This is a genomic window from Martinezella tropici (genome assembly GCF_008370325.1).
Lineage (GTDB): Bacteria > Pseudomonadota > Alphaproteobacteria > Rhizobiales > Rhizobiaceae > Rhizobium > Rhizobium tropici_B.
The window spans coordinates 1-97,289 of record NZ_VNIP01000012.1 but is presented as its reverse complement, the minus strand read 5'-3'; the positions used below and the strand labels follow the sequence as shown (position 1 = coordinate 97,289).

At 58.4% G+C, this 97,289-nt stretch carries 85 protein-coding genes and 3 pseudogenes; 45 read left to right on the top strand and 43 right to left on the bottom strand.

Features of this window, described 5'->3' with window-relative positions; all coding sequences use genetic code 11:
• Positions 1–95 precede the first annotated feature (95 nt).
• Positions 96–1,096 (top strand): annotated as a pseudogene (locus tag FP026_RS24895) (IS30 family transposase).
• Positions 1,097–1,337: 241 nt separating this feature from the next.
• Here FP026_RS24895 and FP026_RS24890 read toward each other — a convergent pair.
• Positions 1,338–2,480, bottom strand: coding sequence for a hypothetical protein (locus tag FP026_RS24890; RefSeq protein WP_149637261.1), 1,143 nt, complete (start codon positions 2,478–2,480; stop codon positions 1,338–1,340).
• A gap of 33 nt (positions 2,481–2,513) precedes the next feature.
• Complete coding sequence (locus tag FP026_RS30650; RefSeq protein WP_246665437.1) at positions 2,514–2,708, bottom strand: diguanylate cyclase domain-containing protein; 195 nt, start codon at positions 2,706–2,708, stop codon at positions 2,514–2,516.
• A 36-nt stretch (positions 2,709–2,744) separates the two neighbouring features.
• Here FP026_RS30650 and FP026_RS24880 point away from each other — a divergent pair, with 36 nt between their 5' ends.
• The 3 genes and pseudogenes from FP026_RS24880 to FP026_RS30645 form a co-directional block, all read left to right on the top strand.
• Positions 2,745–3,071, top strand: a complete 327-nt coding sequence (locus FP026_RS24880; protein WP_348642329.1) for a limonene-1,2-epoxide hydrolase family protein — start codon at positions 2,745–2,747, stop codon at positions 3,069–3,071.
• Between the two features lie 141 nt (positions 3,072–3,212).
• Positions 3,213–4,097: a hypothetical protein gene (locus FP026_RS24875; RefSeq protein WP_149637259.1), complete on the top strand. Its 885-nt coding sequence runs from the start codon at positions 3,213–3,215 to the stop codon at positions 4,095–4,097.
• A gap of 984 nt (positions 4,098–5,081) precedes the next feature.
• Positions 5,082–5,153, top strand: a pseudogene (locus FP026_RS30645) (integrase catalytic region); the annotation flags it as partial.
• A 28-nt stretch (positions 5,154–5,181) separates the two neighbouring features.
• Here the strand turns inward: FP026_RS30645 and FP026_RS24860 are convergent.
• The 4 genes from FP026_RS24860 to FP026_RS24840 form a co-directional block, all read right to left on the bottom strand.
• On the bottom strand, positions 5,182–5,412 hold the full coding sequence (locus tag FP026_RS24860; protein WP_246665434.1) for a hypothetical protein: 231 nt from the start codon (positions 5,410–5,412) through the stop codon (positions 5,182–5,184).
• Between the two features lie 335 nt (positions 5,413–5,747).
• Positions 5,748–6,422, bottom strand: coding sequence for an RES family NAD+ phosphorylase (locus tag FP026_RS24855; RefSeq protein ID WP_149637257.1), 675 nt, complete (start codon positions 6,420–6,422; stop codon positions 5,748–5,750).
• Positions 6,422–7,192: a hypothetical protein gene (locus FP026_RS24850; protein ID WP_149637256.1), complete on the bottom strand. Its 771-nt coding sequence runs from the start codon at positions 7,190–7,192 to the stop codon at positions 6,422–6,424. Before FP026_RS24850 ends, FP026_RS24855 begins: the two co-directional genes overlap by 1 nt.
• A 292-nt stretch (positions 7,193–7,484) precedes the next feature.
• Positions 7,485–7,805 (bottom strand): hypothetical protein, encoded by a 321-nt coding sequence (locus FP026_RS24840; RefSeq protein WP_188112676.1) that lies wholly within the window; start codon positions 7,803–7,805, stop codon positions 7,485–7,487.
• Positions 7,806–8,089: 284 nt separating this feature from the next.
• On the opposite strand from FP026_RS24840, the gene FP026_RS30980 reads away from it, so the two are divergent.
• Positions 8,090–8,302: a FitA-like ribbon-helix-helix domain-containing protein gene (locus FP026_RS30980; protein ID WP_432444150.1), complete on the top strand. Its 213-nt coding sequence runs from the start codon at positions 8,090–8,092 to the stop codon at positions 8,300–8,302.
• Between the two features lie 33 nt (positions 8,303–8,335).
• On the top strand, positions 8,336–9,001 hold the full coding sequence (locus FP026_RS30640; RefSeq protein ID WP_246665433.1) for a type II toxin-antitoxin system VapC family toxin: 666 nt from the start codon (positions 8,336–8,338) through the stop codon (positions 8,999–9,001).
• Here the strand turns inward: FP026_RS30640 and FP026_RS24825 are convergent.
• The 3 genes from FP026_RS24825 to FP026_RS24815 form a co-directional block, all read right to left on the bottom strand.
• On the bottom strand, positions 8,944–9,777 hold the full coding sequence (locus FP026_RS24825; RefSeq protein WP_149637255.1) for a carbohydrate ABC transporter permease: 834 nt from the start codon (positions 9,775–9,777) through the stop codon (positions 8,944–8,946). The two genes, FP026_RS30640 and FP026_RS24825, sit on opposite strands and share 58 nt — an antisense overlap.
• Positions 9,774–10,670, bottom strand: coding sequence for a carbohydrate ABC transporter permease (locus FP026_RS24820; protein WP_149637254.1), 897 nt, complete (start codon positions 10,668–10,670; stop codon positions 9,774–9,776). Before FP026_RS24820 ends, FP026_RS24825 begins: the two co-directional genes overlap by 4 nt.
• 129 nt (positions 10,671–10,799) lie before the next feature.
• The gene (locus tag FP026_RS24815; protein WP_149637268.1) at positions 10,800–12,134 is read right to left on the bottom strand and encodes an extracellular solute-binding protein; all 1,335 of its coding nucleotides are present in this window, start codon (positions 12,132–12,134) and stop codon (positions 10,800–10,802) included.
• A gap of 236 nt (positions 12,135–12,370) precedes the next feature.
• Here FP026_RS24815 and FP026_RS24810 point away from each other — a divergent pair, with 236 nt between their 5' ends.
• Positions 12,371–12,994: a GNAT family N-acetyltransferase gene (locus FP026_RS24810; protein ID WP_149637253.1), complete on the top strand. Its 624-nt coding sequence runs from the start codon at positions 12,371–12,373 to the stop codon at positions 12,992–12,994.
• 26 nt (positions 12,995–13,020) lie between these two features.
• On the opposite strand, the gene FP026_RS24805 is transcribed toward FP026_RS24810, so the two are convergent.
• Positions 13,021–14,775, bottom strand: coding sequence for a glycogen debranching protein (locus FP026_RS24805; RefSeq protein ID WP_432444149.1), 1,755 nt, complete (start codon positions 14,773–14,775; stop codon positions 13,021–13,023).
• A gap of 371 nt (positions 14,776–15,146) precedes the next feature.
• Here FP026_RS24805 and FP026_RS24800 point away from each other — a divergent pair, with 371 nt between their 5' ends.
• On the top strand, positions 15,147–16,322 hold the full coding sequence (locus FP026_RS24800) for an ROK family transcriptional regulator (protein WP_149637251.1): 1,176 nt from the start codon (positions 15,147–15,149) through the stop codon (positions 16,320–16,322).
• A gap of 560 nt (positions 16,323–16,882) precedes the next feature.
• Here the strand turns inward: FP026_RS24800 and FP026_RS24795 are convergent.
• Both FP026_RS24795 and FP026_RS24790 read right to left on the bottom strand, forming a co-directional pair.
• Positions 16,883–17,866 carry a GGDEF domain-containing protein gene (locus FP026_RS24795; RefSeq protein ID WP_246665432.1) on the bottom strand — a complete coding sequence of 328 codons (984 nt, stop codon included), beginning with the start codon at positions 17,864–17,866 and terminating at the stop codon, positions 16,883–16,885.
• Between the two features lie 214 nt (positions 17,867–18,080).
• Positions 18,081–18,995, bottom strand: coding sequence for a DMT family transporter (locus tag FP026_RS24790; RefSeq protein WP_149637250.1), 915 nt, complete (start codon positions 18,993–18,995; stop codon positions 18,081–18,083).
• Between the two features lie 488 nt (positions 18,996–19,483).
• Between FP026_RS24790 and FP026_RS24785 the strand changes: the two genes are divergently transcribed.
• The gene (locus FP026_RS24785; RefSeq protein ID WP_432444148.1) at positions 19,484–21,442 is read left to right on the top strand and encodes a putative bifunctional diguanylate cyclase/phosphodiesterase; all 1,959 of its coding nucleotides are present in this window, start codon (positions 19,484–19,486) and stop codon (positions 21,440–21,442) included.
• Positions 21,443–21,481: 39 nt separating this feature from the next.
• Here the strand turns inward: FP026_RS24785 and FP026_RS24780 are convergent, their stop codons facing one another.
• From FP026_RS24780 to FP026_RS24765, 4 genes are all read right to left on the bottom strand, one after another.
• Complete coding sequence (locus FP026_RS24780; RefSeq protein ID WP_246665431.1) at positions 21,482–22,576, bottom strand: lactonase family protein; 1,095 nt, start codon at positions 22,574–22,576, stop codon at positions 21,482–21,484.
• A 104-nt stretch (positions 22,577–22,680) separates the two neighbouring features.
• Positions 22,681–23,583 (bottom strand): 5-dehydro-4-deoxyglucarate dehydratase, encoded by a 903-nt coding sequence (gene kdgD, locus FP026_RS24775; protein ID WP_149637248.1) that lies wholly within the window; start codon positions 23,581–23,583, stop codon positions 22,681–22,683.
• Positions 23,584–23,621: 38 nt separating this feature from the next.
• Positions 23,622–24,596: a mannonate dehydratase gene (locus FP026_RS24770; RefSeq protein ID WP_149637247.1), complete on the bottom strand. Its 975-nt coding sequence runs from the start codon at positions 24,594–24,596 to the stop codon at positions 23,622–23,624.
• 76 nt (positions 24,597–24,672) lie between these two features.
• Positions 24,673–25,380, bottom strand: coding sequence for a FadR/GntR family transcriptional regulator (locus FP026_RS24765; RefSeq protein ID WP_149637246.1), 708 nt, complete (start codon positions 25,378–25,380; stop codon positions 24,673–24,675).
• Between the two features lie 242 nt (positions 25,381–25,622).
• Here FP026_RS24765 and FP026_RS30635 point away from each other — a divergent pair.
• Positions 25,623–25,766 (top strand): annotated as a pseudogene (locus FP026_RS30635) (ABC transporter ATP-binding protein); the annotation flags it as partial.
• Between the two features lie 13 nt (positions 25,767–25,779).
• Here FP026_RS30635 and FP026_RS24755 read toward each other — a convergent pair.
• On the bottom strand, positions 25,780–26,364 hold the full coding sequence (locus FP026_RS24755; RefSeq protein ID WP_149637245.1) for an NADPH-dependent FMN reductase: 585 nt from the start codon (positions 26,362–26,364) through the stop codon (positions 25,780–25,782).
• A 413-nt stretch (positions 26,365–26,777) separates the two neighbouring features.
• On the opposite strand from FP026_RS24755, the gene FP026_RS24750 reads away from it, so the two are divergent.
• The 8 genes from FP026_RS24750 (at position 26,778) to dhaL (FP026_RS24715) (ending at position 35,849) form a co-directional block, all read left to right on the top strand.
• A complete protein-coding gene (locus FP026_RS24750; RefSeq protein WP_149637244.1) occupies positions 26,778–28,256 on the top strand; it encodes a sugar ABC transporter ATP-binding protein in 1,479 nt (492 codons plus the stop codon).
• Positions 28,257–28,311: 55 nt separating this feature from the next.
• Entirely contained in the window at positions 28,312–29,316 is a 1,005-nt protein-coding gene (locus tag FP026_RS24745) for an ABC transporter permease (RefSeq protein WP_149637243.1), read from the top strand.
• Between the two features lie 85 nt (positions 29,317–29,401).
• Positions 29,402–30,391: a substrate-binding domain-containing protein gene (locus FP026_RS24740; RefSeq protein WP_149637242.1), complete on the top strand. Its 990-nt coding sequence runs from the start codon at positions 29,402–29,404 to the stop codon at positions 30,389–30,391.
• A gap of 61 nt (positions 30,392–30,452) precedes the next feature.
• Complete coding sequence (locus FP026_RS24735) at positions 30,453–31,226, top strand: SDR family oxidoreductase (protein WP_149637241.1); 774 nt, start codon at positions 30,453–30,455, stop codon at positions 31,224–31,226.
• A gap of 33 nt (positions 31,227–31,259) precedes the next feature.
• The gene (locus FP026_RS24730; RefSeq protein WP_149637240.1) at positions 31,260–32,252 is read left to right on the top strand and encodes a dihydroxyacetone kinase subunit DhaK; all 993 of its coding nucleotides are present in this window, start codon (positions 31,260–31,262) and stop codon (positions 32,250–32,252) included.
• A 14-nt stretch (positions 32,253–32,266) separates the two neighbouring features.
• Positions 32,267–32,908 (top strand): dihydroxyacetone kinase subunit DhaL, encoded by a 642-nt coding sequence (gene dhaL / locus FP026_RS24725; RefSeq protein ID WP_149637239.1) that lies wholly within the window; start codon positions 32,267–32,269, stop codon positions 32,906–32,908.
• A 132-nt stretch (positions 32,909–33,040) separates the two neighbouring features.
• Positions 33,041–35,137, top strand: a complete 2,097-nt coding sequence (locus tag FP026_RS24720) for a bifunctional sugar-binding transcriptional regulator/dihydroxyacetone kinase subunit DhaK (protein ID WP_149637238.1) — start codon at positions 33,041–33,043, stop codon at positions 35,135–35,137.
• Positions 35,138–35,192: 55 nt separating this feature from the next.
• Complete coding sequence (dhaL, locus tag FP026_RS24715) at positions 35,193–35,849, top strand: dihydroxyacetone kinase subunit DhaL (protein WP_149637237.1); 657 nt, start codon at positions 35,193–35,195, stop codon at positions 35,847–35,849.
• A 268-nt stretch (positions 35,850–36,117) separates the two neighbouring features.
• Here dhaL (FP026_RS24715) and FP026_RS24710 read toward each other — a convergent pair whose 3' ends face one another.
• The 12 genes from FP026_RS24710 to tssH all read right to left on the bottom strand — a co-directional run bounded on the left by FP026_RS24710 (position 36,118) and on the right by tssH (position 49,683).
• Positions 36,118–37,140, bottom strand: coding sequence for a type VI immunity family protein (locus tag FP026_RS24710; protein ID WP_149637236.1), 1,023 nt, complete (start codon positions 37,138–37,140; stop codon positions 36,118–36,120).
• 37 nt (positions 37,141–37,177) lie between these two features.
• On the bottom strand, positions 37,178–38,164 hold the full coding sequence (locus FP026_RS24705) for a DUF4150 domain-containing protein (RefSeq protein ID WP_149637235.1): 987 nt from the start codon (positions 38,162–38,164) through the stop codon (positions 37,178–37,180).
• A gap of 1,057 nt (positions 38,165–39,221) precedes the next feature.
• On the bottom strand, positions 39,222–40,172 hold the full coding sequence (locus tag FP026_RS24700) for a DUF2169 family type VI secretion system accessory protein (protein WP_188112675.1): 951 nt from the start codon (positions 40,170–40,172) through the stop codon (positions 39,222–39,224).
• Positions 40,173–40,247: 75 nt separating this feature from the next.
• Positions 40,248–40,499: a hypothetical protein gene (locus FP026_RS24695; RefSeq protein ID WP_149637233.1), complete on the bottom strand. Its 252-nt coding sequence runs from the start codon at positions 40,497–40,499 to the stop codon at positions 40,248–40,250.
• Between the two features lie 500 nt (positions 40,500–40,999).
• Positions 41,000–41,467: a hypothetical protein gene (locus tag FP026_RS24690; RefSeq protein ID WP_149637232.1), complete on the bottom strand. Its 468-nt coding sequence runs from the start codon at positions 41,465–41,467 to the stop codon at positions 41,000–41,002.
• Between the two features lie 4 nt (positions 41,468–41,471).
• Positions 41,472–41,864 carry a hypothetical protein gene (locus FP026_RS24685; RefSeq protein ID WP_149637231.1) on the bottom strand — a complete coding sequence of 131 codons (393 nt, stop codon included), beginning with the start codon at positions 41,862–41,864 and terminating at the stop codon, positions 41,472–41,474.
• A gap of 3 nt (positions 41,865–41,867) precedes the next feature.
• Complete coding sequence (locus FP026_RS24680) at positions 41,868–43,157, bottom strand: DNA/RNA non-specific endonuclease (RefSeq protein ID WP_149637230.1); 1,290 nt, start codon at positions 43,155–43,157, stop codon at positions 41,868–41,870.
• 1 nt (position 43,158) lies between these two features.
• Complete coding sequence (locus FP026_RS24675) at positions 43,159–43,548, bottom strand: hypothetical protein (RefSeq protein ID WP_149637229.1); 390 nt, start codon at positions 43,546–43,548, stop codon at positions 43,159–43,161.
• A gap of 7 nt (positions 43,549–43,555) precedes the next feature.
• Entirely contained in the window at positions 43,556–45,712 is a 2,157-nt protein-coding gene (tssI, locus tag FP026_RS24670) for a type VI secretion system tip protein TssI/VgrG (protein ID WP_149637228.1), read from the bottom strand.
• Positions 45,713–45,718: 6 nt separating this feature from the next.
• Positions 45,719–46,267 carry a hypothetical protein gene (locus FP026_RS24665; RefSeq protein WP_149637227.1) on the bottom strand — a complete coding sequence of 183 codons (549 nt, stop codon included), beginning with the start codon at positions 46,265–46,267 and terminating at the stop codon, positions 45,719–45,721.
• Positions 46,268–46,383: 116 nt separating this feature from the next.
• The gene (locus FP026_RS24660) at positions 46,384–46,860 is read right to left on the bottom strand and encodes an Hcp family type VI secretion system effector (protein WP_069613675.1); all 477 of its coding nucleotides are present in this window, start codon (positions 46,858–46,860) and stop codon (positions 46,384–46,386) included.
• A 66-nt stretch (positions 46,861–46,926) separates the two neighbouring features.
• Complete coding sequence (gene tssH / locus FP026_RS24655; protein WP_149637226.1) at positions 46,927–49,683, bottom strand: type VI secretion system ATPase TssH; 2,757 nt, start codon at positions 49,681–49,683, stop codon at positions 46,927–46,929.
• Positions 49,684–49,969: 286 nt separating this feature from the next.
• On the opposite strand from tssH, the gene tssA reads away from it, so the two are divergent.
• The 14 genes from tssA to FP026_RS24585 all read left to right on the top strand — a co-directional run bounded on the left by tssA (position 49,970) and on the right by FP026_RS24585 (position 68,592).
• Positions 49,970–50,959, top strand: a complete 990-nt coding sequence (tssA, locus tag FP026_RS24650) for a type VI secretion system protein TssA (protein WP_246665436.1) — start codon at positions 49,970–49,972, stop codon at positions 50,957–50,959.
• A gap of 106 nt (positions 50,960–51,065) precedes the next feature.
• Positions 51,066–51,578 carry a type VI secretion system contractile sheath small subunit gene (gene tssB / locus FP026_RS24645; RefSeq protein WP_149637224.1) on the top strand — a complete coding sequence of 171 codons (513 nt, stop codon included), beginning with the start codon at positions 51,066–51,068 and terminating at the stop codon, positions 51,576–51,578.
• A gap of 111 nt (positions 51,579–51,689) precedes the next feature.
• Positions 51,690–53,168, top strand: a complete 1,479-nt coding sequence (tssC, locus tag FP026_RS24640) for a type VI secretion system contractile sheath large subunit (RefSeq protein ID WP_149637223.1) — start codon at positions 51,690–51,692, stop codon at positions 53,166–53,168.
• A 47-nt stretch (positions 53,169–53,215) separates the two neighbouring features.
• Complete coding sequence (gene tssC, locus FP026_RS24635; protein WP_246665430.1) at positions 53,216–54,619, top strand: type VI secretion system contractile sheath large subunit; 1,404 nt, start codon at positions 53,216–53,218, stop codon at positions 54,617–54,619.
• Entirely contained in the window at positions 54,616–55,440 is an 825-nt protein-coding gene (locus tag FP026_RS24630; RefSeq protein WP_149637222.1) for a type VI secretion system accessory protein TagJ, read from the top strand. The genes tssC (FP026_RS24635) and FP026_RS24630 overlap by 4 nt, the downstream gene beginning before the upstream one ends.
• Positions 55,433–55,942, top strand: coding sequence for a type VI secretion system baseplate subunit TssE (tssE, locus tag FP026_RS24625; RefSeq protein WP_149637264.1), 510 nt, complete (start codon positions 55,433–55,435; stop codon positions 55,940–55,942). The genes FP026_RS24630 and tssE overlap by 8 nt, the downstream gene beginning before the upstream one ends.
• Positions 55,935–57,716: a type VI secretion system baseplate subunit TssF gene (tssF, locus tag FP026_RS24620; protein ID WP_149637221.1), complete on the top strand. Its 1,782-nt coding sequence runs from the start codon at positions 55,935–55,937 to the stop codon at positions 57,714–57,716. Before tssE ends, tssF begins: the two co-directional genes overlap by 8 nt.
• A gap of 21 nt (positions 57,717–57,737) precedes the next feature.
• On the top strand, positions 57,738–58,763 hold the full coding sequence (tssG, locus tag FP026_RS24615) for a type VI secretion system baseplate subunit TssG (RefSeq protein WP_149637220.1): 1,026 nt from the start codon (positions 57,738–57,740) through the stop codon (positions 58,761–58,763).
• The gene (locus FP026_RS24610) at positions 58,753–59,946 is read left to right on the top strand and encodes an FHA domain-containing protein (protein ID WP_149637219.1); all 1,194 of its coding nucleotides are present in this window, start codon (positions 58,753–58,755) and stop codon (positions 59,944–59,946) included. Before tssG ends, FP026_RS24610 begins: the two co-directional genes overlap by 11 nt.
• Entirely contained in the window at positions 59,943–61,283 is a 1,341-nt protein-coding gene (gene tssK / locus FP026_RS24605) for a type VI secretion system baseplate subunit TssK (protein ID WP_149637218.1), read from the top strand. The genes FP026_RS24610 and tssK overlap by 4 nt, the downstream gene beginning before the upstream one ends.
• A complete protein-coding gene (tssL, locus tag FP026_RS24600) occupies positions 61,280–62,800 on the top strand; it encodes a type VI secretion system protein TssL, long form (RefSeq protein WP_149637217.1) in 1,521 nt (506 codons plus the stop codon). The genes tssK and tssL overlap by 4 nt, the downstream gene beginning before the upstream one ends.
• Positions 62,797–66,279, top strand: a complete 3,483-nt coding sequence (tssM, locus tag FP026_RS24595; RefSeq protein ID WP_149637216.1) for a type VI secretion system membrane subunit TssM — start codon at positions 62,797–62,799, stop codon at positions 66,277–66,279. The genes tssL and tssM overlap by 4 nt, the downstream gene beginning before the upstream one ends.
• Before the next feature lie 10 nt (positions 66,280–66,289).
• The gene (gene tagF / locus FP026_RS24590) at positions 66,290–67,672 is read left to right on the top strand and encodes a type VI secretion system-associated protein TagF (protein WP_149637215.1); all 1,383 of its coding nucleotides are present in this window, start codon (positions 66,290–66,292) and stop codon (positions 67,670–67,672) included.
• A 23-nt stretch (positions 67,673–67,695) separates the two neighbouring features.
• Positions 67,696–68,592 carry a protein kinase domain-containing protein gene (locus FP026_RS24585; RefSeq protein ID WP_188112674.1) on the top strand — a complete coding sequence of 299 codons (897 nt, stop codon included), beginning with the start codon at positions 67,696–67,698 and terminating at the stop codon, positions 68,590–68,592.
• 11 nt (positions 68,593–68,603) lie between these two features.
• Here FP026_RS24585 and FP026_RS24580 read toward each other — a convergent pair whose 3' ends face one another.
• The gene (locus FP026_RS24580; RefSeq protein ID WP_149637213.1) at positions 68,604–69,746 is read right to left on the bottom strand and encodes a polysaccharide biosynthesis/export family protein; all 1,143 of its coding nucleotides are present in this window, start codon (positions 69,744–69,746) and stop codon (positions 68,604–68,606) included.
• 586 nt (positions 69,747–70,332) lie between these two features.
• On the bottom strand, positions 70,333–71,265 hold the full coding sequence (locus FP026_RS24575; protein WP_348642328.1) for an AraC family transcriptional regulator: 933 nt from the start codon (positions 71,263–71,265) through the stop codon (positions 70,333–70,335).
• 443 nt (positions 71,266–71,708) lie between these two features.
• Between FP026_RS24575 and FP026_RS24570 the strand changes: the two genes are divergently transcribed.
• The 3 genes from FP026_RS24570 to FP026_RS24560 are packed head-to-tail and all read left to right on the top strand — an operon-like array spanning position 71,709 to position 75,427.
• Complete coding sequence (locus FP026_RS24570) at positions 71,709–73,205, top strand: sugar ABC transporter ATP-binding protein (RefSeq protein ID WP_149637211.1); 1,497 nt, start codon at positions 71,709–71,711, stop codon at positions 73,203–73,205.
• 16 nt (positions 73,206–73,221) lie between these two features.
• On the top strand, positions 73,222–74,292 hold the full coding sequence (locus tag FP026_RS24565) for an ABC transporter permease (protein ID WP_149637210.1): 1,071 nt from the start codon (positions 73,222–73,224) through the stop codon (positions 74,290–74,292).
• A gap of 40 nt (positions 74,293–74,332) precedes the next feature.
• Positions 74,333–75,427: an ABC transporter substrate-binding protein gene (locus FP026_RS24560; RefSeq protein ID WP_149637209.1), complete on the top strand. Its 1,095-nt coding sequence runs from the start codon at positions 74,333–74,335 to the stop codon at positions 75,425–75,427.
• Positions 75,428–75,492: 65 nt separating this feature from the next.
• Here the strand turns inward: FP026_RS24560 and FP026_RS24555 are convergent, their stop codons facing one another.
• From FP026_RS24555 to FP026_RS24535, 4 genes are all read right to left on the bottom strand, one after another.
• On the bottom strand, positions 75,493–76,503 hold the full coding sequence (locus tag FP026_RS24555; protein WP_149637208.1) for a LacI family DNA-binding transcriptional regulator: 1,011 nt from the start codon (positions 76,501–76,503) through the stop codon (positions 75,493–75,495).
• Positions 76,504–76,635: 132 nt separating this feature from the next.
• Entirely contained in the window at positions 76,636–76,968 is a 333-nt protein-coding gene (locus tag FP026_RS24550) for a hypothetical protein (RefSeq protein WP_149637207.1), read from the bottom strand.
• A complete protein-coding gene (locus tag FP026_RS24545) occupies positions 76,965–77,852 on the bottom strand; it encodes an NAD(P)-dependent oxidoreductase (protein ID WP_149637206.1) in 888 nt (295 codons plus the stop codon). Before FP026_RS24545 ends, FP026_RS24550 begins: the two co-directional genes overlap by 4 nt.
• A gap of 128 nt (positions 77,853–77,980) precedes the next feature.
• Positions 77,981–78,739: an SDR family oxidoreductase gene (locus tag FP026_RS24535; protein WP_149637205.1), complete on the bottom strand. Its 759-nt coding sequence runs from the start codon at positions 78,737–78,739 to the stop codon at positions 77,981–77,983.
• A gap of 85 nt (positions 78,740–78,824) precedes the next feature.
• Here FP026_RS24535 and FP026_RS24530 point away from each other — a divergent pair, with 85 nt between their 5' ends.
• Together FP026_RS24530 and FP026_RS24525 are read left to right on the top strand one after the other, a co-directional pair.
• Entirely contained in the window at positions 78,825–79,772 is a 948-nt protein-coding gene (locus FP026_RS24530; RefSeq protein ID WP_149637204.1) for a 2-hydroxyacid dehydrogenase, read from the top strand.
• A gap of 10 nt (positions 79,773–79,782) precedes the next feature.
• On the top strand, positions 79,783–80,814 hold the full coding sequence (locus tag FP026_RS24525; RefSeq protein ID WP_149637203.1) for an L-idonate 5-dehydrogenase: 1,032 nt from the start codon (positions 79,783–79,785) through the stop codon (positions 80,812–80,814).
• A gap of 60 nt (positions 80,815–80,874) precedes the next feature.
• On the opposite strand, the gene FP026_RS24520 is transcribed toward FP026_RS24525, so the two are convergent.
• Positions 80,875–81,294, bottom strand: a complete 420-nt coding sequence (locus FP026_RS24520; RefSeq protein WP_149637202.1) for a heme-binding protein — start codon at positions 81,292–81,294, stop codon at positions 80,875–80,877.
• A 90-nt stretch (positions 81,295–81,384) separates the two neighbouring features.
• Here FP026_RS24520 and FP026_RS24515 point away from each other — a divergent pair, with 90 nt between their 5' ends.
• Positions 81,385–82,275 carry an SMP-30/gluconolactonase/LRE family protein gene (locus FP026_RS24515; RefSeq protein WP_149637201.1) on the top strand — a complete coding sequence of 297 codons (891 nt, stop codon included), beginning with the start codon at positions 81,385–81,387 and terminating at the stop codon, positions 82,273–82,275.
• 108 nt (positions 82,276–82,383) lie between these two features.
• On the opposite strand, the gene FP026_RS24510 is transcribed toward FP026_RS24515, so the two are convergent.
• Positions 82,384–82,587, bottom strand: coding sequence for a hypothetical protein (locus FP026_RS24510; RefSeq protein ID WP_149637200.1), 204 nt, complete (start codon positions 82,585–82,587; stop codon positions 82,384–82,386).
• A gap of 328 nt (positions 82,588–82,915) precedes the next feature.
• Here FP026_RS24510 and FP026_RS24505 point away from each other — a divergent pair, with 328 nt between their 5' ends.
• Positions 82,916–83,272: an ArsR/SmtB family transcription factor gene (locus FP026_RS24505; RefSeq protein ID WP_149637263.1), complete on the top strand. Its 357-nt coding sequence runs from the start codon at positions 82,916–82,918 to the stop codon at positions 83,270–83,272.
• A gap of 65 nt (positions 83,273–83,337) precedes the next feature.
• Here FP026_RS24505 and queE read toward each other — a convergent pair whose 3' ends face one another.
• The 4 genes from queE to FP026_RS24485 form a co-directional block, all read right to left on the bottom strand.
• Positions 83,338–84,066, bottom strand: coding sequence for a 7-carboxy-7-deazaguanine synthase QueE (gene queE / locus FP026_RS24500; RefSeq protein ID WP_149637199.1), 729 nt, complete (start codon positions 84,064–84,066; stop codon positions 83,338–83,340).
• Positions 84,063–84,419, bottom strand: coding sequence for a 6-carboxytetrahydropterin synthase QueD (gene queD / locus FP026_RS24495; protein WP_149637198.1), 357 nt, complete (start codon positions 84,417–84,419; stop codon positions 84,063–84,065). The genes queE and queD overlap by 4 nt, the downstream gene beginning before the upstream one ends.
• Positions 84,419–85,129: a 7-cyano-7-deazaguanine synthase QueC gene (gene queC, locus FP026_RS24490; RefSeq protein ID WP_149637197.1), complete on the bottom strand. Its 711-nt coding sequence runs from the start codon at positions 85,127–85,129 to the stop codon at positions 84,419–84,421. The genes queD and queC overlap by 1 nt, the downstream gene beginning before the upstream one ends.
• Before the next feature lie 167 nt (positions 85,130–85,296).
• Positions 85,297–86,403: an aldo/keto reductase gene (locus tag FP026_RS24485; protein WP_149637196.1), complete on the bottom strand. Its 1,107-nt coding sequence runs from the start codon at positions 86,401–86,403 to the stop codon at positions 85,297–85,299.
• A gap of 142 nt (positions 86,404–86,545) precedes the next feature.
• Between FP026_RS24485 and FP026_RS24480 the strand changes: the two genes are divergently transcribed.
• Together FP026_RS24480 and FP026_RS24475 are read left to right on the top strand one after the other, a co-directional pair.
• Positions 86,546–87,457: a LysR family transcriptional regulator gene (locus FP026_RS24480; RefSeq protein WP_149637195.1), complete on the top strand. Its 912-nt coding sequence runs from the start codon at positions 86,546–86,548 to the stop codon at positions 87,455–87,457.
• 245 nt (positions 87,458–87,702) lie between these two features.
• Positions 87,703–88,110, top strand: coding sequence for a helix-turn-helix domain-containing protein (locus FP026_RS24475; protein WP_149637194.1), 408 nt, complete (start codon positions 87,703–87,705; stop codon positions 88,108–88,110).
• 36 nt (positions 88,111–88,146) lie between these two features.
• Here the strand turns inward: FP026_RS24475 and FP026_RS24470 are convergent, their stop codons facing one another.
• Positions 88,147–89,439 carry a pilus assembly protein TadG-related protein gene (locus FP026_RS24470; protein ID WP_149637262.1) on the bottom strand — a complete coding sequence of 431 codons (1,293 nt, stop codon included), beginning with the start codon at positions 89,437–89,439 and terminating at the stop codon, positions 88,147–88,149.
• A 496-nt stretch (positions 89,440–89,935) separates the two neighbouring features.
• On the opposite strand from FP026_RS24470, the gene FP026_RS24465 reads away from it, so the two are divergent.
• Positions 89,936–92,011, top strand: coding sequence for a putative bifunctional diguanylate cyclase/phosphodiesterase (locus FP026_RS24465; protein ID WP_149637193.1), 2,076 nt, complete (start codon positions 89,936–89,938; stop codon positions 92,009–92,011).
• Between the two features lie 99 nt (positions 92,012–92,110).
• Here the strand turns inward: FP026_RS24465 and FP026_RS24460 are convergent, their stop codons facing one another.
• The gene (locus FP026_RS24460) at positions 92,111–94,582 is read right to left on the bottom strand and encodes a beta-glucosidase (protein ID WP_149637192.1); all 2,472 of its coding nucleotides are present in this window, start codon (positions 94,580–94,582) and stop codon (positions 92,111–92,113) included.
• A gap of 475 nt (positions 94,583–95,057) precedes the next feature.
• Here FP026_RS24460 and FP026_RS24455 point away from each other — a divergent pair, with 475 nt between their 5' ends.
• From FP026_RS24455 to FP026_RS24445, 3 genes are all read left to right on the top strand, one after another.
• Positions 95,058–95,849: an ABC transporter permease gene (locus FP026_RS24455; protein ID WP_149637191.1), complete on the top strand. Its 792-nt coding sequence runs from the start codon at positions 95,058–95,060 to the stop codon at positions 95,847–95,849.
• Between the two features lie 34 nt (positions 95,850–95,883).
• Complete coding sequence (locus FP026_RS24450; RefSeq protein WP_149637190.1) at positions 95,884–96,627, top strand: ABC transporter ATP-binding protein; 744 nt, start codon at positions 95,884–95,886, stop codon at positions 96,625–96,627.
• Between the two features lie 224 nt (positions 96,628–96,851).
• On the top strand, positions 96,852–97,259 hold the full coding sequence (locus FP026_RS24445; protein WP_149637189.1) for a transglutaminase-like cysteine peptidase: 408 nt from the start codon (positions 96,852–96,854) through the stop codon (positions 97,257–97,259).
• Positions 97,260–97,289: the final 30 nt, after the last annotated feature.

The following is a 97,289-nucleotide window of genomic DNA, read 5'->3' as shown; positions in this document are numbered from 1 at the left end:
CCAACTCATCCGCCACATTGTTTGTAGCCGGGTACATTCTATTTCCAAGTGCGACATGCCAATGATTTCAATGGCTTCACTTTGGAGATTTTGGCATGTCCCGATGCTATACGCAGATCACCCTCGCCGATCGTCGACGTCTTTATCATCTCAGAGAGCGAAAGATGCCGATTGGTGAGATCGCCCGCCAACTCGGACGTCATCGCTCGACGATCTATCGTGAGCTCAAGCGCAACACTTTCCACGATCGCGAGTTTCCCGAGTACACCGGCTACTTCGATACGATCGCCGATGATATCGCTAAGGAGCGGCGCCGGAGACTGCGCAAGCTCAGGCGGCATCCAAGTTTGCGCGAGCTGGTCATTGACCGGCTGAAGGCCTACTGGTCACCAGAGCAGATTGCCGGTCGCCTTGCCGAGGATGGCGTCAACCCCGTTCGCATTTGCCCGGAGACCATTTATCGCTTTGTCTACTGCAAGGAGGACTATGGTCTGGGCCTCTATCGGTACCTGCCGGAGGCACGCCGCAAGCGCCGACCTCGAGGCTCTCGCCGACCGCGGGCAACGTCTCCCCGGCCGATTGCAGGATATCCCAAAGACCTGATTTTATTGGCAATCGGACCGAGTTCGGACATTGGGAAGGCGATCTGCTGATCTTCAAGCGGGAGCTTGGGCCGACCAACGTCACCTCACTGGTCGAACGCAAAAGCCGCTATACGGTCATGCTCAAGAACAACAGTCGCCACTCGCGACCGATCATGGATAAGATCGTTCATGCCTTCTCACCATTGCCAGCGTTGGCGCGGCGTAGTTTTACCTTCGATCGCGGCACGGAGTTCAGCGGCTTCAGGGCTTTGGAGGAAGGGATCGGCGCCAGGAGCTGGTTCTGGGACCCCAGCGCGCCGTGGCAGAAAGGTGCTGTCGAGAACGCCAACAAACGCATCCGACGCTTCATGCCTGGTGACACGGATCTTGCCAATGTCACCCAGCAACAGCTGACCGAGTTGGCGCATCATTTGAACTCACAGCCGCGCAAATGCCTCGGATACCGGACCCCCGCCGAAGCCTTTGCTGCCTATTTGCGCGAAAGCGGCTGATCCCCTACCCTGCAATCCGGCATGATGCACTTGGGTTAGGTTCTCCACCGCGTAGAACTCGGGCTCGATGACACCGGATCATCTCTCCGGCAGGCAGCCACTCACTGACCTCGCCACTGAGATCGGCACGACCGGCAAGTGGCATGGTGCGCCCAATAGAAGACAAGAAATCGATTTGATTCTAATGCTTCTGCTTCGATCATTTCCATTCGCGCTTCCAGATCATGTCGCAGCCGAGCAGCTACATCAATGGAACCTCTCGAATGTAAGTCGGGGTCTTGTTCACAAGGTTCGTGTAGCCAGCCGCGCTGTGGGCGCTGGTCGAGGCAGGAGTTGGATGAAGGAACTTCGTGTGGTTGCCTGCTGAAAAGAACGCTTTAGAGGCGGCAGACGACAGTGGGACGCTGTGAGCGCTTGCAGCATCGCCATGATGCGGCACTACGATGGCCGTGTATGACATACCAGCAAGGCTGCTGACGTGGGAATTGGCGTCCTTGACGATCTCGTCGTACACACAGTCGCCAGGGAGCAATCCCAACTCGGTACCATCCTCGAACAGCAGGATCAGACCGTCGTTGTTCGATGTGGGACTAGCCGGAGCCGTTCTCATGATTTGCAACTGCTGTCCTGAATATAAGGGGACGCTGACATGAGGTGCGCTCCAGCGACGTGTTCGAGATTTCACGGTTACATCGAAGAATACCAGGGGCTTCATCCCGTTCGGCACAAAGAACTCTGAAACCCTTGTCTCAATCCTTCCGTCCCAGACCAGCATTCTCCAGTGGTCGCTGTCGGCATGCGACAGGAAGAACTTGCTGGTTCTGGTGTTGAGCAGCGACAGGAGGTCACTGACAAAGCTAGGCAAAAGATAGGCTGGTCGCTTTATCGGGGTCCCGGCACCGGCATCCACCAAATACCCGAAGGAGGAATTGTATACGAGAGAGGCCATGCCTTGGCCGACCTCAAACCCGGACAAAGAATACGGTGCCGCCGCACCCCCTTCGAACTCAACATCCGAGCTTTCTGGGAATTCAGGAAGCTGCGGGCCGCTGACTACCTCGATGTTCAGGATGTTAAAGCGCTCCGGTGGCCCGGCCTGAAAGGCTCTGTAGACCCACGTCTGCCCATTATTATCACCTGTGAGTGTCAGCTTTATCCAGTTCCACTGCAGCTTTTTGCGGCAGAAGCACTCTTCATCATCGCACAGCCCAAGCATCGAAAGGTCGATATCGGCTTCAATGACGTAGGCTTCAACGCCCTTGTCAAAAGCGCTCTCGTTGAAGTCATGCTGGCGGATACCGGTCAAAAGTACGCACTTCGATCCCGCCCCATAGTCTGGGATTGCGGTACCGAGTTCAAGCTTGCAGAATAGCACGAAATCCACGGATACCCCCTCCGAGCATCATGAATTCATAGTTTATTGAGTTTCACGATTTAGTCTATTGCCGCGTGACATGTATTGCGTCCGCGCTTCACCAGAGCACCGCGCTGCGACCTGGTTACGCCCGCCATGCTTTGCCCGATACAATGCGTTGTCTGCCCGGGCCATTACCGCTTCGATATCCTCCGCCCCAATACCGACAACGACGCCGATGCTCGCCGTGACCGCCATGGATTTCTCGCCCCAACAAGCAAAGCAACGATCGATATGGCCAGCCAATCCGATAGTCGCTGGAGCAGCGACTGCGGCGACGAACCCCGGCGTCGTGACCATGAGCCCCGCATGCCCTTCGGTAACGTCCGCAAATTCCATATGGACTTCGGTTTGGGGACCGCATTCACCGTCGACTGGGAGGTGGTCAACATCGCCGTATCGGGAAATGTGGTCCTCAATGAGCGGATCGACGTCTTCAATCACACCAGCGGCGGCAAGATTACGTTGCCCGTGATGGGTACGATCACGGTTGTCGGCGACAAGATTTCGGTCTGGCGCGACTATTTTGACCCGCCGATTTCAACAAGCAGCTGGCACTAATCAAGTTGTAACTCGGCGTAAAATATTCGCAGGTAGACCGGTCGAGGCTTTCCTCGGCCGGTTTTTGATTCAAGCGTTCCGACAAAGCCTACTCATTGCCAGATCACTTCGCTTTCGCGCATATCGTTAAGGTTCTATCTGATGCTTGATTCCGAGTTATTATTTTCTGATTGGCTAACTAGACAGCAGGTTCATTGGGTTGCGATCGACCAATCGCCAAACGCTGCTGCGGACGGTGCTGTACGAGTTCTCAATCAACCAGTGTTGCACAGACCTGACATCCTGGCGCTGACAGGTGGGTTCGGTACGATCGCGGTCGATGTCAAATCCTATGACATCCGCTCAGACAAGGTGGTTCTTGCTGAGGCGGAATTTACTGGCGGAGGCTATGATCCGTTCGCGGCTCAACCCTACGCTGATTACAGTGACGAGGTATCCACCGATATCAATTACGTCAGATTGTTTTGGTCGGACATCGTAGGTCTGGTAAATTTTCAAAAAGCCTCTGCTATCCCTACGTGGATCTGCATTATTCCTGCACATGACAAAGAGGGCGAAACCGCCTTTTTCTATCGCGTAGACGATGTTCTTCAGGCTTTCGCACGCGTCTTCACACCACTGCATGATGATGTCGAGCCAGAAAACTTTAGAATCTTTAAGGGCTGGGGGCCGGTCGAACTCAAAGTCGATCCCACAATCAGCGAGCAAGAATTTGTCTTCGACTTTGTCATCGAGTCTGTTGAACTGGCGGAAGTGCTGCCTTGGAAGGATTGGCGGCTGTATGTGCCACCGAAAATTCTGAACCTTAAGGAGGGGACAACCCTTGCAGACCTATCAGGCATCATACCCGCCCTACCTCGCAAGCACGAAGACCCCACCGTGAGAGCACTCAGCTTCGCCAACGCGATCGGCAACACTTTGAAGATCACAATCCCCCGGCCCGCAACAAGACGAGAAGTCATGAACTTCATCGACGCAAACAAAGCCGAATTTTACCGATCCAGACCAAACAATACGCGTCGTTAAGATTGGACTCTCACTTCATGCAGATCAGGGGTGATTAGCTGTTAAGTCGCAGTGCCTCAGCGAGTTGAATAAATTCAGTGAGGCTCCGCGCACCCAGCTTTTTCATCCCATTTCTATCGGCACGCGACTGGAGGCTGCGACCAAGGACATTGTCGTCGTTGCGTCAGGGTGGGCCACAGTACAGCCCCATCTGACCAGCCCTCCCGATTTCGATGACCGCATTGTCGTCGAGGTGTGTAGTGACGGCCACGCCCGGCCTCCACGTCGAACGCAATTGCAGCACTCGCCCCGGAGCCCGCGTAGTGAAGGCGCTGAACCATTTCCGTGCTGATCAGCGCAGAGCCACGAACAGACGGAGGCAAGAGGGTCGCTTTTCTTTGCGGCGACTGTTGCCACGCCAGGGCTGAAGTGTGCCGGTTGATCAGAAGGCTCGGATTCTTCGTCGTCGACCTGGGATCGCTTGCGGACGGCGAAGCCGTCATGCGGGCGCCTGGAGGGATCCTCTCCCAGGTGGAGTTGGTACAATTCAGCTGATGAACGCACTAATTGCTAAGTGCTCGCACATGTTTCATTGGGTAACAGAAGCCAGAGCGATAGGAGGGGTTGCCCTTCCCTGGCGAGACGGGCATTTTGCCGCTTCTCGGTCGTTCGCCTTTTGGATTGGGGTCAGACGTGAAGCACAAATCAATTGATCTCGCGTCTGAGGTGAAACGGGCGACTTTGCCCGACGGTCTCCATGGGTTTCTGTTCCCTTTGTACGAGGCGGTTTCCAACTCTTTTCACTCCATCGAAGAAAGGTGGGGAGATGAGCTCATCAACCGGGCGAGAGATACAGATCGCGCCGGACACAATGGTTCGTGGCTACGTTTTGGCCGACTGGAACGACAACCTTCAAAGCTACCTTGAGATGGAAGATTTTATGATCACCAACTACGGTGGTCAGATGGCGTACCGGTACTACAAGACCCTCAACCTTACTCTCATATCGACCTGGATGAACGACGCAAGATCGCCCGCTGGCGGATGGCCGGCCTGAGTGTCGGAATCATCGCCAAGATCGGCCCGTGGCCGCTAGACGGCGTCATTACGTGGTGAATTTCACCGCTACACCGCGCTGACGAAAGTAGGCCTGCATGAGTTTCCTCCCAGAACGATTGTTCTGCACCAGCCTAGCAGGGTCGAATACGGCTTCCTTCAACCCTGCCTGCGCAAGGGCTGCCTTAAGGGTCGCGATGTGCAAGTCGATGTCGGCATTGTCGGTCTGAAGAGATTCATAAATGCGGTTGACTGCGTCTGCTACGGTCGGTTCGGTCACTTTCATACTCCTGTTATGGCTTCGCTTGCGCCTACCATATTTCTCGGCGTGACCTTATTGTGGTGAAGTGTGTCGACGTCAATGAGTAACGATGGAGTGAAACGCCGCATTCGCTGTCCGAGCTGGGCAACAGAAGCCGATATCCTTGAGCGCTTGCGGGTTGTTTCAACGTTCCGATCAAATATCGGAGTGACGAAACGCCTGCCATCCTGCGCCTTTTCTTAAATTGAATTCCGCTCTCCCACTCGCCAGTACATCCCGAGATTTCCACACGTCTCATCGTCGACCTGAGGGGCTGTTGCACACTTCTCGTGTTCGGTCGTTAATAATCCGCCCTAAACGTCCTCATACTCAATCGACAGGCTATTCGCCAAGGAACGAATATCCGCGTGGCAGGCAGCCTCTGCCACGGGTCGGCTTGATACTCGGTCAAGAATGCCGGCCGGCACGCGATCGCCGAACAGCACGATCGCAAAGTCGGGGCCAAATTGGGCCGAGCTGTAGTAGATGCCCTGCGCTTTTGAGCAGGTCGCATGGATGCGCTCCGCCCAGGCTCGCGTCGCTGGATATGTGCTTCGCGGCCCGGCCAAGAGGGTGTTCTGGTTGATGCCGATCTTCCGCTGCCCGGCATTGGTGAGGTCCATGAGATTGAGGGCCGCCGTGGTTTTGACGATGCTGTGACCGTAAGCCTTGAAATCAGCTGGAAAGACGATCTGGAAGGTTGGCAACCCTGTCTTCGGATCGATGGGCAACGTATCAGGGCAACGCAGGATGATCTCGCAAGAGGCGCACTCGAATGTCTGCGCCGCGTAGATTGTCGGAATGATAGTTCCACTCACATCGTGAATCGGCGAAAAACGGGCATTGCCTGCAGCCGTGGGATTGAACTGCTCAGCCTTGTACACCGAGGGATGAATGCGGTGCAGTTCGGTGCCCTTGGCGAGCAGGACATAGGCTTCCTTCCCGACCCGCATCATGGACGGATCGGGAATCGTCAGATCGAAGCGCATCAACCATGCTCCACGGGCACGATCTCGCGTTTGAATGCCGCAATCACTTCTGGGTCTTCCGCACCAAGCTTTTCGGCGGGCGCGGTCCCGAAATCGAGATGCGGCCTCGTCAGCCAATGCAGCAGGCGAAAATCGCTCCATGTCTCGGGTTTCAGCGCAATCAATTTTGCCATAGCCGGAAAGAGGCGGCGTCCCTCGACGTCGAACTGGAACAACGGGTAAAAGACACGGCCGTCGATCGTGAAGCGCAGGATTTCTCGCTTTTCCTCCTTGCGCTTCATCGTTGCGGAAGGATTCGTTCCCGACAGGCCAAGCAACTCGCAAGCCTGCGCCTGATCAACCATCGAGGTACTGGCGAGAATCTTTTCCTGCAGCCGAGCGCGGTTGAGCGCAGTTTGCAAATCGGAGTCGTTGCCTTTCGCCAGACTTTCGCGAAGCATGACCCGATAGGCGTCGACCACCTTGTCGATTTCTCGGGAGAAACGGTTGCTGAACACATCGACAAAGGCTGCTTTCATGGCTTCCCGAAGGGCGCCAGACACCTTGTCGCGGATCTGCCTGGTCGGAGCGTCGGATTCGACAATCGCACCCCATTTGTCTACATCGGCTGGATCGGCATCTACCGAAACGTTAACATGAACCGAACCTGCCGTCAGGGTGGATACAACAATGTCGCGAGACGCATAGAGCATGTGCGTGTCATGCGGGTCGGCTCGCGGCCCATGAGGTTTTCGGCGATTGTCCGAGTGGCGCAAAGGTGTCGCAACCATCACAGCGTCCTATTTCTGATACCTGTTTTCCTTGATATAGCAAATATATCGCGACATTGCGAGTCTCATGCCCGAGCATTCTGCGAGAATGTAAGGAGCCGCTTGTGCCAGTGGCCATTCATTTATTGACCAATGCGGAACATTCGGAACGCCATCGGGCTTGCCGAGGCAGAGCGGACGGCGTTTGCGGCCAAAGGCGTCAACGAGCGCGGTTCCGAGTTCCGGCGCGTCCTCGGCGAATTCGATCCTATCGATCCGATAGCGGCGCATGACTTTCTCCTTCCGACGCCGGTCAGAGGGTTTCCCTGGCGGTCGCGACATCCACGATCCGCAGTTCGTTGACTTCTTGCGGTTCGCTGATCGATTGCTCATAGCCGGTGCGGAGATTGGTGAGGGCGCGACAACGCGCCGGCTCGGCCGCTCGGCCGGCATTGATGTCATCATCCACAAGCTCTTCGATCTCGGTGGGGACGGCGCTCCCGGCCTCGAAGAAGAGTTCAAGCCGATTGTCCTCGTCGTCTTCGACTCCGTCGGCGATCGGGATCGGGATCGGGGGCAGCGGTGTGCCCGGAGAGAAGAACAGTTCCGCCGCATTCGCAATCTCGTTTGCCACTTATTCAATGGAGCTCGCAAGCTCAGCAAGGAACGCTGTCCTGATGTGCTGAGCTAGAGCCGCCATGTCCTCATCATCGATAGCAGCGCGCCGTTTTCGACGATAAGCGCGTGATATTGTTACTGCGCTAGGGGAACGCCTTTTGGCAAACGCGCGACGTGGAAATGGAAATGACTGCAGACATCAGACAGCTTGCTTTTCGCCTCCTCCCTCCCCTTCAACTTGGTTTGCTTCAGTCAAATTGCTATTTTTGCTCCCATTGAGATCAATGGAGGCGTGCCGATCTGGAAACTTGCACGTGCGCAAATCTGGATAACGAGCTGATTTCGAAACTGAAGGTTCGCGCGGCCCGCCACGGGCGCTCGGCGGAAGCGGAACGAAGCGGAACATTGCGAAATCCTGCGGCAGGCCGTGGCAAGCGAGGGCGGGCCGAATTTCGAAGAACTCGCGGCCGATTTGCGGAAGCTGACTGCATCCCGCAAGCAGACGCCCTCTGAGGTCCTGTTGCGCGAGAGCCGAGACGAACCCTGATGGAGGCGCTCATCGTCGACGCCAGCATCGCAATCAAGTGGGTCGTGGAAGAGGAAGGAACCGACGACACCGTCGGGCTAAGGTCGCGCTTCCATTTTGCGGCACCTGAGCCTCTCATTCCGGAATGCGCCAATATTCTCTGGAAGAAGGTTCAGCGTGACGAGCTTTTGCGCGAGGAAGCCGCCCTTGCAGCAAGGCTGCTCGAAGGTTCCGGCATCGACCTCCTTTCGATGACAGGATTGCTTGAAGAGGCCACGAACCTTTCCATCGCGCTTGCACATCCGGCGTATGACTGTGCCTACCTTATGGCGGCGCACAGAATCAGATCAAGGTTCGTCACCGCTGATACGCGCCTACTGCGCATCGCTAGGCTCGAGCCTATCTCCGCCTTCTCCTTCCGGTCGACCTTTACGGTTCGAAAGCGCTCGAAGATGCACGCGGCATCACGGGTGGCCTACTGCAGCAGTCCGCGTATTTGTCGCCCTCGCTATCGTTGTCAGCCACCGCGAGCGCAAGCGGCCAGTAGAGAGCAGCCCTTACACGGAGCGCGAGTTTCGATGGTCTCGTTGCGCTCGCGAACAATTTATAAGAAACGTCGCAGCCTGATTTATTTTGTTGCTCCCGCCGTGAGCCCCGTAATTAGCTTTCGCTGGAAAAGCATGTAGGCAAGAATGAGCGGGCCAATGACGATAACAGCGCCTGCTGTCAGCACAGGTGTATTTACCGTGTAGCGCCCTTGGAAAAACAACATGCCGATCGGAAGGGTTCGGTAGTTGTCGTCATTGACAAGAACAAGTGGAATAAGAAACTCGTTCCACGTCCAGATGAACAGGAACAACGCTAGTGTCGACATGGCCGGCATCATCAAAGGCACGATAACCTTTGATAGAATATAGCCTCTTGATGCCCCATCGAGAACTGCCGCCTCTACGATTTCAGATGGCAGCTGCTGCATGGCGCTTGCCATGAACATGGTTGCAAAGGGTAGCGACATGGCAATTTGCGGAAGTATTAGTGCCGCATAGGTGTTGATGAGGCCGACATAGCGCATTTCATAGTAGAGCGGAATGATGAAGGCCTCGGTCGGCACCATCATGCCAATTGTCAAAAGAACGAAAATGGTGCGTCTGAAGGGGAAGCTCAGGAATGCGAAACTGAATCCCGTCAATGTCCCGAGTACGATGCTGACGATGACCACAGGGAAAACGATCAGAACCGAATTCAGGAAATAGACGTTAAAATGGCCCTCGATCCACGCATTTGCGTAGTTCTCGAAATGCGGATAGGCCGGCAATACGAATGCGCCCTGTATAAGATCGGCACGGCTTTTCAGGGAGGTAAGTATCAGGAGAACAAAAGGAATAACCGTCAAGATTGCAAACAGCCAAAGAACGATACGCGAGGGCAACACGGCAGCTATCCCATGAGAATTTCGGCTCACGATGCACTCCCTTCATTTACTGGCCGCACCAGCCGATGAACGGCATAATTGATTGTAAAGACCAAAATCGCACCGATGATGGCGACAGCCGAGGCATAGCCATAACGATTCAATTGGAAGCCAAGCTCGTACATGTAAATATTGGGAACGAGGGTCGCGTTGGCCGGGCCGCCTCTAGTCATCGTAAAGATGAGATCAAAACTCTTGATAGAAGAAATGATGGTGAGAAGAAGCGCGATACGTATTTCCGGCAGCAGGAGGGGCAATGTTATGAAGAAGAAAATCCTGCTTCCTGAGGCTCCGTCGACCCTTGCCGCTTCAAACAGCGAGGGGTCGATCCGCTGGATACCGGAGAGAAACAGGACCATGCAGAAGCCGAAGAAATACCAACTGGCGACCATGCCGACCGCTGGTAGGACAAAGGTGAAATCGCCAAGCCACGGTAAAGCGATCGAACCCAAGCCGATCAGCTTTAGTGCCTGGTTGATAGGGCCGAAAGCGGGATTGTAAAGCCAGTGCCAAATGATGCCGAGGACGGCGGTGGGCATGATATAGGGCAAAAACAGCAGTGTCCGCAGCGCGAACTGCTCTCGCTGCCTGAGTGTCCAGACCAACGCGGCAAGCAACAGGCCGACGACAATCGGGATGACGCAGTAAAACAGCATAAAAAGAGCATTGTTTTTCAATGCGACATAGAAAGTCTCATCCGAAAGCAATTTTGCATAATTGCCAAAGCCAATCCAATTGGGCGCTGTGATCCCGTTCCATTCGGTGAAACTGATACCGATTGCCGTGACAATAGGGCCAAGGACAAGCACAAAATAAACCAGCAAACCAGGCAGAATATAGATGAGATTTCTGCTGGCCTTTGCATCAAGTGGTGAGCGTTTCATGCACCATCTCGGAAATATGCCAGAGGTCGAATCGCGCCGCTCTGGCCGTGATCAGGATAGACGAACCGAAGCTTCCCGCCGCTGCCTCTCAACGGAGCAGCGCGGCGGGATTGCTGTGTGTCCTGGCAATCACTTGCTCTTCATGTAGGCGGCATAATCCGCATCGAGCTTGCCGATCAGTTCTTCAGGCGTTTCCTTGTTCGCAAGCAGCAGAGGCGTGTTTTCATCAAACGTCTTGAGCATGGTTGGACTCGCCCAATCGGGATAATGTCCAAGGGCATTGTTATCGTTCAGCGACTTCCACATTGAGATGCCCTCTTTCAGGAGCGGGGAAGCGTTGACCCCGGCATCTTCCGCAACAGGGGTTGCAGGCAGGTAACCGGCATGGACCCAGGTAACGGACGCTTCCTTGGAGACCATATAGTTGATGTACTCGCCGGCGAGATCCTTCATTTTGTCGCTCTTGGCCAGGCTGGTGATCGCCCACGCAAGGTCGACGCCGCCAACCGAAAGCGGATGCTTGATGCCGGCGGGCGCCGGGATCGGCATGAAATGGATATCGGGATTGTTCTGCATATCGCCGAAATACCAAGTTCCCGAAATCAGAAAGGCGCCTTGGCCGGCGACAAAAAGTTGAACAGCATCATCACCCGAGATGCCCTGATAGCCATCGAAGAAATACCCATTTTTTGCCCAGTTCTGGACAAGCCTGGCCGATTCCAGATTACCCGGCGTATTCCACGTTCCGCCGCGGCCATAGATCAGGTCATCGAGCGCTTTTCGATCGGACGCATCGATATGCGCCTGACTGATTCCGGCCAGCATATGGAGCGCCAGGTGGCCCTTGGCCGTGCCGATTGTGAGCGGTGCAGTCCCTGCCGCCTTAACCTTATCCAAGGCAGCAATGAAATCATCGAAGTTCTTGATCGGCAGCTCGACGCCGGCGGCTTTCAAAACCTTTTCGTTGTAATAGAGGCCTACGATTTCGGCGAGGGACGAGATACCGTAGGTCTCACCGACACCGAACTCGCCCTTGCTCGACCAGCGGTCACGCGCCAAGAGACTATCGGATTGGTTTTTATCCCATCCATATTTCTTGAGGTAGGTATCGACAGGAACGAGAAGGTTTTCCTTCACCATCGCACCCATCGCGCCGGCACCCTGGTTGACCTTGGTCACCACTGGACCATCGCCGGATGAAACCGCAAGCTTGAGCGTAAGATTGAGATCCTGGAAGTCGCGTACGGTGTGGTCAAGCTTAACGTCGGGATGCGCCTTCTGAAAATTGGCGTTGAGTTCGGTCATCACGGCAGCCCGCGATTCCGAATCGTGGTCGTCCCAAACCGTGAGCGTCTCGGCAAAGACAGTTGTCGACATGCCGAACCCCACGACAGTGACGCCCGCCAAAATTCCTGCCTTCTTCAGAATGAATGCTGCATTTATGGAGATGAAATTGCTAAACATTGATTGGTTCCCTCTAGCTGCGTTTTGGCAGTTCCTATCGATTCCCACCGGCTGATCTTACTAAAACGAGCCGAATGTCTTGCATGGTCGGGCCTTTACTGGTCCGACGAATTTCCTTATTCTTTCCAAAAAGTCCGCGGGCTTTTACCCCGAAGATGCAGTTCCTCAACTTTCTCAGCTTTATCGCTGCCTGACGTCAGTTCGCTCCGTACAGCGGCCAGCAAATCGATGATGCCATGCCTCCTAAGATCGACGATTATTTCATCCGTCCGGCCACCGAGGACGATGTTGGCGCCCTCTTCCATATTTGCCTGATGACGGCTGACGCCGGAACCGACGCGAGCGCGCTTTACAGCAATCCGCGCCTTCCCGGTTATGTGTGGGCGGTGCCTTATCTCAAATTCGCTCCGGATTTTGCGTTCGTTCTCGGCAAAGGCGAGCAGGTCATCGGCTATGTTGTTGGTACGCCGGACACCGCCAGTTTTGACGAAGAGCTCGATAGATATTGGTGGCCGCTCGTTCGGCGCGAGATCGCTGGCCTGACACCCAGCGCTGCAAAAGACGCCGATGTTCTTGAGCGAATAGCCAATCCTCATAGCGGGACGTCGGGCCTTGAAGCGACCTACCCCGCGCATCTTCATATCAATATTCTGCCCGAAGCCCAATCGGGCGGATGGGGACGCCTGATGATCGAGACTATGCTCAACAAGCTTTCGGGCCACGGCGTGCCTGGCGTCCATCTTGGTGTCAGCCCCACAAACGAACGCGCCAAGGGCTTCTATCGGCATCTCGGTTTCGAAGAGCTCAACCATAACGATCACCTTGCCTTCGTCATGAAATTGCATAAGCGGGCAGTCTAAACGGAAATCCTGCCCTCATCCGCTCATTATCTATTCTCCGCGTTCGCGGCCTCCAGGCCATATTTGAGGACGACAGCCGCTGGCATTCCGCTCCATCCCTGCAGCAGGGAGCCGCGTCCATATGGTGGCGAGAAATACTCGACCGCACCGGCCCAGCCATTTGCCAAGCAGGCTTCCCACCAGCGTACAAGCGCATAACGCGCTCCACCGAGGCCGTGGCGTATTCTTTCTTCCGCATAGACGCCGTCCCAATAAGGCCAATCCGATCCATTGTGGTAACGGAAGGGAAAAGCGGTCTTCGACCGCACATCACTTGCCCGCTTGAATGGCGGATAGGCGCACAGGACACCCCAATCGCCATAGGGCTGCTTCCTATTGTTTCGAGCCTCCAGAGCCCGTTCCATCGCCATAAGGAGGCCAGCGGCGCGCGTCTTCGAAATCGCCCCATAACGGGAGAGCGTCAGACTGTCGAGCACGAGATGATCCTCGACAAATCCGTCAGGGGTGATGAAATCGGCGTAACCATCTCTGCTCGGGACAAAAAGCTTGTCCTCGATTTCGGCACGAGCGGATCGTGCGGTTTCGCTTGCCTTCTCCGCCAACACGGGATCATACCCGGCTCCCAGTTTAGCCACGCCATCCAATGCACCGACGAAAAGGCCGAGATTATAGGAGACGAGACCTTCCCGGTAGACATTGTCTGCCCAGTCCCTGTCGTTTCGAGGCTTCAGCGGCAAAACGCTATCGGGCCCCGCAAGATCCAGATATCGTTCCACGATGGCAGTGACGAGCGGCCAGTGCCGCAGTGCTTCCGCCCTATCCCCCGTGGTGTCCACATAGTCGACGAGAAAGAGGATGAAGAAAAGCGGGCTGTCAAAATGATCGCTCCACCAATCACCCGGACGATTGTGATGCTCCGGAACAGGCTTCCCATAATATTTCTCAGGGTTTCGCTTGCAGTCGAGAACGAAGTTCTGCCAGGCGCGCGATTGCGCCGGTCCGGTCAATATCACGCCGCTCGGCGCCTCTCCGTCTGGCTGGATGCCCTTGGCCAAAAGTCGAATTTCATCGCGTACCGCTTCCGGCGCAAGCTTCAGCAGTATTTGCATCGTCCAGTAGCCATCGCGATAATAGGTGCGAGCCGGCGCGCTGTAAGCCTGACCGGCAGCCAGACCGGCAAACACACCGTTCTCATCCAGCCGAATGCTGGAAAAGGCGGCGTGCGCGCCCTGCATCACCATGCTGCGCATCACGGGATCGGCCTTGGGCGCGAGGTCGCACCGGGCTACATAACTCGCGGCTTCTTCTACGATCGCGTCGTTTGCAAGACTGAATGCAGCTTCAGCCTCCTCTTCAGAGGCGCCGGCAGCAACACGGATATCACCGTTATTGACTTCGACGATTATCGCACCCCAGCCGATCACGACGGTACGGCGATTATTGCGTTTGATGATCTTCGTCCGCGGACTATCCTTGTCAATCTCATGCCACCAAGCACAGCGACGAGCCGGATAAATTCCTTCCAGACGGGCATTGCGGATCAGGAGGACGGGCTTTGACTGGGCGACAAAGATGCCACCCGTTTCGGCAGTGACTCTGTTTGGACCGTAAACATAAGGTCCAGCAAGCTTGGAAAAACGTATGCGTCCCAGACGACCACTTCCCCAAAGTGCGAGATCAAGATACCCGCCGGGATGCGCATCCGCCTGCAGCCGAGGCGCCATGATCGGCAGAATGACCGGATGGCTGGTTGTGATTTCGCCTTGGGACGTGGGGTTCATCATGGCAAATCAAGCGCCTTTCAATGCGCAATGTCGGGGATGGGACAACGCGTGAAATGCAGGCTGCGATATCCAGCACGCTTGCCGGAATGGGGTGCTATGAAGTCCCGACCGAATGCAGGACTATATCTCCTTTCCTTTGACCTCGCTTTCATTACCCCTCCGCAATTTGCTCAGCCATTGGGCACAGTCTACGAATTGGGCATTTAATTTGTCAATGACATGGACAAATTAAATGATTTGGTTTAGCCAAATCACGAAGATTCACTTGAATTTTGCAATATTTCACTCGAAGTTAGGCACAGCCGTAACGCGAGATGATGAATTAGGAAAAGGTCCCGAACTAATTAGAGGTGGAATGCGAGCCAGCAATGAAGCCTAACGCGACCCAGACACCGATAGCGCGAAAAATCTCAACAAATTCCGTTATTCGGACCATACTTGCAAAAGGTCCCATTTCCCGGGCGGATATCGCTAAGCAAACGGGCTTGTCCAAGCAAACGATTTCCGACGTCGTTCGCAATTTGGAGAACAATGGTTGGTTGAAGCCGACCGGATATACCGACGGGCATGTTGGGCGAAACGCAATAACGTATCAGCTCGATGCAAGTGCCGGTTTTGCTGCGTCCATCGATCTTGGCGGGACCAAGGTCGCCGCTATTATCTGCGATCTGGTTGGAAATGTTGTCGCCGAAACCAAAGTGCCAACAAGCTCGCGCGGCGGGCTCCATCTGGTTGATCAATTCCATGCCCTTATACAGGACCTTGCCCGCGACGCCGGCATCGATCTCTCCAAATTGCGCGTCATAGTGCTGGCTACGCCAGGCGTGCTTGATCCTGTCACCGGACATATCAATGTCGCGCCGAACATCCCGGGAGTCGAAACAATTGACTTGCGCCGGCTCTTAAGCGACCGGATGGCAATTCCGGTCATTATTGAAAATGACGTCAATCTTGCCGCGCAAGGAGAACGATGGCGAGGGCACGGCTCTACCTCAGATAATTTTGCCTTCGTAGCAGTCGGGACCGGTATCGGCATGGGCATCATTGCAAATGGTAGCCTCATGCGCGGCGCACGCGGTGCCGCCGGCGAGATCGCCTATCTACCTCTCGGAGGGGAGCCATTTGATCCGAGCGGCTTTACCCTTGGCACTCTTGAAAGCGCCGTGGGTAGTGCGGCAATGATGCGGCGCTATTCTGGATATGGTGGGCAAAGCAAGGCAACGGTGGCGGATCTTTTTTCGGCACTGGTGGCAGGCGAGCCAGCCGCTGTTGCCGTGATCGAGGAAACTTCGCGGTCGATTGCACTTGCCATTGCCGCAATCGGTGCAACGCTCGATCCAGCCCTGGTGATCATGGGTGGCAGCATCGGTGCGCGTCCCGAACTTGTCGAAGCTATTCGCAAATATCTGCCACGTTGCACGCCCTACCCACCCCGTATCGAAATCAGTCAGTTTGGCAATCGGGCGGCTCTGGTCGGCGGCATCGGCATCGCAGTCGAGCACATGCATCGGGAGCTGTTCGGTGTTGACTTGCAAGATTCATGAGATGAGCATCGTGTCGCGGGGACGGACTGCAACAGGAACGTGCCCCCCTGTCCTAAACGTCGGCGTGATATACCAACACTTGGATGAGCTTCTTCATTGTCGAACTATAAATCAACAACCGCTACACTGTTGATGTGCGATGGATCGCCGTCAAATCAGTTGACGTCTCGAAGCAACTTCGCGACGGGTTTCTGCGATGGCGCAGGCGCTTCATGTCTGGCTGAAATCGATGATGTGAGAACAGCAATGATTGCAACAGCTATATAAGTGGCCGTCCCTTTAGGCTTACGGTCAGATACGCAATGCCTTGTCGATTCAAGCGGTCGTGAATGTTCAGACATCTTGGTCCTTTGTTTTGGAAAGTGGGAATTTAAGTCATCAGCGCTCCCTTATGAACCACCAGTTTCGCGGGCCTCCCTTGCAAAAGGCGAATACCAGTCGAAGTTCGACGCATCGAATTTGTCGAAAGCAAAACCTCACGCCAATGATTTCAATGCATGCCCTGGATATTAGTGTTTCGGCTACTGAACACCAGCCAAGCGTCCGAACACGCCCGGAAGTCATCCAGCGGATGTGAACGGCTGCGGCTCATCCACGGCTGAGCAATGAGGGACAAGACGAGCCCGACCCTGCGTCTTGGCGCGGTACATGGCCTTATCAGCCTCCTCGTAGAGCGACGCCGAGGTCGTTCCCGGCACTGCCCAAGCGATACCAACGGACGCGCCGAGGACGATTCCGTCACGGGCGTTCCACTGCATTTCCTGCGCAATACGGCTGGCAGCATGGTCGACATCCCCCACGGAGGCTTCGGTATAGATTACGGCGAACTCGTCTCCTCCGATTCTTGCCACCAGATCGGCGTGCTCTGCAGCGCCAGTCAGGCGCCGCGCCACCTCTACCAGGCAAGTATCCCCCATTCGGTGGCCCAGAGTATCGTTGACACGCTTAAATCCATCGAGATCTATCAGCAGAAGAGCTGTGTTGGTGGCCGGTCCCGATCCGCAGAGCGTGTCGAGGCGCTCCTGAAACCTGAACCTGTTGGGCAGTCCGGTCAGGTGATCAAAGTCCGCCCGGCGGCGGATCTCGTGCAGCATCATGACTTCCGCCGTGACGTCCTGTTTCAGGCCAAAGATGCGGACGGGAATGTCGTTCTCGCATTCGACCGTCGCCGTGATCCTGATCCAGCGTCGATTGCCTTTACAAGTGATGATCTCGGCATCGAGTGAGAAGCTGCCGCGCTGTTCGATGGCGGCATTTCGAAGCCGCGTAAGCTCCCTGGATGCCTCCGGCGAATAGAGCGCGACGATGTCATCGCGAACCAGGGGTGTTCCCGGCTGAAGATCGAATAGTTCGTAGACCATGTCCGTCCAGGAGAGCCTTTCGTCCGGAAGGCTGCACTCCCACACTCCGATCCTGGCTGCTTTGGAACAGCGGTCGAAAACCTTTTTGAGATGGTGCACATCGTATGACGGATCGAGACGATCAACGCCTGAAATCTCGGGGTGGCTCCGCATTCTTCTCATCAGGGACGACAGCAGGCTCATATTCCCCGTTCCACTCGTTGGCTTCTTTGCTGCCACGGATTTGTTGACGCGCGGTTTATCGTAACGGGGGATGGACGCGAATCCTAGTGGGGTGGCCCTCGCCTCCCCTTATCTGCTTGGCAAACCCCTCCAAATGCCTGCGGCGCCGTTCCCAGGCAGGCAAGTTGCCGTGATGGCCGGAGATATCCAGCGAAATAACGATGGCGTATCAGCCTCAGTGCCCATCCCGGGCGACGGCATCCTTCGGGATCGTATCGACCATGTTTTTGCGATGGAAAATGAAGAGCCCGGCGAGCACGATGACGACAGATCCAATGATGATCTGAGCATCCGGAATATCGCCGAAGAAAGCAAAGCCCAGTATGATCGCCCAAAGGAGAAGACTGTACTGCAGCGGGGCCAGCAGTGAAGCCGGAGCAAGTTTCAATGATCGCGTGATCATCAAATGCGCGCCGCCGGCAACGACGCCGAGCGCCAGCATGGCGCCGAGATCGAGTGCCGATGCCGCGCGCCAGTTGCCGATGCTGAGCACCAAACCGGTCGCAAGGGCGCCAACCGTCTGCCAGGCGACGAGCGTGGCATCGCTCGTCTGCCGCAGCCGCCGCCCGAGCACAAGCGTCATCGCGAATGCGAGGCTGCCGCCAAGGCCGAAAAGCGATGGCCAGGAAAACATGGCCGCCGAAGGTCTGAGTGCGATCAATACACCGAGGAAGCCGACGAATACGGCGAGCCAGCGCCGCCAGCCGATCCTCTCATCCAGGAAGAAATGCGAAATGGCGGCGACATAGATTGGGCCGGCCATATAGAAAGTCATGACATCGGCAAGCGGCAGATAGGCAACGGCGGCGTAGAAGAGACCGACATCGAGTGTTGTCATGGCCACCCGCAAGAGCTGCAGCGGCGGCCGTTCGAGGCGAAAGAGCGCATCGCCGCCCTGCCGCGCGATCATGGGTGCCAGGACTATGAACGAACCGAGCGAGCGGACAACCAGAATCTGCCCGACAGAGAAACTCGCAACCAACCACTTGCCCATGGCATCGTTCAGCGAAAACATGAAATCGCCGACAAGCATCAGAAGCATGCCGGCAAGCACGAGATTGCCATTCGCCGCAGCGTTGCGAACGTTCATGCCCTTTATCCTTGCGAATCCTGTATTTCTTCCGCCTCCGCTTTAGGGTTTTCGTCCCTACTCCGCAAGGCGATCACCACGCCTGAAGCTCAATATGATCGGCATCCGGCGCGGCAACCGGAACGAAATTCTAATTACAACAGACGGTATCATGCCATGGCGTGCGCACCGCTCCGATCGGGCGACGTTTCATCACCGCATGAATGCTCAGCTGGCCTGGTTCTCCTGGTCAAAGCTCCGATAAATATGCCTTTACGCTTTCGTTTATGACGGCCAAAATGGCCCATCCGTTTTTCATGGTTACATAACTGCTTGCCTCTATTGTCCGTTCACCACGTGAGAGAACATTGATGACACAGCGGCCGGGTAGATCGTCGAAGTCAGCGAATACAGATGCAAACGATGATGACCGGCACGTCCGCGAGCTGCTCGAATTGCTCCGGGCTCAGCATCTATCGCTCACCGAGCGTTACGAATGGCTCGAAGCGATGATCAACTACGTGCCCGACTATATCTATGCCAAGGATAGAGACGGCCGTTTCCTCTTCGCCAACCAGGCTATCGTTCTCAACAACGGCTTTACGCATGTCGCTGAACTGATCGGCCTCACCGACGCCGAAATTCACCCGATGGCCGACGCGCATAAGATCGAGGAAGTCGAGCGTCAGGTCATGGAAACGGGCGAAGCCGATCTCGGCGTGGAAGAGCGGCGCCTCAAGGGCGAAGGCTGGCTAATGATGTCGCGCGTACCGCTGCGGGATAGAAACGGCAACATCATCGGTGTCGTCGGAGCCTCCCGCGATATCTCCGCTCGCAAGCGCGCCGAAGAATTGATGAGTGCGCAGACGAAACTCCTGCAGGATGTGGCGCGAGGCGTCGATCTTGACGACCTTCTGAAGGATGCCCGATCCCTCCTCGAGCGGCTGCTCGACGGCCGGCAGATCGACTTTGTTCTCGATAGCGAGCAACCCGAATCCTTGGCCGGCGACACTTTGGAATTTCCGATCTTCTCGCGGGATGGCGGCAGACACGGGGCGCTGGTAACGGAGAAGACCGACGGCGACGAAGCGGGGCTCATGGAATTCCTCGCAGGCATAGCGCAAACGGTTGGGATCGCTATCGATCGCCATCGGGACATCGCCCATATTGCCTATCTGGCCGAGCACGATGCCCTCACCGGCCTGCCCAATCGCATGCTGCTCGACCGCAAGCTCAGCGCCCTTCTGGAAAAAGCCTCGCGCAAGCAAAAGCCGCTGGCGGTTGCCTTTGTCGACCTGGATAATTTCAAGCTGGTGAACGACACACTCGGTCATGCCGCCGGAGACGAATTGCTGATGGCGGTGGCGCAGCGCATATCGGCCCAAGTCGGCCGCCGCGGCATCGTTGCGAGGATTGGCGGTGATGAATTCATCATCGTCCTGGAGGAATCCTCAGACTCCATATACGAGAGGCTCACCGCCATTCTCAAGGACATATCCAAACCGTTGACGATCGACGGCGTCGAAATCCGCGTCGGCTGCAGCATCGGTGTGGCATGCGCCATGGAGCACGGCGAAACCGCCTCGGACCTGTTTGCAAGCGCCGATATGGCGCTCTATCGCGCCAAGGAAGCGGGGCGCAACTCCATTCGACTGTTCACACCGGCGATGGCGGAAGATGCCCGCAACAAGCTGATCCGCATCGAAGAGCTGCGGCGCGCCGTGGAACGGGATGAATTCGTGCTGCATTACCAGCCACAAAAGGAGATCCGCAGCGGCAGGGTGATCGGCGTCGAAGCCCTGGTGCGGTGGCAGCATCCTTCCGAGGGATTGTTGCTTCCCGGAGCCTTTATTCCCCTGGCCGAGGAAACGGGGCTTATCGTCCCACTCGGTGAAATCGTTTTGCGTAAAGCCTGTCAGCAGGCCAGAGCATGGCGGGATCGCGGCCTGCCAGAGCTGCGTATCGGCGTGAATGTGTCGGCCCGGCAATTTCTGGAGAGCTCGCTGACAAACCAGGTTGCGTCGGCACTGCAGACGGCGGGTCTCGATCCGCGATGGCTCGAGCTCGAACTGACGGAGAGTTTGATCATGCGCGACATCGAGGGAGCAATAGAGCGCATGCTTGAACTGAAGACGCTGGGCGTCAGTCTCGCGATCGACGATTTCGGTACCGGATATTCGAGCCTCAGCGCCCTCAGGCGCTTTCCGCTTTCCCGATTGAAGATCGACAGGTCGTTCATTACCGATATTCCGGACAAGCCCGGCGATATGGCAATTACCTCCGCCATCGTGTCGCTCGGCCGAACGCTCGAACTGGAAGTCGTGGCCGAAGGCGTGGAGACCGAAGAACAGGCCCGCTTCCTCGAAGGTGCCGGATGCGAGCTTCTCCAGGGCTATCTGTTTGCCCGGCCCCTTCCCTCTTCCGAGGTGGAAAGCCTGCTCGCGGGGATGGTCGCCAAGGCCGAATAACGAAGTCAGCGCTTGGCGTTTGCAGCACAAGGCTACGCTTCAAGGCAATGTCACGATCTCGATCCAGTTGGCGCCGGCATTGACCGGATATCGGCCAACCGGAGCGAGCGCACCGCTTTCCTGGTCGATGGCATAGACCGACAGCTTGTCGGATTTCTCGCCGGAGGCGATAAGGAAGCGGCCCGATGGATCGATGCGAATGCCGCGCGGCTGCTGCTCGGTCGGATAATTCGTGACGTAAGTCAGCTTTCCATCGCCTGCGGCCACTTGGAAGAGCGCGATCCTGCTGGTGGTTCGCTCGGTCGTATAGAGAAACTTGCCATTCGGCGTGATGCCGATATCGGCAGCCCACACCCTTGGCTTGCCGTCATCCGCCGGAGCTGGCGGGGCAATGCCCGGGAAAAGCCCGGCATCGTCAGGAACGGATTTCACGCTTTCGACTTCGCTCAACGTGCCTTTGGCTGCATCGAGAGCGTATTGGATGACGTGGCCCATCAATTCCGTCAGAACGTAGACGGATTTATTATCCGGCGAGACGATGATGTGGCGCGGGCCGAAGCCTGGCTTCGTCGCGACCTTCGGCGGATTGTTCGCCTCCAGCATGCCGGTCTGTGGATTGAGCACGAATTGCAGCACGACGTCGGAACCGAGATTGGTTGCGAAGACATATCTGCCGGTCCGGTCGCTTACGATCGAGTGCGCGTTGCGGCCGGTAAGGATCATCTGCCGGGCGCCATCGGTCACAAGCCCATCCCTGCCGATCGGCGATACGGCGATCTTGTTGCCGCCATAAGACGCGGTGAACAACAAGCGGCCCGACGGATCGGTGGAGACGTACGGCATGCTGTCGGGCAAGGCGGCGACGGCTTCCTGGCTGAGTTTGCCGGTCGCAGGATCGATCGCCAGCGTCAGCACGCGATACGGCTGCGAACGGATAACGGCATAGAGATGCTTCTTGTCGGCGCTGACGGTCATCGGCATGACCATCTTGCCCGCATCGAAGGTCGAAACCTGCTGCAGCGCCCCGGTTTTCGCGTCCATGCTGTAAGTGTCGATCGCTCCGGCCGTCGCTGCCGAAACATAAACGAATGTCCCTGCAGAAGCGCTGCCGGCACCTGAGAACATCGCCGTCATTGCCTGCACCGATGCGGCAATCCCAAGGATATCTGTGTCACGCGTCTCCTCCCTCCAATATGGATCCTCGTTATCGCAAACGATTGCTCAAGTCCTGGCCATCCTCACCCCGCTGACGCGACGATCTTTTCCAGAACAGCCATTTCCTCGGACGTCAGATCCGTCAAAGGTGGCCGGACCGGGCCTGGATCCTTGCCGACGATACGCAGGCCCGCCTTGATGATGGAGACTGCGTAACCCTTCTTACGGTTGCGCAGGGTTACCAGCGGGAAGAAAAAGCTCCGGAGAATATGGTCGACCGTTGCCTGGTCTCCGGTGCGCAGCGCGGCATAGAAGCGCTGCGCCAGAGCGGGTACGAAATTGAAGACCGCGGAGGAATAGGTTGTGACACCTGCCGCGAAATAGGCCTGGGCGTAGACCTCATGTGTCGGCATGCCGCCGACATAGACCAGACGATCCTTGAGGGTCGTGGTGATTTCGATCACCTTGTCGACGTCGCCGACCCCATCCTTGTAACCGATAAGATTGGGGCAATCATCGGCAAGCCGAGCCAAACTCTCGGCGCTGAGCACCGCATTGTCGCGATTGTAGACGATGACGCCGATACCGACGGACTGGCAGACCGCCTTTACATGGGCGATCAGGCCCGCCTGCTCGGAAAACATGAGGTATGGCGGCAGAAGCAGCAGGCCGTCGGCGCCGGCCTTTTCCGCGGCTTTCGCGATTTCGATGGCAAGCGACGTTCCGTAACCCGCTCCCGAGATGATCGGCGTCTTGCCGGCCGAAGCCTTGGCGGCGCGCACGACCTGCGGGATTTCCGAGGGGTTGAGAGAAAAGAACTCGCCCGTTCCGCCGGCGGCGAAGAGCACTGCGGCGTCGAAGCCCTCCAGCCATTCGATATGACTGCGGTACTTCGTCTCGTCGAACGTCAGGTTCTGATCGAAATGCGTGACCGGGAACGACAGCAGACCGCTGCCAACTGCCTTTTTCAGCTCAATCGGGTTCATCGTGGAATCCTGTCTTAGTTCAATTGAAGCAACAAGGTCTAGGCCTGCTCGAGCGCTTGAACGAGCGCTGCGATATAGCCATAGCAAAAGGCGAAGGCGACGCCGGTCGGATCACGGCCGCTGATCGTCGGGACATGATCCGGCATCAGCATGTAACGATATCCGACTTCCTTATAGATCCGGGCGGAGCGGACCATGTCCATGTCGCCCTCGTCGGGGAAGGTCTCCATGAAGGACAGCTTGCCGCCGCGGATATTGCGGAAATGGACGTTGAAGATTTTATCGCGGCTGCCGAACCAGCGGATGATATCGTCGATCTCCTCGCGCGGATTGTCGAGCATCTCGCCGATCGATCCCTGGCAGAAGTTCAGCCCGTGATAGGGGCTTTCCCGCATGAGGACGAATTTCTTCAAGCCTTCCACGGAGCCGAGCACGCGCGTAACGCCGCGATAGCCCGGCGGCGTGTAGGGATCATGCGGATGGCAGGCGAGCCGGACGCGATTGCTTTCCGCCACGGGGATAACCCGCTCAAGGAAATAATCGATGCGCTCCCAGTTTTCGTCTTCCGATAAAACGCCCGCAAGACCGTGTGCTGCGTCGTGGTCCGCCTTGTCCCAGCGGAAGCTCGCATTCATCGAGCCCCCTCGCCCCTGTTCTTCCGGTGTGCGCGGAATGCCGATAAGATTTAAATTGTATTTTGCTGCTGGAATGCCGGCCGCCGCCACATCCTCGATCAGCTTGCAGACCGCCTCTATCTGACGATCGCGATCGGGCCCGGCAAGAAGGATATCGGGATAGGACGCCTTTTCGATCGGCTGCGACGGCAACGGAAGCTGGATCATGTCCAGAATCAACCCGAAGCTTTCCACCTTGTCGCGATGACGTTCGAGGTCGGACAGCGTCCAGCTCTCCGGCCTTCCTGGCGGATCGGCGCAGATGTGCTTCACCCCCAATTGCGCAAAGACCCGATAGTCATCGTCGTCCCGCGCGTCGACCTGCGTTCCTACATACACCCGCAATGTCTCCCGTTCGCGTCATGATGTCATATGACATAATATGACTTTTGTGAGGAGTCGAGCCCTATTGCTGTTACTGCTCGGCAAGGAAGCGATAACGCCGTTGACTGGCCATCATATGCGCCCTCATCGCCTGGCGCGCACGTTCAGGATCCTGATCCGCAATGGCCATCAGGATCTCGACATGTTCGGCATGAACCTTCTCCAGATAAGCGCGATCATTGGCTTCCGGCAGCGTTGGGAACTGGCCTCTTGGGATCGTGCGGGCACCGAAATGCCTGAGAACATCGACATAGAATCGATTGTTTGTGGCCGCGGCTATGGCCATATGGAATTCATAATCCGCCTCGACCGTTGGCAGCCCCTGATCGATCAGCATCGCCATCTTTCGATTGGCCGCAGCGATCGCCGCTTCCTGCCCGGCAGTTCTCCGGTAAGCGGCAATCGCCGCCGCCTCCCCCTCTGCCGCCATGCGAAACTCCAGCAATTCAAGGGTTTCCGGGATGCTTTTGATCTCAACCGGCGTCAGTGTCAGCCCGCCGCGTTCCGTCAGCTCCGCAACGAAGACGCCCTTGCCCTGAATCGGCTTGACGAGCCCGGCGGCGCGCAGATCGGCAATTGCTTCGCGCACGACGGTACGGCTGACACCAAACGCCGCCTCCAACTGCGGCTCCGTCGGCAATTGATCCCCCACTTTCAATTTGCCCGTTTCGATCTGCGCTCGCAGCTGATCGATCACCTGCTGCGCCAGCCTTTGTCGCCCCCGACTCATCGTCGTCATTCCTGATCCCCCAATTTGGTTGCCGCCAATTGATCCGCCCGGTCGTGCCAAGCCTGCCGATCTTCGATAATCATAATACGACATATGTGTGACATAATACGTATATAGTAGTCCGACATGTCGGACAACGATTACGGCAACGCTTGGCTGAGAACGCACTCGGTCGACTCCGAGCCACTCACACTCAACAGATGGACCCCGAACGAGATCGCTCTCCTGGACGCCAACAAGAACTCAATCTGCTCGCGGTCATCGGCCATATGTGCGACCGAGTCCTGATCATGAAGGGCGGCCGGTTCTTGGACGAGCTCACGAGGGCGGACATACAGGCCCGCGCGACCCATGACGCTTACACGCGCGAGCTGTTTGAAGCGAGTTTCCTTTGACGGGCCGGTCGCCTTAGATCTCCCAATCGGAAGCATAACCTCTGCCTCGGAGACGCGATACAAGTTCCAGCTTGACCTCGACCGTCTTTCGCAGCCTTGCTGCAAGCTCGTCGGACAGGTTGGCACCATCGATCCAGTCTCTCTCCGTCGCATAAACGACGTAGGGATTGATCACGCATTTGAAATCGAGCATCAGCGACATCGCCAGATTTCCGTAAGCCATATAGCTGTGGGGAAGCCCACCGGAGCAGACGAAAGTGACGATCTTGTCGAACCAGGCGGATTTTCGACCGCCCGCACCTGTCGCGCCGGTAAGTTCGATCAGGTTCTTGGCAGCGCTTCCCACTGACCAATTGTAAATGGGTACGGCAAGCAGCACGCCATCCGCATCGCGAATTGCACGATAAAGTCTGTCGTATGAAGGATGCCCATAGCAGTTCAAATTGTCGAATGCCGGCAACTCGATATCCTGAAGATCGATAAACTCAACCTCGGACCGCCTCTCCCGCAACAGGCTTTCCGCTCCACAAGCGATCCGGCGGCTCCTGCTTTCCGGATCCATGCTGCATGACAGGATGGTGATTTTCGATGGATGCATCTCTGTCTTACTCCGTCGCCAACGATGTCACCTGGGACTGCCCTGCATCTCAAGATTAAGCAGATTCACCGCGCCCACAACCAACTTTTTTGCACAATCGCCGTGGTCTAGGCAGGCTACTTGCGCCGCTATTCCCATCGCAACGGCACACTCCAAGCTGCTCATTGCGGCAATCCTCTTGAGATCGTATCCAATTTATATTGCTTATTTACAGATACTTACAACGACTACCTAAAGTACGCCTCAAGAGAGGACGCTTCATCGGCGTCCATGCGCGATACCTTCCCTATATGAATTCGTCGTCATCGTATTGACATTTGTCGAAAGCACATCGAATATTGTCAACATTGGTGCTGGCAACGATCGACGATCTCATTAGAGCTTGTTCCGGCATCGGGAGTGCGGAGGAGAAAGTGGAATTCCTGCTTGAAGTAGAGGGGCTGAAAAAGTCCTTTGGCGGCGTCGCCGCGTTGCGCGATGGGCGCTTTCAGTTGCGTCCTGGCTCTGTCCACGCCCTGTGCGGCGGCAATGGTGCCGGCAAGTCGACTTTCCTCAAGATCCTGATGGGTATTCACAAGCGCGATGCCGGCTCCATCCGCCGCCGGGGCAAGGACGTCGATTATGCAAGCCCCGCAGAAGCGCTTGCCGCCGGCATTGCCATCATTGAACAGGAACTCAGCCCCATCCCGCATATGACCGTTGCGGAGAACATCTATCTCGGCCGCGAGCCGTCCGCTCGTTTCGGCGGTATCGACTTCAAGACGATGAACCGCAATGCGCAGGCGCTGCTCGACCGGTTACAGTTCAACATCCGCGCCACGCAATTCATGATGAACCTCTCGGTCGCCCAGGTTCAGCTGGTCGAGATCGCCAAGGCACTCAGCCACGATGCCGAGGTGATCTTCATGGATGAGCCCACTTCGGCGATCGGCGAGAAGGAAGCACAGCAGCTGTTTGCCACCATCGAGCGGCTGAAGGCGGATGGCAAAGGCGTCGTCTACGTCTCGCACCGCCTGTCCGAAATCTTCCAGATCGCCGATTCCTACACAGCCTTCCGCGATGGTTCCTATGTCGGCAGCGGTACGCTCACTGACATAGACCGCCCCGGCCTCATCCGCATGATCGTCGGCCGCGAGTTGGGCGAGGAATACATCAAGACCAACGTGCCGACGGCGACCCCCGGCCTGGAAGTCGCCGGCCTCACCGCGGAAGGCAAGGTCAACGATATCTCGTTCACCGCTCACAAGGGTGAGATTTTCGGCATCTACGGCCTCATGGGATCCGGCCGAACCGAGATCTTCAACTGCATCTTCGGCGTCGATGCCATAAACCACGGCCAGATCAAGCTCGCCGGCGCACCCATCACCGTGCGCAAGCCGGCCGAGGCCATGCGGCAAGGTATCGCCTTCGTCACCGAAGATCGCAAGCTGACCGGTCTCAACCTGATCGACAGCGTGCGCAACAATATCTGCCTTGCCAGCCTGCCGGAAATGAGCCCGCGTTTCTCGATGGATCGCCGGGCCGAAGCCAGCGCCAGCCAGGACATGATCAAGCGCTTCGGTATCAAGGCGGCGCGCGACAGCATGCCCGTCTCGGGCCTTTCCGGCGGCAATCAGCAGAAGGTCGTCCTTGGCAAGTGGTTCCTGCGCAAACCGAAAGTGCTGCTGCTCGACGAGCCGACGCGCGGCGTCGATGTCGGCGCCAAGCGCGAAATCTACCGCATCATCTGCGACTTCGCCGCCGAAGGCGGCACCGTGATCATGATCTCATCCGAAATAGATGAGGTCCTCGGCATGTCCGACCGCATCCTGGTGATGCGCCAGGGACGCTCCGCCGGAATTCTCAAGAGGGAGGAGGCCGACGCGCAATCGCTCGTGCATCTGTCGACCTGAATGCGACAGAGCACGAAACCCAGAATGAAGCGCCCGGCAATAAGAGGTATTTCCAATGTCCGCCACTGACAACAATCCGTCCAACTCGTGGTTCGGCTCGGACCGGCGCAGATTGATCGTTCAGGAATACGGGATTTTTCTCGCCTTCCTGCTGCTCGCCGTCTTCCTCTCCTTCTCGAATGAGTACTTCCTAACCGCCGGCAACATTTCGAACGTGTTGTTGCAGACCTCGATCAACGGCGTGCTGGCGATCGGCATGACATTCGTCATCCTGACGCGCGGCATAGATCTTTCGGTCGGCTCCGTGGTCGCGCTTACCGGAATCGTCAGCGCAAGCTTCGCAACGACGTCGGCGACGGCTGGCATCGTCGGCGCTCCCTACCCGCCTTACGTCGCGCTCGCGGTCGGCCTGCTCGTCGGTGTCGCCTGCGGTGCGGTCGTCGGCCTCATCGTCTCACGCTTTGCCGTTCCCGCTTTCGTCGCGACGCTCGGCATGCTGTCCGCCGCCCGCGGCCTGACACTGATCTATGGGGGCGGCAAGCCGGTTCCGGCTCTCACGCCTGATTTCCGCTGGATCGGCACCGGCAGCGTCCTGTCGATCCCGATGCCGGTCATCCTGCTTGCCATCGTCTTCATCGTCGCATGGTGGATCCTGAACCGCACGCGCTTCGGCCGCTATATCTATGCCGTCGGCGGCAACCCGCATGCTGCCATCACCTCGGGTATCAATGTCAGCAAGCTGCGCTTCCTCGTCTACGTGATTTCCGGCGGCCTTTCCGGGCTCGCTGGCATGATCCTTGCCGCCCGCACAGGATCGGCCCTGCCGCAGGCCGGCATTGCCTACGAACTCGACGCGATCGCGGCTGTCGTTATCGGCGGCACCAGCCTGTCCGGCGGCGTCGGCCGCATCACCGGCACGTTGATCGGCGCATTGATCATCGGCGTCATGAATAACGGCCTCGATCTGATGGGCATCCAGTCCTACTACCAGCAGGTCCTCAAGGGCGCGCTCATCGTCGGCGCCGTCATGCTCGACCAAAAGAGAAATCTGGGCAGCTGAGCCCGAAGAAATTCCAGTGTTCGCACTCGGAAAACCAAACGGCGCGTCAAGGCGACGGCCGGACTTTCAACGGAGGAGACTTATAATGAAGAAATTACTCATTGCTCTTGCTGCAGCGACCGCAATTCTGGCGTCACCTGCCCTCGCCCAGGACAAGAAATTGAAGATCGGCGCAGCACCCTATGGCCTCAACGCCGAGTTCATGCAGATCTGGTCGGCAGCGCTGAAAGAACATCCCGCCGTCAAGAACGGCGACGTTGACCTCACCATCTTCGACGGCCGCTATGATGCGCTCGTGCAGCAGGAGCAGGTCAATACGATGATCACGCAGAAGTTCGATGCGATCATCTTCGTGCCGATCGATATCGAAGCCGCAGCGACGGCCGTTCAGGCCGCCCATGATGCCGGCATTCCGGTCGTCGGATCCAACACCCGCGTCAACTCCGATCTTCTGACGTCCTATGTCGGCTCCGACGACACGATCTCCGGCTACATGGAAGCCAAGACCGTTCTCGACAAGATCGGCTGCAAGGGCAATGTCGTCATCCTCGAAGGCCCGATCGGCCAATCGGCGCAGATCTCGCGCCTCGAAGGCAACAAGAAGGCGCTTGCCGAGTGCCCGAATGTGAAGGTGCTGGAAGACCAGACTGCCAATTGGTCGCGCGCTGAAGCCCAGACGCTGATGGAAAATTGGCTGACCTCGCACCCCGGCCAGATCAATGGCGTCATCGGCCAGAACGACGAGATGGCGCTCGGTGCGATCGAGGCGATCAAAGCTGCCAAGCTCAACGTCAAGGATTTCGCCATTGCCGGTATCGACGGCATCACCGATGCGCTCCATGCCGTCAAGCAGGGCACGATGACCTCGATCCTGCAGGACGCGAGCGCACAGGCCCAGGGCGCCCTCGATCTGGCGATCTTTGCCGCCAAGAAGGGTAACTACAAGCCGGAATCCAAGATCTGGTCGCAGTATCCCGACATGCCCTTCAACGACGGTAAGGAGAAGAACTACAATGTTCCGTGGACCCCGGTAACGGCCGAGAACGTCGACAAGCTGCTCGAAACCCGCAAGTAAGATCAATGCGGCGGGGCGAACCGTCGCCCCGCTTCACCCCCAAGACAGAGGCTTGAAGAAGATGACCGAGACATCCCCAGACATTGATTTGAACTTCCCGCTCTCAGGCAAGACAGCGCTTGTCACGGGCGGCGGCTCCGGCATCGGTGCTGCAATCGCGGCAGCGTTCGCCTCCAAGGGCGCGAAGGTCGCGGTTCTCGATATCAATGTCGATATGGCAAAGGCCAAGGCATCCGAAATCGGTGGCGGCGCTGGAGCATTCGTCTGCGACGTGTCTGATCCGGCTTCGGTCAACAAGGCCGTCAGCGATGTCGTCGCGCAGTTCGGCGGCATCGATATCGCCGTCAACAGCGCCGGCGTCGTCTTCCTTGCCCCGGCTGAAGATCTGCCAGTCGACTATTGGGACAAGACGATCAACATCAACCTCAAGGGCACCTTCCTGGTCACGCAGGCCGTCGGTCGCGCCATGATCGCCACCGGCAAGGGCGGCAAGATCGTCAATCTCGCTTCGCAGGCGGGCACCGTCGCCATCGAAGAGCATGTCGCCTACTGCGCCTCCAAGTTCGGCGTGATCGGCATGTCCAAAACCTTTGCCGCCGAATGGGGCAAGCACGGCATCAACGTCAATACCATCTCGCCGACGATCGTGCTGACCGAACTCGGCAAGAAGGCCTGGGCCGGCGAGAAGGGCGAGGCCGCCAAGAAGCGCATCCCAACAGGCCGGTTTGCCTTCCCGCAGGAGATCGCAGCCGCGGCTGTTTTCCTCTCCTCGTCCGGTGCGGACATGATCAACGGTGCCGATCTGCTGATCGACGGCGGCTACACCATTCTTTGAGCGTAAGCGCTCGACAATTCGACAGGAGAGACTATGCAGCGGTTCATCAACAACCCCGATGAAGTCGTTGAAGATACTGTAAAAGGCTTCATCAAGGCGCATTCGGATATCGTGCGTCTCGCAGAAAATCCGCGTGTCGTCGTCGCCAAGGATGCGCCGCATGACGGCAAAGTCGGCGTGATCACCGGCGGCGGCTCGGGTCATGAGCCGGCCTTCATCGGCTATGCCGGCAAGAACATGCTGGATGCGGTCGCAGTCGGCGAGCTTTTTTCGTCTCCAACGGCCAAGAGCTTCCACGATGCCATCCGCGAAGCCAATGGCGGTCGCGGCGTCATCTGCCTCTACGGCAATTATGCCGGCGACAACATGAACGTGAAAATGGCAACGAAACTTGCCGCCAAAGACGGCATCGAAGTCGCAACCGTCGTCGCCAACGATGATGTCTGCTCCGCCCCCCCGGAGGAGCGTGAGAAACGTCGCGGCGTCGCCGGCGAGATCTTCATGTGGAAGGTCGGCGGCGCAAAGGCCTCCAAGGGTGCAAGCCTCGAGGAAGTCCGCGTTGCCGCGCAGAAAGCGATCGACAATTGCCGCTCTGTCGGTATCGGCCTCGGTCCCTGCACCCTGCCCGCTGTCGGTCATCCGAATTTCCAGATCGAGCCAGGCACGATGGAAGTCGGCATCGGCCATCACGGCGAACCTGGCGTTCGCGTCGAGCCGCTGAAGACGGCCGCAGAAATTGCCGAAGACATGTGCCAGATCGTGCTCGACGATCACAATCTGCCAGCCGGCACGGAAGTCGCCGTCCTCGTATCGGGCCTCGGCGCAACACCGGTCAACGAGCTCTACATCCTCAATGATACGATCGAGGCGAAGATCTCCGAACGGGGCCTGAAGATCTACAAGACCTATATCGGCAACTACTTCACGTCGCTCGAGATGGTCGGCGCGACGCTGACCGTGTTGGCGCTCGACGAGGAGCTGAAAGAGCTTCTCGACGTCGAGGTCAAGTGCACGACGCTGCTCTGAGGGGGGATGCACGCATGCAGACATTCAATAACGCAACATCCGGTGACGTCGTATTGGCGATGGCCGATCGTATCGTCGAAAACCGCGCCTATCTCAGCGAGATCGACGGCAAGATCGGCGACGGCGATCACGGCGTCAACATGGCCAAGGGCTTCGGCATGGCAGCGGAGCGCCTGAAGGGCAAGAACCAGTCGCTGTCGGCCTCGCTTGATACGCTGGGCACCGTGCTGATGACCGAGATCGGCGGCTCCATGGGCCCGCTTTACGGCGTTATGTTCACCGAGATTGCTGAAAAGCTCGAAGGCATCGAGGCGATCGACAGCGCCGCCTATAGCAGGGCGCTGCATGCGGGGCTCGAAGGCATCCAGTCGATCGGTTCCGCCAAGGTCGGCGACAAGACGCTGCTCGATACGCTGGTTCCGGCAATCGAGGCGTTCGATGCAGCGAATGCCGCCGGCAAGTCCTTTGCGGAAGCGCTTGATGCATTGGTTGCCGCCGCTGACGCGGGTCGTGACTCCACGCTCAATCTCGTTGCCAAGATCGGCCGCGCCAGCCGGTTGGGCGAGCGTTCGCTCGGCGTGCTGGATGCTGGCGCGACATCCTGCGCGATCATCCTGAAGGAGCTTTCCCTCGGCGCTCGCGCACGGCTGCAATAAGCCGGCTCTCCCGAGGCCGCGCGATCCCGTGCTCCACCACGGGGTCGCGCGCCGTCCCTCGTCCGAAGAAGCATTTGCAAACATGCGCCATTGCTTCCATGTTCGGGCAGGAAAAGGGAATTGTGAATCGTCATGACAGGCAAGGCATCTTCGATCGGCAAGAATAGTGCAAGCAAGGCGGGTGCGCCGGACGCAACCGACAGCATGCCGCTGCGCTATGGCGACGATCCCTATGTCTGGGCCTGCTGGCTCTATTATGAAGATGGCAAGACCCAGGGCGATATCGCCGAGATCATGGGCATTTCGCGAGCAACCGTGAACAGCTATCTGGCCGATGCGCGTAGCCGCGGCATCGTTAATATCTCGATCGAGCCATCGCGGTTGAGCTCGCTCTCCATCGCACAGGAACTCAAGCGCCATTTCGGCCTCCACGACTGTCTTGTCGTGCCGAGCGACGACGGCTCGCGGCCGCTGATCGATCGCCTCGGTACGGCCGGCGCGCAGGCGATCTCTCGGCTCCTAAAATCCGGCGACACGCTTGCCGTCGCCTGGGGACGAACCGTTCTTGCCGTTGCCCAGCAGGCCAATGTGCCCAACCTGCAGGATGTCACCATCGTCCAGGCAACCGGCGGCACGCGGGCACGCTTCGCCTATACGCCGGAACTCTGCGCCGCGGCCTTCGCGAACGCGACGGACGGCAAGCTGATCAACATCACGGCGCCTGCCATTGTCTCGACCCCGGAAGTTCGGGACATCCTGCTGCGCGAGCCACTGGTCGAGGACCAGTTTGCCACACTCGCCAAAGCCAACAAGGCCATCTTTGGCGTCGCATCATTACGCCCGAACTCGACGATCCACAGCAGCGGCTTCTTTGAATCCGTCTCGCTGCAGGATTATCTAGCCAAAAATGCCGTCGGCGTTCTTGCCGGCCGCTTCATCGATGCAAGGGGACAGCCGGTCGCCGGGCCTCTCGACGATCGCACGATCGGCATATCCCTCGACATGCTGAAATCCGTCGGCCTGCGGATCGCCGTTGCCGGCGGTTTCGACAAGGTGCCGGCGATCCTCGCCGCCTTGCGCGGCGGTTATATCAACGTGCTGATTACCGATGCGGCCACGGGTCGCGGCATTCTCAATGCGGACGGTGTCACCGAATTCGATCAGAAATCCCAGCAGCGCCCGAGGACCGACAACAGCGTCACTCTGCCCAGCAGCTATCGAACGCATATCAAGAAATTCCTCAACAATCCCGACGACGTCGTTGACGAGATGCTCGAGGGTATCGTCAAGGCGCATGCCTCGCATATCGCGCCGATCAAGGGATCGAACCGGGCGTTGGTGGCGCGCAATGGTCCTAGAGCCGGCAAGGTCGGTCTGGTGATCGGCGGCGGCACAGGCCACGAGCCCTGCTTCCTCGGCTATGTCGGCAAGGGTCTTGCCGATGCCGTCGCCGTTGGCAACATCTTTTCCTCGCCGCCGCCGACGCCGATCCTCGAATGCGCCAAGGCGTCCTCAGGCGGTGAAGGCGTGCTCTTCGTCTATGGCAATTATGCCGGCGACGTCATGAACTTCGAAATGGCCGCGGAACTGGCGCAGGAACAGCAGATCGACGTCCGCACAGTCCTGACGACCGACGATATCTCCTCCTCGCCGATCGAGGATCGGGAGGGACGGCGCGGTGTTGCCGGCAACTTCTTCATCTTCAAGATCGCGGGTGCGGCCTGCGACAAGGGCCTCTCGCTCGATGCCTGCGAGGCAGTGACGCGCAAGGCGAATGACCGCACTTTCACCATGGGGGTTGCGCTGGAGCCTTGCTCGCTGCCGCAGACGCGGCGTCACAATTTCGAGATCGGACCCGACGATATCGAATTCGGCATGGGCATTCACGGCGAACGCGGTGTCACCCGCGAAAAGATGATGAGCGCCGACGAGATCACCGACCGGGTGATGGACCGGATCTTCTCCGAAATGAAGCCGGCGGCGGGCGATCGGGTCGCTGTCCTGATCAACTCCTTCGGCGCGACGCCATTGATGGAGCTTTACATCCTGTTCCGGCGCGTCGAGCAGAGGCTGAGCGCCAAGGACATCAAAATCGAGGCGAATTGGGTGGGGCGTTATTGCACGTCGCTCGACATGGTCGGCGCCTCCATATCCATCCTGCACCTCGATCAGGAACTGACTGACATGCTGCACCATCCATGCGACACCTTCGCTTTGAAGGTCGGATGAACCGATAAGAATGCGCCCGGCGACAAGAGAAATGGCCGGGACCGGGAGGAAGACGATGTCTGAAAAAGCCGCGCGATGCCTGGGCAGTATGTTTCAGCGCATATCGATCGCGATCAATGCCGAAAAAGACCGGCTTTCCGAACTGGACGGGGCGATCGGCGATGCCGATCATGGCATCACCATGGCCCTAGGCTTCATGGCGGTGAATGCAGAACTCGCAAAGCTCGATCTTGCGCAGGCATTACCCTCGGAAATATTCTCCGTCGCTGCCTCTGCCTTCCTCGACGCCGTCGGCGCCTCGACTGGCCCGCTCTATGCCACAGCCCTCCGCCGGGCCTCGCAGGCACTGAAGACGGATGAATCCCTCTCGCCTGCCTGCCAGGCCATGATCGTCGACGAAATGCGGGCCGGCATCCAGCAGCGCGGCAAGGGCCAGCGCGGCGACAAGACCATGCTCGACGCCTGGATCCCCGCGGCAGAGGCCGCCATGGCCGCGAAGTCGCATTCGCGCGATGTTGCCGCCATGTGGAACGCTATCGTTGAAGCCGCCGAAGCCGGGGCAGGATCGACAAGCTCCATGGTGGCCGCCCGCGGCCGCGCCGCGCGACTGGGAGAGCGGTCTCTGGGGCATGTCGATCCCGGTGCGGCGTCGGCGGTGATCATCCTACGGGCGATGCGGGATACGTTTGTGGGGGGTAAGGCGGGTGGTTGAGGCTCGATCGAAACGCCTGACCTATTTTATTGCAAAAATCTACTTGTATTCCAGCATGATGCCAGCCATTCGCTCACGTATTTCGATGCTAGTGGCATTCTGCAAAGCGAAATCGATATAGTGACCAAAGCCCAGCATGGATACGCGTGTTCGGATACATCCCCTCTTGCGTCAAGAAAACTCCAGCCACTGTATCGATATGACATCACCTTAACACCGCCGTTGAATGGGCGCTTGGCTGCTCCAGGCGCTTACACCAAACGCAGCATCAATCGAAGCGTCGCAGCCATGCTAGAGTTTCGTCCCGATCGTCCAAAGGTGGTGGCAAGCTTTCGAAGATTCCACGCCGGCCGAAATCCTCGAAACGGAGTGGTTTCAAAACATTTGCTACCTTGTGATACGCGTCCAATACCTCTCCGCGGTTGACATCGCCGATCCTTGGTTCCTGACCGGCTTGGATAATGATGCCACCATCATAAGAATGAATGGAGCATTCCGGCTCTACCGAAGCACGGATTTTATCAAGGCCACCAACCAGCCGAATGCGCTCGTCGTCGATCAGTGTCAGCCAGTTGATCGATCGTATCACCGGTGTTGCCGCTGCCTCGCTCCTGACACGCCACAAACTCAGATCCGGATAGTCAAAGCCGATAAAACGCTTCAGAAATGGAAAGGCGAGATCAATGAACGGGCCACGACCGCCCCCCTCTTCCATAACGAGGCCTAGACCAAAAGTGCCGTGGATCGGCCGACCTATGGCTGCCCAGCGGGCCAAAACGATCAGCAATTGCGTATAATCTCCCTGCGGCCAGTCAGCCGGGAAATAGGCCTCAAGCCGACCGAGCGCATTGTCCTTGTTTGCCAAACGCTTTTCGGCGATCGCGGGTCGCGCCACAACGCCGATGTGATATGGCGTTGGCTCATCCCTGTCGACAGCGCCCGAAAAACCGTAGAGTTCTGCGTCGAAGCCTTCCACTTTTTCCTCGGGCGGGATGCTGCGCATGCGGCCCGTAAAATAGCCGATATAATCGAAATTTTTCGTGGGTTTTAAGCGGTTGCCATCATAGGGCATGTAGTGAGTGATCTTGTCCGAAAAGATCTTTCCATAATCCTCCACCAACCGGATCAGACGAATGCGAACTTCATCATCGTAAGCGTGGCTGAAGTATAATTTGAGCACAAACCCGAATTGCAGCGCCGGATTGCCGCGTTTATCGGCAATCGTAAGCTTGGCCAAATCCGATATGGTCCTAAACTCCGACAGGATTTTATTGTAATCGATTTCTGTCACTTTATATTCCACCTGCGAGTAAGGTTTTCATCAAGCTTCACAACGCGAGCGCAGCAAGCGACGCTCCGCCCGTTTCCGGAGCAAGCAAAATGGCGCCTACGGCCACAGCACCCGCGCCAAGCGGAACGAGCCAGCCTGCATTGCGACTGAACCAGCTCCCGTTACTCGATGGCTCGGTCTCCCGCTCCGTCTGCGGCGCTGGCTGGGTAACAGGGGCCTTATTGCCATCATCATCGTCGCATTTGCAGTCTTTTTTGAAGTTGATGTCGTTGCGATCCTGATCCGTATCCTGTCCAATTTCGTCGTATGTTTCATTTTGATTGCCGCGATACCGATCCTTTGGCAATTTGTTTTCGCCAAAGCTATTGTTATCGTGATCGGTGTAATCCGGCATCTTTGTGCCTTTGGGCCCACCCCTCAACTGGTTACCGCCGTCATCCAGACGATATGTCCACTTCCCATCCTCGCCAATTTCATAGGCACCTCCAGGTGTCACATTGCGTCCCGCCTGGCTGGCCCAATCTAATATCTTGCCATCGATGCAACGCTGACTGAACGTTCCGGCCGCCTTACAGGCGCACGCAAACTCACAGATCTTCTCCAATATCTCGCGCTGCGGGCCTTTTACTGGCCCCGTATAATATCCCCCCGCCGATATGGTATTGCCCTTATTCAGCAGCATGCGATCCGTCAGACGCGTAACATTGCGGCCTTCCATGAACACATTCGGCGACCAGGACAGGAACGTTGCGCGATCCTTGTTCACGCCTGAAACGATGCCACCGCCGACGCCTGGCTCATCGCCAAAGGAGCGATAGAATTCGGAGCCCTTGACCCCATTCATAGCTCCACCATGCGAGAATACTGTCGTCGTGCCTTTGGCAAGATCTCGCGCGTAAGCCGTGTTGGTATAGGGGATCGGCTTGTCAGGGCTCTTGCACACATCGGGCATGGTTGAACGAACCCAGCCATCGGAATGTTTGTGACAGAGCGTCAATCCATTGATAGCGATAGTCTCCTGCATCGGCTTCAATCCTTCTTCCGATAGCTTTCGATCACCGCGACACAACGCGGACCGTCGGGATGAGATGTCGAGACGATCGACCTCATGGGCGCACTCTTATCTGAGGGAAGACCATCCTGCTCGCCGGCGTCACTTGCCAGGCGAGTATTGGACGCAAGCGCAAAGCTCGCCATCACCATGCCGTTCGCCGCCCCGCAATCTCCCGTGTTTCCGAGTGGCGCTTCGAAATCCTGGACGAGAGGTTCCGGTATGAGGGCACCAGACAAGGCGAAGCCCAGATCCTCCGAGCGCCATCGTTCTCCATTCAGATCGGCAAGAAACCGATCCGGAACGAAGGTCTCGAAGGCTTGTCGCAGGGGCTTGGCGAGCCCCCTGCCGACAACGCCTTTGGGAGACGAAGGCTTTTCGGTCTCGAACCCGGTAAATACGGACTTTAAAACACCGACTGGTCGATGGTTACCGCCGTCATCGGTGTTCCCGATCAAAAGCAATACCGCCGCCTCACCGGGGATAAGCCCGTGGGGCGTCTGCCGCGAGTAAAGGCAATTGTTCATGGCGAGAATATCCAGAAGTTCTGCATCCATGAAACTGTCAATGGCGCCGACGACTAGGGCGGGAAACTGGCCCGTCGATATCTCGTTCGCGCCACGGACAATTTCGTAGAGAGCGAGGGTCTCTCCGTCGATCAATATCTCGACGTCCGAGAACAGATGCGGATAGGTATCACCGATCCACAGGGATAGCCGCTTACCGATCTGGTGACCGACGAGCCAACGTGGCGCGACAATCCGTAATGGAACAGGCCCAAATGCCTCCGCGGCCATAAGATCATCCGTCGCGCCGGCGAACAGTTTTTGCAGTCTCAGTTCGAAGTCGCGCATATCTTCAAACGGAATGGCGCAGGATAACGTCATTGGCATTCCGTCGACGCCAATGGGTCCCTTATGCGACTTCGTGAAATTCCTTCCATTGGCGAAATACGCATCGCAGGCATTCGCAAATCCCTTGCCCAAGGGGCAATGCAAGCCGACTCCGAGAATTTCGACCGCGGCGCCGCTCAACGTTCCACTCCCGCCATTTGCCGCACATGCAAACTGCAGCCGGAAACTGACATGTCTCCGGATGGACAAGGAATCGCCATGTTCCAAACCATCTCCAGCGTCTTTTCCGTTCCATTCAGCAAGACGGAGACCAGTCTCGGTCGGCTCTGCATCTTTTCGCGCCCCATCCAGGTGGCGCATTCCATGATGATCTGCGGCAGACGAAACGCATAATCACCGCCAGCGTGGAGACCGATCACCCGGCCTGTCTCGCCACCTTTCAAATCGAATATCTGGTCTTCCGGAGCAGCCTGGAAAAAGCGATCGGAAAAATCTTGCGGAGGTAAAGGCGCTTCATATTTCCGCCAGTTCTCGTCATAGGTACCTGCGTGCGTCGAACGGGCCTCCCAGGACGGCTGAATGGCTCCGAAACCGTGCGGATCCGGCAGAACGTCATCGTCGATCAAGGCCGCCGGACTTTCGATGAAGGGGAGGGAAATTTCCGTTCCCTCCGGTATTTCCTGCCATGCTGACGTCCAGCCCATGCCGATGGGGTTGGCACCATTCGCCGGTCCGTCTGCGTTGATGAAATCGGCTCCCCCCAGACTGTTGCGCCAGCTAAGCCGGCACTCGCGGTAGGGCTCGTATCCCTCGAGCTGCAGCCTGCCGGATTTTTTCCGCAGCCGGCGTGCGCCAAAAACCAATGCGCGCTTCGAATGTGTCCCAAGATCGAAACCGGCTTCCATTTTATTGACAGCGCGGCCTGCGGGCGCAGTGATACTTCCGGCGAGCAGGAAATCGACTTTAGGCCGAAACGGTGAAATATCGGCCTCCGCTTTCAATTCCAAGCTTTCGTCATCCTTGTATTCGGGCGCAATGCGGATCGCGCCTTGATCTTCCGCAACGGCGTTGAGACCATTTTCCCGGATATCGAAGCGCGCGCGAACCGCAACGACCCAATTTTCCATTCCCGCGCGGTCGCGAACAAAGTAACCCAATGCGGCGAACGGAGTCCGGTTCTCAACCTGCCACATGGCGGAGCCTCAATTCAGGTCAATCGTCGCGGCATCAAGCGATATGTGCCGTTCCGCGGACTGAGCAATCGACACGCCTTGTACGGTGATGCGGCCATCCCTACGAAGCGTGAGCGATGATTTTCCATTGCGGATTGTCATGGCGCCCGAGGCCGGATCGATTTCCAGCATCTCGGCGAGTTTGTGCAATTTCGACCATGCGCTGTCCTCATCAAAAGGAACAGCTTCGACAAAAAGGGCTCTCTTGGGGATATCGTTCATGATTTTGGACCCTGATAACTTTTTGTGGACATCAATTTACGCCGTTGATTGCTCTGCTCGCAGATTTGGCATGTCTGCAACACAGGGCGTATCGGGATAAAGTCGCCGAAATCTCGTTTCTGCTCCGTCGAGTATCTCATCTTTCGGCCAAACTGGAGGAGGATAAAGAGAATAAGCGCTCTTTTCGAAAGAGCCATTCAGGCAACTCTTTGGCTAGAAACTTTCGTTTTTGCGAAGCGTCAGTCATATTCAGATCCTGCCGAGAGATATGGGAGTATCCATTACTCTCCCATTGCGATCGAGATTCATGCATCGAGATACTCCCAAAACGGCACGTTAACTTCCGGAGTTTCACCGGCATCATTCGTGGCCAGCATGCATATGGGATCCGCAATTACGAACAGTCGATGTGACGATCGGATTTCCGACGATAAGAAGGCTGATTTTTGCAACCCTCAAACCCATATTTGGGTGACGCATAGTGCATGCGCACCTCCCCTTCAGGCGGAAGTGCTCCCAGCGAAATTATCGAAGTTAGGTCGAAGTTCCCTTATCATCGTTCGTGCCGTGCCTGCCGTGATGGACCAGCGTTCCGGAGTATCGATTTCCGACACAAGGCGCGCGCGCTGGCTCCCTCGATCATACTGAAGAAGTACCCGACATAAGGCCTGTGGAACTCCTTGATTGGAATCGCCGAGAAACGCAATTACGGCCGGCTTCACGTCCTCCACAGAGCAACTAAAAGCCCACCATTGCCCATCCGCACCATAGGCATAGCCGCCGTTGCCGAAATTCCGCCCACCATCAGAAATCGAAAATACGACGGCCAGAGTCTTCCAACGCTCATCGGACAGTGCATCGGCAACAAGGACCGAGCGCACTACCGCTGTTAGATGCTCACGTCGTCGCTGCCGCTCATCAGCAAGCGAAACAATCGTTCCACCATTTCTGTAGGAGCTGACTGGCAATGCTCTATTCTCCGAGGTTAGGGCGAAGCTGCTCGATGATGTCATCGACATTCTTCGGTGTAACCTGCCACCGCCCGAGGTTTTCATACTCGAAGTCCGCGTTAACCTTGCGGCTTACACGATTGAATTGGAATAGAATCTTTCGAAAGCCTTTGTCCCCGTCTTGACGAAGCCATTCCCGGTAGGCGGCTACTGGCTGCTCAATCTCGCGCAATTTTGGCGCAACAGCAGTATAATTTCCCTTCTCATCGTAAGCGTAGCCGAATATCTCGCTTGCTTCGCCGCTCTCATCAACGGTAACCACGATCGAGATTTCAACCCACTCGACGCCCTGCATTTTGCCTGAATTCACGATTGCTCGCGCAATATTGCCCATGAGTTCAAGGTTTTCCGACATTTATTACTCCATGTCCCGAAATCGAATTCTGTTGAAGCTTTCACCGGCCTGGTTTCTGAAGCGCTTCTCATTACTATATTTAATGATTCCCGTTTTGGGATCGCGAATGGTGTACTCAACATCAAAGCTGCTCGGGCGCACCGAGCCAGGCGGATTGACGTCAATGTTATAATTGACTTCGTAGCCCTTGTTTACCCAGTCGGCCCATTCGTTCTCCATTGTCTTCCATGCGCCGGTGTTAAGATTGCCAGCTTGCGGAGCGATACCATAATCTGGCGTATCGCCCATAAATCTGTGCGCAACCAGATGGCCGCCCTGATCACCCGGATCGCCTAGCTTACCAATAGCCGTGGCATTGTCACCTCTGGTCGTGCCCCCAAAGTCCTCGCGCAGGGTGCCTTTCGCATTGATTGGCCTGCCGGTTGCCGGATCGTAAGTGATTTCATTTTCATTTCTGCCATGGGTAAGCTTACTTGACTTTGGCTTGCCAGCCGCGTCACCATTCTTCGGCTCATTTTCAGGGGACGGATTATGATTTGGGTCCTCTGTCTTTACCCCTGGATGATTATGTTCAGGCTTTCCAAACTCGCGCTCAAGTTGATCTACTGCAAATTCACGCTCTACTTTGCCACCGGACGTATGCGTAAATTCGACAACGACCTTCGAGGCTTTTCCGGCCTCTTCTCCAGCCTTCACCACGCGGACGAAAACCTTGAGCGATTTCAACATTGCCTTGGCGGCAGCGCTTATTCCCTCGCCCAACGCAAGATCGCCAACCAGAAAGACCCCGTCTACCGTCAGCGTGGCAATACCATAGAGCCAGCCGCATTGCGTAAACCGCTTTTTAATGGCATTCCATGTTTCACTGAAATAGCCCGCTATGGCGTCGGCGGCCTTGCTATATTCGGATTGACTTAAAAGCTGCATATTCATGCCATCCTTGGCATATTTTTCAGCTTTGTCTTTGTCGCCCAACCCAAACCAGCTGAGAATCTGCTCCGTTGCGGACAACTGGAAACTGCTCTGGGCCATCTCGGAATAGCCGTAGCCTGACATGAGATGGCCAAAACCACTTTCAGAAATGCCGGCCATCAATTGCTTGCGCGCTTCCGCGTCGGTCGCAAGCACATAAACCATCTTGGCTATTGCGACATATTCATAGAATTTTTCGCCAGTGTAGGCGACAATGGAGCACGCATTGTCAGCATGCGTCCCCTTTGTAATATCCGCGCCGGCGCCTGGGTTGTTTCCCGCATTCGCTAAATTATTTGCAGCGCCGCTACCGGGACCCATCTCATGCACCGTCTATTTTGGATGCTTCAAAAGCGGTGACATGCCATTGTTGAAAGAATTTCTTCATTTCAATCGGCAGCAGCTCATTCCACGAAAAAGCCATGCTCGGCACACTTGTCTCCAGCGAGCCAAGCGTCATGCCGCCGATAGCTTGCGCAGCGGCAAGCGTGATAGCCTTCATCTGCGGGTTTGCCTCTGGACCAGATATTGTTTTCTGAACCAGCGATTGGAAAAGATCCATCCGTTGCGAGACAGGAATATCAATTTCGGCCGTATCTCGCGCAGGAGTAATACCAAGCTCTTCCCAAAAGGCTTTTCGGCGATCATCTCGTTTTTGCTGGTTGTCCGTTTCGTCGCCTTCCCAGCCACCGGTGAGGAATTTTGTTGCCATTACATCCTCAGTTCATGTCAATTTTTCCAGCAGTCACAGTCATAGATGTATCCTGCTTGATGTTAAGCTTGACACCTTCGATAGTAATCGTCCCATCGCGTTCCATAACCAATCGGGACTTGCCGCAAATAATCTCGTATTTGTAGCCGATCATCGATACTTTGGTCTGTCCTACTTCCTCCCAGGATCCCATCGCGACGCTCTCATTCTTCACGCCGCCAACTGTTAGCTGATATCCGCCTCCGACTGTAGTTGCCTTTGCCGCACCGACAATCTCAGTCGACGATACCATGACCGTCTCTGCCTTGTTCTTGCCGACACCGACGATCATGTTGCCCTCGCCCATGGTAGATTGCGAAAGAAATCCGAGTATATCGGTGAATTTACCGAGCTTATCCGTCAGCACGTTCCCAACGCTATCGCGCAATATTCCCATCGCGGCCGTAACACCCTTCTGCAGGATGTTCGGGCCGACCATCAGTGTCATATTGCCGCCGATGACTTCGTGGTGATTATTGCCGACTTCGATGGACTTGTTATGGCCTATCGACTCCGCCTGGTTGTTATCGACGCGCTTTGAATGGGAGTTTTCGACATGCACGCGGTGATCGCGTTGGGCATGCATATAGATTTCTTCACGCCCATTATCGTCTTCGAATGATAGCTCGTTAAAACCATTGCCCTTGTAGGTCTGCGTTCTGAAGATGGACTTGGTCTTGTTGGCGGGAAGTGTATAGGGCACGCTGTTGGCGGGATTCGGCACCACGCCGGTTACCAGCGGGCGGTCCGGGTCGCCGTCGATGAAGGCGACCATGACTTCCATGCCGATGCGCGGGATGATCTGGCCGCCCCATGTGCCGCCGGCCCAGTTCTGGGCGACGCGCACCCAGCAAGTGTCCGAACCATCCTTCTTGGCGCGGCGGTCCCAGGGATACCAGAGCTTGATGCGGCCATATTGATCCGGATGGATCTCCTCACCTGAAGGGCCGGCGACGATCGCGACCTGTGTGCCGCGGATGCGCGGCCGTTCCGTCTTGCGATGGGGCGTCATCGAGACGCGCGACGGCACCGCTTCGAAATCATTGGTATATTCCGGCTGGTCCATATTGGTTTCATAGGAAGGATCGAGCGCGACATGGGTTGCGCGCACGATTACATGCTCCTCGTAAACATGCTCCGGATGGGCCACTTCATAGGGCGTGAAGCGGCGGCCTGCCTCCAATATGCGTGAGGTCGAACGCCCGACGACGCGATTGTGGTCGGCCTCGCTTGCCTGCATGCGCAGCTTCTGCGCCCTTTCAGCTTCCGCGACGGATGAGATGCGAGCCGGATATTCATAGAGCTCCCGCTTCATCGCATCCGGCATCTGCACCAGCGAGGGCGTGCTCGTTCCCGGTACCATCTGCGGCGTCTCGAAATTCCAGTCGGCGCCGGCCCGTTGGCCGGGGATATAAGCGTAATGCCTCATCCATTCATTGATATGGTTGCGGTCCGTCGAGCCCTGGGCAAGGCGGACCATGCCCTCGCCCTGTGCGGACGGCGATGGCCCCGCCCATGAATTCGCGCCGTCAGCGACATGCAGCCGGTGGCTGCCGTTTTCATGGGAAAACCAGTAAAACAGGCCGTCTTCTTCGAAACGGCGGGTCAAATAATCCAGATCCGTTTCGTTCCATTGCACCGAATAGTGCTGTGGCGGCGGCGGCGTTATCACGCCGGAGACGTCGGGGGCCGGAATTCCATGTTCGGAAAACAACATCTCGACGATATCGATGCTGGTCTTGTCCATCCAGATGCGGCAGTCCGAGCGCTGCGATAGCAGCCACATCTGCGGCTTCAAGACCATCGAATAGGAGCGCAGACCGCGCGTGACCGGCGGCCCCTCCTGCAGGCTCGTCACGAGACCGTTGAAGGGACGGCGAACGCCGTCACCGCCATCTTCGGCCTGTCGAACTTCGATGGAAACATCCACGAGACGGCCGATCAGTTGCTGTGGCTGGATGATTTCGCGCTTGGCGCGCACCGAGAGCTGGATATCGAAAAGCGTGGACACGCCTTCCGTTATCGCGACCCGCTCCGGCAAGAGCTGGTCCGTACCAAGCGGTGAGACGACCCGGAGATTTCGGGTCGCCTGGATGAAATCATTGGCCGAAGGCTGATCGTTCATCTGCATTTATCCTACCAGTGAACTTGCCGAGCCCGTCTTGCCGGCGCTGCCGACCACCTGCTTGCGGCCGCCGACCAGATAGGCGATCTGGTACAAGGTGCCATTCGGCACGGTTTCGCGCATGCTGGGACCATAAAGCGCTTCCGGCGTCAGGATCTTGCCGATATCGGCGCGCGAAGTGACCGTACCGAGCAGATAGGCACCACGAACCATGTAGGTCCGCACCTCGCCATCCGTCACCGTATAGTTGAACTGAGCGACAAAGACCGAATGATGGTTGATATCCATCTCCCGGATGATGTGAGGCTCGTTGTTTCGCAGCCACACCTGCAGCCAGTGCGTCAAAGACATCTCGTTGGCCTTTTCGGCAAGCGATCGGATGCCAGATGCGAAAGCACCCGCTGCCTGGTTCCGGGCGGCATATTCGCGCGGACCTTGGGGCCAAGAGAAATAATCGTAGGAAGGACCGCGGCCCGCTCGCTTGATCGGCGGAAGGTCGGTCTGCTTCACCGGCTCCATTTGCAGCGCTGGCGATGAAACGGAAAAATCTACCATGGCGACCTCGATGAAAAAGGTTGTCGAGAATGTTCAAATCCCAGCCGCCGCAGCGATCTGGCATCAGGCACAGTTCCGGCGCGTTGATCGCAACGCGCCGGAAGGCGGTGCTGGTATTAGGCAGCCTTGGTCGTTGCCAGATCGTAGGACGCGATCATCGGCGACTGCGGTGTCTGCGAGTCGTCGTAAGGCGTGTACTTCACTTCCATCTTGGTGAAGTTCAGCTTGATCGTCTCGACCGGGCGATCGCCGTTGGAATCGACCGAGTAGCTGGCGATCAGCGTGTTTGTCAGCGTGTATTCGATGTAGGTGTCGCCCGGATTGCCTGTCGTCACGAGATGGATGACAGCCTGCTTGCCGGTGCGGCCCGAGCATGCTTCCTGGAACAGCTTGGTCGACGAGGAATCACTGACCTTGGTCAGGATGACTTCCGAAACGGTGGGTTCAGAAGCTTCGCGGTTCGCTGCCGAACCGGCCGAGGTCTTCATGTTGCGCGAGACGTTCCAGTGGATGACTTCGATGTCCATCCACTTCTTGTGCTGTTCGTGGGTGGCATCGCCTTGAATTCCGTCGATCTGCAGATAAATCGGCATGCTCTCAACTCTCCTGTTGGAATTTGAATTTCGCCTTGTCGCTGCAAGGCGGGTTTACCTTTCCGTCTAATGCCGCATCCGGACGTTGTGCTCGTCCGGGGCTGCTTCATTCGCCGTGCCGCCTTGTTCGGGGTCAGCGAATTCATGGTCGTTCACCGGCTTCTCCTCGATGAGGAAGCGGTGATCGTGAAAATTGATGGTGATGCCGGCAATCTTGCGCCCCTCGGCAACGGCATCGAGGAAGAAGGTCGACAATTCTGGCAATAAATCACGCCCGATCATGGTCTCGATGGCGCGCGCGCCCATCTCGCTCGCCTTCGCGCGACTGACAAGCGCGTCGCGGGCGGGCTGTGACAGAGAGACCGTCGTTCCATAGGAAGCTGAGACACGGTCGCGGATACGGCCGATCTGAATATCGACGATGCCGCTCAGCGTCTCGCCGTTCAGCGGCATGAAGGGTAGGACCGTCGTTCTGCCGACGAAGGCCGGCTTGAAGTGTTTCTGCAATTCGGGAAGCAGCAGTGCCTCAAGCGCCTCGCCCTCGGGCATGGTCTCCGGATCGGCGGCAAGCGCTGTCAGCAGCTCCGAGCCAGTATTGGCGGTCATGATGATCGTGGTATTCTTGAAATCGATGTCGCGGCCTTCGCCGTCGCGCAGCGTTCCCTTGTCGAAGACCTGGTAGAATACTTCCTGGACGCCGGGATGCGCCTTGTCGATTTCGTCCAGCAGCAGGACACCGTAGGGGCGCCGGCGGACCGCTTCAGTCAGCACGCCGCCCTCGCCGTAACCAACATAGCCGGGCGGCGATCCGAGCAGCAGCGAAACCTTATGCTCCTCCTTGAACTCGGACATGTTGATGGTCGTCAGATACTGGCTGCCGCCATACAGAAGATCGGCGAGCGAAAGTGCCGTTTCGGTCTTGCCGGTTCCCGACATGCCGACGAGTAGGAAGACGGCAGGCGGGCGCCGCGGATCGGAAAGGCCGGCGCGCGCCGAACGCATGGCGGCTGAGATTCGCGCGATCGCGGCATCCTGGCCAAGCACGCGCTCCTTGAGCTTCGCATCGAGGGTCTTGACGGTCTCGACCTGATCCGACAGCAGCTTGCCCACGGGAATACCGGTCCAGCGCGCAACGATACCGGCGATCACCTCCTTGTCGACGACGCGAGGGACCAATGGCGTCTCGCCGGCAACATCGGCAAGATTGCGCTCGGCTTGCGCCAATGCCGCGCGGGCGGCTTCCGAGGAGGCACTCTGAGGGAAACGCGCGACATTGCCAGCGCGTGTATGGTCATCGCTTGTGTGCGCCGCTTCTTCGGCCTGCTGCATGCCCGCATCGCCAAACGACGCTTCTATTCGGTCCGCTTCCTTCGACAGGCGAACTTCCTCATCGAATTTGGTCTGCAAGCGCTCAATCTCGAGCAGAACCTCGCGCTTCTCATTCTCGATGATCGCGAGCCGTGCGATGAGCTCAGGCGTGACAGGTTCAGCGGAAAGCGCTGAGGCTTCGACCTCCAGCATCTCCTGCTCGTTACGCAGGCCTTTGAGCGCTTCGGGAACAGTCTGTCTGGAAAGGGACACGGCGGCAGCGGCGGTATCGATGAGGCTGATCGCCTTGTCGGGCAACTGCCGCGCCGGGATGTAGCGGGCGGAAAGACGCACGGCGGCAGCCAGCGCCTCGTCGCGGATGCGCACCTTGTGATGAGCCTTGAAGCTACCGACAATGCCGCGCAGCATGCGGATGGCGGTTTCCTCATCAGGCTCCAGCACCTGAACGACCTGGAAACGCCGGGTCAGTGCCGCGTCCTTCTCGATGTGGCGCTTGTATTCGCTCCACGTGGTCGCCGCAATCGTTCGGAGTTCGCCGCGCGCCAGTGCCGGCTTTAGAATGTTGGCGGCATCGCCCTGACCGGCCTGCCCGCCAGCGCCGATCAGCCCATGCGCCTCGTCGATAAAGAGAATGATCGGCTCCGCCGAGGCGCGCACGGCGGCAACCACGCCATGCAGGCGCCGCTCGAACTCGCCTTTCACGCCCGCTCCGGCCTGCAGCAGGCTGAGATCGAGGAGGAGAATGCGGACAGGTTTCAGCATGTCGGGCACGCTTCCGGCAGCAATCTCGAGAGCCAGCGCTTCGGCGACCGCCGTTTTGCCGACCCCCGCCTCGCCGACCAGGATGGGATTGTTCTGCCGGCGCCGCATCAGAATATCGATAACCTGACGCAGCTCACGGTCCCGTCCGATAACCGGATCTATGCGGCCGAGCTTCGCATCGGCTGTCATGTCTCTCGTATAGAGACGGAGAAATTCGTTTTCGCCGGCCGCGGGAACGGCTTCGGAATTCAGTGATGGCGAAGCGGCATCCTGAGACGGAGCCGCGTTCAAGCGCCTTTCGAGAGCATTGCGATTGAGGTTTCGCAGCGAGGGCGCCATGCCGCGCGCCATGATTCGCAGCGATTGGTCATCCGTGAGTGCGGTCAGGAGATCGGCCAAAGTGATGCTGTTCCGGCCGCATTGAAGCGAGGCTACAAGCCAGGCTTCCCGCATCAGCGCCAGTAGGTTTTGGGAGAGCACGAGTGCGGCCCCGTCCCCTCTCGGCAATTCGGCAATGGCGCTATCAAGCTCCGTGCGCAGCGTCGCAGATGATACGCTAAGCTCTTCAAAAAAAGAGCAAACTTCCGATGAGTCTAACAATGAGACTATCCAATGTGCGACATCGACATTCGCGTGCCGATCACGTGCTGCATGCGACGCGGCAGCCTCGAGGGCGACGCGCAATGCGGGCTCGAGCGTTCTGATCAGACGGTTGAGATCGATATTCGACACCTAGAAGTTTCCTCCCTCTGGTTTCATTTCAACCAAACTTTCATGCCGCGGCAACAACTAGGGCGGTTATTCGCGGGCGTCTAGATCAACAACAAAAAATTTTTCATGCGGTCAAAAACTGGAATTGTCATAAATCCATTACAGAATAGACATGGTTGACAAAGAATCTTATCGACATAAGTATCACGCTCTTAAACGATGTAGTTCGCAATATGGAGCTAATAACCTGCTGAGCGTTCGCGACCTAGAGAATTCGTTTGACGAAAATGCGCCATGCGGAGAAAATGTGCGCAATAATACTTCTATGCGCGAAATATACTACAGAATAAAAGACGCCAGAAACCAGGCTCGTGCTGCGGAACGAGGTATATCACCGGGTGAAAATATTAGCCTTTCGCCTCTTTGGACAGACGTTAGCAATCTTGGATTGCAGATTATTTCTTCCAAAAGCAAGGATCTCGAAGTATTAGCATGGCTGGCCGAGGCGGAATTACGTCTACGCGGATTCGAAGGCCTGAGGGATGTCTACCTGGCGATTGCGTCGCTATTAGACAAGCATTGGGAGAAATTTCATTCCGTTGGAACAGACGATATCGAAGAGCGGCTTGCCCCGCTTTCGGGTCTTAACGGCGTCGGCGGCGAAGGGACGATCATTCAGGCGATCAGGCTCTCGCCGCTCGTTCCGGGAATGAAATTCGGCCAATTTTCCCTTTGGGATTTTCAGCTGTCGCAACGTCCCAACGAGGTGAAGCGGCGCGATGAACTGAATCAGTCTGTCCTTGAAGCCGGTACGGCGGCGATGAGCTCGCATCTCGAAATGGTGAATGGCTGTGTGGCAGCTTTTGATAGGCTGGTAGCCATTCTCAACGAGCGCTGCGGACAGATGGCGCCACCGAGCTCCAATACGCACAATGTCCTTAACGAGGCTGCCGCGGCACTTCGCACTCTTGCCGGCATCGAAACCCCGGCAGCCGAAGCCGACGCGGACCCGCAACAGCAGGAAGATTCGAGCGGGCAGACGCCAAGTCGCCCGCGCCCCTTGAACGGCGAACAGATCGGGTCGCGCGAAGAGGCCTTCGAGCTGTTGCTGGCCGTTGCCCGCTACTTTCGCCGCACGGAACCGCATTCGCCGATCTCCATGTCGATCGAGACGATGGTCAGGCGCGGACGCATGGATTTTTCAGAATTATTGGCCGAACTGCTGCCGGAGCAGCAGGTTCGCAACGCCGTTTTGACGGCGGCGGGCATTCAGCCAAAGTCGAACAAGACGGCATGACAAATACAACTGGTATCCTGAACTTTTTGCAACCCGCTCTTTCCAAAGTCGAGTTGTGCCACATCTGAAGAGCGAATTTGCCGCTGGGATTTGAAGGAGAAGCTTTATGGCGAGTGTTCACGAAAAACTGGAACGAGTGCGCAAGCCCAGGGTCCACATCAAATACGAAGTGGAGACCGAAGGCGCTATGGTCGTCAAGGAATTGCCCTTCGTCGTCGGCGTGCTCGGCGATTTCTCGGGTAATCCGACCCAACCGCTGAAACCGTTCGGCGAACGCAAGTTCGTGCAGATCGATCGCGACAATTTCGACGATGTCATGCGCCGCATGACCCCCGGCCTGAACATCGCGGTCGAAAACACGCTGGCGGGCGACGGTTCCCAGCTCCCCGTGTCGCTGAAATTCGAAAGCATGCAGGATTTCGAGCCCGGCTCGGTCGTCAATCAAGTGCCTGCGCTGAAGGCCCTTCTCGATGCCCGCAACCAGCTTCGCGACCTCATGAGCAAGGCGGACCGATCGGAAGAGCTGGAACGGCTGCTCGAGGATGTCCTGCAGAACAAGGCGGATCTCTCGAAGCTGATGTCCGAACTCGGTCTGGCCGAGAAGCCTGCCGCAAGCTGATCGTCATCGATTGCCGGCAGGCGCCGGTCGTCCAATCCCGTTTCAAGCAGCCGATAACGGCGGGCCTCGACCTTCACCGATATCGCCTGAACTTTCCGCAAGGATCGAAAAATGAGCGCTGAAAGCCAACTGAAGACCAAAGAGGCCGAGTTTGCGCCCGATGAAAATCTGCTCTCGCAGATCGTGGCCGCGACCCGGCAAACCGAACCAGACCGTGCCCAGGATCTCTTGAGGACGCTGACCGACCAGGCTCTCAAGGGTACCGTCACCTATGATCGCAATCTGACGATCACGCTGAACAAGGCGATCGCCGAACTCGACAGCAAGATTTCGCGTCAGCTCGCCGCCATCATGCAGTCGCCGGAATTCGCCAAGCTGGAAGGCAGCTGGCGCGGCCTCCACTATCTGGTCAAGAATAGCGAGACCAGCGTCAACCTGAAGATCCGTGTGCTGAACGCATCGAAGCGCGACGTCTCCAAGGATCTGGCAAAGGCGGTGGAATTCGACCAGTCGCGCCTCTTCAAGTCGATCTATGAGGACGAATTCGGCACACCGGGCGGCGAGCCCATGGGCGCCATCATCGGTGACTACGAATTCGACAATTCGTTCGACGACGTGCAGACGCTGCAGGCGATTTCGTCGATTGCCGCTGCTGCCTTTGCCCCGTTTATTTCGGCCGCCAGCCCGCGAATGTTCGGCTTCGACGATTATCGCGAGCTTGCCCGGCCGCGCGATCTGGAGAAGATTTTCGAAACGGTCGAATATGCGAAATGGCGCAGCCTGCGCGACAGCGAGGATTCGCGTTTCGTCACGCTCGCCCTTCCCCGCGTGCTTGCTCGTATGCCCTATGGCCCGAAAACCAACCCGATCGACGATTTCGCCTTCGACGAGACCGAACATTCGAAGACCGGCGAGCTCGATCACAATTCTTATTGCTGGATGAATGCATCCTATGTGATGGGAACGCGGCTGACGGACGCTTTTGCCCAGAGCGGCTGGTGCACGGCGATCCGTGGCGCGGAAAACGGCGGCAGGGTCGAAAACCTGCCGATGCACATCTTCTCGAGCGACGATGGTGACCTCGACCTCAAATGCCCGACCGAAGTCGGCATTACCGACCGCCGCGACGCCGAGCTCGGCAAGCTCGGCTTCCTGCCGCTCTGCCACTACAAGAATACCGATTATGCCGTGTTCTTTGGCGCCCAGACGACGCACAAGCCGAAGCTCTACGACAAGCCAGAGGCAACCGCCAACGCGGCCGTCTCAGCCCGCCTGCCCTATATGATGGCGACGTCGCGCTTTGCGCATTACTTGAAGGTGATGGGCCGCGACAAGATCGGCTCCTTCATGGAAGCGCAGGATTGCGAGAACTGGCTGAACCGCTGGATCGCCAACTATGTCAACGCCAATGACGATGCCGGCGAGGAATCTCGCGCCAAATACCCGCTGCGCGATGCCAAGGTGACGGTCCAGGAAGTTCCGGGCAAGCCGGGCTCCTATAACGCCGTCGCCTGGATGCGGCCCTGGCTTCAGATGGAAGAGCTGACCACTTCGCTCAGAATGGTCGCCCGCATCCCGAGCAAGAACTAGGAGAGGTGGCGCGGCGGCCGTCTCGCCGCGCACCTTCAGCCAGCACCATGACCGCAACGACGATGGAACCGAGAGTTGCCTGGCCCCGTCAGGTGCATCGCGTGATCGCCATGATCGACGATGTACTTAACCGGCAGCTCAACGCCATTCTGCACCACCGCGAATTCCAGGCGATGGAAGCGCGGTGGCGTGGGCTTGCCATGCTCACGCGCCATGCAGGGCAGTCGGACGAGGTGAAGGTCAAGATCCTTAGCGTCAGTTGGTCCCAGCTGACGCGCCATCTCGAGCGCACGACGGAGTTCGACCAAAGCCATCTTTTCGAGCTGATCTACAGCCGCGAATTCGGCATGCCCGGCGGCGAGCCATTCGGACTGCTGATTGGCGATTACGAGCTGTCTCCGCAGGACCCGGCCGGCGGCGATACCGTGGGGGCATTGACCCAGATCGGCATGGCCGCGGCCGCCGCGTTCTGCCCCTTCGTGGCGGCAGCAGCGCCACAGGCGATCGGCTTGCAGGACTTCAATGAACTCAATCGCGTGCAAGACTTTTCCTGGCTTGCCTATGATCCCACCCGCATCCGCTGGAACGGGCTTCGTGCCCGCGAGGATTCCCGCTTCCTGGGGCTCGTTGCTCCACGGATCCTGATGCGGCCACCCTACGAGGCCTATTCTCGGGAACGCGACGATCAATTTCCGTTTCGCGAAAGCATAGCAGGCGACGGCAGCAGCCTGCTTTGGGGCAATGGCGCCTTCGCCTTTGCAATGATCGTCATCCGCAATTTCGTCGAATCCGGCTGGTTTGCCGACATTCGCGGTGTGACACAGGATGCAATCGACGGCGGCATTTTGAGCCAGGAGGAACTGGCTCCCTACGATCTCGGCATCGAAAGTAATGGTCTTTCGCAGCAGGCTCCCGTCGAAATCCGCCTGACCAATGCGCAGGAGCAGCAATTGTGCGAGCTCGGCATCGTGCCTGTGGCGACCACCTATCTTTCCGCTTCGGCAATCTTCAATTCAAACCAGTCGCTGCATGCGCCGCCGCATTATTCGAGCGAGCATGCCCGGCAGAACGCGCGCATTGCGGCGATGCTGCAATATGTGCTCTGCGCCTCGCGCTTCTCGCACTACCTGAAGGTCATCATGCGCGACGAGATCGGCCGGCTTGCCGATAGGATCTCGATCGAACGCAAGCTGAATGACTGGCTGTCGCGCTATACGCTCGGCAACGACGATGCGGATCTGTCGCTGCGCACGCGCTTCCCGCTACGCTCGGCTGGTATCAGCGTTGACGAGGTTCCGGGCAAGCCGGGAGTGTTCGCCTGCACCGTGCGGCTACAGCCGCACTTTCAGCTCGACGACGTGTCGACAAGTTTTCATCTCATCTCGGAGACGGCAAATGCGACGCATGCGTTCTCCCGTTCCGCAAACATGCCGCAAAGGATATCCGCATGACGCTCGCCGCCAAGATCGCCGAAGCCCTCAGCGAAAACGCGCTCGACGATGCGATCGAGCAGGCGAAAGCGCATGTGAAGGCGGCACCGACCGACAAGGACGGAAGACATCTCCTCATCGATCTCCTGATCCTTGCCGGCGACTACGAACGAGCCGACGCGCAGTGCAACCTTGCAACAACATTTGCGCCGGAGGATATGATGGGCTTCGCCATGCTGCGCAATCAGCTGCGGGCAATGGCGGCGCGTTCGGCCTGGTTTGATAGCGCCGCCGCGCCGGATTTTCCGAACGGCCCGACCGCTCTCGACCAGGCGGCCATGAAGGTTGCGATTGCGCATCGCGATCGCTCTCCGGATACGTCCACGGCGCTACAATCCCTGGAGGAGATTCGCGGCGAACGACCGATGCATTGGAATGACAGGCTCGTTTCGGACTTCCGTGATCTCGACGACCGTATCCCGCATGCCCTTGAGGTCATCATGACGGGCGGGGCCTATCTGTGGATCGACTTTTCCAGGGTTGCGGCCCTTCGCGTCGAACCGATTGCACGTCCGCGCGATCTCGCCTTCCGCCGGGCTGAGCTGGAATTGGTGGACGGGGCAAGCGCGCCCGTGCTCCTCCCCGCGATCTATCACGGTACGGCAGGGGCGAAGCTGCTGCTTGGCCGCGAGACCGAATGGGTCGACGAACCGACGGGCATCACCACCGGCCGCGGCCAGAAATGCCTCCTAGCAGGCGACGATCTCGTTTCCTTTCACGATCTGACGTCGCTTGGAGCGATCTCTGGCTCCGACGAGACGAGGCATGCCGCCCATGGTTGATCCGCTGGAACGCTACAGGCCTCGGGAAAGGGTTGTCGCCAGATCGATCATCGATCGGCTGATCGACGAAAATCCCGATCGCCTGCAGGATCCGCCGCTGACGTCAGCCGAGCAACTGCGTGAACTGCGCGAATGCATCCGCCGCGATCTCGAAGCCCTGCTCAACACCCGCCGTCGGCCGACTGCGCCGCCCTCGATCTATGATGAGCTCGGCGACGCGCTGGTGTCCTTCGGTGTCGACGGCATGGTATCGGCAAATCTTGTGACCGATGAAGCCAAGAACCGCCTTGCCCGCCTGATCGAGCGGCGGATCGCGCTGTTCGAAACGCGGCTTTCCGACGTGCGGGTGAACATCCTGAAGAGCCGGGGCAATGGCGAGCGCGCCCTGCGCATGCGCATTCAGGCAACCTTCCGCGTGCATGAGGGCATGCCGCCCATCAGCTTTGAATCGACGATAGACCCATCGACCCAGCGCTTCCTGGTGGAGGCCAACAATGGCTGACGGCTTTCTGCAACGCTACAACGACGAGCTTGCCGCCATCCGCAGGCGGGCAGCACGGTTTGCCGACGCTTTTCCGAAGATTGCCGGCCGCCTGCGTGTGACAGGCGAAGTCGCTGACGATCCGCATGTCGAGCGGCTGATCCAGAGCTTCGCCTATTCGGCGGCCCGCGTGCGCCAGAAGCTCGACGACGAGTTTCCCGAACTGACGGATGGCCTGCTGGAAACGCTCTATCCGCACTATCTGGCACCGTTGCCCTCGATGAGCATCGTGCGCTTTGCCCCCAGCACCACGCTGGCCTCCGTGCAGACCGTGCCGCGCCACACGGAAATCTTCGCGGAGCCGATCGGCGGCGAGAGCTGCCGCTTCCGCACCACGCAGGACACCCAGATCGCGCCGATAGAGATCGTTTCGGCTTCCCTGGCCGGTCATCCGATCAGCGCGCCACCGTCACCTCACGCCGGGGCTGCCGGCTGCCTGCGCCTGTCGATCCGGGCACGTGACAGCAACAAGCCACTCGGCGAGATCGGCCTCGACCGGCTTCGGCTTCACATCGGCTCCTCCTGGCAGCAAGCTATCGCCATTCACGAGCTTCTCGTCAATCATACGCTCGGCATCGCTCTAGCCCATCATGCTGATGATCGCGCTCCTGTCATGCTGCCGGCCAAAGCGCTCCGCCCGGTCGGGTTCGAGCCAGACGACGCCATATTGCCCTACCCCGCATCGAGCTTCACCGGCTATCGACTGCTGACGGAATTCTTCGCCTTGCCACAGAAATTCCTCTTCGTCGATATCGTCGGACTGAAGGCGTGGCGTGGCGAGACGCTGGAAATCTTCATCTATCTCGACGAAACCAGTGCCAAGTTGGAGCGAGCCATTTCGGCGCGCGATTTCGTCTTGAATGCCACCCCGATCGTCAATCTGTTCCGTCAGACCTGCGAGCCGATTGCGCTCGACGGGACACGTACGGAATATCGTGTGCTGCCGGATGCCAGGCGGCAGAAGACGCGCGAGATCTACGCGATCGAGAAAGTGCTCATATCGGGCCGCACCGGTGAAGAGGAACAGTGCCAGCCGTTTTTCGGCCGCAGCTTGAAAGGCGGAGCCTCGTCGCTCTTCTGGCAGTGCGCTCGCCGTTTCGATGCCGATGACCACACGTCGGACATGGAAATCACCTTCGTCGATCGGGCGCGCCGTGCAAGCGGTCCCGTCGATAGGATCGCCAGCATCGACGCTCTTTGCCTTAATCGCGAATTGCCCGAGCAATTGCCCTTCGGCGGCGGCCATCCCTATCTGCAGCTTGCCTCCGGCAGCGAGGCAGTGGGGGCCGTCGAAGCCTTGATGGCGCCGACGCCGTCCGTGCGAATGAACGAACAGCAGGGGCGCAACTGGCGGCTCATGTCGCATCTCCAGCTCAACCATCTGTCCATTTTCGACAATGATGGCGCCGCGCTCAAGGACATTCTGGCGCTCTACGCATTCAGGGACAGCCGCGAGACCCGCCAGCTCGCCGATGCCTTGGTGCGGGTCGACGCCAAGAGTTCGATGACCCGGCTTGGCAGCGGCGGGATGGTGACGGGCACGGATATCCGGCTGGAGTTCGATCCGGCTGCCATCGACAGACCTTCGGCCTATCTTTTCGGCAGCGTTCTCGACCGGTTTTTCGGCCTTTACACCTCGATCAACAGTTTCACCCGCCTCTCCATCTCGATGAAGGGGCAATCGAAGCCAATTGCCGTCTGGCCGGCCCGCGCCGCCGAACGGCCGCTGCTTTGACGAAAGGATGATTTGAAGGCGATGGACCAGTTTCGGCCAAGTGAGAGCGAAATGCTTGCCGCGCTGCTCGAACGCGACCCCGGTCGCTTCGAGCCGACGACGGCATTTCGCGTCGCCCAGCAGGCGGCCGGCGATCACTTGACGGTATCCTCGCCGGTCGGTGTTTCGCCGGCTCCGCTTGCCGTTAGCGACTTCAAGCGTAAGGGTATGATGGGCTCGGTGCGAGCCAGCATGGCCTGCCTGCTTGGCCCTCTCGGCGCCATGCCGCCGAGCTACAATGAGCTTGTCATGCGCGAAGAGCGCAATCGCGCTCATGGGCTTTCAAGCTTCTTCGATCTGTTCACCAGCCGCCTTGCGGAGCTTTTCGTCGATGCCTGCGAAAAATACCGGCTCGCCCGCCGCATGCGATGGAGCCCGGACAGAGGCGGAAATTCCTTCATCACGGCGCTGTTTGCGCTTTCGGGCCTTGGCACGGCGAAGCTGAAGGAGCAGGTTCGGCCGGATGACGAGCTGATCCTGAGGTTTTCCGGCTTCTTTGCGGCGCGGACGCGCAATGCGGTCAATCTGCGGGCCATGCTGCAGGAATTCAGCGGCCTTCCGGTTCAAATCGAATTGTTCAAGGGGCGCTGGCTTTCCATTCCCCCCGAGGAGCGCAGCCGTATGGGCCAGCCGCAGGGCGTGCAGCTGGGCGTCAATGCAACGGCGGGGGCGGCGATCCATGATTTCGGCGGTAGTTTCCGCGTGGTTATCGGGCCTGTCGATTATGAGGACTACCGTTCGCTTTCGCCTGACAGCAGCAACATCGATGCGCTTTTTGCGTTGACACGGCTCTATGTCGGTCCATCGCTCGATTTCGACATCCAGGTTGTCTTGAAAAAAGACCATATCCCCTTCTGCCAGCTTGGTGAGGGCGGCGATCCGCCGAGGCTTGGATGGAACAGCTGGGCACGCGTTGCCGCGGCAGATCGCGACAGCGGCGATGCCGTTATCATCGAGCCCAGCCTGACCCGTGGGCCATTGAACGAGGGAGGCGCTCATGCGGCTTGAGCTGCGGCAAATCTCCGGAGAGGGCTCCAGCAAGGGCTGGTTTTTCGAACGCGGCAGGCGCACGCTCGGCCGATCGCCGGATTGCGACTGGCAGGTTTCCGACCCGGACCGGCTGATCTCGAAAATTCATTGCGTGATCGAGCGCGATCGCATCGGTTTTCTGCTTCGCGACCAGAGCGCCAATGGAACCCATGTGGATGGCGCAACGATACTGGAAGGAGAAACCGCAAGGCTTTCGGACAAGTCCAGGATCACATTCGGCGATATCACCTTCAGCGTCGTCATTTCCGGGGAAGCAGACCGCGATATCGACGATCCGGCTGCCGATCTGCGCCTCAGTGATGAAACTATGACGATCTCCTCGATCCTGGCCGACATTGCGCCGGGCGGCAGCACGGCAACCGGTGTGCTTGGCCAGCGGGGCGGCGATGATTGGATCGCATCGGTTCCGCAATCCTCCAAAAAGGGCAAGTCGCCCAGCAGAAATGTCGATATCGGCTGGAACGGCCCGCCTGATATCGACGGCATCAAGCCAACCCTTCCGAACGACTGGAACTCGGATTTCGAGCTTGGCAGCCAGTTGGAACATGGCCCGGCGACACATGTCTCCGTCGCTGTTGCCCGCAGCAGCGTGCGGGAGACCACCGAGACCGCGAAAACGATCGTTCCGGCCAACGATATCCGAACCATCGATGACGCAGATCAAGGGGAGGACGATACGAGCCTGGCTTTGCAATTCGATCCGCTTCGGCAGCTCGAAGCCCTTGTCGACACATTGGAGCAGACCCTCGACGACGGGGCATCGATCTTCGGCGTGGAGGACAATAGCGCGCATTCATCCGCCTCGCTGTTCAGCCGAGAACGGACCGAGCGACTCGCCGAACGCCTTCGATCGCTCATTTCAAGGCAATCCATGCTCAACGCCGGCCTTGAAAATCTCGTCCGCGAAGCAAGCCGGATTTTCGAGCCGCGCATGATCGAGGCGCAGGTCGATGCCTCCCCGCGCAAGGCTCTTTGGCATGGCAGCCGCGACTATTGGAAGGCCTATCGCAGCCGCTTCGAAAAGGACGGCAAAAGCCTTTCGGTCCGCGATCTGCTGGCCGAGGCGTTCCAGGCTCCCGCGGATGGCCGCGACGAACAGCATAACAGCAGTTTTTCAGAGAGGACGGGCAACACCCGATGAAGAACGAAAACCGAGTGGCTTGGAGCGAAGGCATGTTCCTTCGCGTGCAGCATTTCCAGCAGGCCGACCGCTGGACGGAGCGGCTGGTTCGCACGACTGCCCGGGGGCTTGCACCCTATCCCTGGGGCATCGCTGAAATCGGCATTGATCGCAGCGCGCTTGCCATCGGCCAATTTGCGCTGTCGAACCTGCGCGGCATCCTACCCGACGGCACGCCCTTCGAAGCGCCGATCGATGCGGACCTGCCTCCCCCGCTTGACCTCGATGATTCGACAAAGAACGCCATCGTCTATCTGGCCCTGCCGGCCCGCCAGCCGGGGAAGGCAGACGTTGCCATGAACGGCAGCGCCATGCGCAACAGCATGCGCATCACCGCCTCGCAATATGAGGCGCCGGATGCGAATATGGAGACTGACTTCATGGCGCCGATCGACGTCGGCCGCCTGAGCCTACGCTATCTGAAGACCGGCGACGAACTGGCCGGCTACGACCTGATCGGGCTTGCCCGCATCATCGAAGTCCGCTCCGACAGGTCGGTTGTCCTCGATCCCGATTATATCGCACCCTCCCTGAATTGCGCCGCTGAAGCGCGGTTGAACGAGCTCATCACCGAACTGCTCGGCATCGTGCGTCATCGCGCCGAGGCGATTGCCGAGCGCATCGGCGATCCCACTGTGCGCGGCACCGCCGAAGTGGGAGACTATTTCCTGCTCCACATTCTCAATCGTGCCGATCCGATGCTGCGACACATCGCGGCGAATGCCTCGCGGATGCATCCTCTGACCTTTTACGAGGAATGTATCCAGCTCGCGGGCGAGCTTGCCACCTTCACCACCGACCGCAAGCGCGCCAGCGATTTTCCACCCTATCGCCATGACGATCTGAAGGCGACATTTGCAGCTGTCTTCAATGACTTGCGTTCTTCTCTTTCAGCAGTTTTGGAACAAGCGGCGGTCGCGATCGAGCTCATCGAACGGCGTCACGACGTGCGCGTCGGCACCATCAACGATCGCTCGTTGCTCAAGGATGCCGGCTTCGTGCTTGCGGTCCGTGCCGAGATGTCGGCCGAAGATGTGCGCCGTAAGCTGCCGGCGCAGATCAAGGTCGGCCCTGTGGAGCGAATCGCCGAGCTCGTCAATGTCGCGCTGCCAGGCATCCCCGTCAGGCCGCTCCCCGTGCTGCCGCGGCAACTGCCATACAGGTCGGGCACGATCTACTTCGAACTCGATACGAAAAATCCGCTTTGGAAACAGCTTGATACCTCCGGTGCGATCGCCCTGCATCTCGCGGGCGACTTTCCTGGCCTGGAGATGGAACTGTGGGCTCTCAGAGAATGAACACACCACACTCAACACCCTGGCACGAGCTGCCGACGATCATCGAGCTGACCGAGGACGGCGCCCGCAAGAATGCGACCGCCCGCAAGATGGCCGATTTCCTGGACGAAGAACTGGACCAGAAAGCAGGAGGCAAGGCTGGCGATGCGCACGGCTGGTCCGTTGATGCCCTGATCCGCGGCTTTCGTTTCGGCGGAGAGGACGTTCCCACTATCGTGCGTTCGGCGGCGCCACTGCTCAATCTCGCCCACAGCCTGCGCAATACCGAGGAACAGCCAGACATTGATGAACTGCGGCGGGTGACGATCGATGCGGTCGGCCGCTACGAGCGCGATCTTGCCGGCGCCCGCATCAGCCCGGAGCGGGCGCGTGCGGCGCATTATATCGTCTGCGCGACGATCGACGACGTGGTCTTAAGCAAGCGCTGGGGCGTTCGCGCCGGCTGGGCGCGTTCCGGTCTGGTCTCGACCTTCCACATGGATGTCACCGGCGGCGATCGGGTCTTCGATCTTCTCGACCATTTCCAGCAGAGCCCCGGCACCAACAAGGACCTGCTGCTGCTCATCTATCTCTGCCTGTCGCTTGCCTTCGAGGGCCGCACACGCGTTTCGCCGCGCGGCTCGCTGGAGCTCGGGCGCATCCGTGACAGCCTCTACAAGACCTTGCTCGGCCAATATGGCGTCTTCGAACGAGAGCTATCGCCGCATTGGCGCGGTGTTTCCGCCCGCCACAAGCCATTGCGCACGGCTGTTGCGCTCTGGACGATCCTTTCGGTGCTCGCGCTGCTGTTTGCGCTTGGCTATATGTTCTTTACGCTTTCCCTCAACAGGGCCTCTGACGCCACTTTCGAGCGTCTCGCCAATCTGCCGCCGCGCGATACACCAAGCGTGCTGATCGAAAAGCCGAAGGAGGTCGCCGTTCAGCTTCCTTTGCCGGTAAAGAAGCAGCCCGAGACACCGCCGCCCGTGGTCAAGGCGCAGCCGAGCCCGCTTGACAATCTGCTCGCCTTCCTGCAGCCGGAAGTCGACCGCAAGCTTGTCACGCTGTCGAATTCCAACGGACGGCTGCTCGTGCGCATCAACAATTCCGGCCTGTTCGACACCGGCAGCGCGGAAGTCAGCGACAAATTCCGCGATCTTCTTCAGCGCATCGGCGGCGCGCTGGCCTCGGAAAAATTCCGCGCGGTCGTCGTCGGCTATACCGATAACGTGCCGATCCGCACCGCGCAGTTCCCATCGAACTGGCATCTTTCCGAAGCGCGCGCGCGCTCCGTCGGCAATATTCTGGCGGCTTACACCGGCAGGGAGGCGATCCTGACGGAGGGGCGCGCCGACAGCGATCCTCTGGCAAGCAACGACACGCCCGAGGGCCGCGAGGCAAATCGTCGGACGGAAATTCTGGTGCTGACCGATCCGACGCAGCGCCTCGGCGATGCTGCCCTCAACCCACAAGCGACACCGCAAACGCAGACCGGCAACAAGCCGGCACCGACGACAACGACGGAGGGTGGCCGATGAATCCGCTTGGCGCGTTCTACACGCTTCGCTCCTACGTTTCGGCCTATGCTGGCCTTCTCGGCCAGCGCTTCATATCGCTCATCTGGGTCGCGGCGATTTGCGTCGTCATCTGGTTCTACGGCTATATGGCCGGTTATGGCAGCTTCAAGCCGCTGGCGGGAGTTGGTGCCCGGATGATCGCGATCGGCCTGGTCATTGCAGCCTGGCTAATCTACATGCTGATCTCGAAGCTGCGCGCCCGCAAGCGTGACAAGGCGCTCGTGGACGGCATCGCCGACGATGCAGCCAGCCAGCAGGCCGAGGTCGGCGAAATCCACGGCCGCCTGAAGGAAGCGCTCCTGCTGCTGCGCCGCATCAGCAAGAAGCGCTTCGGCTACATTTACGAATTGCCTTGGTATGTCATCTTCGGCGCACCCGGATCGGGAAAGACGACGGCACTGACCAATTCTGGGCTGAAGTTCCCGCTCGGCGATGCGATGGGAAGCAGTTCCGTGCAGGGTGCCGGCGGCACGCGCAACTGCAATTGGTGGTTCGCCGACGAAGCGATCCTGATCGATACAGCCGGCCGCTACACGACCCAGGACGATCTGAACGGCGCATCGAAGGCTGGATGGGAAGGTTTTCTCGGCCTACTTCGCAAATATCGCCGCTCGCAGCCGATCAACGGTGCCCTTATTACGCTCTCGATCGGCGACCTCCTCGGTCGCGACCATGAAGCTCAGCTCGACGAAGTGCGCTCCATCCGCAAACGGCTATCGGAGCTCGACGAATTCCTCCACGCGCGCGTACCCGTTTACGTCATCCTGACCAAGGCCGATCTATTGACCGGCTTCGTCGAATTTTTTGACGGTCTTGCCAAGACGGACCGCGAGCAGGTTTGGGGGACCACCTTCAATCTCGACGAGAGCTACAAGGGCGAGAACCTGCCCGAGCGCTTCATGGAAGAGTTCGCGCTTCTGCAGCAGCGGGTCGATGCCATGCTGATCGAACGCCTGCAGCAGGAGCCGAATGTCGAGGTGCGCGGCCGGATATTCCGCTTCCCCGCGGAGCTTGCTTCGCTCGGCGAACGCTTGCAGGAGGTGCTGAGCGAGCTTTGCTCGTCATCCAGTCTTGTCGAAGCGCCGCTGATGCGCGGCGTCTACTTCGCCTCGGGCACGCAGAGCCGGGAAACGGAAACGCCGCGAACACGCCGCAGCTATTTCCTATCGCGTCTGTTCAAGGACGTCATCTTCGGCGAAGCGTCGCTGGTTGCGCGCGACAGGCGCCTGTCCGGCCGCCAGGCCATGATCAGGCGAATTGCCTATGGCGCCGCAGCAATTGCGCTCGCAATCGTTTTCACCGGCTGGACGGCAACCTATTTTCAGAATTCCCGCGCGATCGCTGCGGCTGAACGGCGCATCGACACCTATGAGAAGCTTGCGAGCGGCATCCCGGTGCGCGACGTCACCGATGCGGATTTCCTGCGTGTCTTGCCGGCACTCGACAATCTGCGCGCCGTGACCAGCGGCTTCGACGAGGCGCGGGTCTGGCCGACGAGTTTCGGCCTCGACCAGGAAGACAAGATTGCCAGCCGCCAGCGCGGCGCCTATCAGCGGGCGCTCAATTCGCTCCTGCTGCCGCGCATGCTGGTGGAGCTTCAAAAGGAGCTCAAACAGACATCGGACGTTCAGAAGACCTTCGATGCATTGAAGCTTTACGGCATGCTCGGCGGTCTTGGACCGGTCGACAGGGATTTCGTCTCCGGTCAGGCGGAAGATATGTTTGCCGCACTTTATCCCGGCGAAGGACGGGCCGGTGCGCGCAAAGCCCTTGTCACACATGTCGAGGCGATGACCGGAGGCAACCTGCCGACGATCGAGCTGGACAATACGCTGATCGCCAAGGCCCGGGACACGATCCGCCCACAGGGCCTTGCCGCACGCGCTTACGATATCCTCACTCATTCCCGTCAGGCACGCGAGCTCGATCCGTGGATTGCGGCTGACGCCCTGGGGCCGCTTGGCTCACAGATCTTCCAGCGTAAGTCGAGAGCGACGCTGCGCGATGGCATTCCGGGGATTTTCACCGGCGACGGCTACCGCACCGTCGTATTGCCGAATGTCGCGGCCGCGGCCGCAGAAGCACTCAAGGAGCAGTGGGTGCGTGGCGACGCTGCGAGCAACACCGCCGGAATGACCAGCGACGTTATCGTGCAGGCAGCACTGCAGCTCTATTTCGATGCATTCCAGCAGCGCTGGTCGACCCTTCTTGCCGATCTGCAGGTACGTCCATCAGGCAACCTCGCCGACGCGACCGAAACGGCGCGCATTCTGGCGGCCGATCCGAGCCCTGTGGAAATGGCGCTGAAGTCTATCGCCGCTGCAACGGACCTGCGTCCCCTGGCGGGCACCGAGGTTGCCTCGCTCGATGGCGTTGCGGATGCGGCACTGACGGCCGCCACGGCAAGCGCCGTCAATGCCCCCGATCCTTATGGTCCGCTGCGCGCTGCCCTTGAGGCGAATTCCGCCAATACGCCGTCGTCCTCACCGGAGGGAAAGGACGCTGGCAGCAACAAGCCGCGCTCCCAGATCCAAGGCCTCCAGCCGATCCTGCAAAACATTTACGGCCAGCTGTCACGCGCCGCCAATTCGACGGCAGAGGTTGCCCGGGTCTTCGACGCCGGCGGCCAGCTCGCCAATGCCAACCAGGATCTCCTGCAGCAGGCCCGCGGTTTGCCGGCACCGGCGGATGCGTGGATGGTTGCCGTAGCCGCCGATATCGGCTCGCTGGCCGTCAAGACGGCCCGGGCCCGCATCAATGACCTTTGGGCTGCCGAAGGCGCCGATCTTTGCGCCCGTGTCGTTACCGGACGCTACCCATTCGACCGATCCTCCCGCCAGGATATCGCCATGGCGGATTTCGTCAGGCTGTTCGGACCGCAAGGACTATTTCAAACTTTCTTCAAGAACCGGCTGGACGCATTTGTCGATACGAGCGCCCAGCCTTGGGGCTGGCGCGGTACCTTCGGCGGCGACAGCATTCCGAGCCAGGCGATCGCGCAGTTCGAAAATGCCAGCAAGATCGAGAACGCCTTCTTCCCCGCCGGCAGTGAGAAGCCGGCGATATCGATCAATGTTAAGCCCGTAACGCTATCGGATTCGGCCAATGCCGTAATGATAGCCATCGCAGGCGAGCGTGTTTTCTATAATCGCAGCCGAGCAGTGCCGAAATCCATCGCTTGGCCGGCAGCCACCACGGACAGCCAGTCCGAAGTCAGGTTCTTTCCCGGAGACTTCCAGCCAGCCATCGCCCAAAGCGGAGACTGGTCGCCTTTCCGCCTGTTCGATGCTGCCCAGGTGACGGTTCAGGCCCCCGATCTCTTCCGGGCCAGATTTGAAGACCAAGGCCGAGAAGCGGAATTCGACATACAATTCGGTTCGGTGCTCAATCCTTTCCGGCTGCAGGCATTGTCCGATTTCAGCTGCCCGGCGCAGTTCTGACGGTCTGACGATGAACGAACCTCTCGCCCGCACCCAATCGTCGATGCAGACCGATGCGATCGGCTTCTTCGGTAAATTGCCGACACATGGCGATTTCGTTTCCTCCGCGCTCGGGCTGCGTCTGCAAAGCGAGCTTGACCGATGGATCCATGGCGGCCTGATCGCGCTTGAGGCGGCATTGGGCACGGAATGGCGCCGGCTTTTCCATGCGACGACCGCCTGGCGCTTCGTGGTCGGCAGCGGCATCTGGGGTCCCACCGCCATGGCGGGTGTGATCCTGCCGAGCCGCGATCGCGTCGGACGAAGCTTCCCTTTGATCATCGTCGCGCAGCTGCAGCGCTTCTCCGGCCAATTGCGCGATCTTTGCGAAGATGACAGCTGGTTTACCGCTGTCGAGGCGCTGGCGGAAACCTCCGATAAGGCCGACTTTGACATGCAGCGCTTCATCGAGAGCATCAAGCGGCTCCGACCACCCTTTGCCGACAAGCGCTCGGCGGTGGCGCAATCCGCTGCCGCAGGTGAGGCCGGAGAGCCCGCCTCGCTCTGGTGGCGCATCAATCCCGGCACGCGCCACGGCAAGGGATTTCGCACCACGACAGCACCCACGGCGCAGGATTTCGTCAAGCTCGTGACAACTGATGCCATCAAGACGCCCCTTGCTGCGGAGCCATCGGTGCGCGCTGCGGTATCCGCCCCAGACAGGAATGCGCAGGCCGCGCCGGTATCCCCGGTGGATTTGATGATAGGCTACAGTCGCGCCAGTCATCCGGGAACACGTCTCTCCCTGAATGCCGATGCCCTTCTCGTCAACGCGCCTCGCATCTTCGCGATCGCCGATGGCGTCGGCGATGGCCTTAGTGCCATTGAGGCGGCAAGGATCACAACTGGCATTCTTGCCGGCATTCCCGAACGCGAGAGCGCGCAGGCATTGGTGCAGGACGTCAAAGGCAAACTCAGCCACGCACATGCAATGCTTCGCGCCAAGGGCGGAAATTCCGAAAGAGAAGCCGCCGTTGCCAGCTTCGTGGCAGCAATCGTGCTGGACGATGAATTCGCGGCCATATGGGCAGGAGACGCGCGCTGTTATCTTCTGCGCGACGGAATGATGCAGCTTCTGACGCACGATCATATCGACATCGGACTTCGGCGCACGCTTGGCCGCGGCCTGGGGCTGAAGGATCAGTTCGTCGCGGAAACCGTCAGCGATCAACTTAGGCGCTGCGATCGCCTGCTGCTTGCCAGCGGCCCGCTGTCCCGCACGCTTACGGATCGTGTCATTGCCGAGATCCTGATCGAGACACCTCTGGAAAAGGCAGCCGAGGCGCTGATCCAGGAGGCGCTCATCGCCAATTGCCGCGAAAATGTCAGCGCCATCGTCATCAGCGCCCAATGAGCGAAGATCCAAGCAGCGAGGAGATGAGAGAGATCGCAACGCGCTTTGCCGAGCTGTTGCATCTCGTCACCCACGACGGCGAAGCCGAGCGGCCGAAGGCCATGCGCTATCTTCTGACCGATCGATTGCGCGACGCACTGGATCGGCGCCTGCCTTCGATCGCCGACGATCAGCCGAGCTTCATCGCAAACACGTTTCTGGTGGAAGCAATCGCGCATCGCAACGAGCGGACAGAAATCAGCCGGCTGCGCCATCGCGATCTCGGAACACTGCATGCGCTGAAGACGATCAGGGCCGACCGAGCCGATGAGGCCGTCTCCAAGACCCTGCTGTTGCGGGAGGCGCGTATCAGCATGACGCTTTGTCATGCCAATCTCGCCGCTGTCCAATGCGCCATCCGTCTGGCCGATGGCCGCCCCGCGATCATTATGGAATGGGTCGGGCCGTCGCTGTCACAGCAATTGGCGGCTGGCCCAATTTCGTTAGGGGATATCAGGGCGGCTACGAGGTCCCTGCTTGCGGGACTTAGGGCGATTCACGAGGCTGGTTTCGTCCATGGCGATATTTCGCCCGCCAACCTGCTGCTGTGCGATGACGACTTCAGGCGGCTGAAGGTTATCGATTTCGGCACCGCAGTAGAATGCGGGGCACGCCATCGCGACCTCGATATTGCGAAAGCCGCAACAGCGGGTTTCAGCGCGCCGGAACTCTCAAACGATCCCACCGCCGATCCTCGTGCCGATCTCTATTCGGCCGGTTGCGTGATGAACCTGCTTCTGGATCACTGCGTCGATCATCATGGCAGGACCGATGAAACGGCTGTGCGGTTGAAAGCGGTCGCTCAGCGCCTGGCAGATCAAAGCCCATCCAGCAGGCCGCCGACTGCGAAGGCAGCCCTTGCTTTGATGGATGAGGACTAGCGCTACCCTGCTTAGTTCGAGGATGAACTGCCCGGCAGCGGGGCCGCGGCCGTCGGCACGCTCTTCTGATAGACGGTCAGCAGCTTGGCGGCATCGACCATGTCTGCGTTGCTGGCGTAAATCGTGTCGCCATCCTGCATCTTGAACTGCTGCATCAGCACGAAATTCGAGACTTGCTTGAGGTTGACGCTGTAGATGACTGGCTTGACCGAAACGACGGTCGGCGCGCTGGCGCTCTTAGCCAAGCTCGACGCAACCTGCGAATAGATCTTCTGGTTCCGGAAAAGGTAGAAGTTGCGGGAATCGGCGCGATCATCGAGCAGACCGCCGGCACGAGCAAGCGCTTGGGCCAAGGTGGTCTGGCCGGGTTCCAGCGGAAACTCACCGACGCTCTTGAAGGCGCCAAGCGCCGTGAAAGTCTGCGACGCTCCCTCGACGAAGACCTGGTCGCCAGGCAGGAGGTACACATTCTGTTTGTCGTCCTGCAGGATGCGATCGAGCGGCGCCGTCGCCCGCTGCGATCCGCGGGTCAGCGTCACGGTCGTGTTGCTTGGCGCGGACGACGCGCCACCGGCAAGAGCTAGAACGTCGAGCACGCGCTCCTTGCGCGCCGTCAGCGGGAAGCGTCCGGCAGAGCGAACCTTGCCGTCGACCGTCACGGCGCTGGAAGGCTGGTCGACGACCGTGACCACGGCCTGCGGATTAACCGAGGAGCCTTTGAGGGCGGTGACGATCTGCGATTGCAGGCCCTCTGGGGTCGAACCGCTCACCTTCTGCTTGCCGACATAGGGCATCGTGACGAAACCCTTGGAATCGACCGTGAAGCGGCCAAGATTGAGAGATTTGCTCTGGGTCGCGGATAATAATCCATCCTCGCCGGTATCGAGTACGGTCACATCGAAGACGTCACCCGGACGCAGCCGGGCATTCGAATTGCCACCAGAACGCAGCCGTGCAAGGCCTTGATCGGTGGGCGCATAGGATGGCGCAACAAGTTGCGCGCCCATCGGAGCCTCGGAGAGCGGCACGACTGGAATCTTTCGCTGCGTGTCCGGCATTCTTGCATTGCGGATATTGAGGGCGCTTGGCCCATCAGACGGCCTTGCGCAGGCGCTGAGGACAACCAAGGGTAAAATCACCGCCCATTTCCGCATTCCGGAATCTCCTTCGGATGTTAGAAGCAAGGCAGAAATATCAACCACAAGGCGGGAAGCAATATGCGGGGCTAATAAATAATGAATTATGACAGTTCGGTTGTTTACTATTGTGTCCAAATAGCAACCGATCACTCCCTAGATGATTGGGACCTGGCCCTCTTTGCGGCATTTGAATGAGACTTAATGGCTGAAATGTCCGGGAAAATGCGAATCGGCGGCAACCGCGATGATAGAGAATGCGGGATGAAAACATGCTCGCCCATTGTCGTCCGGGAGATCAAACCGAATTTCACCATGGCCGCGTATATAGGGCGCGGATGATACTTTGCCGTCGAACATCTCCCTTCAAGCGTGTTTCATTTTATAGACGCACTCTCTCTAAAATAGCATCAATATTACCGCTTTAATCTGACGGTCTTTATCAGCGGCAAAAAGGCTATGAAAACACGTTTACAAGGATAGCTTGCGTATTCGCGCTTCGGGTTCTTTCGGCCGCTCCGGAGTTCGCGGACGCTTGTTCAGATCACTGCGAGAGTAACGGGTGTGCCGCTCGCGAAACCTTTTTCACCCGGCAGACTTCATCCTACCTATCGCTGTTTCGTAGCCTTCTGGCAGTTTCGGACGGCATTTCGCCGAAGGCCTGATGATAGAGCGCAGCAAAGCGGCCCATATGGGAAAATCCCCAATCGCGTGCTGTCTCGGCGACCGGCCGTGAAGGTCCGCAGTCGAGCAGCGCTTTGCGAACGCCCTGCAGACGGATCATCCTCAGATAGTTGAGGGGGGTCGTGTTCTTGAACTGCTGAAAGGCAGCCTGAACCGACCGCACACTTGTCGCGGCCTCGCGGGCAATTTCGGCGATCCGGATATCGGCGCCGATATTGGCGTGCATGTATTCGATCGCACGCTTCAACTGTTTCGGCATTGCCGGCGAAACCGGCCTGCGCAATTGCGTCGAATAGTTATGCGGCACCACCTCAAGCAGCGCGATCATCATCGCCTGCAACAGACGTTCGCAGAACGCCGGGGAAGAACGGTCCGCATCGTCGACTGTCAAATTCTGCCAGATCAAACTTCCGAGCGCCGCAATCTGCGCGCCTCTTTGCGTCGTGAGATCGACGGTGCCACCCATTTCCAGATCGTCGAGAACGGGCGCGTCGAGCAATTCGCTCAGCTGGCGGATCATTGCCGATTTATCGAAGGCCATACCCATATGGCCGCGCCGCTCTTCCAGTGTCAGCTTTTCGAACGACGACATATCTGCAAGCAGGCCCTTGCCTGCTTCCGACACGAGTTGTCGTCCCCTTGCATCGATCAGCATTTTTCCCATGGTTGGGAGATAGAGGCTATAGGCATCGGGACCTCCTGCAAGCATCACGCTCATTCCGGAATGGCATTTCCCATTCCACACGCTGCAGGAACCGACCGTATAATGCCGGTCCTCCACCGAAATCGAAGCGCCTCGTTGGAGTGGCTCGACAACGGCAGGAAACAGGGTTCTCGCATAATGGGCCGTCATCTCTTCGGCATCCGCGCTGTCAATTTTAAATATCGACTGAGTAACGTACGTCAAAAATTTTCCTCGAATGCACGCGGCAAGATGCCTTCCCTCAGAATTTGCTCAAAGCGTGCGGTAAGGGGCCCATCATTCATATCGCCAGCAAATAATTTTAGATGAGATGCGATCCGTGTGCACTACCTAAGAAATATTAGTCCGAACTTAGAATAATACAACCGAAGGTAATACTATGAACGCTTAGCGAGAAATATCGTCGTTTCATAATATGATTGCGATGTCTGGCTTTTTTATTTCACATATAAAGGAAATTATCTGATCGATACGGAATTCAATTCTTTTACAGTTAAAGGAGCGCATCCGGCGACGAGGCCGGAAACAGGAGGTCTTGACGGAATGTTATCGATAACATAGCCTTCCTTCATCGACGCTTTGGGAGGAGCAGGATGGACGACGGAAAGCTGCTCGAATTTTGCGAGATTACCAAGGAATTTGGGGGCACACGCGCCCTATCGAATGTTTCACTCGATCTCAGGCAAGGTGAAATCCTTGCGCTTCTCGGTGAAAACGGCGCGGGCAAATCGACGCTCATCAAGACGTTGGCAGGTATCTACAAGCCGGATGGCGGTCAGATCCTGTTTCGCGGCAAACCCTATCATCATCGCCCGCCGCAGCCTAACCAGCGTCAGCCGGTCGCCTTCATCCACCAGGATCTCGGGCTGATCGAATGGATGACTGTGGGCGAGAATGTCGGCCTTGCGCAGGGCTATTCTTTGCGCGGCCACCTGATCGACTGGCGCGCGACCGAGCGGCGCACCGCGGAGGCGCTGAAGCTGGTGGGCTGCGATTTCGATCCCTCGACCCGCGTCCAGGAGCTGACACGCACGGAAAAGTCGCTCGTCGCGATCGCCCGTGCACTCGCCGTCGAAGCGGACGTTCTGGTCCTCGACGAACCGACCGCCAGCCTGCCCGCCGACGAGGTCGAGAAACTGTTTGCGGCCATCCGCCCGCTAAAAGAGCGCGGCGTGGCCATGGTCTATGTCTCGCATCGGCTGGACGAGATCTTCCGCATTGCCGACCGTGTTGCCGTATTGCGTGACGGCCAGCTGGTAGGCCAAAAGCCGGTTTCGGAGACGGCGCCGGATGAGCTCATCCGCATGATCGTCGGGCGCAAGGCGGACCAGTTGTTCATCAAGGCAGAAAGACGCGCAGGGCCTGCGATTGTTTCGGTGAAAGAGCTTTCCTGCCGCAGCGCCGGACCGGTATCCTTCGATATCCAGCAGGGCGAACTGCTCGGTCTTGTCGGCCTGCGCGGTGCGGGGCAGGAGCTGATCGGACGTGCGCTGTTCGGTTGCGAGCCATCGCAAGGTTCGGTGCGATTGAACGGGGCCGAGCCGGACCTTTCCAGCACGGTTGCAGCGATGGCATCCGGTATCGGCCTGATCGCCAGGGACCGGGCGGAAGAGTCCGTCGCCATGTCTCTCAGCCTGCGTGAAAATACCTTCCTGAACCCGGGCGCTTCCGGCAGAAGCCTGTTTTCGTTCCTGTCGCCGCGCCGGGAAGCGGAAATTGCCCATTCTCTCGGCAGCCGCGTCGGTCTCAGGCCCAATGATCAGAACCTCGCCATCGAGGCGCTATCGGGCGGCAATCAACAGAAAGTCGTGGTCGGACGATGGCTGGCAACGGGCCGGAAATTGCTGATTGCCGAGGACCCGACGGCCGGCGTCGATGTCGGCGCCAAGGCCGATATCTATCGCCTGATCGCCGAGGCGGTCGAGGCCGGCCTTGCCGTTCTCGTCGTCTCCACCGATTTCGAGGAAATCGCGCATATCTGCCATCGGGCGCTGGTGTTTTCGCGCGGGAGGATCGTGCGCGAGCTTGGCGGCGCCGAGCTGACAACACCGGCGGTCATCGCCGCCGCTTCAGCATCCGAAGCGGCCTGAACCGGAGAGAAACATCATGCAATCGATCGAATCCAATGCGCTCGAGCCGACGCGCGCCGAGCTTTCGGCCATGAGCTTCGGCCAGAAAATCCAGCGTCTGCTGCCCGTCTATGGCCTCGTCATCCTGACCGTGCTGCTGATCCTGCTTTTCTCCATTCTGCTGCCGCAGACATTCCCGACGATGCTCAACCTGCGTTCGATCGTTTCGGACAAGACGATCATCGCCATCCTCTCGCTCGCGGCGATGATCCCTATGGCGGCAGGCCGCATCGATCTGACGATCGGCTACGGCATCGTGCTCTGGCACGTGCTTGCGATCAGCCTTCAGACGATGTTCGGCCTGCCCTGGCCAGTCGCTGTGCTTGTTGTCATTGCGCTTGGCGCGCTGACCGGCTTCTTGAATGGCCTTCTAGTGGAAATCGCCAAGATCGACAGCTTCATCGCAACGCTTGGCACTGGCACTGTCCTTTATGCGATCGCGCTCTGGCACACGGGTGGCCGGCAGGTTGTGGGCATGTTGCCGCAGGGATTCTATGCGCTGAATGGCACCATGGTCTTCGGCCTGCCGATCACCGGTATCTATGTCCTTGCTCTTGCCTTCGCCATGTGGATCGTCCTCGAATATCTGCCGATCGGCCGCTACATCTACGCGATCGGTGCTAATCCGAAAGCAGCCGCGCTTAACGGTATCCCGGTTCGCCGCTTCGTCATCGGCGCCTTCGTCACTTCGGGTACGCTTGCCGCCATTGCCGGCGTGCTGCTCGCCTCCAAGCTGCGGATCGGTCAGGCAAGTGTCGGGCTTGAATATCTGCTGCCAGCACTGGTCGGCGCATTCCTTGGCTCGACGACGATCAAGCCGGGCCGCGTCAACGTCTGGGGCACGATGATCGGCGTCATCATCCTGGCGGTTGGCATTGCCGGCATCCAGCAGTTCGGCGGCTCCTTCTATGTCGAGCCCCTGTTCAATGGCGTCACATTGCTGGTCGCGATCGGCATTGCCGGCTACGCGCAGCGCCGTCGCAGCCATGCAGGGCGCATGGCGCCGGCCCAGGCACCACAGCTCTCCGCCAAGACAGCGGAGAAATGAAAATCATCTGAAGTTCAAATGTCCAAAGGGAGGAGACGACATGAACCGTAGACAATTCCTGCAAGCGACCACCGCCGTCCTGGTGCTGTGCGCCGGCCAGGCCTATGCCGATCCGATGGCGGATGCGAAGGCCGTCGTCGACAAATATGCGACGCCAGTGACGAAATGGGACGGCCCGACGACCGGCCCGAAGGCACAGGCCGGCAAGACCATCGTCGTGCTGGCGGGCGATCTCAAGAATGGCGGCATTCTCGGCGTCAGCAACGGCGTCGAGGAAGCAGCAAAGGCGATCGGCTGGCAGGTGAAGGTTCTCGACGGCGCGGGCTCGATCGGCGGCCGTACAGCCGCCTTCGGTCAGGCGATAGCGCTGCAGCCTGCCGGCATCATCATCGACGGCTTCGATGCCGTCGAGCAGGCACCGGCGCTGGAACAGGCAAAGGCTGCCAAGATCCCCCTGGTCGCCTGGCATGCCGGCCCGACCATCGGCCCGGACGAGAAGAACGGCCTCTTCGCCAATGTCAGCACCGACGCCATGGAAGTTTCCAAAGCCGCAGCCGATTGGGCCTTCGTCGATGCCAAGGGCAAGCCGGGCGTCATCATCTTCACCGACTCCACCTATGCGATCGCCATCGCCAAGGCGGACAGGATGAAGCAGGAAATCGAGCGGCTGGGCGGCAAGGTGCTCGAATATGTCGACACCCCGATCGCCGAGACGTCTCAGCGCATGCCGCAGCTGACCACCTCGCTTCTGCAGAAATATGGTGACAGCTGGACCCATTCGCTTGCGATCAACGACCTCTATTTCGACTTCATGGGTCCATCGCTCGCCTCCGCCGGCAAGGGCGGCACCGACGCGCCGATCAATGTCGCTGCTGGCGACGGCTCGCAATCGGCCTATGAGCGCATCCGCGCCGGTCAATTCCAGAAGGTCACGGTGGCCGAACCCCTCAACCTCCAGGGCTGGCAATTGGTCGACGAACTCAATCGCGCATTCGCGAGCGAAAAATGGTCCGGCTACCTGTCGCCGCTGCATGTGGTGACGGCAGATAACATCCAGTCCGATGGCGGCCCGAAGAACACCTTCGATCCGGATAACGGCTATAAGGATCAATACAAGAAGATCTGGGGCAAGTGATCCCGGCCAAAAGATGTGGCGCGGTCTACGGGTCGCGTCACCTCATTCGGCAAAAGGGCTAATTTCTATCGGCTGCTGTCGCGCGCAATCAGTTCGGGCGAGATCCTGACATCAGCGCCTTGCTTGCCATCAAGAATATCGAGGATCAACGCAGCCGTCCGCTCGCCGATTTCCCGCGCAAAGACGTTGATCGTCGTTAGTGTCGGCACGCAGACCTCGCCGATTTCATAATTGCCGAAGCCGCCGACGGAAAAGCGTTCCGGCACCGGGATCCCGAGCCGACGACATTCGGTGAGAGCGCCGTAGGCGGCAAGATCCGAGACGCAGACGACGGCCTCCGTATCCGGATAGAGCTCGATCAGCTTCGCCATGGCGTTGGCGCCTTCTCGCATCGAGATCGGCGGCGAGCCCGCAGCGATCAATCTCGAAGCATCGAGGCCATGCGCTTCCATCGCCGCGATAAAGCCGAGCCGGCGCTCGCTGCCGCGCGAATCCCGCTCGACATCGCCGCCGATGAAGGCGATGCGCCGGCAGCCGAGAGCAACGAAATGGTCCACCATGTCGCGCATGACGGCAGTGTTCGAAAAGCCGACGTAATGGCCGATCGGATCAGTCGGGATGTCCCAGGTCTCGATCACGGGGATTGCCACGGTCTGCAAAAGCCGGCGCGCACGCTCGGTATGCCTGCCGCCGGTGACGACGATCGCTTGCGGCTTGCGGCGCAGCAATTGTTCGATCAGCCGCTCCTCCTCCTCGACATCGTAGTCGGTGTAGCCGAGCAGTATCTGCATATCCCGCTTCGACAGGGTATCGGAGAGACCACCGACCGTATCGGCGAAATTGGCGTTGTTGATCGAAGGAATGGTAACGGCAACGAAACCCGACTTCTGCGAACGCAGGTTGGACGCCGTGCTGTCGAAGACATAGCCCAGTTCTTCCGCTGCCTTCAGGATGGCTTGACGCGTCTGCGGGCTGACGAGGCTGTCGGCCTTGAAGGCGCGCGATACCGTCATCGGAGAAACTCCCATGACGCGGGCTATGTCCGCCATGGTGGGCGTTTTGCGATCGTTGCTCATCGACAGCCTATGTTATCGTTACCATCAGAATAGTATGCCTCTCCCGTGGATGGCAAGAGCCCGCCCCATTCGTCCCGCTATGCGGGTGCGGGTTCATTCCGCATTCGCCTTCAAGGGCATTCTGCAAGCAGCCTATAGCTGAAACTCGTGAGCAAACGTCACATGATGATGGATGCGGCCCTCGAAGAACCGGGAGAGGACGGCTTCCGTCGCCGCGCGCGCTTCCGTACGGACGGGACTTGCAAGGGCCTTTTCCACGGCAGCCATGTCCGGATAATTGACGGCCAGGATCATCGGGAACTCGGGGGCGCCTTCGTCGCGTGCTTCGGCGAATGTGACCCGTACGTCGAGAGCGCCCGGAAACTGCTTCCATTTCGGCAGGATGGTTTCCATGACGGCCGTTCGAAACGCCTCTACCTCCCCTTCCCTGACTTTGCCCTCGAATAATGCGTATCGGGTGATCATCCGGCAATCTCCTTGTTCGGCCCTTTGAAGAATTCCATCAATGCCGCCTGATCTTCGCCGCCGAGCCCGGAAGCCGTCAGCATGCGGTGTATCTCGGCGCAGACGGCCGTCAGAGGCATGGCAGTATTGGTCCTGCGGGCGAGATCCTGGGCGCCGTTCAGATCCTTGACCATGTTGTCGATCCTGCCGGTGCGGCGATAATCCTTGGTCACGTAGCGCGGCATATATTCCTGCAGGATTGCGCTGTCGGCCCGCCCGCCCTTCAGCGCCTGCGGGATCTTGGCGGCATCGACGCCGGCGTCGAGCGCCAGTTGCGTCGCTTCGGCGACGGCCAGAAAGTTCAGTGCGCAGAGAACCTGATTGATGAGCTTCGTGGTCTGCCCCGCACCGACAGGCCCCATATGGGTGTAATTCGATGCCACATGCCGCAAGACCTGATGCGCATCCGCGATATCCTGCTCAAAGCCACCGGCCATCAGGGTCAGTTGCCCGATCAGCGCCTTCGGCGCGCCGCCGGAAAGCGGGCTGTCCACCCAACGCAGTTCCCTTTCCGCCGCCTCGCCGGCAAGGGCCTTCGTCGCGTCAGGATCGATCGACGACATGTCGATGATCAGCGTTCCCGGCCCGGCACCTTCGGCAACGCCGCCCGGGCCGAATACCGCGGCATGCACGATCCTGGGCGAATTGAGGCTCAAGATGACGAAATCGGAAACGCTTGCCGCCTCCGCAGCGCTGGCGGCTGCCATGGCGCCTTTTGCGGTCAGCGCGGCGACCTTGTCCTTGTTGGGATCGAAAACCGTCAGCCGATTGCCGGTCTCGACCAGCCGGGCGCCGATTGCACTGCCCATCGCGCCGACGCCGATAAGCGCCACCTTGTTGCTCATGATTAATTCTCCTCCTCCAATGCGGCTATGATGGCCGCTACCACCGCGTGCAGCAGCTGATCGAAATCGACGGTGATCGCCCGCAGCCGCTGACACCCATAACGACGAAACGCTGCAGCTCGGCGCCGTCAGAGCGAGGCTGTGATGCCACCATCGACATAAAGCACGTGACCGTTGACAAAGGAGGAGGCGTCGGAGGCGAGGAAGATGCAGGCGCCGACCAATTCTTCGACGCGACCCCAGCGGCCAGCGGGTGTGCGCTTTTCGAGCCATGCGGAGAAATCGGCATCAGCGACGAGAGCCGCATTCAGTGGCGTATCGAAATAGCCAGGCGCGATGGCATTGCATTGCAGCCCATGTCTGGCCCAATCCGTTGCCATGCCCTTCGTCAGATTGCCGACAGCACCCTTGGTTGCCGTATAAGGCGCGATCGATGGCCGCGCCAACGCCGTCTGCACGCTTGCGATGTTGATGATCTTGCCGGCCCCGCGCTTGATCATGTGCCGCGCGACGGCCTGGCCGACATTGAAGACGCTCGATATGTTGGTGCGCAGAAGCCGCTCGAAGGCGTCGGCGGGAAAATCCTCCAGCGGTGTGCGAAACTGCATGCCGGCATTGTTGACGAGGATATCGATCGCGCCCGTCTCGGTCTCAAAAGCATCGACAGCTTGCCGGGCGGCCTCATGATCGGTGACATCGAATGCCAGTTGATACACCTTGCCCTCGAAGCTTTCAGCCGCTTTGGCCAGCTTCTCTTTGTCGCGGCCGTTGAGAACCAGTTCCGCGCCCGCTGCCGCCAGACCTTTCGCCAGCGCAAGCCCGATGCCTTGGGAAGAACCTGTCACCAGGGCTCGCCGCCCTTTCAGATCGAAGAGGCCAAGAGACATCGTTTCCTCCGTTTTTATCTCGACAATGGTCGTCTTCCCTGTTTATGTTATCGATAACATTTGATGTCAAGGGAGGACGTGAAAGATGGACAAGCCATCAATCCTGCAGATTGGCCCCTATCCGCAATGGGATCAAGAACCGCTCGATGCGGCGTTTCAGGTTCATCGCTATTTCGAGGCCGACGACAAGGCGAAACTGCTTGCCGACGTTGGATCATCGATCAGGGCCATTGCCACACGCGGCGAGCTTGGCGCCAACCGGGCGATGATCGAGGCTTGCCCGAATCTGGAAGTCATTTCGGTTTATGGCGTGGGCTTCGATGCAGTCGACCTGCAGGCCTGCCGCGAGCGCGGCATTCGCGTCACCAATACGCCGGATGTCCTGACCAATGATGTTGCCGACCTCGGGATTGCCATGATGCTCTGCCTTTCGCGCGGCATGATTGGCGCCGAAACCTGGGTGCGCGACGGCAGCTGGGCGCAAAAGGGGCTTTACCCTCTCAAGCGGCGCGTCTGGGGACGGCATGCCGGCGTGCTCGGCCTCGGCCGTATCGGTTTCGAAGTCGCCAAGCGCCTGAAGGGCTTCGACATGCAGATTGCCTATTCCGATGTCGAAGCGAAACCCTACGCATCCGACATGACCTTTGTCGCCGATCCGGTCGAACTCGCGAAACAATCGGATTTCCTGTTCGTCACGCTCGCCGCTTCCGCCGCAACCCGTCATATCGTCGGTCGTAAGGTGATCGAGGCGCTCGGCCCGGAAGGCATGTTGATCAACATCTCCAGAGCGTCCAATATCGATGAGGAGGCACTCCTCGACGCGCTTGAGGCCGGCAAGCTCGGATCGGCCGCCCTTGACGTCTTCGAAGGCGAGCCGAAGCTCAATCCGCGTTTCCTGGCGCTGAACAACGTGCTGCTGCAGCCCCACCATTCATCCGGCACCGTGGAAACACGCAAGGCCATGGGACAGCTGGTGCGCGACAATCTGGCCGCCCACTTCGCCGGCCAGGCTCTGCCGACACCCGTTCTTTGAGGAGAAGAAGATGAAAGCCATCGTCGCTCACGCCGCCAAGGACGTGCGAATCGAGGATCGCCCGGAGGAAGAACCGGGTGCCGGAGAAGTGAAGCTGAGGCTTGCGACCGGCGGGGTCTGCGGCAGCGACCTGCACTACTACCATCACGGCGGCTTCGGCACCGTGCGCTTGAAGGAGCCGATGATCCTGGGACACGAGGTCAGCGCCACCGTGATTGCGCTCGGCTCCGGCGTGCAGGGCCTTGAGCTCGGTCAGCTCGTTGCCGTCTCCCCTTCCCGCCCCTGCCGGACCTGCCGCTACTGCCTGCAGGGATTGCCCAATCAATGCCTCAACATGCGCTTTTATGGCAGCGCCATGCCCTTTCCGCATATCCAGGGCGCATTTCGCGAGACGCTCGTCGCCGATGCCATCCAATGCGTGCCGGCCGATGGGCTGACGCCGGGCGAAGCAGCGATGGCGGAGCCGCTGGCCGTGACCTTGCATGCCACGCGACGCGCGGGCGAGATGCTCGGCAAGCGCGTTCTCGTCACCGGCTGTGGCCCCATTGGCGTCCTGTCGATCCTGGCTGCACGCCGGGCGGGTGCCGCCGAGATCGTAGCGACCGATCTTTCGGATTTCACCCTCTCGCTCGCCAGGCAGGCCGGCGCCGACAGGATCATCAATACGAAGAATGAGCCGGAGGCGCTTGCCGCTTATTCCGCCGACAAGGGCACCTTCGATGTCCTTTACGAATGCTCAGGCGCTGCCGCGGCGCTGGTCAGCGGTATCGCAACGCTTCGCCCGCGCGGCGTCATCGTGCAGCTCGGTCTCGGCGGCGATATGAGCCTGCCGATGATGGCGATTACCGCCAAGGAACTGGAGCTGCGCGGCTCCTTCCGCTTCCATGAGGAGTTTTCGGTCGGCGTCGATCTGATGCGCAAGCGTCTTATCGATGTGCGGCCGCTCATCACGCACACCGTACCGCTTGCCGAGGCACTCAACGCCTTCGAGATCGCGTCGGATCGAAGCAAGGCGATGAAGGCGCAGATCGTCTTCGCCTGACCATTTGTGACCGTGCGATCTCCATCGGGCCCGCGGGATCGAAGGGAGGTCGTCTTTCCGCTAGTCGAGATCGGCGCCGATTTCCTTGAGAGCAGCGCGTGCCACCTGCTCGTCCTGTTCGCCTGAACCCGATCCGACACCGATGCCGCCGACAAGCGTGCCTGAAACACGGATCGGCAATCCGCCGCGCAAGCCCGTCATCCCGCCATGGGTCGCGACAGCAAGCGGCACCCTGGCATGTTCCGGCAAGGAGTGGCTTGGCGCACCGATGGAGGCGGCCGTCTGCGCCTTGGCCGCGGCACTTTTAAGCGCCTGGAAGCGTGAACCACGCATGCAGAAGGAACCCAGCGTCACGCCGGATTGATCGACGATGACGATGCATTGCGGCTGCCCCATCTCGGTGGCCGCGGCAATGGCAGCCGTCAACAATGTCATCACACCTTCGTCGCTCAAGACACTCGACGCCAGAACATGGCTCATGCAACTATCCTCCCGCTTGCGGACTCAATTCTATATGTTATCGATAACACATCGGTCTCCAGATGTAACCTTATGGGAGGTATTGTCATAATGTCGTTCTTCGAGATCATCGATCCGGCCTTCGGGAAATTCATCCTTGGCAACGCTCCCGTGAAGCAGATCGCCACGGGGTTCGACTGGGTGGAAGGGCCAGTCTGGTTCGGAGATCTGAATTGCCTGCTGTTCTCCGATATTCCCAATAATCGCATCATGCGCTGGGTACCGGGCATCGGCATCAGCGTCTTTCGCGAGCCTTCGAATTTTTCGAACGGTCATACGCGCGACCGTCAGGGCCGGCTCGTCAGCTGCGAGCATGGCGGCAGGCGCGTAACGCGTACCGACTATGACGGATCGATCACGGTCATTGCGGACAGCTATCAGGGCAAGCGCCTGAACTCGCCGAATGATGTCATCGTCGCCTCGGACGGCGCCATCTGGTTCAGCGATCCGCATTATGGCATTGCGACGGACTACGAGGGGCATAAAAGTGAGCAGGAACTGCCCTGCAATGTCTATCGTGTCGATGCCTCCGGTGCGATCGCCGCCGTCTTGACGGATTTCAATTGCCCGAACGGACTTGCCTTCAGTCCCGACGAGAAAAAGCTCTATGTCGCCGATACCGGCCGCATGCATGGCAGCGACTCGCAGCACATTCGTGTCTTCAATGTCGGCGAAAATTGGCGGCTGTCCGGTGGCGAAGTGTTTCACGCGATTTCACCGGGCTGCGCCGACGGCATGCGCCTAGACAGCGACGGCAATCTCTGGTCTTCGGCCGCCGACGGTGTGCATTGCATCGCGCCCGACGGTCATCTCATGGGCAAGATTCTGGTGCCGGAGACCGTGTCCAATCTCTGCTTCGGTGGCCGCGGCAAGCACAAGCTGTTCATCACGGCGACGAGCAGTGTCTATGCGATCTCACTCAATCGGAGCGGCGCACTCTGACGCGCAGATCCGGCGCATCGCGAAGTCAAGACTGGGAAGACGGGAGACCGGAAACGTTGCAACGACAATCGCCGGTGGTGCGGCGATTGTCGTCGAGGGTAAATGATATCAACGCAAATCGACCTGCGGTGCAGAGCGCGCGGCTGCATGCGCAATGGGCGCAAGATTGGTCGACAAGGCAAGCTCCTGTCTGCGAGCGGCATCATGGAGCAGGTTTTCCATCTTTGAGACGGAGATGTGATCTGCGCGCATGACCTGGCGGATCAGCGGATCTTTGAGAACTTCGGCGATCGTCAAGTCCCTATGGGTCATGGTTACCTCCTGTTCGTTGGAGCAGAAGATAAACAGCTTAATTAGCAGCCCGATGTCAAAAGGCGGACAAAAACAAGGCAGTTCGTTCGATTTTGTTACAGAATAATTGCAAATCGAAAGGCGGGACATATTCCCAAACTGCGATAGGACCCTAGTTGTCGGTTATGGAAAGGTTGATCGGTGGCGATCGGCCTGAATGGGAGGTCCGTTTGCTCCGCGAAGGCGCAACGTTTTTGCAATAATCTTTGTCATAATTTTGCAACTTTTGCGTTTATCATCGCGCGAGGCCGGGGCTCTGCAGTTTAAACATCAACGAATCGGCCGCGCCATGTACTCAGATCAGACCACAGAAGATGAGCGCCTCATCTACCATGCAGATCTTCTCAGTCAGCTTTCCAATCCCAAACGTCTCGAAGTTTGCATTCACCTCTCACGCCACGAAGAGGATGTGAACAGCCTGGCCAAGAAGCTGGGAATATCGCAATCGGCGCTGAGCCAGCATCTGACGCGGCTGCATCATTCCGGTATCGTGAAAGTGCGCCGCCAGGCGCAATTCAGATATTACACCTGCGACCACCCCGGCGTTCAGCGGATCCTGAAGACATTGTCGAAGCTGTTCGATGCCGAACTCGCGCCAACGCCGCCCGAGGCCACGGACGATAGTGCTCACGGCAAAAAATCGTAAGATGCCGCCTTGCGGCCCTTGAGGCCGCAAGGCATCAAGGGCGAAGGAAGCCAGAGCGCAACGGCTCAAACACCGCGCTTGTTGCCCCAAATCAGCACGTGCAATTGCGGTAATACTCTCGCCTCGAACCATCGGTCGCTGCTGACCTTGTCGACGAGCCAGCGCATGCGCTCGACGATGCCCTCGATATCGACGATAGCATCGTCGGCTTCCGGCGGTGGCGGCGTGTGATTGCCGGGTTGCAGATAAAGCGGCAGCCCGGGATAGCGCGACGCGGCCTCGCGCGCATAGGCGTAATCGACGTCGTCGAACACGACGATCTTCAGCGCGACCTGCGGCTTGTGGCTCGCCATGCGCAGACAGTCGTCGAATGCGCCCCAATCCGTTGCCATGCCGCTCGATGGCGGCTTCGGGCTCAGCACCAGCACGTCGAGTTCGGCGAACCAATCCTTCGCCAGGCTCCCTTGCGTTTCCAATGCGAAACGATAGCCTTCGGCATGACCATGCGCGATCAGCGGGCCGAGGGGCTGGATTGCGGGATTGCCGCCGGAAAGCGATATCGTCAACGGCTTGCCGCCGGAAAGCCGCGTTACCTCCGACCAGATCTCATCGACCGACATCGGCAGCCATTGATCGCGATAGTCACTGTCGACCGCGTGCAGCGTATCGCACCAGGAACAGCGGTAGTCGCAGCCGCCGGTGCGCACGAAGATTGTCGGAAGGCCGATCAGGATACCCTCGCCCTGGATCGTCGGCCCGAAGATCTCGCTCACGCGAATGCGCGCTTCGCTCATGGCCGGTATTCCGCCCAGGTCTTCGGCGTCTCGCTGACGCGCACCGCCGATGTCTCCGGCAGGCGAGACTTGCACCAATCGTAGAAATGCTTGGCCAGGTATTCCGAGGTGACGCGATCGTGGCCGAGCACGTCGTTGAGGTGGCGGTGGTCGAATTCGTTGTCGATATAGCGCTTCAGCGGCTGCAGTTCATGATAGTCACGCACAAAGCCGTTCCCGTCGAGTTCGTCGGCCGAAAGCTCCACCACGACGATGTAATTGTGCCCGTGCATGCGCGCGCATTGATGGTCGTCGGGAAGATGAGAGAGTTGATGCGAGGCGGAGAAGTGAAACTCCTTGGTGATGCGGAACATCACTTCACCTCCGCCGCGACAAAGCCCGATGTCGCCGACACCCAGAAATCCGGATCCTCATAATCCGTGGGATCCGCGATGCCGGCGATATGGAAGGCTTCACGCCGCTCGACGCAGGTGCCACAACGGCCGCAATGGCGTTCTCCGCCCTTGTAACAGGACCAAGTCTCTGCAAAGGGCGTTTGATGCCGTGCGCCATCCGTGACGATATCCGCTTTCGAGATAGTCACATAAGGCGCATAGAGGGAAACGCTGGCATAGCCATCGAGTGCGTGGTTCTGCATCTGCTGGAATGCATCGATGAAACCGGGCCGGCAATCCGGATAGATGAAATGGTCGCCGCCATGAACAGCAACGGCAACCGCATCCGCCTTCTGGGCGGCCGCGAGCCCGAAGGCGATCGCGAGCATGATCGCGTTGCGGTTCGGCACGACGGTCGCCTTCATGGTTTCTTCGGCATAATGCCCGTCCGGCACGTCGACATCGTCGGTCAGCGCCGATCCGGTGAGATGCCTGCCGATACCGGTGATATCGATGATCTGGTGAGGGACGCCGAGGCGCGTTGCGCAGGCGGCGGCAAAGTCGAGTTCCTTGCGATGCCGCTGGCCATAGTCGAAGGAGACCAGACCGATAAGCTGGTGTTCGGCTGCAACCTTATGGGCGAGCGAAACGGAGTCCAATCCGCCGGAGCAGACGACGATAGTCTTCATAATATAGGATCCCTTGTTTTGACCGGGTGGGCTGCGACCGGATTTCATGGCTCTTTCGAAGCCACGCCGGGTCTGTAGCAGCAGAACTCGGAGGAAACAAGGCATCCATAATATTTCACGATAACACGCCGGCGAATGCCCGCGCGCTGGTGGCGATTGCCAGAGGGTTAGCTGACGCCGGCAAATTGTCCGGAGATATTCAAATCCGGATAATAACCGGCAGGCTTGCCTCCGACGGGTTGACCGCCGGTCAGGCCGCCCTGGACTTCTGGGCCGAAGAACGAATAGGGAAAGCTCGGCTGCAAGGCGCTGACGTCGTCGAGGCGGCGGCGTAGCTCGGAGGGTATTACGAAGTCCAAGGCGCCGAGATTGTCGTTCAATTGCTCCAGCTTCGTGGCGCCGACGATGATAGAGGCTATTCCGGGCTGCGTCATCGCCCAGTTGACCGCCACCTGCGCCATGCTGCGCCCGAGCTCCGCCGCTACCTTCTCCAGTTCGGCAACGATCGCCCAGTTGCGATCGGTAAATTTCTGGAAGCCGGGATTGGTGGTGCCGCGCACCGTCTCGAGCCGGCCCGCCGTCTCTCCCTCACCGCTAGGGCGATATTTGCCGCTCAAGAGGCCGCTTGCCAGCGGGCTCCAGGCCATGATCCCCGCGCCATAGCGCGTGCCGAACGGCACGAACTCGTTCTCGATATTGCGCTCGGCCAGCGAATATTCGAGCTGCAGCGCCGAAACCGGCTCGTAACCGCGATGCTCGGCAATGGCCTGGGCGCGGCTGGCGTACCAGGCAGGTACGTCGGACAGACCGACGTGGAGTACCTTGCCGGAGCGAACGAGATCGTCGAAGGTGCGCATCACCTCATCCGGCGGCGTCAGGCGATCCCAGCAATGCATGAGATAGAGATCGATGTGATCCGTATTGAGCCGCTTCAACGAGCCCTCTACGGCCCGGAGTATGTTCTTGCGTCCGTTGCCGGCCGCATTCGGTGTGCGGGCGGTAAGGTTCATGGTGAACTTGGTTGCGATCACCGCGTCATCGCGTAAGCCCCGTTCGGCGATGAATTCGCCAAGCCAGGTCTCCGACGTGCCGCCCGTATAGACATCGGCCGTATCAAAGAAATTGCCCCCGGCATCGACATAGGCATCGAAGATGGCGCGTGCCGCCGCCTTGTCCGATCCCCAGCCCCATTCCGTGCCGAACGTCATGGTGCCAAGGGCAAGCCGCGTCACCTTCAGGCCGCTGTTGCCAAGCGTGTAAAACTCCATGCTCATCACTGTGCTCCTCTTTGCCATCCAGGCCCGAGTTCGACGATCGAGCGAGCCCGTAGCAATTTGTGATGCATCTAAGTTCGCTGCTTTTGAGTCATTCGATAAGGTCATTTAATTTGCATGCATTATGCGATATCTTGCATGAATGGATCGCGATCTGCTGCCACACCTGCCTATTATCGCCGCGGTTGCGCGCCGAGGTGGATTCGCTGCCGCTGCCAGTGAGTTGGGAATGAGCGCATCGGCCGTCAGCCATGCGGTGCGGCTGGTGGAGGAAAGGCTCGGACAGCCGCTTTTTGCGCGCACGACGCGCAGCGTGGCGTTGACCGAGGCAGGCAGGAGCCTGATTGGCACCATCACGCCGGCGCTGCAGGACATCCATGAGCGCATCGAGCGTATAAAGGCCGTCAAGGGAAGGCCGAGCGGCCTCTTGCGTATCAATGCGTCTCGCGTTTGCCTGCCGCTTGCACTCACCCGCGTGATAGCCGCCATGGGCGAGCGCTATCCGGAAGTCGAGGTCGAAATCTTCTCCGATGAGCGGCTGACCGACATCGTCGCCGAAGGTTTCGATGCCGGCATACGTATCGGCGAAATGATTGCACAGGATATGGTGGCCGTCCGCCTCACCCCGCCTTTCCGATCGGTCATCGTCGCTTCCCCCGGCTACATCGGACGTTTCGGCCGCCCGAACACGCTTGCCGATCTTTCCAGCCATAATTGCATCGGCTACCGCCTCATGCGTTCCGGCGGTCTCTACCAATGGGAATTCGTGGAGAATGGGCGGGATGTCGCGGTTACGGTGAGTGGCCAGGCGATCGTCACGGAATCGCACTCGGCAATCGAACTGGCATTGGCCGGCGTGGGGCTGGCCTATGTCTTCGAACCGCTGGTGCAGCCGGAAATCGGATCCGGCAGGCTTGTTCAGCTCTTGAGCGACTATGCTGTCACCGAGGCTGGCCTTTTCCTTTATTTCCCGCGTCGCGCCGAGCTGGCGCCAAAGCTCCGGGCCTTTATCGACACGGTACGGCATATCGGCCGCGAGTCGGCCGCCGGTTAAGCGGGAGCGCTTTTGAGCGTCAGAACCTTTCGGGGATAGTCAGATTGCGCAGCTATTGTACCGAATGCGCACCAAACAGATGGCTCTGCCTCTATCGAGGCGAATTGACGTTGCCGTTTTTCATGGCGCCCGGCAGTCATAGACGGAAGGCTCCGCAAAGATCCCGATTGAGAAGTTTCGCGGCCTCCGTCCATCGGCTCCCCCAGGTTTGATGGGCGGTTTCATGGTTAAGACACGAGGAACCAGTGCAAGATAGCCCAGGAAGAAAACTCCCCAGTCCCGTCGATATAGAAGTTGGCAAGCGCATCCGCGCGCAACGTCGCTTGCTAGGCATGAGCCAATCGGCATTGGCTGAAAAGCTGGATCTGACGTTCCAGCAAGTGCAGAAATATGAGAAAGGCACCAACCGCGTCGGTGCAAGTCGTTTGCAACGCGTGGCTGAGAGCCTCGGCGTTCCGATCTCGCATTTCTTCGACAATCCGACGTCGAGCGGCCATGTTTCGGCGAATGAGGCACATGCGCTCAAGAACGACCTCGTCAGGTTCCTCTCATCCGAGGAAGGCGTCGAACTCAATCGCGCCTTTGCAAAGATCAAGGATGCAAGAACACGTCAAAAAATCGTGGGCCTGATCAAATCGCTTACTGTGGCCTAGATCGTCTCCGCGCGTTGGCGATCGCGCTGCTTGCCGTCAGCTCGTAATACGCGGCGTGCGAATGACTTTCAGGAACAAGGCGTTCATGGCGTCGGAAATGCCCTGTGTCGGACTGACTTCGAAGTAAAGGCCAGGCGAGGCGCAGCTTTGCAGATTGGTCCCTATCTGCGATTGGAAGGGCGCGATCCATTGATTGTACCAGCCGTTGGTCGGCAGAGGAAAATAGGTCGTGTAGAGGATAGCGATTTTGATGTTCTGATTCTTCAGCGGCTGGCAGAAAGCAGTGGCGAGCGGCTCCTGGCAACGTCCGTTCGTGGTCGGCTTGGTGCAGGTGGTGGGCTTATTGCTGTCACCGACGCCATCAGTGACAAGGAAGAGGACCTTCTGACGGTCGGCATTGGTTTTTCCGCTGCCGCCGGTGCCGATGATCGGCGCGAGCTGCGTCAGCATCGTATCGAAACTCGTATCCTGATCGTTGTTGTAGCCTTGTTTGGGAACAGCCATCAGGTCCACCGCACTGGTGGCTTTGCTAACCTGCGCCATATCGGACAAAAGCGGCGAGACGTTGGTCAAGCCAATTTGCGTGGCGTCAGCGCCGAATGTATAGACGGCCATTCTGTACTGATCGGATGTCACTCGGTTCTTCACAGCGGTATCGGTCAGCGACTGAGTCGCCTGGCGAACGACGTCGATACGCGTATTGATTTTCAGTACATTCTTCGCAAGATTGTAATAGTCGTTCGTTGATTTTTGAATATGGCATGCAAAGGCGCAGCTATCCGGCGTGTTTGTCACCATCTTTTGAATATCAGCCAAGGTAGCGGCGATCCCCATGGAAGGCGTATTGTCCAGCAACATATAGAAGTCCATGAAGACTGCCGTCTGATACTGCGCGGACGCGGAACCGCTCACGGGAATGGATGTCTTTCCGATGACCTGACTGAGCGTGGTCGGCACATTGGCCGAGAAACTGACCGTCGAAGAGACGATGTTTCCCGTGCGTGTCACCGCGACATTGACATTGACAGGCGTGCTTGGAAGATCGCCGGACGCCTGACCCAGAAAGAGCTTGTTGGCATCATCCTGACCGATCGTGACGGTGCCGTCCGTCGTCATCGCCATGGCAGCAGCAACCGCCGGCGATGAATCAGCGATTGCACCGACCGCGGCTGCATCCGCAGCGTTTTGCAATTCCGTCCTGACGAGCATGGCGTTGGTGACATCCAGCGCCAGGCCGCCTGCCGCGATCAGCGGAACAGCGACCAGGGCAGTCGTTATCCCAAAATTGCCCGCTCTCTCGGCGAGCAACTTTCGCAAAAGCTTATACATTGCATCGAACGACTGCGAGAGGATCCAGAATTTCTTCACCAAGCAAGCTCTCTATTATACAAGTTGCATTCTCAAAACATTCGCCGATTTCAAGTATTATCATTTTCAGATATACTAATTAATAGTATCGCACGGAAATATTGAAATTCAGATAAAAGCAATATCTCTATTTTATATTGTTAATATCCATGGAAAATTTACCAAAGTCCAAGTTATGTTTGCGAAACGATCTGGCGGCAGAACGAAAATAAAAACCTCTTTTGTTCGGAAACGAGGCGCGCTTGAATTGCAATCGGCGGTTACGCGAAAAAATAGTGCAGGCGACATCGGAAACCCCGGCAGGACTGAACGTGAGATAACGCCCCTGTCGCCGTTTTGCTGAAAGTATCTTTACCCGATTTTCAGAATTTACTCGCGAAAGCAGTGGCATTGATTTTAGACGGCTGCCCTGGTTAAGGGCTCCCCTCACCTATTGACCATAATTGGGATTTTTTGCGTGCGCGTTCTTTCCTGCATTTTCACGGAGCATAATCTGTGGCTTGTTCTTCTTGCAGCATTTGTCTGCGTCAGCGGCGGATGGATTACGTTCGGCCTGTTGCGGCAAGCAGGAAAGACGCGCGACCTTCAACGGGGCGGATGGATTTTCCTGACAGCCGTCGCGGCAGGCTCCTCGATCTGGTGCACGCATTTCATCGCCATGCTGGCCTATGAGGTCGGTGCGCCGGTTACTTTCGATCCGATCCTCACCATGGCTTCCTTTCTCATAGCCGTGATCGGCTGTGCATTCGGTTTCGCAATCGCTCTGTCCAGCCTGCCGCGGGTGGCGCCGGAATTGGGGGGCGCCATCGTCGGCCTTGCGATCGTCGCCATGCACTACACCGGCATGATGGCCTATCACGTCGATGGCATTGTCGAGTGGAATGAGAGCTATGTCGTCGCCTCCGTCGTGTTTTCGGTGATCTTCGCTACGCTTGCCCATCATCAAGCGATCCGCCGCCCTTCGCATTTTTCGGGACTTGCGGCACTCGGCCTCTTCGTCGTTGCCGTCGTGTCGCTTCACTTTACGGCGATGACAGCCGTATCGGTCACACCCCTGGTAACCGGCGCCGGACTTGCCGATTCCTATGCGCTGAAAGCCATGGCCGTAGCGGTCGCCGGCGGCGGGCTCATCATCATCGGCACTGGTGTCGCAAGCTACATGATCGATGAGCGCGCCTCGCGCGAATCGATCCAGAAGCTCCAGCATATGGCATTGAATGATCTGCTGACCGGCCTGCCCAATCGCGGCAGCTTTGCCAATTATCTTCAGGGCGAAATGCAGCATGCCGAGGAAGACGGCGCGAAGCTTGCTGTGATCGGCATCGATCTCGACCGCTTCAAGGAAATCAACGACCTGCGTGGCCACAAGGCCGGCGACCAGGCCCTCAAGGCAATCGGTCGGCGGCTTGCGCGTCTCGTCAAGGATGGAGAGTTCGTCGCACGTGTCGGCGGTGACGAGTTCGCTGCAGCCAAACGGTTCCAGAACCAAAGCGAGCTTTTGGATTTCGTGGCTCGCCTGGAAAAGACCCTGTTCGAACCCATCCGCATCGATGATTTCGAAACGGCGACCGGCGCGAGCATCGGCGTCGCCGTCTATCCAGATGACGGCATCGATCAGGAGCGCCTGGTCAGCAATGCCGATCTCGCCATGTATCGCGCCAAGGCCGATGTCGGCCGCGCGGTCTGCTTCTACGAGTCCAAAATGGATGAAGCGGCGCGCGCCCGGCATACGCTGGCGCAGGATCTGCGCCGCGCCGTCGAGCTGGATCAACTCGAACTGCATTATCAGGTGCAGACCTCGGTCAGCACCGGCGAGATCTGTGGCTACGAGGTTCTGGTCCGCTGGCATCACCCCGAGCACGGCGCCGTGCCACCCTCGGAATTCATTCCGATCGCGGAAGAGAGCGGCACGATCCTTGTCATCGGCGAATGGGTACTGCGCACAGCCTGCAGGGAGGCCGCATCATGGGACAAGCCCTACAAGATCGCCGTCAATCTCTCGCCGGTACAATTCGCCCACGCCGATCTCGCCAGGCTGGTTCATTCGATCCTTCTCGAAACCGGCCTGTCGCCGACGCGGCTGGAACTGGAAATCACCGAGTCCACCATCATTGCCGACAAGAGCCGCACACTGCATGTGCTGCGGCAGATCCGGGCGCTCGGCGTCACCATCGCCATCGATGATTTCGGAACCGGATATTCGTCGCTCGACACATTGCGCTCATTCCCATTCGACAAGATCAAGCTCGACCGGTCTTTCATGAACGAGGTGGACCGGAGCATCCAGGCAAAGGCGATCGTCCGCGCTGTGCTGACACTCGGCAAGAGCCTCGAGATTCCGGTTCTGGCGGAGGGCGTGGAAACCGATCACCAGCTGGAAATCCTGCGCGTTGAAGGCTGCGACGAAGCACAGGGCTTCTTCCTTGGGCGCCCGAAGCCGGTCGCGCAGATCTTTCAAATGACGGCCACCGACGAGGACGAAGCATCACCATTCTCCGGGCGGGTCCCGCCACAACGCATGCGTCGCCGTTAGGTCTATTTCGAACGCAACGGCATGCCGGCCGGTCATCCCGGAGCGCATGTCTTACGCCCCATCGCTATTCTCGGGGCAGCACGACACCGCCCCGCAACGTCAAATCCAACGATCGCCGGTTTCGCCGATCCACTCATCTACAAGCTCGATCGTCACAGCCGAGCGGATATCGGCAGCATTGGCGGCGGCAAGGAGTTCATAGCGGCCGGCGGTCGCGCGGAAGGTCTTCGTCGCCTCATCGAAATAGCTGAGATCACGGAGCCGTACGACCAATGACGCCGTGCCCGTTTCGCCGGGCGCCAATCGCAGCTTGGCAAAGGCGCGCAGCTCCTTTTCCGGACGTTCGATCGTGGAATCGATTGCCCGCACATAAAGCTGCACGAGTTCCGAGCCCGTTCTCTCGCCGATATTGGTGACGTCGATCATAACGGCGATACCTTCTGCGGCCATCTGCGTTGCCGAGGCTTTTGCCTCGCCCCAGGAAAAGCGCGTGTAGCCGAGACCGAAGCCGAAAGGAAACAGAGGTTCGATACCGCGCGTATCATGATGACGGTAGCCGACGAAGACGCCTTCGGCGTATCGCACATGCCCATCCTTACCGGGATAAACCTGCGGATCCCCAACCATGGCGCAATTATCTGACAGGCGCTTCGGGAAGGTCTGCGGCAGGCGGCCGCCGGGCTCGACATCGCCGAACAACACATCGGCAACGGCATGCCCCAACTCCTGGCCGGGATACCACATCTGCAACACGGCCCTGACCTTGCCGATCCAAGGCATTTCGATGGGACCGCCTGTCTGCAATACGACGACGACATTGGCATTGACGGCTGCCACGCGCTCGATCAGCTCCTCCTGCCGGCCGGGCAGGCGCATATCGGGCAAATCGAGCCCTTCGGTATCCCATTCGCCGTCACGACCGACAAAGAGCAGGACGATATCGGCACTCTCAGCCTTTGCGACAGCATCCAGCATATCGGCCTCACCGAGCGGCTTTTCGACGCCGAAACGGATCGCCGTCAGGTTGATCCCCTCCTCGCTCGTCGCCGGCGAGCAATATTCGACGGTCATCTGATATCGCTGGCCGGCCTCAAGATGAATAGCCTGCCGCTGCTCGGCATTGGCCGTTCCGAAATAATTGTCGCCGCGCGACCAGCCGTCATGGCCATTCACGACAAGCTTGCCATCGACATAGAGCCTGGCGAGGCCTGCATTGGTCATGCCGAATACATGCTCGCCACTTTCCGCCGGAACGTAGGAGGCCGTCATGCGGGCAGAGAAATTGCTGGGATCAAGCTCGGAAGACGGCAGATCGAACCAGAAGAACTCGCCCTTGTCAGCCGTTTCGGTGGCGATTACGGGGCCGGCAAGATCGCGGCCTTTGAAGTACTCGACCCGCATCTCACCAGAGAAGACGTTGATCAGCCGATTGTTGCGGCAGGCTGCTGCATAGTGAATGCTGTTGGCATTCGACAGCGCCTCGCGGATGCCCTCGAGCGGGCTGACTTTATAATGCGCGGCAATCTGGGCGCTGCCGCCGCCCATGACACGGGCTTCGGCCGCATTTGGTCCGATGACGGCCACATGCCCAAGCCCTGTTTTCTGCAGGGGAAGAATGCCGTCGTTCTTCAAAAGAACTGCGCCTTCGGCCCCGAGCTGGCGGATCAGAGCCCTGTCCTCCGGCAGATCCAGCGCATACTCGCTCAAATCGGGCGCCTTTTCAAAAGCGCCCACGCGCTCGAGCAGCGTCAGAATGCGGCGCGCGGCTTGGCGCACTGTCTCGGCCTTGACTTCGCCATTGCGCACAGCCGCCACAAGCTTGTCGCCACGATCGCGCGTCGGGCCGGGCATTTCCAGATCGAGACCTGCATTGACCGTTGGCGCCGTCGAATGCGAGCCGAACCAATCGGACATGACGATGCCGTCGAAACCCCATTCCTCTCGCAGAACCTTGGTCAATAGCCAGGGATGCTCGCTGGTATAAGTGCCGTTCAACCTGTTATAGGAGGACATGACAGCCATGACCCCCGCCTTCTTCACCGCTTGTTCGAAGGGCGGCAGATAGATTTCGCGAAGGGCTCGCTCGCCGATATCCGAGGACATCGTCTGACGCTCGATCTCGGATTCATTGCCCGCGAAATGTTTGATGGTGGCGGCGATACCCTGGCCTTGGACGCCCTGGATATAGGCGACGGCGAGTTCGGCCGTCAGCACTGGGTCCTCCGAATAACATTCGAAATTGCGGCCATTCAGGCCGGACCGGTGAATATTGACCGTCGGCGCCAGGAGCACCGATGCACCTTTGCTTTTGGCCTGGCCGGCGAGCGCCACGCCCATGCGCTGGACGAGCGCTGGATTCCATGTGGCCCCAAGCGCGATGGCGACGGGAAAGCAGGCAGCGTTGACGCCGGCAACCAGCGAGCCCGCACCGCGCGCGCCGTTCGGACCATCCGTGACCTTGATCTTCGGAACGCCGAGACGTTCGACCGGCACCGTGGTCCAGAAGTCGGCGCCCGACAGTAGCGAAACCTGCTCTTCAAGCGTCATCCGATCGAGAATATCGTCAATCATAAAGCCTCCCACGCGTTCCCCAATGATCCCGTAGGGTCCGACACAGAGACTTGCATCCTCCTGCTGTGCGAACCGTCGTCGACCGCAATGCCAATCAGCAAAATACGACGCTGCTATCTAGCGTATAAATGCCGGATTCGAAACCGCATTGGATTGAACTGCCAATGCGTTCGGCAGCCGATATCATGCAGTCAGCCCACCTTTAGGATCTGTCGAATAAAACTGTCCGGTTCAATGGAGGCGCGGCTCTGAATACTCTGGGGCCTCACTGCGTCAAGCCTTACCTCTATCGGTAGTCCGTAGCGACCTCCTGTGTGACGGTTTTTCGGCTAATTCGCCCGAGGGGGCTATTCTCGCTTTCCATGCTTTGCTAGGGCTTCGCCTTAAAAAGATCGCATGTCTTTGGTGCTGAGGCAAAAGACCAAGCTGGAAAAATGGGTTGTCTGTGAGAAATCTGAAAATAGCAAAAAACGGGATGTCCTATCACGACGCTGTGTGGGACGTCACAGAGGCGCTAGCAAACTTCCACTTGGCGGCTTTGCTCGGATGGCAGGATGTTGCTCAACGCTACAGGCGATCCCGGATCGGAGCATTTTGGCTGACGATCAACATGGGTGTGTTGATTGGTGCGCTAGGACTCGTCTTCGGCACGATCTTCAACAGTCCGATGAACGAGTTTCTCCCCTTTATATGCGTTGGCCTAATATTCTGGGGCTACTACACACAGATCGTCAGCGAAGGCTGCTCCGGCTTTATCTCGAGCAGCGACACTATACTTCAGCTCGACATACCATTTTTTACATATATCTTAAGGGTGTGGTATAGAAATACCGTTATCCTGGCGCATAATCTCGTCATATTCCCGATCGTTCTGCTGATATTCTGGAAGTCAATTGGTTTCTCCGCTTTGCTTGCGGTGCCAGGTTTCGCCCTCGTGACACTGAATATGACCTGGATCGCACTGATGCTGGCGATCTTGTGCACCCGATATCGCGACCTGATCCAGATCGTACAGAACATCATGCAGGTCATGATGTATGTCACGCCGATCATGTGGATGCCGGAGCATTTGCCCGAGCGGGCATCGCATGCCATGCTCGATTACAACCCGTTTTTCCACTTAATTTCGGTGATCAGGAATCCGCTATTGGGACAAAGCGTTACGGCTACCAGCTGGATTGCCTGTGCTTGCCTTGCCGTCGCTGGCTGGTCCTTGACGCTTCTGCTACTGAGAAAATACAGGGCGCGCATCGCCTACTGGCTGTGACCAACAAACCTGCATTCAAGAAACACAGGCAATCATGACATCCATATCTCTTCAGAACGTCACAGTCGACTTTCCGATCTACAACGCACGCGGCAGGTCACTCAAAAACCGCATGATGAAAATGGCGACCGGAGGTTCCATCAACTCCGAAAGCGGCGGTGTCGTAGTCGTTCGCGGGCTTGATCATATTAATCTGGAATTGCACGAGCATGATCGCATTGGTCTCATAGGCCACAATGGCTCCGGCAAGACGACGCTTTTGCGCGTGCTGACTGGCGTTTATGCACCGACCTCAGGTGAGGTCGAGATAAAGGGAAAATGTACGTCGCTCATCAACATTTCGCTTGGAATCGATCCGGAAGCGACCGGACGCCAGAATATCTTTCTTCGAGGCGCTTTGCTCGGTTTCAAAAAGGATGAGATGAAAGGAAGGCTGCAGGAAATTGAAGATTTCAGCGAGTTGGGCGACTTCCTTGATATGCCCGTTCGCACCTATTCCACCGGCATGCAATTGCGACTGGCGTTTTCGATTTCCACCATTTTGCAACCCGAAATCCTGATTATGGATGAGTGGCTGGCGACTGGCGACGAAGGATTCAAGGCAAAAGCCAACCAGCGGTTGAACGAGCTCGTCGAAAAGACCCAGATCCTGGTAGTGGCAAGCCATTCAAAAGAGCTTCTGGCGAAAAATTGCAACAGAGTGATATGGCTGGAGCACGGGAAAGTCCGCATGGATGGCGCGGCCAGCGAAGTGCTTGATCAATATTTCGGTTCTTAGCCAACCATAATTCCATCGCTGCATCGCCAGACAGGATCGAAGTACGATCTCCGCTTGATGGATGGCAGCTTTAGCCGCTCTTAGCGGAGCCATCGACTTGGTGCTTCTCGCCTCGATTGAGGAGCAGAAGTTCAAAAAGAACCAGTTCGCTAAAATGCGAACAGTCTTCTTTCGAATAAATTTGACCGCATCGGATTTCATGAACCCAATTCATGGAGCCGAGTATGCGTTCGTTCCTAGTCGCTGCAAGCTTTCTCTTCGTTGCCGGTCTGTTGTTTTCGACGGCCACAACCGCAAAACCAGTGGCAAACATCACCACAATGCATCCGCATCAGTTCGCCCATGTGGTAACGGATGCAAGCGTGCCGGTCGGCTGGACCAGCTTTTGCAAGGCGCAGCCCGCCGAATGCGAAGCTGGCCGGAAGAGCGAAGAAACTATCGCCATCGACAGCCAGCACAAGGAGCAGCTGCGGCAGATCAACAGCCTGGTCAATCGCGAGATCCAGGGCGTCGGCGACGACGACCACTACGGCATCTACAAGCTCGGCATCATCAATTGGTGGACCTATCCGGACGACGGCGCCGGCAATTGCAATGATTATGTCCTGCTGAAGAAGAAGCTGCTCGTGTAGGCCGGCTGGTGTAAGCGCCAAGGCGGGGCC

Coding starts and splice junctions, on each gene's coding strand:
- FP026_RS24785 (WP_432444148.1), top strand. CDS start 19,484: ATGATCAACTACGTGCCCGACTATATCTATGCCAAGGATAGAGACGGC.
- FP026_RS24580 (WP_149637213.1), bottom strand. CDS start 69,746: ATGCGGAAATGGGCGGTGATTTTACCCTTGGTTGTCCTCAGCGCCTGC.
- FP026_RS24520 (WP_149637202.1), bottom strand. CDS start 81,294: ATGAGCCATGTTCTGGCGTCGAGTGTCTTGAGCGACGAAGGTGTGATG.
- tssF (WP_149637221.1), top strand. CDS start 55,935: ATGGCTGACGGCTTTCTGCAACGCTACAACGACGAGCTTGCCGCCATC.
- queD (WP_149637198.1), bottom strand. CDS start 84,419: ATGTTCCGCATCACCAAGGAGTTTCACTTCTCCGCCTCGCATCAACTC.
- queC (WP_149637197.1), bottom strand. CDS start 85,129: ATGAAGACTATCGTCGTCTGCTCCGGCGGATTGGACTCCGTTTCGCTC.
- FP026_RS24815 (WP_149637268.1), bottom strand. CDS start 12,134: ATGTTTAGCAATTTCATCTCCATAAATGCAGCATTCATTCTGAAGAAG.
- FP026_RS24535 (WP_149637205.1), bottom strand. CDS start 78,739: ATGTCTCTTGGCCTCTTCGATCTGAAAGGGCGGCGAGCCCTGGTGACA.
- kdgD (WP_149637248.1), bottom strand. CDS start 23,583: ATGAACCCGATTGAGCTGAAAAAGGCAGTTGGCAGCGGTCTGCTGTCG.
- FP026_RS24755 (WP_149637245.1), bottom strand. CDS start 26,364: ATGCATCCATCGAAAATCACCATCCTGTCATGCAGCATGGATCCGGAA.
- FP026_RS24700 (WP_188112675.1), bottom strand. CDS start 40,172: ATGGAAAATTGGGTCGTTGCGGTTCGCGCGCGCTTCGATATCCGGGAA.
- tssB (WP_149637224.1), top strand. CDS start 51,066: ATGGCGAGTGTTCACGAAAAACTGGAACGAGTGCGCAAGCCCAGGGTC.
- tssC (WP_246665430.1), top strand. CDS start 53,216: ATGACCGCAACGACGATGGAACCGAGAGTTGCCTGGCCCCGTCAGGTG.
- FP026_RS24445 (WP_149637189.1), top strand. CDS start 96,852: ATGCGTTCGTTCCTAGTCGCTGCAAGCTTTCTCTTCGTTGCCGGTCTG.
- FP026_RS24560 (WP_149637209.1), top strand. CDS start 74,333: ATGAACCGTAGACAATTCCTGCAAGCGACCACCGCCGTCCTGGTGCTG.
- FP026_RS24685 (WP_149637231.1), bottom strand. CDS start 41,864: ATGTCGGAAAACCTTGAACTCATGGGCAATATTGCGCGAGCAATCGTG.
- FP026_RS24510 (WP_149637200.1), bottom strand. CDS start 82,587: ATGACCCATAGGGACTTGACGATCGCCGAAGTTCTCAAAGATCCGCTG.
- tssI (WP_149637228.1), bottom strand. CDS start 45,712: ATGAACGATCAGCCTTCGGCCAATGATTTCATCCAGGCGACCCGAAAT.
- tagF (WP_149637215.1), top strand. CDS start 66,290: ATGAACGAACCTCTCGCCCGCACCCAATCGTCGATGCAGACCGATGCG.
- FP026_RS24505 (WP_149637263.1), top strand. CDS start 82,916: ATGTACTCAGATCAGACCACAGAAGATGAGCGCCTCATCTACCATGCA.
- FP026_RS24855 (WP_149637257.1), bottom strand. CDS start 6,422: ATGCGCTTCGATCTGACGATTCCCGATCCGTCCATGATGCGGGTCGGG.
- FP026_RS24765 (WP_149637246.1), bottom strand. CDS start 25,380: ATGACGACGATGAGTCGGGGGCGACAAAGGCTGGCGCAGCAGGTGATC.
- FP026_RS24705 (WP_149637235.1), bottom strand. CDS start 38,164: ATGCAGGAGACTATCGCTATCAATGGATTGACGCTCTGTCACAAACAT.
- FP026_RS24810 (WP_149637253.1), top strand. CDS start 12,371: ATGCCTCCTAAGATCGACGATTATTTCATCCGTCCGGCCACCGAGGAC.
- FP026_RS24480 (WP_149637195.1), top strand. CDS start 86,546: ATGGATCGCGATCTGCTGCCACACCTGCCTATTATCGCCGCGGTTGCG.
- FP026_RS24570 (WP_149637211.1), top strand. CDS start 71,709: ATGGACGACGGAAAGCTGCTCGAATTTTGCGAGATTACCAAGGAATTT.
- FP026_RS24665 (WP_149637227.1), bottom strand. CDS start 46,267: ATGGTAGATTTTTCCGTTTCATCGCCAGCGCTGCAAATGGAGCCGGTG.
- FP026_RS24585 (WP_188112674.1), top strand. CDS start 67,696: ATGAGAGAGATCGCAACGCGCTTTGCCGAGCTGTTGCATCTCGTCACC.
- FP026_RS24530 (WP_149637204.1), top strand. CDS start 78,825: ATGGACAAGCCATCAATCCTGCAGATTGGCCCCTATCCGCAATGGGAT.
- FP026_RS24545 (WP_149637206.1), bottom strand. CDS start 77,852: ATGAGCAACAAGGTGGCGCTTATCGGCGTCGGCGCGATGGGCAGTGCA.
- FP026_RS24525 (WP_149637203.1), top strand. CDS start 79,783: ATGAAAGCCATCGTCGCTCACGCCGCCAAGGACGTGCGAATCGAGGAT.
- FP026_RS24515 (WP_149637201.1), top strand. CDS start 81,385: ATGTCGTTCTTCGAGATCATCGATCCGGCCTTCGGGAAATTCATCCTT.
- FP026_RS24740 (WP_149637242.1), top strand. CDS start 29,402: ATGAAGAAATTACTCATTGCTCTTGCTGCAGCGACCGCAATTCTGGCG.
- queE (WP_149637199.1), bottom strand. CDS start 84,066: ATGAGCGAAGCGCGCATTCGCGTGAGCGAGATCTTCGGGCCGACGATC.
- FP026_RS24820 (WP_149637254.1), bottom strand. CDS start 10,670: ATGAAACGCTCACCACTTGATGCAAAGGCCAGCAGAAATCTCATCTAT.
- FP026_RS24680 (WP_149637230.1), bottom strand. CDS start 43,157: ATGGGTCCCGGTAGCGGCGCTGCAAATAATTTAGCGAATGCGGGAAAC.
- FP026_RS24550 (WP_149637207.1), bottom strand. CDS start 76,968: ATGATCACCCGATACGCATTATTCGAGGGCAAAGTCAGGGAAGGGGAG.
- FP026_RS24790 (WP_149637250.1), bottom strand. CDS start 18,995: ATGAACGTTCGCAACGCTGCGGCGAATGGCAATCTCGTGCTTGCCGGC.
- FP026_RS24880 (WP_348642329.1), top strand. CDS start 2,745: ATGGCCAGCCAATCCGATAGTCGCTGGAGCAGCGACTGCGGCGACGAA.
- FP026_RS24470 (WP_149637262.1), bottom strand. CDS start 89,439: ATGTATAAGCTTTTGCGAAAGTTGCTCGCCGAGAGAGCGGGCAATTTT.
- FP026_RS24805 (WP_432444149.1), bottom strand. CDS start 14,775: ATGAACCCCACGTCCCAAGGCGAAATCACAACCAGCCATCCGGTCATT.
- dhaL (WP_149637237.1), top strand. CDS start 35,193: ATGTCTGAAAAAGCCGCGCGATGCCTGGGCAGTATGTTTCAGCGCATA.
- FP026_RS24660 (WP_069613675.1), bottom strand. CDS start 46,860: ATGCCGATTTATCTGCAGATCGACGGAATTCAAGGCGATGCCACCCAC.
- FP026_RS24800 (WP_149637251.1), top strand. CDS start 15,147: ATGAAGCCTAACGCGACCCAGACACCGATAGCGCGAAAAATCTCAACA.
- tssG (WP_149637220.1), top strand. CDS start 57,738: ATGGACCAGTTTCGGCCAAGTGAGAGCGAAATGCTTGCCGCGCTGCTC.
- FP026_RS24675 (WP_149637229.1), bottom strand. CDS start 43,548: ATGGCAACAAAATTCCTCACCGGTGGCTGGGAAGGCGACGAAACGGAC.
- tssK (WP_149637218.1), top strand. CDS start 59,943: ATGAAGAACGAAAACCGAGTGGCTTGGAGCGAAGGCATGTTCCTTCGC.
- tssM (WP_149637216.1), top strand. CDS start 62,797: ATGAATCCGCTTGGCGCGTTCTACACGCTTCGCTCCTACGTTTCGGCC.
- FP026_RS24795 (WP_246665432.1), bottom strand. CDS start 17,866: ATGAGCCTGCTGTCGTCCCTGATGAGAAGAATGCGGAGCCACCCCGAG.
- FP026_RS24460 (WP_149637192.1), bottom strand. CDS start 94,582: ATGATTGACGATATTCTCGATCGGATGACGCTTGAAGAGCAGGTTTCG.
- FP026_RS24745 (WP_149637243.1), top strand. CDS start 28,312: ATGTCCGCCACTGACAACAATCCGTCCAACTCGTGGTTCGGCTCGGAC.
- tssL (WP_149637217.1), top strand. CDS start 61,280: ATGAACACACCACACTCAACACCCTGGCACGAGCTGCCGACGATCATC.
- FP026_RS30650 (WP_246665437.1), bottom strand. CDS start 2,708: ATGGCGGTCACGGCGAGCATCGGCGTCGTTGTCGGTATTGGGGCGGAG.
- FP026_RS24780 (WP_246665431.1), bottom strand. CDS start 22,576: ATGACGGCGATGTTCTCAGGTGCCGGCAGCGCTTCTGCAGGGACATTC.
- FP026_RS24555 (WP_149637208.1), bottom strand. CDS start 76,503: ATGAGCAACGATCGCAAAACGCCCACCATGGCGGACATAGCCCGCGTC.
- FP026_RS24850 (WP_149637256.1), bottom strand. CDS start 7,192: ATGGTTGCGACACCTTTGCGCCACTCGGACAATCGCCGAAAACCTCAT.
- FP026_RS24875 (WP_149637259.1), top strand. CDS start 3,213: ATGCTTGATTCCGAGTTATTATTTTCTGATTGGCTAACTAGACAGCAG.
- FP026_RS24565 (WP_149637210.1), top strand. CDS start 73,222: ATGCAATCGATCGAATCCAATGCGCTCGAGCCGACGCGCGCCGAGCTT.
- dhaL (WP_149637239.1), top strand. CDS start 32,267: ATGCAGACATTCAATAACGCAACATCCGGTGACGTCGTATTGGCGATG.
- tssC (WP_149637223.1), top strand. CDS start 51,690: ATGAGCGCTGAAAGCCAACTGAAGACCAAAGAGGCCGAGTTTGCGCCC.
- FP026_RS24695 (WP_149637233.1), bottom strand. CDS start 40,499: ATGAACGATATCCCCAAGAGAGCCCTTTTTGTCGAAGCTGTTCCTTTT.
- FP026_RS24610 (WP_149637219.1), top strand. CDS start 58,753: ATGCGGCTTGAGCTGCGGCAAATCTCCGGAGAGGGCTCCAGCAAGGGC.
- FP026_RS24720 (WP_149637238.1), top strand. CDS start 33,041: ATGACAGGCAAGGCATCTTCGATCGGCAAGAATAGTGCAAGCAAGGCG.
- FP026_RS24730 (WP_149637240.1), top strand. CDS start 31,260: ATGCAGCGGTTCATCAACAACCCCGATGAAGTCGTTGAAGATACTGTA.
- FP026_RS24455 (WP_149637191.1), top strand. CDS start 95,058: ATGTCCTATCACGACGCTGTGTGGGACGTCACAGAGGCGCTAGCAAAC.
- FP026_RS24630 (WP_149637222.1), top strand. CDS start 54,616: ATGACGCTCGCCGCCAAGATCGCCGAAGCCCTCAGCGAAAACGCGCTC.
- FP026_RS30640 (WP_246665433.1), top strand. CDS start 8,336: ATGGAGGCGCTCATCGTCGACGCCAGCATCGCAATCAAGTGGGTCGTG.
- FP026_RS24575 (WP_348642328.1), bottom strand. CDS start 71,265: ATGACGGCCCATTATGCGAGAACCCTGTTTCCTGCCGTTGTCGAGCCA.
- tssE (WP_149637264.1), top strand. CDS start 55,433: ATGGTTGATCCGCTGGAACGCTACAGGCCTCGGGAAAGGGTTGTCGCC.
- FP026_RS24485 (WP_149637196.1), bottom strand. CDS start 86,403: ATGAGCATGGAGTTTTACACGCTTGGCAACAGCGGCCTGAAGGTGACG.
- FP026_RS24735 (WP_149637241.1), top strand. CDS start 30,453: ATGACCGAGACATCCCCAGACATTGATTTGAACTTCCCGCTCTCAGGC.
- FP026_RS24450 (WP_149637190.1), top strand. CDS start 95,884: ATGACATCCATATCTCTTCAGAACGTCACAGTCGACTTTCCGATCTAC.